This is a genomic window from Micromonospora sp. NPDC049175 (assembly GCF_043197345.1).
GTDB lineage: Bacteria > Actinomycetota > Actinomycetes > Mycobacteriales > Micromonosporaceae > Micromonospora.
Genome location: NZ_JBICSY010000006.1, coordinates 169,446 through 284,070, shown reverse-complemented (window position 1 = coordinate 284,070; position 114,625 = coordinate 169,446). Strand labels below are relative to the sequence as shown.

The 114,625-nt window shown below is 72.7% G+C and carries 105 protein-coding genes and 1 pseudogene (2 of these 106 only partly in view); 51 read left to right on the top strand and 55 right to left on the bottom strand.

What is annotated here, in order from left to right; all coding sequences use genetic code 11:
• On the bottom strand, positions 1-642 hold the 5' portion of the coding sequence (locus ACGFH8_RS24590; protein WP_393371091.1) for a hypothetical protein. The gene continues 261 nt to the left of window position 1, outside the view; only the first 642 of its 903 coding nucleotides appear in the window; it begins with the start codon at positions 640-642; its stop codon lies off the left edge, out of view.
• On the bottom strand, positions 639-1,040 hold the full coding sequence (locus ACGFH8_RS24585; RefSeq protein WP_393371088.1) for a hypothetical protein: 402 nt from the start codon (positions 1,038-1,040) through the stop codon (positions 639-641). The genes ACGFH8_RS24590 and ACGFH8_RS24585 overlap by 4 nt, the downstream gene beginning before the upstream one ends.
• A 73-nt stretch (positions 1,041-1,113) precedes the next feature.
• On the opposite strand from ACGFH8_RS24585, the gene ACGFH8_RS24580 reads away from it, so the two are divergent.
• The gene (locus ACGFH8_RS24580) at positions 1,114-3,912 is read left to right on the top strand and encodes a CHAT domain-containing protein (protein ID WP_393371085.1); all 2,799 of its coding nucleotides are present in this window, start codon (positions 1,114-1,116) and stop codon (positions 3,910-3,912) included.
• A 33-nt stretch (positions 3,913-3,945) separates the two neighbouring features.
• Here the strand turns inward: ACGFH8_RS24580 and ACGFH8_RS24575 are convergent, their stop codons facing one another.
• Complete coding sequence (locus ACGFH8_RS24575; RefSeq protein WP_393371083.1) at positions 3,946-5,055, bottom strand: tetratricopeptide repeat protein; 1,110 nt, start codon at positions 5,053-5,055, stop codon at positions 3,946-3,948.
• A 124-nt stretch (positions 5,056-5,179) separates the two neighbouring features.
• Here ACGFH8_RS24575 and ACGFH8_RS24570 point away from each other — a divergent pair, with 124 nt between their 5' ends.
• A complete protein-coding gene (locus tag ACGFH8_RS24570; protein WP_393371080.1) occupies positions 5,180-5,992 on the top strand; it encodes a hypothetical protein in 813 nt (270 codons plus the stop codon).
• A gap of 24 nt (positions 5,993-6,016) precedes the next feature.
• On the opposite strand, the gene ACGFH8_RS24565 is transcribed toward ACGFH8_RS24570, so the two are convergent.
• The gene (locus ACGFH8_RS24565) at positions 6,017-7,021 is read right to left on the bottom strand and encodes a hypothetical protein (protein ID WP_393371077.1); all 1,005 of its coding nucleotides are present in this window, start codon (positions 7,019-7,021) and stop codon (positions 6,017-6,019) included.
• Positions 7,022-7,256: 235 nt separating this feature from the next.
• Between ACGFH8_RS24565 and ACGFH8_RS24560 the strand changes: the two genes are divergently transcribed.
• Positions 7,257-8,093: an RNA methyltransferase gene (locus ACGFH8_RS24560; RefSeq protein ID WP_393371770.1), complete on the top strand. Its 837-nt coding sequence runs from the start codon at positions 7,257-7,259 to the stop codon at positions 8,091-8,093.
• Here the strand turns inward: ACGFH8_RS24560 and ACGFH8_RS24555 are convergent.
• Both ACGFH8_RS24555 and ACGFH8_RS24550 read right to left on the bottom strand, forming a co-directional pair.
• The gene (locus ACGFH8_RS24555; protein ID WP_393371074.1) at positions 8,083-8,619 is read right to left on the bottom strand and encodes an RBBP9/YdeN family alpha/beta hydrolase; all 537 of its coding nucleotides are present in this window, start codon (positions 8,617-8,619) and stop codon (positions 8,083-8,085) included. The two genes, ACGFH8_RS24560 and ACGFH8_RS24555, sit on opposite strands and share 11 nt — an antisense overlap.
• 48 nt (positions 8,620-8,667) lie before the next feature.
• The gene (locus tag ACGFH8_RS24550) at positions 8,668-10,224 is read right to left on the bottom strand and encodes an NAD(P)/FAD-dependent oxidoreductase (protein WP_393371767.1); all 1,557 of its coding nucleotides are present in this window, start codon (positions 10,222-10,224) and stop codon (positions 8,668-8,670) included.
• A gap of 195 nt (positions 10,225-10,419) precedes the next feature.
• Here ACGFH8_RS24550 and ACGFH8_RS24545 point away from each other — a divergent pair, with 195 nt between their 5' ends.
• From ACGFH8_RS24545 to ACGFH8_RS24530, 4 genes are all read left to right on the top strand, one after another.
• Complete coding sequence (locus tag ACGFH8_RS24545; protein WP_393371071.1) at positions 10,420-11,637, top strand: hypothetical protein; 1,218 nt, start codon at positions 10,420-10,422, stop codon at positions 11,635-11,637.
• A 33-nt stretch (positions 11,638-11,670) separates the two neighbouring features.
• Entirely contained in the window at positions 11,671-12,111 is a 441-nt protein-coding gene (locus tag ACGFH8_RS24540; RefSeq protein ID WP_393371068.1) for a hypothetical protein, read from the top strand.
• A gap of 82 nt (positions 12,112-12,193) precedes the next feature.
• Positions 12,194-12,766, top strand: coding sequence for a GNAT family N-acetyltransferase (locus ACGFH8_RS24535; protein ID WP_393371065.1), 573 nt, complete (start codon positions 12,194-12,196; stop codon positions 12,764-12,766).
• 41 nt (positions 12,767-12,807) lie between these two features.
• Positions 12,808-13,221, top strand: a complete 414-nt coding sequence (locus ACGFH8_RS24530) for a type II toxin-antitoxin system Phd/YefM family antitoxin (protein ID WP_393371062.1) — start codon at positions 12,808-12,810, stop codon at positions 13,219-13,221.
• Between the two features lie 39 nt (positions 13,222-13,260).
• On the opposite strand, the gene ACGFH8_RS24525 is transcribed toward ACGFH8_RS24530, so the two are convergent.
• The 5 genes from ACGFH8_RS24525 to ACGFH8_RS24505 form a co-directional block, all read right to left on the bottom strand.
• Positions 13,261-14,328: an ABC transporter ATP-binding protein gene (locus ACGFH8_RS24525; RefSeq protein WP_393371060.1), complete on the bottom strand. Its 1,068-nt coding sequence runs from the start codon at positions 14,326-14,328 to the stop codon at positions 13,261-13,263.
• Positions 14,325-15,140 carry an ABC transporter permease gene (locus tag ACGFH8_RS24520; protein WP_393371057.1) on the bottom strand — a complete coding sequence of 272 codons (816 nt, stop codon included), beginning with the start codon at positions 15,138-15,140 and terminating at the stop codon, positions 14,325-14,327. The genes ACGFH8_RS24525 and ACGFH8_RS24520 overlap by 4 nt, the downstream gene beginning before the upstream one ends.
• Positions 15,137-15,910: a molybdate ABC transporter substrate-binding protein gene (gene modA, locus ACGFH8_RS24515; RefSeq protein ID WP_393371055.1), complete on the bottom strand. Its 774-nt coding sequence runs from the start codon at positions 15,908-15,910 to the stop codon at positions 15,137-15,139. The genes ACGFH8_RS24520 and modA overlap by 4 nt, the downstream gene beginning before the upstream one ends.
• Entirely contained in the window at positions 15,907-16,329 is a 423-nt protein-coding gene (locus ACGFH8_RS24510; protein ID WP_393371053.1) for a molybdopterin-binding protein, read from the bottom strand. Before ACGFH8_RS24510 ends, modA begins: the two co-directional genes overlap by 4 nt.
• Positions 16,330-16,456: 127 nt before the next feature.
• Complete coding sequence (locus ACGFH8_RS24505) at positions 16,457-16,903, bottom strand: winged helix-turn-helix transcriptional regulator (protein WP_393371051.1); 447 nt, start codon at positions 16,901-16,903, stop codon at positions 16,457-16,459.
• A gap of 139 nt (positions 16,904-17,042) precedes the next feature.
• On the opposite strand from ACGFH8_RS24505, the gene ACGFH8_RS24500 reads away from it, so the two are divergent.
• Positions 17,043-17,909, top strand: coding sequence for an aldo/keto reductase family oxidoreductase (locus ACGFH8_RS24500; RefSeq protein WP_393371049.1), 867 nt, complete (start codon positions 17,043-17,045; stop codon positions 17,907-17,909).
• 424 nt (positions 17,910-18,333) lie between these two features.
• Here ACGFH8_RS24500 and smpB read toward each other — a convergent pair whose 3' ends face one another.
• Together smpB and ACGFH8_RS24490 are read right to left on the bottom strand one after the other, a co-directional pair.
• Positions 18,334-18,825: an SsrA-binding protein SmpB gene (gene smpB / locus ACGFH8_RS24495; RefSeq protein ID WP_393371047.1), complete on the bottom strand. Its 492-nt coding sequence runs from the start codon at positions 18,823-18,825 to the stop codon at positions 18,334-18,336.
• Between the two features lie 25 nt (positions 18,826-18,850).
• Entirely contained in the window at positions 18,851-21,106 is a 2,256-nt protein-coding gene (locus ACGFH8_RS24490; protein WP_393371044.1) for a hypothetical protein, read from the bottom strand.
• 151 nt (positions 21,107-21,257) lie between these two features.
• On the opposite strand from ACGFH8_RS24490, the gene ACGFH8_RS24485 reads away from it, so the two are divergent.
• Both ACGFH8_RS24485 and ACGFH8_RS24480 read left to right on the top strand, forming a co-directional pair.
• On the top strand, positions 21,258-22,916 hold the full coding sequence (locus tag ACGFH8_RS24485; protein ID WP_393371042.1) for an FAD-dependent oxidoreductase: 1,659 nt from the start codon (positions 21,258-21,260) through the stop codon (positions 22,914-22,916).
• A 114-nt stretch (positions 22,917-23,030) separates the two neighbouring features.
• Positions 23,031-24,485: an ATP-binding protein gene (locus tag ACGFH8_RS24480; RefSeq protein ID WP_393371039.1), complete on the top strand. Its 1,455-nt coding sequence runs from the start codon at positions 23,031-23,033 to the stop codon at positions 24,483-24,485.
• Between the two features lie 136 nt (positions 24,486-24,621).
• Here ACGFH8_RS24480 and ACGFH8_RS24475 read toward each other — a convergent pair whose 3' ends face one another.
• From ACGFH8_RS24475 to ACGFH8_RS24450, 6 genes are all read right to left on the bottom strand, one after another.
• On the bottom strand, positions 24,622-25,125 hold the full coding sequence (locus ACGFH8_RS24475; RefSeq protein WP_393371036.1) for an NUDIX domain-containing protein: 504 nt from the start codon (positions 25,123-25,125) through the stop codon (positions 24,622-24,624).
• Between the two features lie 99 nt (positions 25,126-25,224).
• The gene (locus ACGFH8_RS24470; protein WP_393371034.1) at positions 25,225-25,866 is read right to left on the bottom strand and encodes an SRPBCC family protein; all 642 of its coding nucleotides are present in this window, start codon (positions 25,864-25,866) and stop codon (positions 25,225-25,227) included.
• Positions 25,866-26,231 carry an ArsR/SmtB family transcription factor gene (locus ACGFH8_RS24465; protein WP_393371031.1) on the bottom strand — a complete coding sequence of 122 codons (366 nt, stop codon included), beginning with the start codon at positions 26,229-26,231 and terminating at the stop codon, positions 25,866-25,868. Before ACGFH8_RS24465 ends, ACGFH8_RS24470 begins: the two co-directional genes overlap by 1 nt.
• Positions 26,232-26,259: 28 nt before the next feature.
• Positions 26,260-28,350 carry a xanthine dehydrogenase family protein molybdopterin-binding subunit gene (locus tag ACGFH8_RS24460; protein ID WP_393371028.1) on the bottom strand — a complete coding sequence of 697 codons (2,091 nt, stop codon included), beginning with the start codon at positions 28,348-28,350 and terminating at the stop codon, positions 26,260-26,262.
• Positions 28,347-29,330 carry an FAD binding domain-containing protein gene (locus ACGFH8_RS24455; RefSeq protein WP_393371025.1) on the bottom strand — a complete coding sequence of 328 codons (984 nt, stop codon included), beginning with the start codon at positions 29,328-29,330 and terminating at the stop codon, positions 28,347-28,349. The genes ACGFH8_RS24460 and ACGFH8_RS24455 overlap by 4 nt, the downstream gene beginning before the upstream one ends.
• Entirely contained in the window at positions 29,327-29,824 is a 498-nt protein-coding gene (locus ACGFH8_RS24450; RefSeq protein WP_393371764.1) for a 2Fe-2S iron-sulfur cluster-binding protein, read from the bottom strand. The genes ACGFH8_RS24455 and ACGFH8_RS24450 overlap by 4 nt, the downstream gene beginning before the upstream one ends.
• 111 nt (positions 29,825-29,935) lie before the next feature.
• Here ACGFH8_RS24450 and ACGFH8_RS24445 point away from each other — a divergent pair, with 111 nt between their 5' ends.
• Positions 29,936-30,514, top strand: coding sequence for an NTP transferase domain-containing protein (locus ACGFH8_RS24445; RefSeq protein WP_393371022.1), 579 nt, complete (start codon positions 29,936-29,938; stop codon positions 30,512-30,514).
• Between the two features lie 56 nt (positions 30,515-30,570).
• Here ACGFH8_RS24445 and ACGFH8_RS24440 read toward each other — a convergent pair whose 3' ends face one another.
• From ACGFH8_RS24440 to ACGFH8_RS24425, 4 genes are all read right to left on the bottom strand, one after another.
• Complete coding sequence (locus tag ACGFH8_RS24440) at positions 30,571-31,947, bottom strand: GH1 family beta-glucosidase (RefSeq protein ID WP_393371019.1); 1,377 nt, start codon at positions 31,945-31,947, stop codon at positions 30,571-30,573.
• A gap of 29 nt (positions 31,948-31,976) precedes the next feature.
• The gene (locus ACGFH8_RS24435) at positions 31,977-32,816 is read right to left on the bottom strand and encodes a carbohydrate ABC transporter permease (RefSeq protein WP_393371017.1); all 840 of its coding nucleotides are present in this window, start codon (positions 32,814-32,816) and stop codon (positions 31,977-31,979) included.
• Positions 32,809-33,801, bottom strand: coding sequence for a carbohydrate ABC transporter permease (locus ACGFH8_RS24430; protein WP_393371015.1), 993 nt, complete (start codon positions 33,799-33,801; stop codon positions 32,809-32,811). Before ACGFH8_RS24430 ends, ACGFH8_RS24435 begins: the two co-directional genes overlap by 8 nt.
• A gap of 70 nt (positions 33,802-33,871) precedes the next feature.
• On the bottom strand, positions 33,872-35,170 hold the full coding sequence (locus tag ACGFH8_RS24425) for an ABC transporter substrate-binding protein (protein ID WP_393371013.1): 1,299 nt from the start codon (positions 35,168-35,170) through the stop codon (positions 33,872-33,874).
• Between the two features lie 238 nt (positions 35,171-35,408).
• Here ACGFH8_RS24425 and ACGFH8_RS24420 point away from each other — a divergent pair, with 238 nt between their 5' ends.
• Positions 35,409-36,608, top strand: a complete 1,200-nt coding sequence (locus ACGFH8_RS24420; RefSeq protein WP_393371011.1) for an ROK family protein — start codon at positions 35,409-35,411, stop codon at positions 36,606-36,608.
• Between the two features lie 256 nt (positions 36,609-36,864).
• Positions 36,865-39,093, top strand: coding sequence for a discoidin domain-containing protein (locus tag ACGFH8_RS24415; protein ID WP_393371009.1), 2,229 nt, complete (start codon positions 36,865-36,867; stop codon positions 39,091-39,093).
• Positions 39,094-39,202: 109 nt separating this feature from the next.
• Here ACGFH8_RS24415 and ACGFH8_RS24410 read toward each other — a convergent pair whose 3' ends face one another.
• A complete protein-coding gene (locus ACGFH8_RS24410; RefSeq protein ID WP_393371007.1) occupies positions 39,203-40,525 on the bottom strand; it encodes a flavin monoamine oxidase family protein in 1,323 nt (440 codons plus the stop codon).
• Positions 40,526-40,800: 275 nt separating this feature from the next.
• Here ACGFH8_RS24410 and ACGFH8_RS24405 point away from each other — a divergent pair, with 275 nt between their 5' ends.
• The 3 genes from ACGFH8_RS24405 (at position 40,801) to ACGFH8_RS24395 (ending at position 43,568) form a co-directional block, all read left to right on the top strand.
• Entirely contained in the window at positions 40,801-41,157 is a 357-nt protein-coding gene (locus tag ACGFH8_RS24405; protein ID WP_393371005.1) for a YciI family protein, read from the top strand.
• Positions 41,158-41,159: 2 nt separating this feature from the next.
• On the top strand, positions 41,160-42,368 hold the full coding sequence (locus ACGFH8_RS24400) for an RNA polymerase sigma factor (protein ID WP_393371003.1): 1,209 nt from the start codon (positions 41,160-41,162) through the stop codon (positions 42,366-42,368).
• 66 nt (positions 42,369-42,434) lie between these two features.
• Entirely contained in the window at positions 42,435-43,568 is a 1,134-nt protein-coding gene (locus ACGFH8_RS24395; RefSeq protein ID WP_393371001.1) for a glutamate--cysteine ligase, read from the top strand.
• Positions 43,569-43,578: 10 nt separating this feature from the next.
• Here the strand turns inward: ACGFH8_RS24395 and ACGFH8_RS24390 are convergent, their stop codons facing one another.
• Positions 43,579-45,363 (bottom strand): N-acetylglutaminylglutamine amidotransferase, encoded by a 1,785-nt coding sequence (locus ACGFH8_RS24390; protein ID WP_393370998.1) that lies wholly within the window; start codon positions 45,361-45,363, stop codon positions 43,579-43,581.
• Between the two features lie 161 nt (positions 45,364-45,524).
• Positions 45,525-45,956: a MarR family winged helix-turn-helix transcriptional regulator gene (locus tag ACGFH8_RS24385; protein ID WP_393370996.1), complete on the bottom strand. Its 432-nt coding sequence runs from the start codon at positions 45,954-45,956 to the stop codon at positions 45,525-45,527.
• 79 nt (positions 45,957-46,035) lie between these two features.
• Between ACGFH8_RS24385 and ACGFH8_RS24380 the strand changes: the two genes are divergently transcribed.
• The 6 genes from ACGFH8_RS24380 (at position 46,036) to ACGFH8_RS24355 (ending at position 52,069) form a co-directional block, all read left to right on the top strand.
• Positions 46,036-47,829, top strand: coding sequence for an ABC transporter ATP-binding protein (locus ACGFH8_RS24380; protein WP_393370993.1), 1,794 nt, complete (start codon positions 46,036-46,038; stop codon positions 47,827-47,829).
• A gap of 69 nt (positions 47,830-47,898) precedes the next feature.
• Positions 47,899-48,540 carry a TMEM175 family protein gene (locus ACGFH8_RS24375; RefSeq protein ID WP_393370990.1) on the top strand — a complete coding sequence of 214 codons (642 nt, stop codon included), beginning with the start codon at positions 47,899-47,901 and terminating at the stop codon, positions 48,538-48,540.
• Between the two features lie 247 nt (positions 48,541-48,787).
• On the top strand, positions 48,788-49,690 hold the full coding sequence (locus ACGFH8_RS24370; protein ID WP_393370988.1) for an endonuclease domain-containing protein: 903 nt from the start codon (positions 48,788-48,790) through the stop codon (positions 49,688-49,690).
• A 114-nt stretch (positions 49,691-49,804) separates the two neighbouring features.
• Complete coding sequence (locus ACGFH8_RS24365; RefSeq protein WP_393370985.1) at positions 49,805-50,374, top strand: carboxymuconolactone decarboxylase family protein; 570 nt, start codon at positions 49,805-49,807, stop codon at positions 50,372-50,374.
• Between the two features lie 101 nt (positions 50,375-50,475).
• The gene (locus tag ACGFH8_RS24360) at positions 50,476-50,805 is read left to right on the top strand and encodes a hypothetical protein (RefSeq protein ID WP_393370982.1); all 330 of its coding nucleotides are present in this window, start codon (positions 50,476-50,478) and stop codon (positions 50,803-50,805) included.
• A 313-nt stretch (positions 50,806-51,118) separates the two neighbouring features.
• Positions 51,119-52,069, top strand: a complete 951-nt coding sequence (locus tag ACGFH8_RS24355; RefSeq protein WP_393370980.1) for a DUF559 domain-containing protein — start codon at positions 51,119-51,121, stop codon at positions 52,067-52,069.
• 122 nt (positions 52,070-52,191) lie between these two features.
• Here ACGFH8_RS24355 and ACGFH8_RS24350 read toward each other — a convergent pair whose 3' ends face one another.
• Complete coding sequence (locus ACGFH8_RS24350; RefSeq protein WP_393370977.1) at positions 52,192-53,010, bottom strand: hypothetical protein; 819 nt, start codon at positions 53,008-53,010, stop codon at positions 52,192-52,194.
• A gap of 254 nt (positions 53,011-53,264) precedes the next feature.
• On the opposite strand from ACGFH8_RS24350, the gene ACGFH8_RS24345 reads away from it, so the two are divergent.
• From ACGFH8_RS24345 to ACGFH8_RS24265, 17 genes are all read left to right on the top strand, one after another.
• Complete coding sequence (locus ACGFH8_RS24345; protein ID WP_393370975.1) at positions 53,265-53,705, top strand: ribonuclease domain-containing protein; 441 nt, start codon at positions 53,265-53,267, stop codon at positions 53,703-53,705.
• Positions 53,706-53,721: 16 nt separating this feature from the next.
• Complete coding sequence (locus ACGFH8_RS24340; RefSeq protein WP_393371762.1) at positions 53,722-54,087, top strand: barstar family protein; 366 nt, start codon at positions 53,722-53,724, stop codon at positions 54,085-54,087.
• 210 nt (positions 54,088-54,297) lie between these two features.
• Positions 54,298-55,239 carry a hypothetical protein gene (locus tag ACGFH8_RS24335; RefSeq protein WP_393370972.1) on the top strand — a complete coding sequence of 314 codons (942 nt, stop codon included), beginning with the start codon at positions 54,298-54,300 and terminating at the stop codon, positions 55,237-55,239.
• Between the two features lie 141 nt (positions 55,240-55,380).
• The gene (locus ACGFH8_RS24330; protein ID WP_393370970.1) at positions 55,381-56,550 is read left to right on the top strand and encodes a hypothetical protein; all 1,170 of its coding nucleotides are present in this window, start codon (positions 55,381-55,383) and stop codon (positions 56,548-56,550) included.
• A 17-nt stretch (positions 56,551-56,567) separates the two neighbouring features.
• Positions 56,568-56,996, top strand: a complete 429-nt coding sequence (locus tag ACGFH8_RS24325) for a hypothetical protein (RefSeq protein WP_387196822.1) — start codon at positions 56,568-56,570, stop codon at positions 56,994-56,996.
• A 44-nt stretch (positions 56,997-57,040) separates the two neighbouring features.
• Positions 57,041-57,295 carry a hypothetical protein gene (locus ACGFH8_RS24320; RefSeq protein WP_393370967.1) on the top strand — a complete coding sequence of 85 codons (255 nt, stop codon included), beginning with the start codon at positions 57,041-57,043 and terminating at the stop codon, positions 57,293-57,295.
• Between the two features lie 2 nt (positions 57,296-57,297).
• Positions 57,298-60,546 carry a hypothetical protein gene (locus ACGFH8_RS24315; RefSeq protein WP_393370966.1) on the top strand — a complete coding sequence of 1,083 codons (3,249 nt, stop codon included), beginning with the start codon at positions 57,298-57,300 and terminating at the stop codon, positions 60,544-60,546.
• Positions 60,543-62,021, top strand: a complete 1,479-nt coding sequence (locus tag ACGFH8_RS24310; RefSeq protein WP_393370964.1) for a hypothetical protein — start codon at positions 60,543-60,545, stop codon at positions 62,019-62,021. The genes ACGFH8_RS24315 and ACGFH8_RS24310 overlap by 4 nt, the downstream gene beginning before the upstream one ends.
• A 2-nt stretch (positions 62,022-62,023) precedes the next feature.
• Positions 62,024-62,521 (top strand): hypothetical protein, encoded by a 498-nt coding sequence (locus ACGFH8_RS24305; protein WP_357063288.1) that lies wholly within the window; start codon positions 62,024-62,026, stop codon positions 62,519-62,521.
• Complete coding sequence (locus tag ACGFH8_RS24300) at positions 62,521-63,168, top strand: hypothetical protein (RefSeq protein ID WP_393370962.1); 648 nt, start codon at positions 62,521-62,523, stop codon at positions 63,166-63,168. The genes ACGFH8_RS24305 and ACGFH8_RS24300 overlap by 1 nt, the downstream gene beginning before the upstream one ends.
• Positions 63,165-65,192: a hypothetical protein gene (locus ACGFH8_RS24295; RefSeq protein ID WP_393370960.1), complete on the top strand. Its 2,028-nt coding sequence runs from the start codon at positions 63,165-63,167 to the stop codon at positions 65,190-65,192. Before ACGFH8_RS24300 ends, ACGFH8_RS24295 begins: the two co-directional genes overlap by 4 nt.
• A 10-nt stretch (positions 65,193-65,202) precedes the next feature.
• Positions 65,203-65,526, top strand: a complete 324-nt coding sequence (locus ACGFH8_RS24290) for a hypothetical protein (RefSeq protein ID WP_393370958.1) — start codon at positions 65,203-65,205, stop codon at positions 65,524-65,526.
• Position 65,527: 1 nt separating this feature from the next.
• Entirely contained in the window at positions 65,528-66,031 is a 504-nt protein-coding gene (locus ACGFH8_RS24285) for a hypothetical protein (protein ID WP_393370956.1), read from the top strand.
• The gene (locus ACGFH8_RS24280) at positions 66,024-67,460 is read left to right on the top strand and encodes a baseplate J/gp47 family protein (RefSeq protein ID WP_393370953.1); all 1,437 of its coding nucleotides are present in this window, start codon (positions 66,024-66,026) and stop codon (positions 67,458-67,460) included. The genes ACGFH8_RS24285 and ACGFH8_RS24280 overlap by 8 nt, the downstream gene beginning before the upstream one ends.
• Positions 67,461-67,471: 11 nt before the next feature.
• The gene (locus ACGFH8_RS24275; protein WP_393370950.1) at positions 67,472-69,817 is read left to right on the top strand and encodes a hypothetical protein; all 2,346 of its coding nucleotides are present in this window, start codon (positions 67,472-67,474) and stop codon (positions 69,815-69,817) included.
• A gap of 13 nt (positions 69,818-69,830) precedes the next feature.
• Complete coding sequence (locus ACGFH8_RS24270) at positions 69,831-70,958, top strand: hypothetical protein (protein ID WP_393370947.1); 1,128 nt, start codon at positions 69,831-69,833, stop codon at positions 70,956-70,958.
• Between the two features lie 136 nt (positions 70,959-71,094).
• A complete protein-coding gene (locus ACGFH8_RS24265) occupies positions 71,095-71,865 on the top strand; it encodes a BTAD domain-containing putative transcriptional regulator (RefSeq protein WP_393370944.1) in 771 nt (256 codons plus the stop codon).
• Between the two features lie 569 nt (positions 71,866-72,434).
• On the opposite strand, the gene ACGFH8_RS24260 is transcribed toward ACGFH8_RS24265, so the two are convergent.
• The 7 genes from ACGFH8_RS24260 to ACGFH8_RS24230 all read right to left on the bottom strand — a co-directional run bounded on the left by ACGFH8_RS24260 (position 72,435) and on the right by ACGFH8_RS24230 (position 81,654).
• The gene (locus ACGFH8_RS24260; RefSeq protein ID WP_393370943.1) at positions 72,435-73,925 is read right to left on the bottom strand and encodes an FAD-binding oxidoreductase; all 1,491 of its coding nucleotides are present in this window, start codon (positions 73,923-73,925) and stop codon (positions 72,435-72,437) included.
• 149 nt (positions 73,926-74,074) lie between these two features.
• A complete protein-coding gene (locus ACGFH8_RS24255) occupies positions 74,075-74,803 on the bottom strand; it encodes an HD domain-containing protein (protein WP_393370941.1) in 729 nt (242 codons plus the stop codon).
• A 78-nt stretch (positions 74,804-74,881) separates the two neighbouring features.
• Entirely contained in the window at positions 74,882-76,096 is a 1,215-nt protein-coding gene (locus ACGFH8_RS24250) for a Gfo/Idh/MocA family protein (RefSeq protein WP_393370939.1), read from the bottom strand.
• A complete protein-coding gene (locus ACGFH8_RS24245) occupies positions 76,086-77,576 on the bottom strand; it encodes a mannitol dehydrogenase family protein (protein ID WP_393370936.1) in 1,491 nt (496 codons plus the stop codon). Before ACGFH8_RS24245 ends, ACGFH8_RS24250 begins: the two co-directional genes overlap by 11 nt.
• The gene (locus tag ACGFH8_RS24240; RefSeq protein WP_393370933.1) at positions 77,567-78,871 is read right to left on the bottom strand and encodes an enolase C-terminal domain-like protein; all 1,305 of its coding nucleotides are present in this window, start codon (positions 78,869-78,871) and stop codon (positions 77,567-77,569) included. Before ACGFH8_RS24240 ends, ACGFH8_RS24245 begins: the two co-directional genes overlap by 10 nt.
• Positions 78,868-80,301, bottom strand: a complete 1,434-nt coding sequence (gene uxaC / locus ACGFH8_RS24235) for a glucuronate isomerase (RefSeq protein ID WP_393370930.1) — start codon at positions 80,299-80,301, stop codon at positions 78,868-78,870. Before uxaC ends, ACGFH8_RS24240 begins: the two co-directional genes overlap by 4 nt.
• A 24-nt stretch (positions 80,302-80,325) precedes the next feature.
• Positions 80,326-81,654, bottom strand: a complete 1,329-nt coding sequence (locus ACGFH8_RS24230) for a Gfo/Idh/MocA family oxidoreductase (RefSeq protein WP_393370929.1) — start codon at positions 81,652-81,654, stop codon at positions 80,326-80,328.
• A gap of 240 nt (positions 81,655-81,894) precedes the next feature.
• On the opposite strand from ACGFH8_RS24230, the gene ACGFH8_RS24225 reads away from it, so the two are divergent.
• The 7 genes from ACGFH8_RS24225 to ACGFH8_RS24195 all read left to right on the top strand — a co-directional run bounded on the left by ACGFH8_RS24225 (position 81,895) and on the right by ACGFH8_RS24195 (position 88,348).
• Positions 81,895-83,073, top strand: coding sequence for a LacI family DNA-binding transcriptional regulator (locus ACGFH8_RS24225; RefSeq protein ID WP_393370927.1), 1,179 nt, complete (start codon positions 81,895-81,897; stop codon positions 83,071-83,073).
• The gene (locus ACGFH8_RS24220; RefSeq protein WP_393370924.1) at positions 83,045-84,394 is read left to right on the top strand and encodes an ABC transporter substrate-binding protein; all 1,350 of its coding nucleotides are present in this window, start codon (positions 83,045-83,047) and stop codon (positions 84,392-84,394) included. Before ACGFH8_RS24225 ends, ACGFH8_RS24220 begins: the two co-directional genes overlap by 29 nt.
• 79 nt (positions 84,395-84,473) lie before the next feature.
• Complete coding sequence (locus ACGFH8_RS24215) at positions 84,474-85,451, top strand: carbohydrate ABC transporter permease (RefSeq protein WP_393370922.1); 978 nt, start codon at positions 84,474-84,476, stop codon at positions 85,449-85,451.
• 8 nt (positions 85,452-85,459) lie between these two features.
• Positions 85,460-86,350 carry a carbohydrate ABC transporter permease gene (locus ACGFH8_RS24210; protein ID WP_393371759.1) on the top strand — a complete coding sequence of 297 codons (891 nt, stop codon included), beginning with the start codon at positions 85,460-85,462 and terminating at the stop codon, positions 86,348-86,350.
• A complete protein-coding gene (locus tag ACGFH8_RS24205) occupies positions 86,334-86,966 on the top strand; it encodes a hypothetical protein (RefSeq protein ID WP_393370919.1) in 633 nt (210 codons plus the stop codon). The genes ACGFH8_RS24210 and ACGFH8_RS24205 overlap by 17 nt, the downstream gene beginning before the upstream one ends.
• Positions 86,963-87,853 (top strand): PmoA family protein, encoded by an 891-nt coding sequence (locus tag ACGFH8_RS24200; protein ID WP_393370916.1) that lies wholly within the window; start codon positions 86,963-86,965, stop codon positions 87,851-87,853. The genes ACGFH8_RS24205 and ACGFH8_RS24200 overlap by 4 nt, the downstream gene beginning before the upstream one ends.
• A gap of 120 nt (positions 87,854-87,973) precedes the next feature.
• A complete protein-coding gene (locus tag ACGFH8_RS24195; protein WP_393370913.1) occupies positions 87,974-88,348 on the top strand; it encodes a cupin domain-containing protein in 375 nt (124 codons plus the stop codon).
• Positions 88,349-88,448: 100 nt separating this feature from the next.
• Here the strand turns inward: ACGFH8_RS24195 and ACGFH8_RS24190 are convergent, their stop codons facing one another.
• The 16 genes from ACGFH8_RS24190 to ACGFH8_RS24115 all read right to left on the bottom strand — a co-directional run bounded on the left by ACGFH8_RS24190 (position 88,449) and on the right by ACGFH8_RS24115 (position 103,150).
• Positions 88,449-89,225 (bottom strand): hypothetical protein, encoded by a 777-nt coding sequence (locus ACGFH8_RS24190; protein ID WP_393370910.1) that lies wholly within the window; start codon positions 89,223-89,225, stop codon positions 88,449-88,451.
• Positions 89,226-89,296: 71 nt separating this feature from the next.
• A complete protein-coding gene (locus tag ACGFH8_RS24185) occupies positions 89,297-89,758 on the bottom strand; it encodes a hypothetical protein (RefSeq protein ID WP_393370907.1) in 462 nt (153 codons plus the stop codon).
• Positions 89,755-90,684 carry a hypothetical protein gene (locus tag ACGFH8_RS24180; RefSeq protein WP_393370905.1) on the bottom strand — a complete coding sequence of 310 codons (930 nt, stop codon included), beginning with the start codon at positions 90,682-90,684 and terminating at the stop codon, positions 89,755-89,757. Before ACGFH8_RS24180 ends, ACGFH8_RS24185 begins: the two co-directional genes overlap by 4 nt.
• On the bottom strand, positions 90,681-91,196 hold the full coding sequence (locus ACGFH8_RS24175; protein WP_393370902.1) for a phage tail protein: 516 nt from the start codon (positions 91,194-91,196) through the stop codon (positions 90,681-90,683). The genes ACGFH8_RS24180 and ACGFH8_RS24175 overlap by 4 nt, the downstream gene beginning before the upstream one ends.
• On the bottom strand, positions 91,177-93,870 hold the full coding sequence (locus tag ACGFH8_RS24170; RefSeq protein ID WP_393370899.1) for a putative baseplate assembly protein: 2,694 nt from the start codon (positions 93,868-93,870) through the stop codon (positions 91,177-91,179). The genes ACGFH8_RS24175 and ACGFH8_RS24170 overlap by 20 nt, the downstream gene beginning before the upstream one ends.
• Complete coding sequence (locus ACGFH8_RS24165; protein ID WP_393370896.1) at positions 93,867-94,301, bottom strand: GPW/gp25 family protein; 435 nt, start codon at positions 94,299-94,301, stop codon at positions 93,867-93,869. Before ACGFH8_RS24165 ends, ACGFH8_RS24170 begins: the two co-directional genes overlap by 4 nt.
• Positions 94,298-94,636 (bottom strand): hypothetical protein, encoded by a 339-nt coding sequence (locus tag ACGFH8_RS24160; RefSeq protein WP_393370894.1) that lies wholly within the window; start codon positions 94,634-94,636, stop codon positions 94,298-94,300. Before ACGFH8_RS24160 ends, ACGFH8_RS24165 begins: the two co-directional genes overlap by 4 nt.
• Positions 94,636-96,228, bottom strand: coding sequence for a contractile injection system protein, VgrG/Pvc8 family (locus tag ACGFH8_RS24155; RefSeq protein ID WP_393370891.1), 1,593 nt, complete (start codon positions 96,226-96,228; stop codon positions 94,636-94,638). The genes ACGFH8_RS24160 and ACGFH8_RS24155 overlap by 1 nt, the downstream gene beginning before the upstream one ends.
• Positions 96,225-97,097: a hypothetical protein gene (locus ACGFH8_RS24150; protein WP_393370889.1), complete on the bottom strand. Its 873-nt coding sequence runs from the start codon at positions 97,095-97,097 to the stop codon at positions 96,225-96,227. The genes ACGFH8_RS24155 and ACGFH8_RS24150 overlap by 4 nt, the downstream gene beginning before the upstream one ends.
• The gene (locus ACGFH8_RS24145) at positions 97,097-97,387 is read right to left on the bottom strand and encodes a hypothetical protein (RefSeq protein WP_393370886.1); all 291 of its coding nucleotides are present in this window, start codon (positions 97,385-97,387) and stop codon (positions 97,097-97,099) included. Before ACGFH8_RS24145 ends, ACGFH8_RS24150 begins: the two co-directional genes overlap by 1 nt.
• Positions 97,388-98,789: 1,402 nt before the next feature.
• Positions 98,790-99,272: a phage tail protein gene (locus tag ACGFH8_RS24140; RefSeq protein WP_355028749.1), complete on the bottom strand. Its 483-nt coding sequence runs from the start codon at positions 99,270-99,272 to the stop codon at positions 98,790-98,792.
• Between the two features lies 1 nt (position 99,273).
• Positions 99,274-100,533, bottom strand: a complete 1,260-nt coding sequence (locus tag ACGFH8_RS24135; protein ID WP_393370883.1) for a phage tail sheath family protein — start codon at positions 100,531-100,533, stop codon at positions 99,274-99,276.
• A gap of 23 nt (positions 100,534-100,556) precedes the next feature.
• Entirely contained in the window at positions 100,557-101,255 is a 699-nt protein-coding gene (locus ACGFH8_RS24130; RefSeq protein WP_393370881.1) for a carboxypeptidase-like regulatory domain-containing protein, read from the bottom strand.
• Positions 101,252-101,860 (bottom strand): glycine zipper family protein, encoded by a 609-nt coding sequence (locus tag ACGFH8_RS24125; protein ID WP_393370878.1) that lies wholly within the window; start codon positions 101,858-101,860, stop codon positions 101,252-101,254. Before ACGFH8_RS24125 ends, ACGFH8_RS24130 begins: the two co-directional genes overlap by 4 nt.
• A 13-nt stretch (positions 101,861-101,873) precedes the next feature.
• A complete protein-coding gene (locus tag ACGFH8_RS24120) occupies positions 101,874-102,209 on the bottom strand; it encodes a hypothetical protein (protein ID WP_110568237.1) in 336 nt (111 codons plus the stop codon).
• 146 nt (positions 102,210-102,355) lie between these two features.
• Entirely contained in the window at positions 102,356-103,150 is a 795-nt protein-coding gene (locus ACGFH8_RS24115; RefSeq protein WP_393370875.1) for an LppM family (lipo)protein, read from the bottom strand.
• A 240-nt stretch (positions 103,151-103,390) separates the two neighbouring features.
• On the opposite strand from ACGFH8_RS24115, the gene ACGFH8_RS24110 reads away from it, so the two are divergent.
• The 3 genes from ACGFH8_RS24110 to ACGFH8_RS24100 all read left to right on the top strand — a co-directional run bounded on the left by ACGFH8_RS24110 (position 103,391) and on the right by ACGFH8_RS24100 (position 106,192).
• The gene (locus ACGFH8_RS24110; RefSeq protein WP_393370872.1) at positions 103,391-104,371 is read left to right on the top strand and encodes an adenosine deaminase family protein; all 981 of its coding nucleotides are present in this window, start codon (positions 103,391-103,393) and stop codon (positions 104,369-104,371) included.
• Positions 104,372-104,380: 9 nt separating this feature from the next.
• Entirely contained in the window at positions 104,381-104,848 is a 468-nt protein-coding gene (locus tag ACGFH8_RS24105) for an NUDIX domain-containing protein (protein WP_393370869.1), read from the top strand.
• Positions 104,849-105,067: 219 nt separating this feature from the next.
• A complete protein-coding gene (locus ACGFH8_RS24100; protein ID WP_393370867.1) occupies positions 105,068-106,192 on the top strand; it encodes an aromatic acid exporter family protein in 1,125 nt (374 codons plus the stop codon).
• A gap of 84 nt (positions 106,193-106,276) precedes the next feature.
• On the opposite strand, the pseudogene ACGFH8_RS24095 reads toward ACGFH8_RS24100, so the two are convergent.
• Positions 106,277-106,540: pseudogene (locus ACGFH8_RS24095) on the bottom strand (alpha/beta hydrolase); the annotation flags it as partial.
• 465 nt (positions 106,541-107,005) lie between these two features.
• A complete protein-coding gene (locus ACGFH8_RS24090) occupies positions 107,006-107,998 on the bottom strand; it encodes a LacI family DNA-binding transcriptional regulator (protein WP_393370864.1) in 993 nt (330 codons plus the stop codon).
• 161 nt (positions 107,999-108,159) lie between these two features.
• Between ACGFH8_RS24090 and ACGFH8_RS24085 the strand changes: the two genes are divergently transcribed.
• On the top strand, positions 108,160-109,422 hold the full coding sequence (locus tag ACGFH8_RS24085) for an MFS transporter (RefSeq protein ID WP_393370861.1): 1,263 nt from the start codon (positions 108,160-108,162) through the stop codon (positions 109,420-109,422).
• 73 nt (positions 109,423-109,495) lie between these two features.
• The gene (locus ACGFH8_RS24080) at positions 109,496-110,392 is read left to right on the top strand and encodes an aldo/keto reductase (protein WP_393370858.1); all 897 of its coding nucleotides are present in this window, start codon (positions 109,496-109,498) and stop codon (positions 110,390-110,392) included.
• A 19-nt stretch (positions 110,393-110,411) separates the two neighbouring features.
• Here the strand turns inward: ACGFH8_RS24080 and ileS are convergent, their stop codons facing one another.
• From ileS to ACGFH8_RS24065, 3 genes are all read right to left on the bottom strand, one after another.
• Positions 110,412-113,558, bottom strand: a complete 3,147-nt coding sequence (gene ileS / locus ACGFH8_RS24075; protein WP_393370855.1) for an isoleucine--tRNA ligase — start codon at positions 113,556-113,558, stop codon at positions 110,412-110,414.
• 288 nt (positions 113,559-113,846) lie between these two features.
• On the bottom strand, positions 113,847-114,512 hold the full coding sequence (locus tag ACGFH8_RS24070; RefSeq protein ID WP_393370853.1) for a hypothetical protein: 666 nt from the start codon (positions 114,510-114,512) through the stop codon (positions 113,847-113,849).
• 20 nt (positions 114,513-114,532) lie between these two features.
• Positions 114,533-114,625, bottom strand: the final stretch of a protein-coding gene (locus ACGFH8_RS24065; RefSeq protein ID WP_393370850.1) for a metallophosphoesterase. It continues 720 nt past the right edge of the window; only the last 93 of its 813 coding nucleotides appear in the window; the start codon falls outside the window, past its right edge — the gene reads right to left on this strand; the stop codon is at positions 114,533-114,535.

Sequence of the window (114,625 nt, the reverse complement as noted above, 5' to 3'; positions counted from 1 at the left end):
GGCGGTGAAGTCGGCCTGCGCGAGGGCGAGCGGATTCCGGCTCTCCTCGGGCAGCAGCAACCACAGTCGGGGCCAGGCCGCGGCCAGGTCCAGGCCGTAGCAGTCCCGCACCCGTACCGCCGTGGCGAGCATGCGGTCACCGATCCAGGTCGGCCGGTCCGGCTCGGTCACCGCGATCCGGTCACAGGCGCGGGCGAGCGCCTGGGTGTCCGGCAGCGGTCCGGTGGCACCGTCGCGAGACCGCAACCGGCGTGCCTTGTCCCGCAGCGCGTTCTCGTAGCGGTCCACGGCGGCGTGCCACCGGCGTCGCCGTCGACGGGTCACGGCCTCGCCGGCCCGGCCCCAGCCCTGCGTCCAGAGGGCCACGACCAGGCGTTCCAGGCTCTGGGCGACAGTCGCGGCGACGACGCTGGCCAGCACGACACCGAGGACGATCAGCAGCGCCGAGCCGGTGCTCCGGGCCGGTGACCCGAGGGCGAGCCGGTCCACCTCCTGCCGCAGCAGCCCCAGGTCCCACCAGTGGGCGTGGCCGAGCCGCACCGCCGCGGCGCACACCGCCACGAACACCACACCGGGCAGCGCCAGACTGGCGAGCCACCGCTCGGCCAGCTTCCCGCCGAGCGAGGCGATGACCGCGTTCACCGGTCCATCCGAAACGCCGGAAGCGGGCAGTCCCACACGGCGCAGCGGGGCGGCGGGTCGGCGTCCGGCCGGGGGATCTCCACCCGGTCGCACAGGTCACCGGGGCACACCTGGACGACTTCGGGGCGGCGGCCGTGGATGCCGGCCAGGGGCAGGTACCGCTCTCCCCGGACCGTCGTGTCACCACCGACCAACCCGCCGCGACGCATCAACTCGGTCACCTCGGCCAACACCGCGTCCCTGCCCTCGTCGGACAGTGACAGGTCCCGCAGCCGTGCCAGGGCCTGGGCCGGTGCCGGCCCGAGCAGGTCGCCCACCTGCGCGATGTCGGCGCAGATCCGGGCCAGCCGGGCCGCCCGGTCGTCGTCGAGTCGCCTGTCCGGCGCCGATTGACTCATCAGCTGATTATCTCCTGTCGATGTCGGCGCGCGGCTGGCAGGCTGGGGAGCAACCGCGACGGGAGGTGCGCCGGTGGGTAACTACGCGAGGGACGTCGTCGACCACTGGCGTCGTGCCGCGGCCAGGCAGCCGCACGGCGACCGGCGGTGGACCCAGGCCCAGGTGGAGCTGGGGGCCGCGCTGCTCGACAGGTACGCCCAGGACCACGCGCGGGAGGACCTGATCGAGGCCACCGTGGTGCTGGAGGCCGCGATCCGCACGATGGCCGACTCCTTTCTGGCCGAGGAGTTGGGGACCGCGCACGGTGTCCGCGCGTTGGCCACGTACACCGATGTGCTGCTTGCCAGAGCCCAGGTCGAGAGTGATCCGCAACTGCTGGACATCGCCGAGCAATATCTGCAGTTCGCCGAGGACTCCTCCGCCGACCTCGGCAACAGCGCGGTGCTGATGCTCAAGACCTGTCAGGTCTATCGAGCCCGGCACACCTTCGACGGCTCGGTCGACACGCTCTACCGGGTGACGTTCCAGGCCAAGATGGCCGAGCGGTGGATCAGCGAGGAGCATCGGCCCACGCTGCGGGGCATCCACGCCGAGGCGCTGCTGCGCGCCTACCAGCTCACCGGGGTGGAAGACTACGTCGACGAGGCGTTGGAGCTGGTGTCCTCGGTGGACACGACCGGGCCCAACCAGGACCAGATCGTCATGCTGCGAGCCCGGTGCCTGCTGGCCAGGGCCGCCGGGACCACCCACACCGCCGATGCCGAACGGGCCGTCGCGTTGCTGCGGGCACACACCCCGCAGAGCAACGCCCCGCGTTTCCTGGCCGGGCAGACGTTGCTCACCCTGGTCGACCGCACCGGCCGCGTCGAGTTGCTCGGCCAGGCGTGGGAGGAGTTCCTGGCCGCGCTGAACACCGTTTCCGAGCGGCATCCGGACCACCGGGCGGCGCTCGCCAGCCTCTCCGGCGTCGGCATGAAGACGCACCAGCTGACCGGCGACATCTCCCCGCTGGAGACGGCGATCGGCCTGCTGCGCCGGGCGCTCGCGCTCTCCGTACGAGGCGAGGCCAACCACGCGTCGTACCTGGACCAGTTGGGCTACAGCCTCCGGTTGCTCTACGACGCCACCGGCGAGCCCGCCTACCTGGAGGAGGCGCTCGTCCTGCTGCGCAGAGCGCTGGACGCCCTGCCCGCGCGCGATCCGCAGCGCGTCGAAACCGGGCTGTCCATCGCCCAGGCGTTGCGGGCGACCTACCTGCGTACCGGTGAGACGGCCCTGCTCACCGAGGCCGCCGAGCGGGCCCGCGTCGCCGGCCGCATCGACTCCGGCGCCGTACCGGTGCGGATCCAGGCCTTCGACAAGGCGGCCTACACGCTTACCGCGCTGGGCCGGTGGGAGGAGGCGACGGAGGCCTTCGACGAGGCCATCACGCTGCTGCCACGGCTGGCCTCCCGGGGACGTACCCGACACGACCAGTACGCCGACCTCGGCTCGACGGCCGGGTTGGCGGCGACGGCCGCCTCCTGCGCGATCGGCGCCGGGCAGCCCGAGCGCGCCCTGGAACTGCTGGAGCGTGGCCGGGGTCTGCTGCTGCACCAGCGGTTGACCGCCGACGGCGAGTGGGCGGCGCTCCAACGCGCCGACGGGCGCCTGGCCGCCGACTTCCAGCGGATGCGCCGGGACTTCGAAGCGCCCGTCCCCGAAGCGTCCCGACCCACCACCTTCGGGCGGGACCGGGAAACCGAGTGGAACGTGCTGCTGGCAACGATCCGGGAGCTGCCCGGCCTGGGCGACTTCCTGCGCCCGCCCAGCGCCGGGCAGGTGCTCGACCAGGTCGACGGGACCGTGATCGTGCCGATCGCGAGCGAGTTGCGCTGCGACGCGCTCATCCTGCGGCAGCACCGCGTGACGGTGCTGCCACTGCCGGACCTGTCGCTGACCGACGCCATGACGCAGCTGCGGCTGCTGCAGGAGGCCACCACCACGGCGTACGACCCGGCGGCGGACGCGCGGAGCCGGCTGCGTGCCCAGTCGGTGCTCACCGGCGTACTGCAATGGTTGTGGTCTGCCCTCGTCGGGCCGGTGCTGGCCCGGATCGACGCGACCGGGGCGCCCGGCGAGCTGCCGCGCGTCTGGTGGTGCCCGGTCGGCCCGCTGGCGTTCTTTCCCCTGCACGCCGCCCAGGACGGCGCCGGCCGGTCCGCCCTCGACCGGGTGGTCTCCTCCTACACCCCGACCGTGACCGCGCTCGCCCGCAAGCGCACCGGGTCCCGCACGTCCCGGCCCGACGCCCGGTCCTGCGTCGTGGCGATGCGCGCCACCCCCGGCGGCCCGGGAGCGCTGCCCAGCGCCGAACACGAGGCCGCGTCGGCGGCGCGGGCGCTGCCCGGAGCGTGGCTCGGGCTGGACGCGAGGGCCACCCGGGAACAGGTCCTGGAGCGGTTGGCCGACTCGGCCTACGCGCACTTCGCGTGCCACGCGGTGGCCGATCCGCACGACCCGGCGCAGGGCCGGCTGCTCGTGCACGACCACCAGGACAGCCCGCTCACCGTGGCCGACGTGTCCCGGCTCGACCTGGACGCGGAGTTCGCCTTCCTGTCGGCCTGTGCGACCGCCCAGGCCCCGCCGACCCTTGTCGATGAGGCGCTGCACATCACCGGCGCCTTCCAGCTCGCCGGGTTCCGGCACGTCATCGGCACCCTGTGGGAGGTCGACGACGCGGTCTCCCTCGCCCTGACCACCGCCTTCTACGAGCACGCCGACGCGACCGGGGCGGCGGCGTACGCGCTGCACGCGGCCGTGCGGGGGCTGCGGGACCGCTACCCGCTGGCGCCGACGCTGTGGGCGGCGCACATCCACACCGGCGGCTGACCGCCGCCGCCCGCCGGCCGACGCCGGTCGGTGTCAGCGGGTGACCCGGACCAGCGCCCGGGCCCTCTCCGTGTCGGGGTGGCCCGGGCCGTGCACGCGTTCGCACCCGGCGAGCGCGGCCCGCGCCTCCGGGCCGGCCCGCCGGTCACCGGCCTCCACCAGCAGTTGGGCGAAGAGCGTCCGCATCTCCAGGGTCGCGGGATGGTCGACGCCTCGGCCCCGTTCACTGTCCGGCAGCGTGTCGGCCAGCAACCCGATCGCCTCGGCCCGCCGGTCCACTCCGGCCAGCGCTCTGGCCAGGGAGTGCCGGGCGTGCAGACGTACACCGTCGGTGTTGCTCAGGGCTCGCCCGGCGTCGTCCGCCAGCGACCGGGCCGCGTCGACCGCCTCGGCCGCCCGGCCGTTGTCGAGCAGGACGACGAGCAGGTTGCTGCGGGCCTGGAGCGTCACCGGGTTGGTGGGGCCCACCGTCCGGCTCAGCCGCGTGACCACGTCCCGCAGGGCCCGCTCGGCCTGCTGGCTGCGGCCCTGCAGGTGCTGGAGCCCGGCCAGCTTCATCTGGCAGGTCAGGGTGTCCGCGTCGTCGCGGCCCAGCGTCCGGGCCATGCCGTCGGCGACCTGCCGCAGCAGCGGCTCGGCCTCGTCCATCCGACGCAGCTCGATCAGCAACCAGCCCAGGTTGTTGCCGCTGCGCAACGTCTCGGCGTCGGAGTCGCCCAGCACCCGACGCCGCGCCTGGTAGACGTCCCGTTGCACCCGTTCCGCCTCGGCGTGGGCGCCGCGCTGCCAGAGCGCGAAGGCCAGGCTGTGCTTGCTGCGCAGGGTGTCCGGATGCTCCGGCCCCAGCGCGGAGCTGCGCAACCCGACGATCTCCTGATAGACGGCCACGGCTTCGTCGATGTCGTGGCCGCGCACCAACTCCTGCGCGTAACGGGACCCCGCCTCCAACGTCCGCGCGTCGGTCGCGCCGTACTGCTCGTGGTAGGCGTGGTACTGCAGCCCGAAGGCCACCGCACCACCGACCGTCTTGGTGGTCGAGCGGCCGCCCTGGGTGACGGTGATCTCGACGACCGGCCCGGATGAGGTCGACTCGCGCGGTGGCTCGTCGTCGCCCTTACGGTTGCGGTTGAACCATCTGCCCACCGCCCGCACCTCCCGCAGTGTCGACAACCACACGATCCGTCATCGACTGCAGACTACGTGTCGACGTCAACCGATATCGGCGGCGGCGAGGGAGTATCGACGCTTGCACGTCGGGAGGTCGAGAGTGCACGTCAGCCTGGTGACCAGCGCCGGTAGGGCCGACCGGCGCAACGAGGACTTCGTCGGTGCGGTGCCCGGTGCTGTCGTCCTGCTGGACGGCGCTGGCATCCCGGGAGCGGAGTCGCTGTGCCGCCACGGGGTCGCCTGGTACACCCACCGTCTCGGCGGTGCGCTGCTCGGCCACCTGTCGGCCGACGACGGCCGGGACCTCGCGGCCGTCCTCGCCACCGCCATCGACGAGATCGCCGCCGCGCACCGCGACACCTGCGACATCGCGGACCCCAGCAGCCCGCAGGCGACAGTCGCGCTGGCCCGCGCCCACCGGGGCCGCCTGGACTATCTGCTGCTCGCGGACTCCTTCCTCGTCCTCGACCAAGCCCACGGTGGCCCGCAGGTGATCACCGACGAGCGCGAGGTGACCGCCCGGCGCGACTGCTCCGCGCCGCTTGCCGGTGTCGCCCGGGGCACACCCGAGTACGACCGTGTTCGCGCCTCCTGCGCCCGGGTGCTGCGTGCCCGGCGGAACCGGCCGGGCGGTTACTGGATCGCAAAGGACGACCCGCGCGCCGCGTGGGAGGCGGTGACCGGCAGCCGGTCCCTCGCCGACCTGAACGGCGTCGCGCTGCTCAGCAACGGTGCCAGTCGCATCGTCAGTCCGTACGGTCTGACCGACTGGCCCGGCGTGCGGGACGTGCTCGCCACCCACGGCCCGTCCGAGGTCGTCCGCCGCGTCCGGCAGGCCGAGGCCGGCGGCGGCCCCGACGCGCAGTCCCCGGACGACGCCACGGTGGCGTACTGCACGCACCTGTCGCGCTGACGGTCAGCCGCGCAGCGGACCCGTCTACCCGTGGGGCGCGGGTGCGTTCAGCGGGCACTCGGGTTTGGTCTGGCTGACGTACGAACTGGTGGCCACCAACAGGCCCAGGCCCCACAGGGTGTAGGCCGGCAGCACGACGGCCAGGAACCATCCCGCGCCGTCCACGTTGTTGCCGGTGGCCCAGGCGGTCATGCCGCCGATGCCGAAGTAGGTGGTGAGGCCGGCACCGAGGAAGAAGCCGGGGCCGGCCACCAGCCAGCGGGGGACCTGTCGGCCGGCGAGCGGCAGCACCCATCCGGGCCAGATCCGCCCCCAGTGGTGCACCAACGCCAGCGGCAGCAGTGTGCCCGCGAGGAGCAGCAGGACGATGAAAGTGATCATGAAGGCCCAGGGGATCTCCGGCGCCTTGCTCGACACGAAGCCGTGCACCATCTCGGCGACGAAGCGTGCCAGGCAGGCGGCGACCGTCAGGTATCCGGCGAAGAACGCCCACGACGGCGCGGGAGCGTCCCTTCCCTCGGGCCGGCGACCGTGGACGCGACCGCAGCTCCGGCAGCCGCCGCGTGCCCGCCGCTGCTCCCCGACGGCGATGGCGATGGTCACGGCACCGCCGAGGGCGCCACTGCCCCGTGCCAGCAGGGTCACCCAGTCCATCGCGTCCAGATCCATCCCGAACAGGCCGCCGAGGATCATCAGGAGGCTCAGCGGGAACATGAACGAGTACAGGACCAGGGCCACGCCGGACACCCCGCCGAGGGCGGCCAGCGCCCATCGGACCCGGCTGCTCCGGTCGCGTTCGGCGCCCGACGCGACCAGCAGGATCGCCGCCGCCGACAGCACCGCGGGCACCACCGGAAGCCACCCTCCGGGAAAGAACGACTCACCCGGCTCGGCGAACCGTGGCGCGCCCCGGACGGCCCACCAGGCGTGCACGACCGCGTACGCCGTGACCCACGCCGCGGTGGCCGCAGGCACCCACCTCCGCCCGTCGGCGGTCGTGCGCAGGTGTCGTTCTGTCCGGCGGATCATGGACCGATCATCGCTGGCGCCGGCCGGCCGCTCCTCACCGCCGAAGGGGAACGCCCTGCCTCCGTCGGGGGAGCCGGGCAGGACGGGAACTGGGCAGGACCGGCGCCGGGCCGGCTCGTCGCGGAGCGCGCGCCGGGTGCGGTGCCCACCCACGTAAGCTCGGGGGGTTTTGGCGCGTCGTGGCTGGCCGCACGGCGTGCCGAACAGCGAACGGACAGACGCGATGGAGGCGGGGTTGGTGGCGGTCCTACGGGTGACGACTCGCAATGCACGGTTCCAACAGTGGGAGGCGCTGCTGGGCAATCGCACCAAGCGCCAACGCAGCGGCGAGTTCCTCGTTCAGGGCGTCCGACCCATCACGCTGGCGATCCAACTGGGGTGGCAGGTCCGCCAGCTTCTGTACAACGCGGACGCCCACCTGTCGACCTGGGCGCGGGAGACCCTCGACGCGGCCGGCGCGACCAGGGTCGCCGTCGCCGGCGAGTTGATGGTCGAGCTGGGCGGCAAGGTGGAGGGCGCACCGGAACTGCTCGCCGTGGTGGCGTTGCCCGACGACGACCTCGGTCGGATTCCGACGGGCCCCGGCCTGCTCCCGGTCGTCTTCGACCGGCCGACCAGCCCCGGCAACATCGGGACGCTGATCCGGTCGGCGGACGCCTTCGGCGCGAGCGGCGTCGTCATCACCGGCCATGCCGCCGACGTCTACGACCCCAAAGCGGTACGCGCCAGTACGGGTTCGCTGTTCTCCGTGCCCGTCGTGCGCGTGCCCGGACACCGGCCGGTCCTCGACTGGGTCGCGGCCATCCGCGCCGACGGCGTCGAGGTGCAGGTGGTGGGCACCGACGAGAGCGGGGCGGCCGAGGCGACCGAGTACGACTTCACCCGGCCGACCCTGCTGGTGGTCGGAAACGAGACGTCCGGGCTCAGCTCGGCGTGGCGCGATGCCTGCGACCACCTGATCCGGATCCCCATGGTGGGCATGGCCAGCTCCCTGAACGCCGCCACCGCCGGATCCGTCGTCCTGTACGAGGCGGCACGCCAACGGGCCGGCGGGGGGCGCGTCAGGCGATGAGTCGGTCGAGCAGGCCGAACTGCTCGTAGGGCTGGTCGTAGTCGCCGAAGTGCCCGTCGTCGCGCACGATCTGGGTGCCGCCGAGCCGCTCGAACATGGCACGTCCCTGGCTGTCGTCGCAGCCGTACGGATCCTTGCGCGAGTTGATGAAGGAGATGTCGTGCACGTGCGACCGGATCGCGGCCCAGTCGTAGCTCTGCTGCAGGACCGGCTCCTCGCTGGTGTTGGGTGGGGTGGAGTAGCCGGCGACCAGGATCGCCTGGGCAACTGTCACCTCGACGTGTTCGAGGAGCGCCAGGAGGAACGCCGCGCCGCCGGAATGGCCCACCAGGACCGTGTTCTCGTCGAAGCGGTGCGCGTCCAGCACCTTGGGCAGGAACGTGGCGATCGGCTCGACGTTGAGGTCGGGGAGGTGCGGCACCTCGACGGTGTAGCCCCGGGCCTCCAACCGCCCGGCCAGCCAGCGATACCAACAGACGTCCGGGTTGCCGCCGGTCCCGTGAAAGATGATCGCTCTGCGCCCCACTGTGCCCCCTCGGATCGAGGGTCTGATCACACCACGCCCCGGTGACAGTCAGCCCAGCGGCACCTGTTCGGCCCGGTCGCCGTCGCCCCCGGAGTGGACTCCGACGGGAGCGGCGATCGGGGCGGCGACGATCCGGCTGGGCAGCACCGGCGCGTCCCGGCCCGTGCCGCGCCGGTCACCGCCGGCAGACTGCTCGTGGTAGTCCTGCTCGACGTTCACCGTCCAGACGTCATGCGTACTGCCGGTGGCGATGTTCTCGACCGTGAGCATCGCGGTCAGCATCGAGTGGTCCTGGTTGTTGTAGCGGTGCATGCCGTTGCGGCCCACCGGGTGCACGTTCGGCACCGCCTCGGCCAGCCACGCCCGGATCACGTCCACGTTGTGCTGGTAGCGCTCGTCGTACACCGGGTAGGCCTTCGGCATCCGCACGACGTGGCCGGCCTCCACGACACCGGGCCGCGCCAACCCCAGCCGCTCCAGCTCCGCCGTGGCCAGGGCCACGAGGTCGGCATCCGGGGTACGCCACATCTCGTCGTCCTCGAAGACGAAGTACTCCAGGCCCAGGCAGGTGCGGCCGTCCTTGACGAGGTACGGCGACCAGGAGCCGAAGTTCTGGATCCGGCCCACCCGTACCCCCGGATCGTGCACGTAGATCCAGTTGTCCGGGAACGAGAACTCCGCGGGCACCACGAGCGCCACCGTCAGGAAGTCGCGGTAGCGCAGGTCGGCGGCGCAGGCCAGCACCTCCGGTGGCGCCGCCGGACGCAGGACGGACACCAGCTCCGAGATCGGCATCGACGAGATCACGTGGTCAGCCGGTTCGGTACGCTGCCCGCCCGCCCCGTTGACAGTCACGCTTATCGCCCGCCGTCGCGTCGGGTCGCGGTGCACCGCGGTGACCCAGGCGCCCGTCGACACCTGCCCGCCCCGGTGGCACACCTGCTCGGCGCAGCGCTCCCACATCATCCCCGGCCCGTACTTCGGGTACTGGAACTGCTCGATCAGGCTTGTCACGTCCGTGCGGTACCGCCTGGGCAGCAGCGCGTTGCGGATCGCCGTGGCCAGAGACAGGTTCTTGATCCGCTGCGCGGCCCAGTCCGCCTGCAGCCGGTCCGCGGGCATCCCCCAGACCTTCTCGGTGTACGTCTTGAAGAAGATCGAATACAGCCGCCAGCCGAAGCGGGCCGACACCCAGCCCTCGAAGTGCGTCTGGTCCCGGGGCGGCCGCAACCGGGCGTGGGCGTACGAGCCGAGGCAGCGGGCCGCCTCCGACAGCCCCAGGTTGCGCAGCGCGTTGACGGGGCTGAGCGGGTAGTTGAACAGCGCTCCCCGGTAGAAGATCCGGCTCATCCGGGGCCGCGTCAGGAAGTCCTCGTCCGGCAGGATCTCGTGCCAGAACGCCTCCACGCGAGGCACCTTCGTGAAGAACCGGTGCCCGCCGATGTCGAACCGCCACCCGTCGCGCTCCACGGTCCGGCTGATCCCGCCGACCACCTCGTCGGCCTCGAAGACCCGGACGGTCCGGCCGTGCCGGAGCAGTTCGTACGCCGCCGTGAGCCCCGCGGGCCCCGCGCCGATGACCACCGTGCCGTGCTGCTCGCCCATGCTGCCGCACTCCCTGCTCTGCGCCATCGTCCTGCTCTTCGCCATCGTCGGGGGCGCCGGTTCTACCCGAACCGCGCCGAATGTCACTCCCGGTCAACGATCGATTCCGCTCCGGAGTGGCGTCTGGCGGCGTACAACGGGTTGGACCACACTCCTGTGCGGCGGGTGGGCCGACGAACCGGGGGGCGGGGGCGGATGCACCGGTGGCGAAGCGGCGCGGCGGCGCTTGCCGTGCGACTGGACGCGGCCGGCCGCGCCGGAGCGCGCGTGGCCCGTCGGGTGCCGGCGCCCTGGGCGTACGTCATCGGCCTGTTCCTCGGCGCGAAGCTGCTGCTGACCCTGCTCGGGCTGCTGGTCCTGCACGCCTGGGACGGGGTGCCCGGGGCGCCACCGCCCGACGAGGCGCTGATGTGGGCGCAGCAGCGTGAGATCTCCGGCCACCGGTGGATCTCCTTCTGGTTCGCCTGGGACGGGCTGCTCTATCTGCGGCTGAGCGAGCTGCCCCTGACCGGGCCGTGGCGGGACTTCGGCTTCCCGCTGCTCTACCCGTTCCTGGCCCGGCCGGTCGGCGCGCTGCTCGGCGGGGACAACGCGCTGGCCCTGCTCGTGATCAGCAACGTCGCGTTCCTGCTCGCGCTCTGGTACGGCTACCGGCTGGCCGAGGTGCTGCTCGGCGACGCGCCCGCGGCCCGCCGCTTCACCAGGTACCTCGTGCTGCTGCCCACCGCGTTCCTGTTCCAGGCCGCGTTGACCGAGTCGCTCTTCGTCTGTCTCGCGTTGGCCGCGTTCTACCACGCCGAGCGACGCCAGTGGCTGCTCGTCGGTGTGCTCGGCTACTTCCTGGCGCTGAGCCGCTCCGTTGGCCTGCTCGTCGCGCTGCCGCTGGCCCTGGTCCTGCTGCGCCAGCACGACTGGCGGCTCGGCCCCCGCGCCCTGCTCGGCTACCTGCGGATCGGCTGGCCATTGCTGCTGCTGCCCGCCGGCTGGTTCACCTTCATGGCGTTCTGCCGGTGGCGGGGCGGGGACTGGTTCGCCTACCAGCACGCCCAGCAGGTCGGGTGGGGCATCGAGGTGCAGAACCCGGTGCCGGTGCTGTTCGCCGGGGAGCCCCGCGACGCCGGCCGGGTCCTCTTCGCCGTGGCCGTGCTGGCCGTGCTGGTCGCCGGGTTCCGTCGCCGGGAGCTGGCCTACCTGGTGTACGGCGTACTCATGGTGGTGGTGCCGCTGTCGATGGGCCCGGCGGTGTACCGGAGCCTGCTGCGGTATCTGCTGGCCGCGTTCCCGGTGGCCCTCGTGCTGGCCCGGTGGGCGCGCCACGCCGGCGTCGACGTGTGGTTGACCGCGATGCTCGCCGTCGTGCAGGGCACGCTGTTCGTGCTCTGGCTCACCTACTGGACCCACATGATCATCTGATTGGGCCGGCCGCCGACGGGGCAGAAGGAGGCGGTGACCGAGCCGCGGGTGCGCCTCGACGACCTCGGGGCCTGGCTGATCAAGGGCAACGCCGACCTGGTCGACCTGACCGCCCGGTTCGCCCGGGATCCCCGGGTGACCAGCTGGTGTGTGCGCCCCGGCTACCGGGCGCGGATGATGAGCGCCGGACAGGCGATCGTCTTCTGGGCCAGCGGCAGTCGCGGTCGACTGCCGTACGGGTTGTGGGGGATCGGTCGGGTCACCGGGCCGGCCGAGCCGGGGTCGCCGGGGCAGCCCTGGTCGGTGCCACTGGACCTGCCCATTCTCGCCGAACCGGACCGGGTGCCCCGGCAACGACTACGCGCCGACGATCGGCTCGCCGCCCTGGAGGTGTTCCGCCAACCACAGGCCGCCAATCCGTCGTACCTGACCGTGGCGCAGTTCGCGGCACTGCGTACCCACCTGCCGACCTGAGCGCGGCCGGCGACCGTGCCCGGCGCGGGCGCACGCGCCAGGCCTGTGCGAGGCTGTTTCCCCGCACCCGACTGGAGGCCCGGTGTTCGCCCTGCCACTGACCGAGGAGGTCGAGCTGCGTCCGCTGAACCCGTGGCGGGCCGAGGAGTTCCTCGCCCACCTGGATCGGGCGCGGGAGCACATCCAGCCCTGGGTGTCGCCGTCGTTCGTCGCCACCGACCTGCCGTCGGCCCGCGCGGTGTTGCAGCGGTACGCCGACCGGTGGGCCAGCGACACCGGCGGCATCTGGGGGCTGTGGTGGCGCGGCACGCTCGTCGGCGGCGTCATGTTCGTGTCGTTCGACGTGACCCGGGGCGTCTGCGAGGCGGGTTGCTGGGTGGAGCCGTCCGCGCAGGGCAGGGGATTCGTCGCCCCGGCGATCCGCCGGATCGTCGACTGGGCCGTCCGCGAGCGCGGCATCCACCGGGTCGAGTGGCGTAACACCGCCGACAACACCCGCAGCAGGGCCCTCGCCCGACGGCTCGGCCTGCGCCTCGACGGAACCCTCCGCCAGGTCAGCCCGGGTCCGCACGGCCGCATCGACCTGGAGGTCTGGTCGGTCCTGGCCGACGAGTGGCTGGCCGGACCGGGGACGACGCCGACCACCGTCCACTGACGACAGCGTGTTTTGTCGTACCCCGGCGGCACCATGCATTCATGGCCGTCCCCGCGCTCACCCCCCACCCCGACCCGCCGCGTTCCGTGCCGCTGCGTGAGGCGCGCACCCGGTTCAGTCAGCTTGTCGCGCTCGCCGAGCTGACCGACACGGTCACCGTCGTCACCCGCGACGGCGATCCCCGCCCGGTCGCCGCGATCGTCCCCGCCGCGGCCGCCCGCAGCGGCGCCCAGGCCCGCGCCGACGCCGACCGGCTCTCCACCGTCACCGCCGGCTGGGCCCGCCGCCTCGACGAGCAACACCGGCGCAGCACCCAGCGGCACGCCGCCGAGCTGGCCGCGATCCGCGCCGCGCTGGCCGAGGCGTGGGCCGAGCTGGACCGCCGGGTCGTCCCGGGCAGCGACCCCACGGTGGCCCGGCTGCGCGCGGCGCACAACGACCTGCTCGCCGGCTGACCGCCTGCGCGCAGCCGGTGCCGACCGGGTTGCCAGCGGTCAGCCGGTGGCCGGGTAGGCGTGCGTCTCGGCCGCCTTGACCGCCACCCAGACCCGCTGACCGGGGACCAGTCGCAGTTGGGCGGCGGCGGCCGGCGTGACGTCGGCAACCACCCCGATCGGCCCGTCCACCTGCACCCGGAGGTTGTCGCCGTGCCGCTGGACGCCGGCCACCGTCCCCGCCCAGGTGTTGCGCGGGCTGCCCTCCGGTCGGGCCGGGTGCAGGGCCACCGCCGCCGGACGGAACGCCACGAAGGCCTCGCCGTCCAACCGGTCGGCGACGGTGAGGGTCAGCTCCGGCGCGACGCGTACCCCATGCCCTTCGGCCCTGCCCCGATAGAGGTTGAGCCCGACCAGCCGGGCGACGTAGTCGGTGCGCGGGCGGGCGGTGACGCTCGGCCCGTCGCCCTCCTGCACCACCCGGCCACCCTCGACGATGACAAGCCGGTCGGCGAGCGCGAGGGCGTCCAGCGGGTCGTGGGTGACCAGGACCGTCGCGCCCGGGTGCGCGGACAGGTGGCGGTGCAGCTCCGCGCGGGTGTCCAGTCGGGTGCGGGCGTCCAGCGCGGCGAGCGGCTCGTCCAGCAGCAGCAGCGACGGCGCGACGGCCAGCGCGCGAGCCAACGCCACCCGCTGCGCCTGACCACCGGAGAGCTGCCGGGGGCGGCGGTGCGCCTGGGCGTCCAGCCCCACCCGGTCGAGCCACTCCCGGGCCGTGGCACGGGCCGTCTTCCGGTCCACGCCGTGCCGGCGCGGCCCGAAGGCCACGTTGTCCAGGGCGTCGAGGTGCGGAAAGAGCAGGTAGTCCTGGAAGACCACACCTACCGGCCGACGCTCGGTGGGCACCCACCCGCGCGTCGCCGGGCGGTCCAGGTCGACGTCGTCGAGCGTCACGTGGCCGGCGGTGAGCGGGTGCAGCCCGGCCAGCGCGCGCAGCGCGGTGGTCTTGCCGGCGCCGTTCGGCCCGAGCAGCGCGACCACCTCGCCGGGCGCCACCCGCAGCGGCACGTCGAGCCGGAAGGCGCCCCGGTCGACGACGAGCCGGGCGTCCAGCAGCGCATCGCTCACGCGCTTGTCATCCAGCGGTCCCGCAACGCCACCAGAATGCCCACCGACACGACGAGCAGCACGAGGCTGAGCACGATCGCGGACTCCAGGTCGGTCTCCAGGGCCAGGTAGACGGCGAGCGGCATGGTCTGTGTCCGACCGGGATAGTTGCCGGCGAAGGTGATGGTGGCACCGAACTCGCCCAACGCCCGCGCCCAGCAGAGCACCGCCCCGGCGGCCAGCCCGGGCGCCACAAGCGGCACCGTGACGTGGGTGAAGGTGGTCCACCGGCCGGCGCCCAGCGTGGCGGCGGCCTCCTCGTAGCGATGGTCCGCGGCGCGCAGCGCCCCCTCCACGGCGATGACCAGGAACGGCATGGCCACGAACGACTCGGCCAACACGACACCCGCGGTGGTGAACGGCAGGGTGACGCCGAACGTGGCGTCCAACCAGCCGCCGAGCAGCCCACGTCGGCCGAAGACCAGCAACAGCGCCACCCCGCCGACCACCGGCGGCAGCACCAGCGGCACGGTGACCAGCGCGCGCACCAGTCGGCGGCCGGGAAACTCGACCCGGGCCAGCACCCAGGCGAGCGGCACCCCGAGCAGCAGGCAGAGCACGGTGGCCAGGGTCGCGGTCTGCACCGACAGCCGCAGCGCGGTCAGCGCGCCCGGCTCGGTGAGCCGCTGCGGCAGCGTGGTCCACGGCGCCCGGATCACCAGCCCGGCCAACGGCAGGACGAGGAAGAGTAGGCCCAACCCGGCGGGGATCAACAGCGCCGCCGGCACCCGCCCCCGCCGTCGGGGCGCGGCGTGCTCGAGGACCCGGCTCATGGGGCCTGGAAACCGGCCTCGGCGAGGACCGCCTGCGCCGGCGCCGAGCGGACGTACGCGACGAAGGCCCGTGCTCCGGCTGGATTCGGCGCGTCCTTCAGCGCGACGATCGGGTAGTCGTTGACCGCCCGCGCCGACTCGGGAAACTCCACAGCGGTCACGTCGCCGCTCGCCGCTCGCACATCGGTGCGGTAGACCAGGGCCGCGTCGACCTCACCGAGCTTCACCTTGGCGAGCGCGCTCTTGACGTCCTGCTCCAGGGTGACAGGCGTCAGCGCGACGCCGGCCGCGTCCAGGGCGGTGCGGGCCGCCGCGCCGCACGGCACCTGAGTGGCGCAGAGCGCCACCTTCACGCCGGACCGGCTCAGGTCGGCCAGGCCGGTCACGCCTGCCGGGTTACCCCGGGGCACCGCGACGACCAACTGGTTGCGGGCGAAGACGGTCGGTGTGCCGTCGGCGTTGCCCGCCTCGGTGACAGTGGCCATGTTCGCCGGGGCGGCGGAGGCGAACACGTCCGCCGGCGCACCCTGGTTGATCTGGTTGGCCAGGGTCGAGCTGCCCGCGACGTTGAGGGTCACGGTGCTGCCGGGGTTGGCGGCCTCGAAGTCCTTGCCGATCCGGCGGAACGACTCGGTGAGCGAGGCGGCCGCGAACACCGTCACCGCGCCGGTGCCCCGGCCGTCCGAGGCCCGGTCGTCGCCCGCGCCGCAGCCGGCGACCGTCAGCGCCAGGACCACGGCCATCGCCATACGCGTCGCGCGCGCGCTCATCCGCCCGACCTTCCCCGGCTCGGGGCGGGCGCGGCCCGCTCCACCACCACCGTGGTCGACTTGATCACCGCGACGGCCACCGACCCGACCCGCAGATCGAGCTCGTCGACCGCCTCCCGGCTCATCAGCGACACGACGCGGAACGGGCCGGCCTGGATGTCGACCTGGGCCATCACCGTGTCCTTGCGGACGTCCACGACGATGCCGCGCAGCCGGTTGCGGGCCGAGGAGAACTCCGCGCCCGCGTCCGGGTCGGCGGCCTGGGCGCGGGCGAAGGCGGCCAGGTCGACCCCGTCGATCACCCGCTGGCCGTGCTCGTCGCGCCCGGCCGTCAGCCGCCCGGCATCGACCCAGCGGCGAATCGTGTCGCTGCTGACACCGAGCAGGTCGGCCGCCGCACCGATCCGGAACATCGTCACCGGCTCACCTTAGCTGCCGCATCTGCGGGCATGGAAGGCCGGATCGGGCCGTGTCTGCGTACTCCCGTGGGGTTCTCTGGCGGTATTTGCGCCACCCGGCCGAGCGTGGTGCCGACGGGGGGAGGCCTCAGGCGACGTGGTTGTCGTACGTCGCGCGGTTGGCGAGCACGTCGTCCATGTGCGTTTCGGCCCAGCCCTTCAAGCCGCGAATCACCTCGTGCAGCGAGACGCCGAGGTCGGTCAGCTCGTAGGTGACGGTGACGGGCACGGTCGGCACCACGGTGCGGGTGATCAGGCCGTCGCGTTCCAGGGAGCGCAGCGTCTGGGTCAGCATCTTCTGACTGACCCCGGCCAGGAGGCGCGACAACTGCGAGTACCGCATCGGCCGGGGCTCGCCGGCGCAGTCGGCGCCGAACTGGTGCGAGCCGTCGCTGCGCAGCGCGGCCAGCACCAGTGTGACCCACTTGTCCGCGATGCGGTCGAGCAGTTTGCGGCTCGGACACTGCGCCAGGAAGGCGTCGTACTCCACCTTGGCCTGCGCCCTCTTCCCCGCCGCCGCCGCCGTCGTCGTCATCGAACCGCTCCTCCCGCCGCTGGGGGCGTTACGCACCTTCAGGTGCCTACTTCCCATAGTGAAGTTACACCCCGATAGTGGAGCGGGTAGGCGGTGCACGGGCACGGCTCGGTACGACACGAAAGTCAGAGGTAAGAACATGGCCTCCACCTCCCTTCCCGGCGGCACCTGGACACTGGGAGACCTGACGGTCACCCGGTTCGGTTACGGCGCCATGCAGCTGGCCGGCCCCTGGGTCATGGGACCGCCGGCCGACCACGACGGCGCACTCGCCGTCCTCCGCGCGGCCGTCGAGCGTGGCATCACCCACATCGACACCTCCGCGGCCTACGGGCCGCATCTCACCAACCAGCTGATCCGGGAGGCGCTGCACCCGTACGCCGCCTCGCTGCACATCGCCACAAAGGTCGGCGCGAACCGCGACCAGCAGGGCGGCTGGCCCCCGGCCCGCGACCCGGAAAGCCTGCGGCGGTCCGTGCACGAGAATCTCGAGACCCTCGATCTCGACGTGCTCGACCTTGTCAACCTCCGGCTCGGCGATGCCGCGGGTCCGCAGCCCGGTCCGGTCGCCGAGGCGTTCGAGACACTCGTCGACCTTCAGCACGAAGGCCTCATCCGGCACCTCGGAGTGAGCAACGCGACGCCGGAACAGGTCGCCGAGGCGCAGGCCATCGCGCCGATCGTGTGCGTGCAGAACATGTACAACCTCGCGCACCGCCAGGACGACGAGCTGGTCGACGCGCTTGCCGAGCAGGGCATCGCCTACGTGCCGTTCTTTCCTCTCGGCGGCTTCAGCCCCCTGCAGTCCTCGGTGCTCGCCACCGTGGCCGCCCGGTTGGAGGCGGCACCGATGTCGGTCGCCCTGGCCTGGCTGCTGCGGCGTTCGCCGAACATCCTGCTGATCCCGGGGACCTCGTCGACGACACACCTGCGCGAGAACATCGCGGGCGCCGCCCTGCCCCTCTCCGACGACGACCTCGCCGAACTGGACAAGATCGGCGGCTAGGGAGAAAGGGTGTCGGGGCAAGATCGTGCGCGAATCAGGAAGTAGTGGCATCGGTGCGGTGGTGAGGCCACTACTTCCCGGATCGAGCGTGACCGTGCGGCTGGCGGGCCGAACCCGTGCTGCCGGCCGGTCCAGCGTGGTGCTCGTCGTCAAGATCCGCGCAACATCGGTGATGGTGCTGTCTCCGGCGCGTCGGAGGCAGCACCATCGGGGATGTTGTGGCGCTGCGTGCGTGCGGGGTGCGGGGGTGCGCCTACGTGCGGGTCGGCGGCAGGGCCCCCAGGGGGAAGGCGGGCCGCAGGGGCCCGCCTTCCCCGAGCCCACCCTCAGCAGTTGCGCAGCTCCGGTGACTGGTTGAGCAGTTGGCCGCGTGTCGACACGAAGCGGCGGCAGCGCTCCCCGTCGACGGGCGAACGAAGGCAGGTCAGGGCCTGCGGGGGTGCCCCTTGAGGTGCCGGCCCAGTTCGCGGGCGATCTCCCGGTTGGCGTCCCGCTCGGCCATCGTCTGCCGCTTGTCGTAGGAACGCTTGCCCTTGGCCAGCGCCAACTCGACCTTGGCGTAGCCGTTCTCGAAGTACATCGACAGCGGGACCAGGGTCACCCCGCCCTCGCGGACCTTGTCCAGGATCCGGTCGATCTCGGCCCGGTGCAGCAGCAGCTTGCGGTTGCGGCGCGGGGCGTGGTTGGTCCACGTGCCGTAGGCGTACTCGGCGATGTGCAGCCCGTACAGCACGATCTCACCGTCGCGTTCGTGGGCGAACGCGTCCACCAGCGAGGCCCGCCCCTCGCGCAGCGACTTCACCTCGGTGCCGACCAGCACGATGCCCGCCTCGTACGTGCGCAGCACGGTGTACTCGTGCCGAGCCTTCTTGTTCGAGGCGATCAACCGGCGTTCGGGCTGCTTGGACGGGCTCACCCCGCGACGATATCCGGCCGCTGCCTCAGCCGGGCCGGCCGGCTCCGCCGGTCGCCCGCCGCTCCGGGCTCAGCCGCCCGGTCAGTTCCCGCACCGCGTCGGCGAACTCGTCCTGCGACTCACACGGCCAGTGCCCGAGGATCGGTGGGGGGACGCTGTCGCTGGGCGCCGGCACCACATCATGCGGATCGACCAACCGGCGGTCCACCGTCGCCGCCGGCCCGGTCAGCGTCTCGGGCTCCCCGGGCCGCCGGGAGGAGAAGATCCAACCGCCGATCGGGTCGGTGTCGCGCCACAGGTTGATCCAGCGCCAGCCGACCCGCTCGCCGATCTCCCGCAGCGCGGGCTCGTCGGCGTAGGCCGGGAACAGCCGCGCGTACAACCGGCCCAGTGGCGATCCGTAGGTCAGCAGGGCGACCCGCTCGGTGATCCGGGTGGGTAGTTGCAGCACCGTGGCGGCGAGCAGCACCGAGCCGTGACTGTGCCCGGCCAGCAGCACGCCCTGTCCCTGTTCCACCAGGTAGGTGATCCGCTTGGCCAACTCCGGCACGGCCCGCTCGGCGTAGCAGGGCGGCGCGAACGGGTGTGCCGCCCGGGGCCAGAACGTGCCCAGGTCCCACAGCACGCCCACGTAGCGACGGAACTGTGCCGTCCGGTACGCGAAGATGCCGCCCACCACCAGGCCGAGCAGGATCACGGCGATCGCGTAGCTGCCCGACCCGATCAGGAAGTTGACCATGCTGTCCGGCACTCCGACGTAGCGCTGCGCCAGTTCGCCCGGCAGGAGTTGGAGCAGGCCGAGCACGCTTGTGGAGAGGCCGAGCGCCGCCAGCCCGGCGTACACCACGGACAGCGGTTCCAGCCGCTCGGTGAACCGGGCGCGGGCGATCGCCTGCTCGACGCGGCGCAGCCGGTCCGCCGCCGCCGGTGGCGCGTGCGGGAAGTCGGCGGCCACGATCGCCCGGGCGGCCCGCCGCCGCCCGCGCCGGGTCAGCCTGGTGACCACGGCGGCCACCAGCAGGGCGGTCACCACCGCCAGGAAAAACCCGAAGATCGCCCACTTGTACGCCAGCGGAGGGCTGGTCTCCAGGCCGTCCGCGGTCGTCCCCTGGCGATCGAGCAGGTCCGCCACCCGGTAGACCAACTCGGCGGAGAACGCCACGGCGAGGCCGGCCGCGATCGTGACGAAGACCGGCGCCCCCAACGCCCGCAGCGGCCCCCCGCGCTGCCGGCCGCCCCGCCGCCAGAGCACCAGCGCGGCGAGGGCGGTCACCAGCATCATCTGGCTGACGAACAGCCAGGCCACGATCGCTCCGTAGCCCGGCAACGCCCCGCCCCGGGGCCACGGGGCCGGGCTGATGACGACGTGCACGATCACCAGGATCGTCACGCCGCAGGCGATCGTGCGCAGCCCTCGGAAGAGGGCGTCCACCCGGGGCGCCGGGTCGGTCCGGTCGATGCTCGGCACCACGGTGAGCAGGACCAGGCAGGCCAGCAGCAGCACCCCGGTGGCCGCCAGCAGGATCACCATCACCCACGAGCGGTGTTGGCTGGCCCGGGCGGCCAGCAGGCTGCCGTCGAGGGTGGCGAATCCCGCCGCGACGTGGACCGAGCGCAGCCGACCAACGAGTGGCTCGCCGTCCCACTGGCCGACCGCGCTCAACTGGTGCTTCGAGGTCGGGGTCGACGGAGTCCGGAACGCGTCGAACGAGTGGCCCGGGCGGGCGCCCAGCCACCAGACCAGCCCGATGGCGGCGACCGGCACCAACGCCAGCACGCCCAGGCGCAGCCCGGGCGGGCGTCCGCCGAGCCAGGACAGCCAGCTCCGCCCGGCCAGGCAGGACGGGGTGTCCATGCAGCGCCAGGCGACCAGGTCCAACGCCACGCCGACGATGGAGAGCACGTAGAGCATGGTGAGGGTGAGGGCGAGCACCCGGCACAGCGCCATGAAGCCCAGCTTCGAAGCGGTGTTCGACGGGCGCATCCAGAGCGCCACGTTGCAGAGCATGAACGGCAACAGGAACACCAACGACAGCGTCCGGACCGCCGTGCCGGACGGCAGGTCACTCCACCGGTACGCCTCCAGCGTCACCCCGTCTGTCCCGGTCGAGTCCGGGTAGCCGGGGCGCGGTCGGTAGAACCCGCCGCTGCGGTCCCCGGCGACCTGCTGCACGTGCGGCCGGTCCAGCACCTGGTCCGCTCCCGCGCCGGAGACACCGTGCACCCGCAGTTCCACGATCCCGCCCGACGTGGTCGGTCCGGTCGGCGACACGTCCGCCATGGGCCCCCCGAGGTGTGCGCGGCAGCCGGGCGCGTCGTCGACGTACGACCACCCACGCGGCTCCCCGGCTTACCCATCCCGAACCCGGTCAACCATGCCGGCCACCCGGGCCATGGTGCGGCCGACCGCCAACAGGTGGTTTCATGGCGCCATGGCGAACCCGGTGATCCTGACCGTCGACGACGACCCCGTGGTGTCCCGTGCGGTGGCCCGGGACATCCGCCGCCGCTACGGCGACCGCTACCGGGTGCTGCGGGCCTCCTCCGGACCGGAGGCGCTGGACGCCCTGCGGGAGGTCAAACTGCGCGGCGAACAGGTGGCGCTGCTGCTGGCCGACCACCGGATGCCGGAGATGACGGGCGTGGAGTTCCTGGAATCGGCGATGGACATCTTCCCGGCCGCCCGCCGGGTGCTGCTCACCGCGTACGCCGACACCGACGCCGCGATCGAGGCGATAAACGTCGTCGACCTGGACCACTACCTGCTCAAGCCCTGGCATCCGCCGGAGGAGAAGCTGTACCCGGTGGTCGACGGGCTGCTGGAGGCGTGGTCGGTCACCCCGGACGCGGCGAGCGCGGAGATCCGCGTCGTCGGGCACCGCTGGTCGGCGCCGTCGTTCAAGGTCCGTGACTTCCTGGCGCGCAACCTGGTGCCGTACCGGTGGATGCTCTCCGACGACCCGGAGGGCGCCCGCCTGCTCGACGCGGCCGGGGCCACCGAGGCGGACGTACCGCTTGTGGTGACGGCCGACGGCAAGGCGCTGGTCGCCCCGAGCGAAGCCGAGTTGGCCGCGCTCGCCGGGCTGACGGTCGTGCCGGCGTGTGACTTCTACGACCTGGTGGTGATCGGCGGCGGCCCGGCCGGCCTCGGCTCGGCGGTGTACGGCGCGTCGGAGGGGCTGCGTACCGTGCTCGTGGAGCGGCGGGCGACCGGCGGGCAGGCCGGGCAGAGCAGCCGGATCGAGAACTACCTGGGCTTCCCCGACGGCGTCTCCGGCGCGCAGTTGACCGATCGGGCCCGCCGGCAGGCGGTCAAGTTCGGCGCCGAGCTGCTCAGCGCCCGGGAGGTGGTCGGTCTCAGTGAGGCCGGCGGCGCCCGGCTGTTGCGCTTCGGCGACGGTTCCGAGATCGCCGCGCACACGGTGGTGCTGGCCACCGGAGTGTCGTACCGGGTGCTCGACGCCCCCGGGCTGGCCGACTTCACCGGTCGGGGGGTGTTCTACGGCGCCGCCGCCACCGAGGCGCCGAGCTGCGTCGAGCAGGACGTCTACATCGTCGGCGGGGCCAACTCCGCCGGCCAGGCGGCGGTGCACTTCTCCCGGTACGCGTCGAGGGTGCACCTGCTGATCCGGGGCGCGGACCTGACCGCCTCGATGTCGCGTTACCTGATCGACCAGTTGGAGCGGATCGACCGGATCACCGTGCACCCGCATACGGCGGTGGTCGGCGGGGCGGGCGACGACCACCTGCAACGGCTCACCCTCTGCGACACCCGCACCGGGGAGGCCCGCTCGGTCGACACGTCCTGGTTGTTCATCTTCATCGGCGCGGAGCCCCGCACCGACTGGCTGGACGGTGTGCTGGTCCGGGACGGGCGCGGCTTCATCGTCACCGGCCCGGACCTGCTGGCCGGTGGGCGTCGGCCGGCGGGCTGGTCGCTGTCCCGCGACCCGTACCACCTGGAGACGAGCGTGCCGGGGGTGTTCGCGGCCGGTGACGTGCGGGCCGAGTCGGTCAAACGGGTCGCCTCGGCCGTCGGCGAGGGCGCGATGGCCGTCTCGCTCGTGCACCGCTACCTGGAGGCCCAGTGAGTGCGAGGAGTGAGCCGGGTTTGCTCGCCCCGCAGTCGCGAACGAAGGAGACCCAGTGAGTGCGGGGAGTGAGCCGGGTTTGCGAGCCCCGCAGTCGCGAACGAAGGAGACCCAGTGACCACCGAGTCCGATCGACTGACACCTGCGGAGTTGCGCACCCTGTTCCTGTTCGAGTCCCTCGACGAGGGGCAACTCGAGTGGCTGGCCGAACGCGGCCGGGTCGAGCAGCGTGCCGGGGGCACCCTCGTGTACGCCGAGGGGGAGCCCGGGACCTGCTTCTTCGTGCTGGTGCGCGGCGCGGTGGCGCTGAGCCGCCAGGTGCGCGGCGACGACATCGAGGTCAGCCGCACCGACCAGCGCGGCGTGTACGGCGGGGCGGTCCAGGCTTACCTGGGTGACCAGGTCGACCAGATCTACCGCAACAGCATGCGGGCGGTGGTCGACTCGGACTTCTTCGTGCTGCCGGCGGAGGACTTCGCGTACGCCCTGCGGTCCTGGTTCCCGATGCCCATGCACCTGTTGGAGGGGCTGTTCCTCGGTCTGCGGAACAGTCAGGTCATCGTCGGCGAACGGGAGCGGTTGTTGGCGCTCGGTTCGCTGTCGGCCGGGCTGACCCACGAGCTGAACAATCCGGCCGCGGCGGCGGTGCGCGCGACCTCGGTGCTGCGGGACCGGGTCGCCGGGATGCGGCACAAGCTCGCGATGGTCGCCGACGGCCGGCTCGACGGCAGGGCGCTGCACGGCCTCGTCTCGTTGCAGGAGGACGCCGTCGCCCGGGTCGCCACCGCGCCGAAGCTGACCCCGATGGCCACCGCCGACGCCGAGGACACCCTCACCGACTGGCTGGAGGAGCACGGGGTCGGCGGCGCCTGGGACCTGGCGCCGATCCTGGTGGGTGGCGGTCTCGACGCGGCCTGGTTGGCGCAGGTGAAGACCGCGGTCGGTGCGGCGGACCTGGAGGCGGCGGTGCGCTGGCTCACCTACACGGTGGACACCGAGCTGCTGATGCGCGAGATCGGCGACGCGGTCACCCGGATCTCCGGTCTGGTGGATGCCGCCAAGCAGTACTCGCAGCTGGACCGCGCGCCGCACCGGGTGGTGGACGTGCACGACCTGCTCGACGCCACGCTCGTGATGTTCAAGGGCAAGATCCCCGCCGAGGTGAAGCTGGTTCGCGAGTACGACCGCGGCATCCCGCCCGTCCCAGCGTACGCGGCCGAGCTGAACCAGGTGTGGACCAACCTGATCGACAACGCGTTGGGCGCGATGGGGGAGAAGGGGGTGCTGACCATCCACACCGGACGGATCGGTGACCTGCTGGCGGTGGAGGTCACCGACACCGGCCCGGGTATCCCGCCCGAGGTGCGACCGCGCATCTTCGAGCCGTTCTTCACCACCAAGCCGGTCGGCGCGGGCACCGGTCTGGGGCTGGACATCTCGTACCGGATCGTGGTGCACAAGCACCACGGCGACATCCGGGTGGAGACCGAACCCGGACGGACCACGTTCCGGGTGCTGCTGCCGATCACCGAGGGCGCACCGGAGGTGCCCGTCAACGAGATTCAGTGAACGCGCGTCCGCCGCGCCGATCTTGCACTTTCGGTTGTCGATATGCGCCGTATGCACCTTTTATCGGGACAGAAAGTGCAAGATCGCGGGGCGGGGCGGGGCGGGGCGGGGCGGGTTCAGGGCGGGTCAGGTCAGGTCAGAGGGTGAGGAAGTCGGCCAGGACTTGGGTGTGGGTGGAGAACGCCAGCTCGACCGGGTCGGTGAGCACCAACCACTCGGTCGCCTCCTCCGTCGGCGCGGACGGTGGCAGGTCCTCGGCGGCGCGCTCGGGCAGCACCCCGAAGACCATCATCGTGCCGCCCGCCGGTGCGCCGTGCACCGCGAACAGGCGGACGTCCTCGGCGGCCGCGACCAGGCCGGTCTCCTCCCGCAGCTCACGAACGAGCGCTTCGGACCACTCCTCGCCGTACTCGACGAAGCCGCCGGGCAGCGCGAGCAGCCCGCGGGCGGGCTCGATGTCCCGGCGGACCACCACGACGCCCAGGCCGTCGGCCGTGCGGACCGGCAGCACCGCGACCGCCACCGGCAGCGGATTGCGCCAGACGGTCTCACCGCAGGCCGCGCAGACCCGCGGCCACCCGGCGCCCGCCGGGTAAACGGCGCCGCAGAAAGAGCAGTGCGAGTACGGCGTACCTGTCATGCCGCAGCACGTTACCCCGTCGATCTAGGGAGAATCGTCGTGATCTTAGATCAACTAGCGGCGATACTCCCCAGATCGACGAGGGCGAGGGCGAGGGGGTCAGGCTTCGGGGGCGCCGGTGTAGAAGGCGGTGGTACGCGCGGCGGCGGCGTTCGCCTCGTCGGGGTCGGTGCCGGCGGCGATGCTCGCCGCACCCCACAGGTGGCTGCTCAGCTCCATGGCCCGTCGGCCCTCGGGTGAGGCGGTCCACTCGGCGCTCTGCTCCGGGGTGACCCCGCTGCCGTCGCCGGCCAGGTGGGTGGCGAGACCGAGCAGCCCGAGGTCCCAGCCGACGCCGACGGCGCCCGGCCCGAACTGGGCCCACCGGTCCTGGTCGACGTGCGCGATGTGGTCCAGGTCGAGGCGGGCACGCTCGTCGTCGACCGGGGTGATCCGCACCTCGATCCAGCTCACCTCGCCGCCCATCTCCCAGGTGGCGGTGAAGCGGTGCGGCGGCTCGCAGCTCTCGACGACGCCGTGGGCGTTGCCCTGGAGCTCGTACTTGCCGTGCAGCCGCAGGTCGCCGGAGATCGGCAGGAACCAGCGGGGGATGCGCTCGGCGTTGGTGCAGGCGTCCCAGAGATCCTCGGCCGTCGCCTGGTAGGTCTGGCTGATCGTGGTCACCCGGGCCTCGCCGGCCTCCAGGGTGCGGCTGCCGACCGTGCGCCGTACGGCGTTGATCTGCTCGGTGGCGTCGAACATCAGGTGGTCCTCTCGTCGGGTGGGTCGGCCGGCTCGCGCAGCCGACGGTCGCGTCGGCCCCGGGCCAGCTCGGTGGCGAGTGCCGCCAGGGGTGGGGTCCAGAACCGGCGGAAGTGCTCCAGCCAGCCGTCGACCTCACGCAGTGGCCGGGGGTCGACCGCGTACAGCCGCCGGGCGCCCTCCGGCCGTACGGTGGCGAAACCGTTGTCCCGTAACACCTTGAGGTGCTGGGACACGGCGGGCTGGGAGATGCCGAACTCGTCGCGGATCACCGCGCTGACCGCGCCGGCGGTCTGCTCGCCGGTGGCGAGCAGCTCCAGGATGCGGCGCCGGACCGGATCGCCCAGCACGTCGAAGGCGTGCACGGCCACAGTTATATCAGCAGTGGCTTATTTAAGCCAAGCGTGATGAACCGATCAGCTTGTCCAGCCGGATCGGCAGGTCCCGGACCCGTACGCCGGTGGCGTGGCGCACCGCGTTGGCGACCGCCGCCGCCGCGCCGACGATGCCGATCTCGCCCATGCCCTTGACCCCGGCCGGGTTCAGCTCGTCGTCCCGCTCGTCCAGCCAGTACGCCTCGATGGACTCCACGTCCGCGCAGCAGGTGATGTGGTAGGTGGCCAGGTCGTGGTTGACCCAGTCGCCGTACCGCTCGTCGAGCAGGCCCTCCTCGTGCAGGGCCATCGACAGTCCCATCGTCATGCCGCCGATGAGCTGGCTGCGGGCCGTCGTCGGGTTCACCACCCGTCCGGCCGCGAACACCCCGAGCATCCGGTTCAGCCGTACCTCGCCGGTGTCCGCGTCCACCCGCACCTCGACGAACTGCGCCCCGTACGCGTACCGGGGCAGGGCGGGCTGCCCGCCCACCTCGTCGGCGGTGTCGGCCTCGGCGGTCACGTCGGCGTCCGGCGGTACGCCCTCGCGGAGCTTCTCGCGCAGCGCCTGCGCGGCCCGGATCACCGCCCAGCTCCAACTGGCGGTGCCCATCGAGCCCCCGGCCAGCGGCGCGCTCGGCAGGGCGGTGTCACCGATGTGGATCTCCACCCGCTCCGGCGACACCCCGAGGGCGTCGGCGGCCACCTGCCAGATCGCCGTGCGGGCGCCGGTGCCGATGTCGGTGGCGTTGATCCGGACCACGAAGGTCCCGTCCGGTCGGGCGGTGGCCGTGGCCGACGACGGCCTGGCCCGAGCCGGGTAGCTCGACCCGGCCATCCCCGTGCCGATCAGCCAGCGCCCGTCGCGCCGGGCGCGGGGCGTCGGGTCCCGGTCGGTCCAGCCGAACCGCTGCGCGCCCTCGCGCAGGCAGGCCACCAGGTTGCGGCTGGTGAACGGCCGCCCCTGGTCCGGGTCGACCGCCGTGTCGTTGCGGATGCGCAGCTCCACCGGATCGACGCCGGCGGCGACGGCCAGCTCGTCCATCGCCGACTCCAGGGCGTACGCGCCGGGGCACTCGCCGGGGGCGCGCATCCAGAACGGCGTGGGCACGTCGAGGCGGACCAGCCGGTGCGTGGTGCGGCGGTGGGGCGCGGCGTACATGCTGCGGGTGTAGACGGCGGTCTGCTCGGCGAACTCCCGGATGGTCGAGGTCTGGCTGATCGCGTCGTGGCAGATCGCGGTGAGCCGCCCGTCGGCGTCGGCGGCGAGGCGGACCCGCTGGATGGTGGGCGTGCGGTAACCGACCGGCCCGAAGATCTGCTGACGGGTCAGCGCCAGCTTCACCGGTCGGTCCACGTGCCGGGCCGCGAGGGCGGCCAGCACCACCGACGCCTTGGCGTACCCCTTGCTGCCGAAGCCGCCGCCGACGTGCTCGGCGACCACCCGGATCGACTCCGGGGGCAGCCCGAACAGCTCGGCGAGGGTGGCCCGCACCGGTGACGCGCCCTGGGTGGAGTCGTGCACCAGCAGTTGGCCGTCGCGCCACTGTGCCGTCGTGGCGTGTGGCTCCATCGGGCTGTTGTGGTACGCCGGGGTGCGGTACGTGGCGTCCACCCGCACCGGCGCCGCCGCGTACCCGGCGTCGAAGTCGCCCTCGGCGGTGTCGGTCGGATAGCTGGGGTTGACGTGGTCCGGCCGGTACAGGCCGGGGTGGTCGTCGGTGAGCACGGTGCTGTGCGGGCCGGCGTCGTAGTCGATGCGGACCAGCCGGGCGCCCTCCCGGGCCGCCTCCAGGCTGGTGGCCACCACCACGGCGACGTACTGCCCCCGGTAGTGCACCGCCGGCTCCTGCAACAGCCACAGCTCCGGCTCGGGGCCGGGCGCGAGGCGCGGCGCGTTGCCGTGGTGCAGGACGGCCAGCACGCCGGGCGACGCGAGCGCCTCGGTGGTGTCGACCCGGGTGATCCGGCCGCGCACCACGGCCGACGGCACCGCCCAGCCGTAGGTGACTCCGTCCACCTGGTACTCCACCGCGTACCGGGCCGTGCCGGTGACCTTCGCGCGGCCCTCCAACCGGGGGTACGCGCGGCCGACCGCGCCGGTGGTCACGACGACGCCAGCTCGCTGAGCGCCCGCACGGTGATGGCCCGGGTCAGCGGCACCTTGAATCCGTTGTGCCGCAACGGGCGGGCCTCGGCCAGCTCCGCGTCGGCGGCCCGCGCGGCCAGCTCCGGGCTGAACGGGCGACCGCGCAGCTCCTCCTCGGCCCGGTACGCCCGCCACGGCCGGTGCGCCACCGCCCCGTACGCCAGCCGCACGTCACGGACCACGTCGCCGTCGAGGTCCAGCACCGCGGCCACCGAGCCGGCGGCGAAGGCGAACGACGCCCGGTCGCGCACCTTGAGGTACGTCGAGCGGCGCGCGGCCGGCAGCGGTGGCAACCGGACGGCGGTGATCAGCGCGCCCCGGGCCAGTGTGGTCTCCCGTTCCGGGTGCGTGCCGGGGGAGCGGTACAGGGCGGCGATCGGGATGTCGCGCGGGCCGTCGCTCTCGTGCACCTGCACCACCGTGTCGAGTGCGGTGAGCGCCACGGCCAGGTCGGACGGGTGGGTGGCCACGCACTGCTCGGACCAGTCCAGCACCGCCAGGTCGCGGTTCTGGCCGTGCAGCGCGGCGCAACCGCTGCCCGGCTCCCGCTTGTTGCACGCCTTGCCGGTGTCCTGGAAGTAGACGCAGCGGGTGCGCTGCAACAGGTTGCCGCCGGTAGTGGCCATGTTGCGCAGCTGTCCGGAGGCGGCGGCGAGCAGGGCGCGGGCCAGCACCGGGTAGTCCCGGCGGACCACCGGGTGGGCCGCGAGGTCGCTGTTGCGGACGGTCGCGCCGATCCGCAGCCCACCGTCGGGCAGCTCCTCGACGGTGTCCAACGGGAGCCCGGTCACGTCCACCAGCACGTCGGGGCGCTGCACCCCGAGTTTCATCAGGTCCACCAGGTTGGTGCCGCCGCCCAGGTACGCGGCGTGCGGTTCGGCGTCGAGCACGGCGACCGCGTCGGCCACGTCGGCCGGCCGGTGGTAGCGGAACGCCCTCATCGCGTCGCGGCCGCCTCGCGCACGGCAGCCACGATGTGCGGGTACGCGGCGCAGCGGCACAGGTTGCCGGCCATCCGTTCGCGGATCTCCGCGTCGGTCAGCTCGGCCGGGGCGTCCAGGTCGTCGGTGACCGCGCTGGGCCAGCCCCGGGCGACCTCGTCGAGCATGCCGCGGGCGGAGCAGAGGTGCCCCGGCGTGCAGTAGCCGCACTGGAACGCGTCGTGCGCGACGAACGCGGCCTGCAACGGGGACAGCTCGTCCGCCCCGGCCAGCCCCTCGACCGTCACCACCGACCGCCCGTCGAGCGTGACGGCGAGCACCAGACAGCTCTTCACCCGGCGACCGTCCAGCAGCACCGTGCAGGAGCCGCACTGGCCGTGGTCGCACCCCTTCTTCGCCCCGGTCAGGCCGAGGTGCTCACGCAGCGCGTCCAGCAGCGTGGTGCGGTTGTCGAGCGTGACCGCGTGGGCCGAGCCGTTGACCTCGACCGTCACCCGGGACGAGTGTCGCTCGTCGGTCGTCGTCGCGTTCCCTGCTCGGTCCGGCACCGGCCCAGACTAGCTTTACCGGTACGAACAGGGGCGAATAACGCGGGAGGTGGCCGGGTGGGAGACCTGCCGGTGACCGCCGGGCTGCTGCTGGCCGCCGGGGCCGGGCGGCGATACGGCCGCCCCAAGGCGCTCGTCGAGTTGGAGGGCGAGCCGCTGGTGCGGCGCGGAGTCCGGCTGCTCGACGCTGGCGGCTGCGCGCCCGTGCACGTGGTGCTCGGCGCGGGCGCCGACGAGGTGCCCGACCTGCCCGGCGCGGTGCCGGTCCGGCACGACAGGTGGTCCGAGGGGCTGGGGTCGTCACTGCGCCGGGGCCTGGCCTCGCTGCCGGCCGACGTGTCGGCCGCCGTCGTGGTCCTCGTCGACCAGCCGCTGCTCAGCCCGGTCGCGGTCCACCGGGTGCGGGCGGCGTACGCCGGCGGCGCGCTGGTCGCGGTCGCCACCTACGCCGGCCGGCCGGGGCACCCGGTCCTGCTGGGTCGGGACACCTGGCCGTTGCTGGACGGCTACGCCGTCGGCGACCGGGGTGCCCGCGACCTGCTGCGCGAGCGGCCGGACCTGGTGGTCGAGGTGCCCTGCGACGACGTCGGCTCCCCGGTCGACGTGGACACCCCGGCCGACCTGCCCGGCCGCTGAGCGGCGCCGAACGGCCGCCCGGGGTGTCGACACCCCGGGCGGCCGTACCCCCGTTCTCAGGCCACCGGCGTCGCGGTGCCGGTGGCGCGGGCGAGACGCTGGTGGGCGCGGATCAGCTCGGCGTAGCGCAGGCCGCTCGCCTTCACCGTCCGGGCTTGCGTGGCGTAGTCGACGTGCACCAGCCCGAAACGCTTGTCGTAGCCGTACGCCCACTCGAAGTTGTCGAGCAGCGACCAGACGAAGTAGCCGTCCAGCGGCACCCCCCGGGCCACCGCCGACGCGCACGCCGCCAGGTGCTGCTCCAGGTGGTCGGTGCGCTCCTTGTCCTCCACGGTGCCGTCCGGGGTGACCTCGTCCGGCCAGGCCGAGCCGCTCTCGGTGACGATGATCCGGCCCGGCCGGTACTCCTCGTGCACGTCGACGAGCAGCCGCTCCAGGCCCGCCGGGTACATCTCCCAACCCATCGCGGTCTCCACCGAGCCGGGCACCGGCACCTGCCGGGCGTACGGCGCCGCGCCGGTCGGGTCGTCGACCACCAGTTGACGGAAGTAGTAGTTGACCCCGAGGAAGTCGGTGGGCGTGGCGATCACCGTCAGGTCGTCGCCACGTACCGGCGGCTCGACACCGTAGGTGGCGATCATGTCGGCGGGGTAGCCGCGCCCGTGGATCGGGTCCAGCCACCACCTGTTGACGTGCCCGTCCGCCCGGCGGGCCGCCGCCACGTCCTCGGGTCGGTCGGTGGCCGCCTCGATCGGGCTGAGGTTGACCACCAGACCCACCGAGGCCGGGCGGGCCGCGTTGGCGCGGATCGCCTGGGTGGCCAGCCCGTGCCCGAGCAGCACGTGGTGCGAGGCGTGCACCGCGCGGGTGAGGTCCCGCTCGCCGGGGGCCATGTTGCCGTCCAGGTGCCCGATCCAGCACACGCACAGCGGCTCGTTGACGGTGCACCAGTCGGCGACCCGGTCACCGAGGCGGGCGGCCACCACCGCCGCGTAGTCGGCGAACGCCTCGGCGGTGGCGCGCTCCGGCCAACCGCCGGCGTCCTGCAACGCCTGCGGCAGATCCCAGTGGTAGAGCGTGACGAACGGCCGGATCCCGTCGGCGAGCAACGTGTCGACGAGCCGGTCGTAGAAGTCCAACCCGGCGGGATTGACCCGACCGACGCCGTCGGGCATCACCCGGGGCCAGGCCACCGAGAAACGGTACGCGTCCACGCCGAGCCGGCGCAGCAGCGCCAGGTCCTCCGGCCACCTGTGGTAGTGGTCGCAGGCCACCGCGCCGGTGTCGCCGTTGTCGACGTTGCCGGGGATCGCCGAGAAGGTGTCCCAGATGGACGGCGTCCGGCCGTCGACGTCGACGGCCCCCTCGATCTGGTACGCCGCCGTGGCGACACCCCAGAGGAAGTCGGGTGGCAGCTTGGACAGGTCGGGCACGGGACGGGTCTCCTCTGGGATTGACGTACTCACTTGACCGCGCCGGCGGTGAGGCCGGCGACGAAGTACCGCTGCAGGGCCAGGAACCCGACGACGACCGGGACGCTCACCACGAGTGAGGCGGCCATGATCTGGTTCCAGTAGACGTTGAACTGGGTGGAGTAGCCCTGGAGGCCGACGGCCAGGGTGCGGCTGCCCTCGTCGGTCATCACCGACGCGAAGAGCACCTCGCCCCAGGCGGTCATGAACGCGTACACGGTGACCGCGACGACGCCGGGCACGGCGGCCGGCAGGATCACCTGGAACAGGGTGCGCAGGGGCCCGGCCCCGTCGACCTGCGCCGCCTCGTCCAGCCCTCGCGGGATCGAGTCGAAGTAGCCGACGAGCATCCAGATCGAGAACGGCAGCGAGAAGGTCAGGTACGTGATCACCAGGCCGGTGCGGCTGGCGTACAACTCGATGCCCGTGGCGTTGCCCAGGTTCACGTAGATGAGGAACAGCGGCAGCAGGAACAGGATGCCGGGGAACATCTGGGTGGACAGCACCGTCACCGAGAAGAGGCCCCGGCCACGGAACCGGTACCGGCTGACCGCGAACGCCGCGAAGATGGCCACCGCGACCGAGCAGATCGCCGCGATGCTCGACACCACCAGGCTGTTCACCAGGTACCGGGCCAGGGGCACGGTGCTCCACATGTCCACGAACGGTTGCAGCGTGGGTCGGCTGGGCCACCAGGTGAAGCCGTTCTGCACGTCCTGCAACGGCTTCGCCGCGGAGGTCACCATCACGTAGAGCGGAATGACGACGAAGAGGGTGAGCAGGGTCAGCACGATGCGCCGGCCCCAGCGCTCACCGGCGGTCTCACGCATGGTCGTCCCTCCGACGGTTGGTGATCAGCAGGTACGCGGCCGAGACGATCATCAGGAACAGCAGCAGCGCCACCGACATCGCCGAGCCGGAGCCGAAGTCCCAGGTCTTGAAGGAACTGCGGTAGATGTGGATGGAGATGAGGTCGGCCTGCTCGGGGGCGGAGCCGCCGAAGAGCACGAACGGGGTGTTGAAGTCGTTGAACGTCCAGAGGAACAGCACCAGCAGCAGCACCAGGTTCACCGGCCGCAACATCGGCAGGGTGACCGAGCGCAGCCGACGCCAGAACCCGGCGCCGTCGATCGCGGCGGCCTCGTACAGCTCGCCGGGCACGTTCTGCAGGCCGGCCATCAGGCAGAGGAACGCGAACGGCCAGTTGCGCCACACCGACACCACGAGCAGCGACCAGAAGCTGTTGTCATCGATCAGCCAGAACGGCCGCTCGTTCAGCAGCCCGAGCTGGTCGACCAGGACGTGGTTGACCAGGCCGGTGTCGCGTTGCAGCAGGAAGCTCCAGGTGATCACCGCGGCGTAGACCGGCAGGGCGTACGGGGTGAGGAAGAGCGCGCGCAGGATCGCCCGTCCGCGGAACGGCTTCTGCAACACGACAGCCGCCGCGATGCCGAGCAGCCAGGCGAACCCGACCGAGAGCAGGCTGTAGGCCAGGGTGATCCAGAACGAGTGCAGCAGTTCCTTGCCGGCCGCGCTGTTCAGGTTGAGCGTCGCCCGGTAGTTCTCGAACCCGATGAAGGGCGCGGTGGACCAGTCGCGGATGTGGAACTGGGTCAGCTCCAGCAGGCTCATCCAGACCCCGACCACCATCGGGATGACGTGGATGGCGAGTTCCAGCACGATGGCCGGGGCGAGCAGCAGATACGGCAGGAGGGAGCGGCGGGGGCCGCGGGGCCGGCGGGCCGGCTTCCGGGCCGGTGACCCGGCCCGGGGTTCGCGCCGGTCGGCGTCCGGCGCGGTGGTGCTGGTTGCCATCGGGGTCCTCTCGGAGGCGGTGGCCGTGGCCAGGCTCAGCGCCTGACCACGGCCACCGGTGACGCCTGGGTCAGCGCATCTTCTGCTGCGCGTCGGTCAGCTTCGCCTTCACCGAGGCCTCGGTGACCGGCTTGCCGCTTGCCGCGTCCGCGAACAGTTCCTTCATCGCGGTGCCGACCAGGGTCTCGAAGGTGCTCTCCTCGGGCACCTGCGGCAGCGGGGCCGCGGTGGTGACCAGGGTCTCCTGGATGGTCTTCTGCTCGGTGGCGCTGAACGCCGGGTCGGAGCCCGCGGTCTTGACCGCCGGCAGCGAGCCGTACGTCTTGTTGAGCAGCGTCTGCTCCTCGTCGCTGGTCATGAACTTCACGAAGTTCAGCGCGCCGTCCTTGTTCTTCGTGTGCTTGAAGACCGCCATGTTGATGCCGGCGACCATGCTGTTGACCTTCTTGCCGCCGGCCGGCGGGCTGGCCAGGAACGGCACCGGGGCCACACCGTAGGCGTCGGCGGGCATGTTCTGCGTCTTCAGGTTCGAGCCGGCGGACTGCCACAGCAGCATGGCGGCCTTGCCGTTGGCGAAGTCGGAGACCGACTGGTTTTGCGCGTACTCCGCGTTGCTCGGGTTGGTGATCTTGTCGGCGGCCATGAAGTCGATGTACCGCTTGATCGCCGAGACGTTCTGCGGGGTGTCGAAGGTCGGCTTGCCGGCCGAGTCGAACCACTCACCGCCGTACTGCTGGCTGAAGGTGAACGCGTGGTGGGCGTTCTCCGACGGGTTGGCGCCCTCGATGGCCAAGCCCCACTTGCCGCCGGTGCTCAGCTTCTTGCCGTACTCGGCGAGCTGTTCCCAGGTGGTCGGCGGTGCGGTGAGGCCGGCGTCGGCGAACGACTTCTTGTTGTAGTACAGGCTGTACGCCATGCTGTAGAGCGGCACGGCGGCCGGCGGCTTGCCGGGGGCGCCGGCGGCGGCGAGCGCGGCGGGCACGATCCGGTCCTTGCCGCCGACGGCCTGCAGGGTGGCGTCGTCGAACTCGACGAGCGCGCCGGTGGCCTGCAACGACGCCGACCAGGTGTTGCCGATGTTCACCACGTCCGGGCCCTTGCCCGAGGCGGCGGCGGCGAGCAGCCGGTTGAGCAGGTCCGACCACGGGACCACCTCGACGGTGACCTTGATCCCGGTCTGCTTCTCGAACTTGTCCAGCTCGGGCTGGAGGGTCGTCTTGTCGGCCTCCAGGCTGGCGCCCTGGTTGCTGGCCCAGTAGGTGAGCGTCTTGGGCGATGCGGCGGAGTCGTCGCCGGAGCCGCCGCAGGCGGTCAGCGAGGCGGCGGCCAGTACGGCGGCGGTGAATATCCCGAGGTGTCGTCTCGACACGGGTCAGCCCTTCCGGAGCGTGGTGGGGGTCCGCCGACCTCCGTCGCCGATAGGGGTCGAGACGACGGGCGGCCGGCTGCGGGACAGGGTTCGGGGGTGCGCCGTCGGAGTCCGTCGGCGTTTCCCGGGAGTTACATCACGGCTTAAATTATGTCGTCATTAAAGTGGCTGGCCGGTGGGTCGTCAAGCACGGTGCGGTTACAGTCGCCTCGAACGGCCAACCAGAACGGGGTGTCGAGTGGAGCTGGCGCGTGCCACCAACCGCAGCGTGCGGCTGCGCAACCGGTCCGCGCTGCTGACCAAGCTCTTCCTCGACGGCCCGCTCACCCGCCAGGACCTGGTGCGCAGCACCGGGCTGAGTCAACCGGCGGTCAGCAACGTGGTGGCCGACCTGATCGACGAGGGGCTGGTCGCCGAGGCCGGGGCCGCCGAGTCCGACGGCGGCCGGCCCAGCATGCTGCTGCGGATCGCGCCCCGCTTCGCCTTCGTGGTCGGCGTGGACGTCGGCGAGACCCGCGTCCGGGTGGAGCTGTTCGACTTCGCGATGACCCTGCTGGCCAGCGTCGAGTACCCGCTCGACCCGGCCCGGACCGAGCCCGACCTGGTGGCCGGGCACGTGCTGGCCGGCATCGACGCGGTGACCGGGCAGGCCCAGGTGGCCCCCGGCGACGTGCTCGGCGTCGGCATCGGCGTGTCGGGAGTGGTGGAGCAGGGCGTCGAGGCCGTCGTGCACGCCCAGGCCCTCGGTTGGGACCGGGTGCCGCTGGAGAGGCTGATCAGCGCGGGCACCGACCTGCCCCTGCACATCGACAACGGCGCGAAGACCCTCGGCCAGGCCGAGATGTGGTTCGGCGCCGGCCGGGGCGCCCGGCACGCCGTCTTCGCGCTTGTCGGCTCCGGTGTGGGCGCGTCCGTGGTGACCGGCGGCGCCACCTACCGGGGCGCGTCCAGCAGCGCGGGGGAGTGGGGGCACACCACCCTGGTGTACGGCGGCCGGGCCTGCCGGTGCGGCGCGCGCGGCTGCCTGGAGGCGTACGTGGGCGCGGAGGCGATCATCGAGCGCTACCGGGAGGCGCGCCGTGGTCGACCGGTGCCCGGCGAGGACGAGGAGTCCCAGCTCGCCGCCCTCGTCGCCGCCGCCGACACCTCGGTGACCGCCCGGCGGGTGCTGGACGAGACCGCCGGCTACCTCGGCGCGGGCGTGGCCAACCTGATCAACCTGTTCAACCCGGAGCGGGTGGTGCTCGGCGGCTGGGCGGCGATGGCGCTCGGCGACCTGCTGCCGGCCGTCCGCGAGGCCGCCGGCCGGCAGGCGCTGCGCCAGCCGTTCGAGCAGGCGTCGATCGAGCTGTGCCGCCTCGGCGTGGACGCGGTGGCGTTGGGCGCCGCCACGCTCCCGATCGCGCGCTTCCTCACCGAGGGCGGCGTCCGCCGCTGAGCCGGGACGACGGCAGCGGGGCACGGCGAATTACACAAAAAGAATCCTCGGGATAAATAACGAAGTTATAGATCGATGTCTTGACGCCGCCGCAATCTCGCCGCAACACTCCTACGAGAGCGCTCTCCGGCCCGCGGTGCCGTACCGGCGGCACCCAGAACTGTGGTGTCGCATCGGCGGCACCACCCACGGCACCACGGGGCGAGCCCGATCCCACCCTCGCGCAACCCGTAGCCCCCTATCGACAGGCGATGTCATGACATCTCGTGCAACATCCGTACGCCCGCGTCCCCCACGGGCCGTTCGGCACCTGCTCGTCGGACTCACCGTGGCCCTGGTCGCGGCGCTCACGCCGACCGGTGCCACCACCCCCGCGCAGGCCGCCCCCTCCCTGCTGTCCCAGGGCCGCACGGCGACCGCCTCGTCCACCGAGAACGGCGGAACGCCCGCCGCCGCCGCTGTCGACGGCAACACCGGCACCCGCTGGTCCAGCGCGTTCAGCGACCCGCAGTGGTTGCAGGTCGACCTGGGTGCCCGCGCCACCATCACCCAGGTCAACCTGCTGTGGGAGGCCGCCCACGGCCGGGCCTTCCAGCTCCAGACCTCCGACAACGGATCCACCTGGACCACGATCTACTCGACCACCACCGGCACCGGCGGCACCCAGAACCTCACCGTCTCCGGCGCCGGCCGCTACGTCCGCATGTACGGCACCGCCCGGGGCACCGGCTACGGCTACTCGCTCTGGGAGTTCCAGGTCTACGGCGAGACCGGCGGCGGCACCAACGAACCCCCGGTGACGCCCACCGACCCGTACAACCCCAACCTCGGTCCGAACACGTTCGTCTTCGGCCCGAGCACCCCGACGTCGACGATCCAGAGTCGACTGAACACCCTCTTCACCCAGCAGGAGACCAACCAGTTCGGCCCGCAGCGCTACGCGGTGCTGTTCAAGCCCGGCACCTACAGCGCCGACGTCAACCTCGGCTTCTTCACCCAGGTCGCCGGCCTCGGGATGAGCCCGGACGACGTCAACCTCAACGGTCACGTCCGCACCGAGGCGTTCTGGATGGGCGGCAACGCCACCCAGAACTTCTGGCGGGCCGCCGAGAACCTGTCGGTCACCCTGCCCGCCGGGCAGACCGTGGAACGGTGGGCGGTGTCCCAGGCCGCGCCGTACCGCCGGATGCACCTGCGCGGCGGGCAGAACCAGATCCAACTCTGGAACGGCGGCGACGGCTGGTCCAGCGGCGGCCTGCTGGCCGACACCCGCATCGACGGGCTTGTCGTCTCCGGCTCGCAGCAGCAGTGGTACTCCCGCAACAGCGAGTTCGGCAACGGCTGGACCGGCTCGGTGTGGAACATGGTCTTCCAGGGCGTCACCGGCGCACCGGCGCCGAGCTTCCCCAACCCGTCGCACACAGTCATCGCGCAGACCCCACAGGTCCGCGAGAAGCCGTTCCTCTACGTCGACGGCACCGGCGAGTACCGGGTGTTCGTGCCGGCGCTGCGCACCAACTCGACGGGCACCAGTTGGTACAACAAGACCCCGGCCGGCTCGTCGATCTCGCTGTCGCAGTTCTTCGTCGTGCAGACCGGCACCAGCGCCGCCACCATCAACGCGGCTCTCGCCCAGGGCAAGCACCTGCTCTTCACCCCGGGCGTGCACCACGTCACCGAGCCGATCCAGGTCAACCGGGCCGACACGGTCGTCCTCGGCCTCGGCCTGGCCACCATCCAGGCCGACAACGGCAGCGTTGGGATGCGGGTGGCCGATGTGGACGGCGTCAAGGTCGCCGGCCTGATGTTCGAGGCCGGCACGACCAACTCACCGGTGCTGATGGAGGTCGGGCCGTCCGGGTCGTCGGCGAGCCACGCCAGCAACCCGACCTCCCTGCACGACGTGTTCTTCCGCATCGGCGGGCCACACGTCGGCAAGGCCACCAACACGTTGACAGTCAACAGCGACAACGTGATCGGTGACCACATGTGGCTGTGGCGGGCCGACCACGCCGCCAGCGGCGTACCGACCGGGTGGACGTTGAACACCGCCGACACCGGGCTCACGGTCAACGGCGACAACGTCACCATGTACGGCCTCTTCGTCGAGCACTACCAGAAGTACCAGACCGTCTGGAACGGCAACGGCGGCCGGACGTACTTCTACCAGAACGAGCTGCCGTACGACGTGCCGAACCAGGCGGCCTGGATGAACGGGTCGACCCGTGGCTACGCCGCCTACAAGGTCGCCGACTCGGTGACCAGCCACCAGGCGTTCGGGCTGGGCAGCTACAGCTACTTCAACGTCAACCCCGCGGTGGTGGAGGAGCGGTCCTTCGAGGTGCCCACCAACTCGAACGTGCGGTTCACCAACATGGTCACCGTCTCGCTCGGTGGCGTCGGCACCATCAACCGGGTGATCAACAACGCCGGTGGCACCGCGAACGCGGCCAACCAGACGGTGTACCTGACCACCTACCCCTGACCGGGGCGTCCGCGCCGGCCCGGTCCTTGCAGACCGGGTCGGCCGGGTAGCACCCAGGGCCGTCGCCGGCCCGGTCCCGCCGAGACCGGGCCGGCCCGGTCGTGTCCGCTCAACCCGCCAGCACCTCGGCCGCCGCCCGCTCACCAGCCCGCACCGCGCCCTCCAGGTAGCCGGTCCAGCGGGTCGCCGTCTCGGTGCCCGCCCAGTGCACCCGCCCCACCGGCGCCCGCAGGCGCGGGCCGTACGTCTGCCAGGTGCCCGGGGTGAGCGCGCCGCAGAAGCAGCCCCGGGTCCACTCGTCGGCCGACCAGTCGTACTCGACGAGGTCCACCGGGTTTCCGGCTGCCGGCCCGACAACTGTGGCGAACGCGTCCAGCAGGCATCGTCGACGCCGCTCGGGCGACATCTCCCGCAGCGCGGCGGCATCCGCGGCGTAGCTGAACCCGGTCAGCACCCCGAGCGGCGAGGTCGGGGTGGAGTTGTCGACCGTCTCGGTGAGCGGACCGGCGCTGCTGGTGGACACGCCGGACAGCCCGTCGGCACGCCAGAACGGCTCCCGGTAGACGGCGTGCACCTTCAACGCCGAACCCATCGGCATCCGCTGGGTGAGCCCGTCGCGCAGCGCGGGCAGCGGCGGGTCGTACCGGATCCGGCCGGCCAGTGCCGGGGCCAGCGCGACCACCACGGCGTCGCCGGCGACGCGCCCGGTGTCGGTACACGCCGTCACACCGTCGACGGTCTGCTCGATCGCCCGCACCGGCGTGGCAAGCGTCAGCGTTCCCGGGGGCAGGGCGGCGGCCATCCGTTCGGCGAGTGCCGGCGGCCCGCCCACGATCCGGTCCTGCTGCGCGCCGCCGGCCATCCCCAACAACGGACCGGTCCCACCGGCGCTGCGCAGGTAGAACAGCAGGTGCAACAGGGACAGCTCGTCCGCGCCGGTGGCCAGCAGCCCGCCGGCGAGCAGCCGCCCCAGGTAGTCGGCGATGTCGTCGTCCCCGGCCGTCGCGCGCAGCCATTCGCCGAGGATCGTCCGGTCCCACCGTGCGGCCTCCGGCGTCTCCCAGGGCGCGGCCGGGTCCAGGCGAGCGGCGTACTCGTCGAGCAGGCCGAGCACCCGACCGACCTGCGCCGGCGGCGCGGCCCGGCGCTGGCCGGCCCAGAGCAGGGTGGGCGCGCCGTCCGCAGCCGACGCGAAGGTGGCCAGCCCGTGCTCGGCGACCAGCGCGTACATCCGGTCCTGGGTCGGGCCGATCCACTGCGCGCCCAGGTCGAGTTGCGTGACCTCGGGCAGCCACCGGGTCAGCGCTCGCCCGCCCACCCGGTCGCGGGCCTCCAACACCCGCACCCGGGCGCCGGCGCGGCTCAGCGCCAGCGCGGCGGCGAGCCCGGAGAAGCCGGCGCCGACCACGACCACCCGGATGCCAACGGTCACGCCGGGACGCTTACCCACAACCGGCGCAGCCATGACTACCGGCTCCGGTCGCGGCACCGGCGGACCGTCCCCCTGTCCTTCATCCTTTGCTCTGCACCCGCCGACGCGCCACCCGTGCCTGCGCACCCGTCGCATCCGCGGGTGCAGAGCAAAGGACGCCAGCACCGGGCCGGACCGGACGCCGAGAATTTTCCGGCGGCCTGTCGATCCGGGCGGCGGCCGATCGTGTGGAGGATGAGAGGTCGGCGACGGGCCGGCCCTCGCGAGGAGGAACCATGACGCTGTACCTGCTCAGCCTTCACCAGCCGCAGGGTGAGCTGCCGCCGGACCCGGAGTTCCTGGCCGGGGTGATGCGCCAGCTCGGTGAGTTTCGTGAGGAGTTGGCCTCCACCGGGTCGTGGGTCTTCGGGCAGGGCCTGCACGGCCCGGAGACCGCCACCGTGCTGCGCGCCCGCGACGGCGACGTCCTGGTCACCGACGGCCCGTTCGTGGAGGGCAAGGAGCATCTGGGCGGCATCACGATCATCGACGTGCCGGACCTGGACGCCGCCCTGCACTGGGGTCGCCGCTACGCGCTGGCCACCACCCTGCCGATCGAGGTGCGCCCCTTCCAGGGCGGGGCCGGCGACTGATCGTGCCCGACGTGGAGGCGGTGTTCCGCGCGGAGTACGGCCGCGCGGTCGCCGTCCTGGTGCGCCTCCTCGGCGACATCGAACTCGCCGAGGAGGCGGTCCAGGAGGCGTTCGCCGTCGCGGTGGCGCGCTGGCCGACGACCGGCCCGCCGCCCAGTCCGGCCGGCTGGATCATCACCACCGCCCGGAACCGGGCGATCGACCGGCTGCGCCGCGACGCGTCCCGGGTCGACAGGCACTCCCAGGCGGCCCTGTTGTTCGCCGCCGACCGACCCGTCGAGGAGGGACCGGTGCACGACGACCGGCTACGGCTGATCTTCACCTGCTGCCATCCGGCGCTCGCCCCGAGCACCCGGGTCGCCCTCACCCTGCGGCTGCTCGGTGGCCTGAGCACCGCCGAGATCGCCCGGGCCTTCCTGGTGCCGGAGCCGACCATGGCGCAGCGGCTGGTCCGGGCCAAGTCGAAGATCCGCAACGCGCGGATCCCGTACCGCGTGCCGCGCGACGCCGACCTGCCCGACCGGCTGCACGCGGTGCTCGCGGTGCTCTACCTGATCTTCAACGAGGGGTACACGGCCAGCGCCGGACGACATCTGGTCCGCGCCGAGCTGTGCGTCGAGGCGATCCGGCTGACCCGGCTGCTGGTCGAGCTGATGCCGGACGAGCCGGAGGCGCTCGGTCTGCTCGCGTTGCTGCTGCTCACCGAGTCGCGCCGCGACGCGCGGACCACCGCCGAGGGTGAGCTGGTGGCGTTGCCGAGCCAGGACCGGGCCCGGTGGGACGCCCGGCTGATCGCCGAGGGCCAGGCGCTGGTGCGCCGCTGCCTGCGCCGCGACCGGCCCGGCCCGTACCAGATCCAGGCCGCGATCGCCGCCGTGCACAGCGCCGCGCGGCGCGCCGCCGACACCGACTGGGCGCAGATCCTTGCGCTGTACGACCAGCTGACGGTGGTCGCCCCCAGCCCGGTGGTGGCGCTGAACCGGGCCGTCGCGCTCGCCGAGCTGTCCGGACCGGCGGTCGCGCTGACCGAGGTGGACCGCCTCGACCTGGTTGGCTACCACGTCTACCACGTGGTCCGCGCCGATCTGCTGGCCCGGCTCGGCCGGGGCGGGGAGGCCGTCGAGGCGTACCGGATGGCTGTCGCCCGGACTGACAACGCGGCCGAGCGGGCCTTTCTCACCGCACGCGCGGCGGCCCTGGCAATGCCCTGAGGGCGTGTTTGTCACCGGGGTAGCCCGGGAAACCGAGGCGCCGGCCGCAGCAGTGGGGGAGGCGCCATGGCGTACCGTTCGGCGACCGCCGGCATCGTGCCCGACCTGTCCACCCTCACCCTCGGCGTCGAGGAGGAGTTCCTGCTGCTCGACCCGGCCAGCGGGCGCAACCTGCCGGTGGCCGACCAGGTGCTGGCCGCGCTGCGCGGTCCCGCCCGGGACCAGAGCCGCCAGGAGTTCCGGCACAGCATGGTGGAGATGGTCACCCCGGTCTGCGCCGACCTCGGCGAGCTGCGCGCGCACCTGGTGGCGCTGCGTCGCTGGGCCGCCGAGGCCGCCACGGCGGCCGGGGCCCGGCTCGTGGCGATCGGCGCCACCCCGGTGGCCGAGCCGCACCGGACGGTCCCCGACGAGCCGCGCTACCACGCGATGTCGCGCCGGTACGGCCCGGTGGCGCACGACCCGGCGGTGTGCGGCTGCCACATCCACGTCGGGCTCTCCGACCGGGAACTGGCCGTGCAGGTCTGCAACCACCTACGGGTCTGGCTGCCGGTGGTGCAGGCGATCACCACCAACTCGCCGCTACAGGACGGGCGCGACACCGGTCACGCCAGCTGGCGGTCGATGCAGCTGGAACGGTGGCCCAGCATCGGCCCGACGCCGTACTTCGACTCCGCGACCGACTACGACCGGACCGTGGACGAGCTGATCGCCGCCGGCGTCATGCTGGACGCGGCGATGGTCTACTGGTACGCCCGACCGTCGTCGGCCTACCCGACCGTGGAGATCCGGGTGGGCGACGTCTGCCCGGACGTGGACGACGCGGTGCTTGTCGCCGCGCTGGTCCGGTCGCTCGTCGCCACCCTCGCCGACGACGTCCGCGCCGGGGTGACCGCGCCGCCCGTCCGCGACTGTCTGGTGGCCGCCGCGCACTGGCGGGCCGCCCACGACGGTCTCGACGGCGAGCTGATCGACCTTCGTGCCGGGGGCACCCGGCCGGCCTGGGCGCTCGTCGACGAGCTGATGGCGGTGATCGCTCCGGCCCTGCTGCGCCACGGCGACCTGGGGTACGTGTTGGCACAACTGGCCCGGGTACGCCGCGACGGCACCGGGGCCACCCGGCAGCGCCGGGTGCTGGAGCGTACCGGTGACGTTCGCGCCGTCCTCGACGACCTGGCCGCCCGCACGACGGCCGGGTGACCGGCGGCGCTCAGCGGATGTCGTGGGTCTGTAACCACAGCTCCAGCAGGCCGAGCTGCCACAGCTTGTTGCTGCCGGCCGCCGCCTCGGCCCGGTCCGGGTCGGCGAGCAGGCGTGCCACGTACTCCGGGCGGAACAGCCCTCGCTCGCGCGCTGCCGGCGCCTGCAACGCCTCGGCGACCATCTCGCGCACCGGGCCGTCCACCCTGCGCAGCGCGGGCACCGGGAAGTAGCCCTTGGGACGGTCGATCACCTCGGCGGGCAGTACCTCCCGGGCGACCTCCTTGAGCACGCCCTTGCCGCCCTGGGCGACCTTGTGCCGCGGGGGACAGTGCGCCGCCAGGGTGACCAGGTCCTGGTCGAGGAACGGCGTCCGCACCTCCAGGCCCCACGCCATGCTCATGCTGTCCACCCGCTTGACCGGGTCGTCCGGCAGCATCAGGTGGGTGTCCAGGCGCAGCACCGCGTCCAGCGCGGTCTGTGCCCCGGGCGCGGCGAGGTGCGCGGTGAGCAGGTCCCGGCTGGCGTCGTGCTCCAGCGCGTACGCCGGGCCGACGATGGCGCGCAACTCGTCGTGGTCGCGGTCGAAGAACGCGGCGGCGAACGTCTCGGCGGCGCTGTGCCGGGACGCCTCGGTGAGCGGCTGGTGATAGCCGTAGCCGGCGAACACCTCGTCCGCGCCCTGCCCGGACTGTGCCACCTTGACATGCCGCGCCACCTGCTCGGAAAGGAGATGGAACGCGACCACGTCGTGGCTGCCCATCGGCTCGGTCATCGCCAGCACGGCACGCCGGACCGCGGGCACCAGGTCGTCGTCGGCCAGCCGGATCCGGTGGTGGTCGGTGTCGTACGCGCGGGCCACCAGGTCGGAGTAGTGGAACTCGTCGCCGGACTCGCCGTCGCGGCTGTCGAAGCCGATGCTGAACGTACGCAGGTGCTGTTGACCGGCCTCGGCGAGCAGCGCCACGATGAGGCTGGAGTCCAGTCCACCGGAGAGCAGCACCCCGACCGGCACGTCGGCGACCAGCCGTCGGCGTACCGCCGTGCGCAGCGCGTCCCCGACGGCGGCCCGCCAGTCGGCGGCGTCCATTCCCGCGTCGGCGGGCTTCCGCACGTAGTCGGGCCGCCAGTACACCTCCTCACGGCTGCGCCCGTCCGCCTCGATCACCCGCAGGGTGGCCGGCGGCAGCTTGCGCACCCCGCGCAGCACGGTCCGCGGCGCGGGAACGATGGAGTGCCAGGACAGGTAGTGGTGCAGCGCCACCGGGTCGATGCCGGTGTCGACGTCGCCGGCCCGCAACAGCGCGGGCAGGGTGGAGGCGAACCGCAGCCGCCCGGGGGTCTCGGCGAGGTAGAGCGGTTTGATGCCGAGCCGGTCGCGGGCCAGGACCAGCCGCCGCCGCGCCCGGTCGACAAGCCCGATCGCGAACATGCCGACCAGGTGGTCGACGAAGCGTTCACCCCAGTGCGCGTACGCGACCAGGACCACCTCGGTGTCGCTCGTGGAGTGGAATCCGTAGCCGGCGTTCTGCAACTCCTCGCGCAGCTCCGGGTAGTTGTAGACGCAGCCGTTGAAGACCAGGGCCAGGCCCAGGTCGTCGCGGACCATCGGTTGCCCGCCCGCATCGGACAGGTCGATGATTGTCAGTCGGCGGTGCCCGAGGGTCACCCAGCCCTCGGCGCACAGGCCCTCGTCGTCCGGGCCGCGCGAGCGCATCGCCTCGGTCATCCGGGTCACCGCCGCCGCGTCGGGCGACCGACCGTCGAAGCGCGCCTCCCCGCTGATCCCGCACATCAGCCGGGGCGGTTGTTCGGGTGTGGCACCAGCGGCACGAGCGTCCTCCTGTCACCTCGCCCCGGCCGGTGACGGCCGGTCCCTCCGGCGGGGGCCGCTGGCTACCCGTGCGCGAGGTGGGCAAACCCGCTGCGTGTGCGGGGCGGGCGGACCGCCGTCGGTCAGGCGCGCAGGGTCCGCAGGATGCGGGCCAACTCGGCGCGGTCGGTGTCGTTGAGGTGGCCGAAGAAGCGGTCCGCCTCGGCCCGCCGGGCGGTCCGGATGGCGGCGCCGAGGCGCTTGCCCTCCTCGGTGAGCGCGACAAGTGTCGCCCGCCGGTCGGCCGGGTCCGGTCGGCGTTCGACGAGCCCACGGGTCTGCAGGTCGTCGACGACCTCGGTGGCCGAGCGGGCCGCGATGCGCAGGTGCTCGGCGAGCGTGCCGGGACGTACCTCACCGTGGCGGCCCAGGACACCGAGGGCCCGGGACTGGCTGGGCGTGATGTCCCAGGGGGTCAGCGACTCCTTGGTCTGTCGGCGCAAACGGGACGCCACGGCCCAGAACGTCTCGGCCAGGCTGTCGTCGTCGCCGGTCCCGGTGGTGTCCTCGGTCACCGGAATACCGTAACAGCAAATGCGGTTGCTCCCTCATGTTGAGGTAACCTCAGCATATTCGACGGAAAGGCAGTCCCCCTTGGAACCCACCCCGAAGGGCCGCGACCGCGGCCACCGCACCCTCAGCGCCGAAGAGAAGGCGCAGGCCCGCCAGGTGTCACTGCGCCGCATCGGCCGCCTGTTCACCCCCCACCGGCCCGCGCTGGCCGTGGTCACCGCGATCATCGTGCTCTCCTCGATCATCGCGATGGCGACTCCCTTCCTCCTGCGTACCGTGATCGACCGCGCCCTGCCGCAGGGCGACGTGACCCTGCTGGTCTGGCTGGTCCTCGGCATGGTCGCCGTCGCGGCCGTGACCTCCGCCCTCGGCGTTGTGCAGACCTGGATCTCCACCCAGGTCGGGCAGCGGGTCATGCACCGGCTGCGCACCGACGTCTTCAGCCACCTCCAGCGCCAGTCGCTGGGCTTCTTCACCCGCACCCGCACCGGCGAGGTGCAGTCCCGGATCACCAACGACATCGGCGGCATGCAGTCGGTGGTCACCTCGACCGCCACCGCCGTCGCCGCCAACCTCACCACTGTCGTCGCCACCGCCGTGGCCATGGTCGCGCTCTCCTGGCAGCTCTCCCTCGTCTCGCTCGTGGTGCTGCCGCCGGCGATCTGGCTGACCCGCCGGGTCGCCCGGATGCGCCGGGAGATCACCGCCCAGCGGCAACGCGAACTCGCCGACCTCAACGTCACCGTCGAGGAAGGCCTGTCGATCAGCGGCGTGCAACTCGCCAAGACCCTCGGCACCGGCCCCGCGCTGATCGACAGGTTCACCGCCTCCTCGGAACGACTCGTCGACCTGGAACTGCGCAGCGAACTGGCCGGCCGCTGGCGGATGGCTTCGATGAGCATCATCTTCGCCGCCGTACCCGCGGTCATCTACCTCGCCGCCGGGCTGCCCGGCACCGCCGGCACGCTGAGCATCGGCACCCTCGTCGCGTTCACCGCGCTGCAGGGCGGCCTGTTCCGGCCACTGATGGGCCTGCTCAACGTGGGCGTCTCGCTCACCGCGTCGCTGGCGCTCTTCGCCCGGATCTTCGAGTACCTCGACCTGCCGGTCGACGTGGCCGACCCCGCCGAGCCGGTCCACCTCGACCCCACAGGCGTACGCGGACACCTGCGCCTGGAGGAGGTCACCTTCGGCTACCCGGGCAGCGACACCGCAGCCCTCGCCGGGATCACCCTCGACGTGCCCGCCGGCACCAGCCTCGCCCTGGTCGGCGAGACCGGCTCCGGCAAGAGCACCCTGGCCGGCCTGGTCAGCCGCCTGCACGACCCGACCGCCGGCCGGCTCACCGTCGACGGCGTCGACCTGCGCGACCTGCGCCTCGCCGACCTGGCCGCGATCGTCGGCGTGGTCAGCCAGGAGACGTACCTCCTGCACACCACCGTCCGGGAGAACCTGCGCTACGCCCGGCCGGAGGCCACCGACACCGAGATCGAGGACGCCGCCCGCGCCGCCCAGATCCACGACCTGATCACCGGGCTGCCCGACGGGTACGACACCATGGTCGGCTCCCGCGGCCACCGGTTCTCCGGTGGCGAGAAGCAACGCCTCGCCATCGCCCGTACGCTGCTGCGCGACCCGCGCATCCTGGTCCTCGACGAGGCCACGAGCGCGCTGGACACCGAGACCGAACGGGCCGTGCAGCGGGCGTTCGACGTCCTCGCCGAGGGTCGTACCACGATCACCATCGCCCACCGGCTGTCCACGGTGCGTGACGCCGACCAGATCGCGGTGCTCGACCACGGCCGGATCGTCGAGGCCGGCACCCACGACAGTCTGCTGGACCGCAACGGTCGCTACGCCGCCCTGGCGGCCTGAGCCGAACCGGCTCCGGCTCCGGCTCCGGGGTTGGGGTTGCGCGAAAGCGGCATATAGCATGATTAGGGCGTGAACGCCCAGAGGGGTACGTCGCCACTGACCCGTCAGCCGGGCCGGTTGGTGAGCTTCAGCGATGGAGTCTTCGCCATCGCCGTGACGCTGCTCGTGCTGGAGATCCAACCGCCACCGGACTTCGGGCACCTGCTACGGGGCCTCGGGGCGCTCTGGCCGTCGTACCTGGCCTACACGCTGAGCTTCCTGCTCATCGGGCAGGTGTGGGTCAACCACCACGTCATGTTCGACTACGTCCGACACGTCGACCGGGGAATCCTGTTCCTCAACACTCTGCTCCTGATGGTCATCGCGTTCCTGCCGTTCTCCACGTCGCTCCTCGCCGGCGCGCTCCGCGCGGAGCAGGGACTGCGGACCGCGATCCTCGTCTACGGCAGCACACTGTGGATGGCCGCGGCCCTGTTCAACATCATCTGGTCCTATCTCCGCCGCGCGAAGCTGCTGGCCCCCTCCCTCGGGGCCTTCGGCGTCCGGGCGATCGGCCGCCGATTCGCGCTCGCGCTGCTCTGGATCGGCTCCGGCATCCTGGTCGGCGCGTTCGTGCCGATCGCGGGCGTCGCCATCATCGCCGGCTTCCTCCCCGCCTACTACCTACCCATCCGCGGCGAGTACGGCGAGACCAACCAGGCGGCGCGATGACCCGCCGTGGCAGGGGCCATCCCCCTGATCGTTGGCAGGTGAGCAACTCGACACGCCGGTGTCCGCCCTGCTGAGCTGCCAACGATCGGTGCGGCTAGCAGAAGTCGAACTGGGTGGGGCGTTGTCCACAGACGGTTGCGTTTCCACAGGGCAGCTGCGGGTGTGGTTGCCGAAGGTCGAGGTGGGGCCGCACGGTCGTCGCGTGCAGGTGGCGCTTCAGGTGATGGTTCGGCTCGGCGGAGGGCTCGTGACGCTCAGAGCCCTGCGGCAGGTGGTGCCGCAGTGGACGGTGCGGCAGGCTTGTCGTAGCGGCGAGCTGGTACGCGTACTGCCCGAGGTCTTCGCGGCAGCGGACCTGCTCGACGATCGGCCCGGCGCCCCCGCCCTCAGTCGGCTCGGCCCTGCCCTGAGTCAACGGGCGGCTCTCGCCTGGGCAGACGGCTGCGGCGCGCTCAGTCACCTCAGCGCGCTCGATCTCTGGGGGTTGCGCCCGTCGGCGCCCGGTGAGCCGGTGCACCTCAGCAAACCGGCGAGCGCCAGCCTGCGCACTCGACCCGGACTTGTCGTACATCGACGCCTCGGCCTGAGCATGGGACCACCGCACGTCGTCGTCCGGCGGGACCTGCCGGTTACGCGCATCGAGCAGGCACTCGTCGACTCCTGGCCGATTCTGCCACCTGCCGAGCGGCGGGCGCCGGTGATCCGAGCGGTGAACGACTGGCTGACCACACCCGGACGGCTGACAGCGGCCCTGGACACCGTGCCGAAGCTCGCCGACCGGGCGGTGCTCCGAACGTTGCTGGCCAAGCTCGCCGACGGCTGCCGCAGCCCGCTGGAGATCTGGGGACATGAGCACGTCTTCACCGGCCCCGGCATGCCGGCGTTCCGCCGACAGGTGCCGATGAGCGTCGGGCGAACGATCTACCTCGACATGTTTGCCGAGCGGGAGCGGGTCAACCTCGAACTCGACGGTGCGACCACCCACGGCGACCCGCGTCAGCGGGAGATCGACCTGCGCCGGGACGCGCTGCTCGCGACCATCGGAATCGTGGTGGTCCGGTTCGCCCACCGTCGTCTGGTACACGAGATCGACGAGGTACGCCGGGAAACCCTCGCCATCCTGGCGATCCGCAGGGATGTGAAGCGCTAGCGGGGATCACGGCTGGACGTCCCGCCATGCCAGACGCCGGTACACGACCGATTTCCTGACAGTGCCCGCTGTTCCAACGGCGTACCGTCCGGGTCAAACAAGGGGAGGAGTCGGATGAGTCTTCTGCGGCAGGCAGAGCAGTCGCCGGACACCGAGCGGATGTTCGAGACCGACACGAAGGCGATGGGCTACCTGCCCAACTACACCAGGTTGTTTGCGCACAGCCCGGCGGCGTACCTGGCATGGCAGCAGCTCAACGGTGCGGTGAAGGCCGAGATGGAGCTGCGCCGCTATGAGTTGGTGACCCTCGCCGCAGCCCGGGCCCTGAAATCCTCCTACTGCGGCCTGGCACACGGAAAGGTCCTCCGCGACAGGTTCTTCGACGCGCCGACCGTCGCCGCCATCGCCTCGGATCACGGCAGCGCCGGTCTCTCCGCGCAGGAGGTCGCAGTCGTCAACTTCGCCGGAAAGGTCGCGGCAGATGCGAACTCCGTCACCGAGGCCGACGTCGTGGGTCTGCGCGGTCACGGTCTCGACGACACGGACATCTTCCGCGTGATCCTCGCCGTTGGCGCCAGATGCTTCTTCAGCACTGTCCTGAGCGCTGCCGGGGCTGAGCCCGATCCGCAGTACGAGGACAGCCTGGACGTGGATCTGCGGCAGGCGCTGAGCTTCGGCGGTTGAATGCCCGTGCCGAACAGTGAGCCGCTCGGACTGCAGCGGCAACTGAGTTGAACCATGACGGCGCCGCCCCACCCAACCTCCCGATTCCACCGGTACGCCAGATGACCAATGAGGAGTTGGCGGACCTGGCCGCGAGCGGGGCCGCGTACCGGGGCAAGGCGGTGTTCGAGTTGGTCGACCGAGCACCCTCCGACGACGATGCCGCCAACCGGCTCGATCAGCTGAGTCGGCCGCCGGTTCTGCGCGAAGACCGCGCATTTCACCTGGTGTCCCTCGCCTGGGCGGCGATCATCGGCCTACTGGCCGCGGAGACGGCGCACGCACGGGCGAAGGCGTACGCCGCGTTCGAGGCCCTCGATCAAACCGATCAGACGGAGTTCCTCGCGTACGTACGGGCCGAGCGAATCGAGGAAGCGCATCTCCACATGTGACCGCCGCACTTTCGAGTCGAAGCGGTCAGGTGACGCCGGTGCGGGCGGTGCAGCTCCGCAGCCCGGGTAAAGCACCATTGCCACTCCCGCGAAGCCACTGTCGGGCCCAACCCGCCGACGCTTGCAGCCGAGCAAGGATCTGAATTGCCGGCATATCACTGCGTACACCGCTCCGGTAGACGGTTCGGACGCCGTGCCACCTGTCCTGACGGCTCCGTAGCACAGTCGATGTCGCTTCGGACGGTTGTCCACAGGTGCCTCCGCTGTCCACAGGAGCCCTCACCGGAACAGTGCTCCGAGGCAGGGTGGGCGGGTGGACCCGAGGCTGCATGCTCTGCTCGTACGCCATGACGGCGTGGTCACCCGACGGGACGTGCTGCAAGTGGCGCCGGCCTGGACGATTCAGACTGCTTGGCGTGCGGGTCGGCTAATTCCGGTGCTGCCCGGGACCTACGTTGACGCCGCACTGGTCCGCAACCTGGACGCCGACCTGCCGGTGCTGGCCCGTGTCGAGCCCGAGCTGGCACGCCGGGCGGCTCTGGCATATGGCGGTGGGCGGGCGGCGCTCAGTCGCCTCACCGCCCTCGACGTGTGGGGCCTCCGCCGCCAGCCCCCCGGAGAGTCGGTTCATCTCGACCTGCCCACAGGGTCAGGGTTGCGGAACCGACCACACCTGGCGGTACGCCACCGCGCCAACTTCGCGATCGCGCCGCCGCAGGTGGTGACACGTTCGGGAGCGCCGGTCACCCGGCTGGACCGGACTCTGCTGGACTGTTGGCCGCTGCTCCAACCGGTCGACCGACCTGGTCCGCTCATCCGTGCGGTCAATGACCGGCTGACCACCGCGCAGCGCCTCGTCGCCGCTCTCGGCGAGGTGCCGAGGATCGACGACCGCCTGGCGTTGCGGCGTCTGCTCGACCGGCTTGCCGCTGGTTGCCGCAGCCCGCTGGAGATCTGGGGCCACGACCACGTCTTCACCGGGTCGGGTATGCCGACGTTCAGCCGGCAGGCACGGGTGCTGGTCGGGGCCCGGACCATCTATCTCGACATGTTCGCCGAGGCGGAGCGGGTCGACATCGAGCTGGACGGCTCTACCAGCCATGGCGATCCGGCCGAGCGGGAGATCGACCTTCGCCGTGACGCCCTCCTGGCGACCATCGGGATCCTCGTCGTCCGGTTCACGCATCGACGGCTCATCGCAGATCCGGTCCAGGTACGCCGGGAAACCGTGGCCATCCTCGCCACACGCTCCCGTTTCCCATGATCAGGTGATGAAAAGTAGGTCTCAGGGGCGCTCCAGACCTGTTTCTCATCACCTGATCATGAAATGCGGTGGGGTGGGTGTGGGGTGGGTCTGGGTGGGCAGGGCAGCTGGATGGGCGGGAGTCAGGTGGGGGTGGGGCGTTGGTGGGGTGGGGTTGGCGTTGGGGTCAGCGGGGCGCTCGGAGGGTCCGCGTGGTGGTGGAGGAGGTCGGTGATCCATCGTGCGGCTTCCCGTTGGGTGTCGAGCAGGTGGTCGCGGGCGTCGGCGATGTCCTGGTCCTCGCCGTGGGCGCTCAGGATCGTCGTCCACTGGCGGCTCAGTTCCTCGGCGTAGCGGGCCCTGCGTAGCTGCTCGTCGAACTGGTACTCCAACTTCAGCATCCGGTCGACGTGCGGTTGCAGCGCCGGCATGATCCGCTCGTCGAGGCGGACGGCGGCGTCGGGCCGGCAGGTGATGACGACGTCGCCGCGCTGGTAGGTCCACTCCGGATCGTCGGCGAGCGCCTGCTGCAACGCCACCTCCAGGTCACCGGCCCGGTGCGGCGGCAGGTCCCGGGCGGCGTCGGCGGCGAGGCGGGTCAGGCGCTGCACGGCGGTGGGCTGGAAGTACTGCACGTACCAGCTGAGCACCTCGGAGCGGAGGCTCACCGGCGACGACCAGGCGAACGTGGCGCGGATGTGGAACGAGTACACGTAGCCGCGCGCGGGCACCGTGATCAGTCGGGGCGCGTCGCGTTGTTCGACGAGCGGGCCGGATGGCGACGGGTCGGCCGCGGAGCCGACAGGTGCCTCGTCCTGGAGGGCGGCGACCAGTCGATCCCAGGTCCGCGCCCACCACCGCCACCCACGGACACTCACGTCGCGGGCGACGGTCAGCCCGCGGATGCCCCGGTGTCGCCACTGGTCCGCGGGTCTCGGCCTCCCATCGGGGGCGTCCGGCATGGCACCCCTCCACGGTCACGGATCCGCGTCCCACGCTAACAACCGGTGCCCGAATCGCCTGCCGCCACGCCGACACCAACCGGACCTCATACCGGCACGAAACGGACCGCCGCGCTCCGTGCGAGGAGAGAGTTCACCGGGCATTGTGGAGCCGTTGGGGTGGCGAGGGGTGTCGCCGTCGGCCGGCAGCGGTGAGACTGGGTCCGATCCGACAGTTACGTCGATCGATGAAATTGACGATCTGGAGGCAGCCTGTGTCCACCCCCGTGTCCCCGCTCGGCGCGATTCGCCGGCGTACCACCACCCTCGCCCTGCTCCTCGCCATTGTCGCGGCCGCGCTTGTCGGCCCGTCCGTGGTCTCCCCCCGGTTGACCGACTCTGCCTCGGCGGCGGTCTACAGCTCCTGCACCATGAGTCGCTGCGCGGACGCCCGCACCGCCCGCTCGGGCTGGTCGGCCAAGGGGTTCCCGACCAGTCGCGGCTGGTACTCCTGGAGCGGTGGGAAGTCCAATTTCGCCGGCGGGCAGTTCTACAACTACGAGGGTCAACTGCCCACCAACGCCACCTACCACGAGTACGACGTCTACCCGCGTACCCAGGGTGCCGCGCGGGACGCGTACCGGATCGTGGTGAACCGCAGCACCGGGGTCACCTGGTTCTCACCCAACCACTACACCGACTTCTACCGGCTCTGACCAACCTGGGGACGTGATGGTCGACGAGGGCGCGGACCGCATGCCCGACTGGCTGGTCATCCGCCGCGACGGTGCCCCCGACGTGCCCGGCGCGGTGGTACTGCCCGGGGCGGCGAGTCGGACCAGGGCCGGCCTGGTCGTCGCGCTCGCCGCCGCGCTGGCCCTGCCGGCGTACCTGGGGAACACCTGGGATGCCCTCTCCGACGTGCTCCGGGACCGGCTCGACACCGGTCCGCTCACCGTGCTCGTCACCGACGCCGGGCAGTTGCTCGTCGACGAGCCGACCGATCAGTACGCTCTGCTGCTCACCGTGCTCGGCAACCTCGCCGCCAGCGCTCCGAATCCCTTCCGCCTCGTCCTGCACGACGCCGCGCCGGCCTGATCGGTGCTCGGGCCGTCCTCGACGCACGCTGCCCGGAATCTCACGGTGGGTGACGGCTACCGCTGGCTGTGCGGGTGCTCAGTTTCCGACAGTCCGGGCGGCGGCCGGCCACGGTGACGGTGGTGGTGACGGTCGGGTGACGGGCACCTGGCGATCATCGTGCCGAGCCGGGCATGGTGCACCGGCGCGGGGCAACGGGGAGGCCGTGCGGTGGACTTCGTCGACGGGGTGCTGGTGCGGTTGGCCGATCCGGGCACCCGTGCCGCGCTCTTCGACGACGCGTCGCTGACACATCTGGTCGAGGCCGCGTACGACACCGAGGCGATGCCTGTCGCGCCGCCGTACGCGGCGGTCTTCGACGAGCTGACCCTTGGTTTCGCCGCCGCACCCGTCACCGTGGCCGAGGGGGAGTTGCTGGCCTCCGGTGGCACCGCCCGCAGTGAGCTGCGGGTCCGCCTGCACGGGCTCGGCGGCTCGGCGCTGCGCATCGACGCGTTGTGGCGGGGCAGCCTGGTGGTGCGTACCAGTGCCGCCCGGGACCGGGTCGAGGACCTCGACGTGGCGGTGCCCGCCTTCGACGTCGACCCGCAGATCATCACCGACCTGGGTGCGTTGCCGGTCGACCCGGCGCAGCTGGAGACCGAACGCCGGAGCCGGCTGGTGGCCCGACTGCGCGCCGGGCTGCACCAACCGGCCGCGTTCACCGATGCGCACCTGGACCGGCTGCTCGAGGGCGTCGGCGCCGCGAACGCCGGTGACCTCGTGACGCGGATGCGCGGGCAGGCGGCCGGAGCCACCGTGCGGTTGCGCTACGCCGCGCCGCCGGTCGCGCCGCCCACCCCGCGTCCGCTGCCGTTCGCCGCCGCCGTGCTGATCCGTGACCAGGGCTTCTCCCTGGCCGACCTGCTCGTCGAGACCCGCCTCGTGCGGGCCCGCGCCGAGGAGCTGGGGCTCGACGTGCCGGCACCGGACGACGTGCGGCGACGACACCGGGTGGTCGCCGTGTGGGTGGTCCCCGTCGAGACCTTCGACGACGACGGGTGGCCCGGCGGCGACACCGGCACCGAGGCGCAGAAGCGGGCGGCCCGCTTCGCGCGGGCCGGCCAGTGGCTCGCCCGCAGTGGCATCGGACTGGCCGCCGTGACGACCTGAGACGGCCGGGTGCCGCCCAACGACCGCAGCGGCGGGAGCCGCCCAACGACCGCAGCGGCGGGAGCCGCGTAACGACAGCAACGTCCGCAGCGGCGGGAGCCGCCCAACGACCAGCAGCAGCAACTTCGTCCGGGAGGACCCGTGGCACCGACAGCAGCATTCCCGTTCATCGAGGTCCGGATCGTGCCGCCACCGGCGCCGCTGGCCCAGCGCTCACCGGGCGTCATCGCCGTGGTGGGCAAGGCGCCGTCCACGGCCGACGGCGGTTCGGCGCCGGCGAACACGCCGGTGCGGATCGAGACCCTGGACGACGCGGTCACCAACTTCGCCCGCCGGCAGGCCGGCAACGTGGTCCGCAACGCCCTCTACAACTCCCTGGAGCTGGCGTTCCTGCAGGATCCGCGTCCGGCCAAGGTGTACGGGGTGAAGGTGGCCGGCGACGACTACGCGGCCGCGCTCGGTGGTCTGGAGGCCGCCGACGACGTGACGATGGTGTCGCTGGCCAACGAGTCGAGTGTCGGCAACCCGGCCGGTGCGGGCGCGCCCACCGGGCTGCACGCGCTCAAGGCGCACGTGGAGACGATGTCGGCGGCCGGCCAGCGGCGGATCGGCTTCGCGATGGTCAACCCGGCCACCGAGAAGGGCCCCACCTACGTCGCGGACATCACCACCGCCGCGAACCCGCTCAAGAGCAGCACCAGCCGGATGGCGATGATCGCCGCCAGAGGAGCGGACGGCGACGCCGCGACGGCCGCGATGGCCGCCGTGGCCGGGCTGCCGGTGCACCACAGCATCGTGCTCAAGAAGATCCGCGGCGTGGCCATCCCGGTGGCCAAGCAGTACAGCCCGGCGGAGATCAAGGGTCTCTCCGAGGCCAACCTCACGCCGATCATCGACCCGACGCTGATCACCGGGGAAAGTCTGCACTTCGCCGACGGGCGGCTCTTCACCTCCGACGCGAGCCTGCTGCACGTCGACCTGGTGCGCACCCTCGACCAGATCGAGTTCATGCTGCGCGCCGGCCTGATCGGTCTGGTCGGCGACGCCCGGATCACCAAGCCGGGGATGACGCTGCTGAAGACCCAGGTGGACGGCATCCTCGGCCCCCTCAAGCGGCAGACGGTGATCGACGACTACCGCGTCGAGATTCCGGTGCTGGACATCCTCACCATCCCCGAGGTCGCACGGACCGCCACCGACACCTCGATCGTCACCGCCGCCCGGGCCGACCGCACCGTCGACCTGGTCGTCACCGTCACGTACGGCCCTGCCGTGAGCCGCCTGCTGGTCACGCTCGTGGCCAAGTTCTGACCCGGAGGAACCAGACCATGGAGTGGAAGACCCGCCTCGCGGTGCAGTACACAAAGGGCACCGAGACGGTGCTGATCAGCCCCATCGACTCGTTCAGCCCGTCCTTCTCGCTGAACGTCGAGGCGTTGCACTCGTGCGAGGTGACCCACCTGGGTGTCATCCACGCGCCGGTGTCGATGAACTTCACGATGACCGTCAAGGCGATCGGGGACGTCGCCGGCCGGCTCACCAAGCTGGCCCTCGACGGCGAACTGTTCGACATCGCCCTGCTGGAGCACACCGGGGACGACTGGGCGTTCTCGTCCTTCGTCCTGCGGGACTGCATGATCACCAGCGCCACGCCGACCACCGCCACCATCTCCGGCGCTCCCGCCGCGACCTTCAGTGGCTTCAGCCTGGCCGCCTCGGTCGACCCGAAGACCGGCGACCCCTCCGTACTGCCCTGACCGGGCCGGACGACAACCCGCAAACGATCAACCGGAGGTAGGAGATGGCGACCGGTGCTGGCCGCGCCGCCCGGGTCACCCGTACCGGGCTGGCCCTGGTGCACGCGGGTGAGCTGGTGCTGCCGGCGGCCGGCAGCGAGGCGGAGGCCGCGCAGGTGGCCGAGGACGACCGGGCGGTCATCGCGTACCACTTTCCGGTGGAGATCGAGGTGGTCGCGGCCGGCGGCGCGGTCGACGCCGACGCGCTCGCCGACCTCGCGCTGGCCCGCCTCGCCGAGCACCTGGACGGGCGGGTCTGACGGTGGCCATCTCGGTGCACGTGCCGGTGCGGGTCCGGCTGGACGCCCGGTCGGTGACCGAACGTCCGGAGGCGGTGACCGAGGCGCTCGCCACGGCCCTGGCCCGCGCTCTGGAACACTCCCGCCGCGAGGTGGTCGCGCCCCGCGGCGGCTACCTGGAGGTACGCCCCGAAGCGCCGACCTTCCGCTGGACCGGCGCGGACGGTGCGCGGGTGTCCCCGGACGACAGGCGAGCCTTCGAGGCCCGGCTGCGCCGACGCATCGACGAGGTGATCGCCTCGGCGCGGCTGGATCCGGGGTTGCCCGCCGGGGTGGCCGTGCCGCTGAGCCGACCGGCGGCCGAGGTGTTCGACGCGTCTCGGATGCGTCACCTGCTGGCCGTCTACCGGGTGCCGTCCTACGACGACGGTGGTGACGCCGCCGAGGTGCCGGTGGACGGCGACGAGCCGCCCCCGGTCACCTACCAGTGGTTGCTGCGGCCGGTCACCTACCTGGTCGGTCACTTCGCGGAGCTGGCCCGCGAGGCGGTACGCCAGCACGGTGGCCTGCCGTCGGGTACTCCGCAGGGGGTCATCGCCCGGGTCATCGACCCCACCGGCCGGCAGGTGTGGCTGGTCATGGTGACCACCACCCCGCTGTCGTACCTGACCTTCGACACGTTCGGCGAGACGGTGTTCCGGGCCACCCCGCAGCCGCACTTCGAGGTGGAGGCGCGGGTGCCCAGCCCGCAGCCCGGCACGGTGCGGCGTCGGCCGGTCGCCGACCGGGCCGGGCTGGTGGCCATGGTGGACGAGGAACTCAGCGCCGACATCCGGCAGCGGCTGCGGACCGCCCAGCCGCGCGGTGAGACCACGACCGCGGACGAGTACCAGGCGCAGATCGAGCGGGCCGTCGACGCCGAGGTGACCCGCCGGGTCGACGGGATCCTGACCTCGGTGGGCGGGGCGATGCCGACCAGCCTGGTGACGATCAGCATCGGCGGGGTCTCCCTGCTGCTGGTGGGCACCGAGGAGACCGACGCCACCCTGCACTGGACGGGCACGGCCAACCTGTTGCCGATCAGCGTCGAGCAGCACCCGACGACCCCACCGGACCCGAACGCCCCACGCGGCGGCAGCATCGGCGACGGGACGGGCAGCGGGTCCGGCGCGGGCAGCGGGTCGGGCGGTGGCACCGGCAGCGGACCGGGCGGCAGCGCGGGCACCCGGCCCGGCACGGGCACCGGGTCCAGCGGCGGCACGGGCACCCGGTCCGGCGGCGGCACGGGCACCGGGTCCGCCGGTGGCGCGGGCGGGGACGGCAGCGGCGACGCCCGGCGGGGTGGGTTCGTCTTCGACCCGAGCAGCCCCAGCGCCCCACCCGGCGTCGAGGGCCGACGGTTCCCGGCCGTCACCGGCGAGCACTCCGAGCTGCGTGCCTGCGCCCCGTTCAACGGTGAACCGGAGTTGGCCGCGCTCGGGCCGGACGGCGACGAGCTGCGCCGGTTGATGGACGACATCGCGTTCCGGTTGCAGATGGGCGAGCCGTGCCGCTACCCGGCGAACTTCTGCCTCCAGGCCGCCGCGATGCTGCGCGGCCGGGCCGCGGCGATCAGCCTGCTGGTCGGCGGGGCCGAGCGGGAGGCGTTCACCAGGCCCGTGCCGCAGGGCTCCGGAGGGCTCGGCCCGCTGGACTTCCGGCCGGTCGCCTCACCCGCAGTGCAGTTCCTGCGCCACCTCGCCGGGGTGGTGCCGCGCCTGGACCACCTGGCCGAACTGGTAATGGACCGCTACCGCAGGCCCGAGCACTTCGCCCGCATCCAGGGCGGCTGGATCGACTCGTCCGCGTCCTGGAACCTGCACTTCCTGCAGGCGTTCAGCCCCGCCGTCAAGAGCGCCGTCGGGCAGTTGTTCATGGTCGGCAACCAGGCCATGCTCGTACAACTGCTGCTCAGTTCGCGGACCGGCATCGACGCGCGGATCGCCACCTTCGACAGGTACGCGCCGATCTTCGAACGGTTGATCGTCTCCCAGCTCACCGACTACGCCGAGTTGCAGGGGCTGCGCGAGCGGCTGCGCCGACACGAGGCGGCCCGGTGGGTGTCCGCGCACACCGACGTCGGCGGCGGCACCCTCGCCACGGTCAGCGTGGCCAACCCGTCCACCGCGTGGTTCGGGGCCGCCCGCGCGATCTCCAGCGCGTTCCTCGCCACCGAGGCCGCGTTGGGCAGCCCCGGCGCGGCCGGCGAGATCGTCGAACGGGACGGCACCACCCGGATCCGCGACGCGCACGCGGTGCTCTGGACCCTCGCCGAGATCGAGCAGGCGCTCGTCATCCAGCGCGGCGAGGCCGAGGGCATCGACCCGCTGGTCAAGCAGATCACCGACGTGCCCGACGTGCTGGCCCGCTTCGCCGGCGACCGGTCGGCGATCCGCGACGAGCTGTGGCGGGTGTTGCAGGACATGCGGCGCAACAACACCGAGATGCTCGGTCGGGCCCGCGCCGACGCCCGGTTCGCGTTCCGGTCCAGTCGGATCAGTGAGCACATCCCGTCGGCGACCATCCCCCGTGGACGCTTCGCCCTGCAGGGCATCCACCTGGTCACCCACCAGCAGATCGGGGAGTTCTTCGGCGGCAACCTCTACTACGCCACGGGCATCGACGAGCTGTTCGGCACCGAGCTGGGCCGGGAGGCGCTCAACGCGTTCGCCACGATGGTCGGGATCATCGCGCTGTCGCTGCTCTGCCCGCCGCTGGGCTTCGTGGTGGGGGTGGCCGTCGCCGCCGTCGACGTGGCACACGCCCGCCAGCGCGAGCGCCTCTACGCCTCGATGCTCGACCCGGAACTGGTGCTCACCCGCACCGAGGTCGAGGTCGAGCTGTTCGCCGCGTACCTCGGGATGGCCCTGTCGCTGATCCCGGAGGCCGGCACCATCGGCGGCGCGGCCGTGCGCGGCGGCCGGGTCGCCCTGCGCTTCGGCGTCCGCGCCGGGCTGCGTGCCGCCCGGGGGTACGTGGTGCGTCGGGTCACCCGGCAGATCATCGAAGCCGCGTCCCGGGACCTGCTCCAGGGGTTCCTCACCGAGATCCTGCTCAACGAGGTGCTGGAACGGGTGGTGCAGAAGCTGATGGAGCCGGTGCTCGCCTACGTGGAGCGCGAGGCGATGCTCAGCGGCGCGGTCGGCGGCCCGGAGGGCGCCCGCTTCATCCTCATGGTGCTGGACTCCCCGCCCGCCGCCGCCGGGCCGCACGTGCCGGTGGTGCGGCCGTGACCGGGCCGCGCCGGTTCCGCGCCGGCCGGTTCCTCGACGCCGCCGCCGTGCACGCCGCCGCCGACGCCAACCCCCGGCTGCGCCAGTTCATGCGGACCGTCGCCGCGCACAGCGAGGCCGGCGAGGTGCGCTCCCGGCGGCTGCTGGAACACCTCATCCGGCGCATCGTCGACGACGTCGGTGACCTGCACCTGGGCAACGCGCTCAACCGGCTGGAACGCATCGCCGTGCTGCGGGACAACATCGCCGCCATCCTCGACCACGTGTTGGAGGGCGGCACCCTGCCCGACGGGGTGCGGGTGGCCACCCTGGGCGAGTACTTCGACCAGCTCAACACGGAGATGCGCGAGCTGAGCCGGCCCCGCGACGGCATCGTCGGGGACGCCCCGCTGCGGCTGGCCGACGACTCCGCGGCGTACGCCGACTCGCTGTTGCGCGAGTTCGACGCCGGCGGCGGCGCGGCCGGCCGGCACACCGAGCCCGCCGCGATCGTCGGGGACGCGTTCCGGGCCATGCCGGCGGACCGGCAGGCCGCGCTGCGCCGCGCCGCCGAGGTGGAACCGGCCGCGCTGTGGCGCGCCGTGGCCGCCGAGAGCGAGGCCGGCAAGCGGGCCGCGGTCGCCGACCTGGAGACCCGTCTCGGCGGCCGGCTCACCCCCGACGAGCTGACCCGGCTGCGCGCCGCCGTCGACGACCTCGGCCGGGCCCGCTCGCGCGGCCTGCAGGTGAGCGAGGCCCGGCTCACCGAGGCGCTGGCCCGCATCGGCGACCCGGAGCTGCGGGCGGTGGTGGCCGGCGGCGACGTCTGGCTCACCCAGCAGCTCGCCCTGCACAACCCGGAGGCCCTGGCGACCCTGTGGCGGCGCTTCCGGGACCGGGGCGGCCGTGCCGACGACGGCCCCGGCTTCCGCGCCTACCTGCGCCACGACATGGTCACCTACGGCCGGGGCGTGCTCGGCGAGTACAGCGCGGCGTTCTCGCTGAGCAGCATCGAGCTGTTCCTCAAGGGGCCGGACGCCAACGTCAAGGTCGCCGGCACCGACCTGGTCGGCATCGGCCACGACGGCTGGGTGTGGCTGATCGACGACAAGTCGCACCGCGCGCCGAGCGTCGGCGGGGTCAGCGCGCTCACCGACAACCTCGTCACCAACCTGCGCCGCGACGCCGCCGACTTCCGCGCGGCCATCGCCCGGCTGGGCCGCGACGATCCCGGGTTCGCCGCCGACCCGCGGATCCTCGACGCGATCTCCCGGATGGAGGACGCCGCCGCCGAGATCGACCGGATCAACAGGCGCGGGTCGGCGTCCACCCGGCCGGCGCGGATCAGCGCGGCGCTTCAGGAACGCCGGTTGCGGCTGCGGGTCACCAGCGCCGCCGGTGAGGTCCGCGAGATCACCCAGGCGTTGCGCGACCTGGGCCTGGCCGTCGAACCCACCGGTCCGCCGGTGCCGCTGCCACCCACCGGAGGGCGCTGAGCATGGCCACCACCAGTTTCCTGCGGTACGGCACGGTGCCGTCCGCGATCATCAGCGACGGGATCCTGCCCATTCCGATCTGGGCCGTCACCGCCATCTCACTGGCCCAGACCTACCACCTGCCGCCGATCGGCTCCACCGCGCACAAGGCCATCGTGGCCACCCACGACGACACCATCACCCTGACCGGGGTGCTGGTCGGCCCGGAGCGCTACGCCTGGAAGTTCGCCCTGGAGACGATGGCCGAGGCCAGCAAACGCGGCACCGCACTCGCCGCGTACTCCGGGGGGAAGTTCGGCGGGCTGATCCTGGTCACCTCGATGACCATCCGCACCGACATGCAGGTGCAGTCGCTGACGTTCAACGCCTCCGCCGCCCGCCGCGACGTCCTGGACACCACGATCACCCTCGTCCACGTGCCCCGTCCCAGCCTGCTCGGCAAGCTGCTCGACGTGGCCAGCATCGGAGTCGGCGCGCTCGCCGACGGGTTGGGCAACTGATGCCACAGTTTCCGATCGACCGCTACCTGCTGCCGGAGACACCCGTCGAGGTGCCCGACGGGTTCACCGAGGTACGGCAGAGCCTCACCGCCGGCCTGCCGCACCGCGTCGAGCTGGGCGCCGGTGTGCACGCGGTGCTGATCCTGCCCACCGGGCTGGCCCGGCAGTGGCTGCACACCGACCCCCTCGCCGTGGTCAGCACCTCCGCCGACGACCTGGCCCCCCGACCCGCGCCCCCGGCCGTGCCCCCGCCCCCGGCGCTCGTCGGCCGGGTGCCGCTGCGCCTGGTGGTCCGTCAGGGCACCCGCATCCTCGGCTCGGTGCCGCTCGCCGCCGGGCTGCGCCGGGTCTGCCCCGACGCCGGCCCGGCGGTCGCCACCGGAGCCGCCCCGATCGCCGTCGAGGTGGTGGTGCTCGGCTGGCTGCTGCACGCCGGGACGGTACGCGGCTCCGGCGACTACGGCTCGTCCATCGCTCTGGCCTGGCGGCGCGCCGACCGCGCGACGGACCAGTTCGGGCCGCCGCCGATAAACGAGTTCGTCTGGCGTCGCCGCTCACCCGCACAGCGCGTCGAGTCCGAGCTGGGCCCCGGCCGGCTGCGCTACCGCTACCTGCTCGACAAGAAGCTGCGGAGGGTGCTCCGATGACGCTCACGCCGTTCCAGACCGGTCAGGTCCGCCAGGGCGCGGTCGGCAACGACGCCGGTTGGACCCTGACGTTCCACCGGGAGACCCCGACCGGGCTGAGCCCCGACGTGGTCCTCAGCCTGTCCAGCGCCGACTACTACGCGGCCATCGACGCCGCGCTGCCCGACGGGCTGGGCCCCGGGGCGTACACGGTCACCGTGCAGGGGCTGATCGACGAGCACTTCGCCGCGCTGCGCACCGCCGAGGGACAACCGCCGCTGGTGGCGAAACTGCACCTGTACTGGCGGGACGCCAACACCTCCGTCGGCGCGTTCTTCACCAACCTGGTCGGTGTCAACGCCGGCCCGACCCCGGCCGAGCTGACCCAGGCGCTCGTCGCCGTGCTGCGGGTGACGAAGGTACGGCGGCTCACCGGCGACCGGACGTACGACACCGAGCTGACCCTCGTCGAGCAGGCGTACGCCCGGCTCGGTCAGCGGGTCGCCGAACGGTTCGAGGCGGCGACCTTCAGCGCGGCGATCCGGGCCGTCGCCGAGCGGACCAGAGTGGACCTCGCCACCTGGGGCGCGAACCCGGACGGCACGATGACCTCCGGCGCCACCGAGGCGGCCGGCGACGAACGTGTCGCCTTCGGCGCCGGGCTGCTCTACCGCGCCGCGGTGGAACGGATCGGCGGCGCGTTGCAGCAGTCGCTCAACGCGTACGGGCGGGGAATGCTGCTGATCCGCGACGGCACCGTGCACGTCGGCAGGCGGCCGATCCCCTACCCGGAGGGGGAGCCGAAGCCGCTGACCCTCGCCACCGGCCTGCTGGAGTGCACCGAGAACGGCACCCAGGACACCGACCCGTACGCGGCCACCGAGGCAGGCGGCCCCGCCGCGCCGCGCCGTCGGGCGTGGACCCTGACGCTCAAGGGGCGGCCCGACCTGAAGCCCGGTGACCTGGTGTGCTTCGACCCGCCGGCGGTGGACGAGGCCACCACGCTGGGCAGCGTCGGCGCGGCGCTGCTCGGCTCGTTCGCCGCACCGTTCGTCCCGTCGACGGGGGAGTTGGGGGCGGGGGCGAAACTTCTCTACCTCAGCGCCGCGCGGCACACCCTCTCGCGTACCGCCGGGTTCGTCACTGTGGTGCAGGGCGTCGAGGTCACCTCGGGCGCCCAGGCGTGGGACAGCTGGAGCGACGCCTCCGGCGTGGGCACCGCCGAGCCGGCCGGTCCGGCGTCCTCGCCCGGCGTGGCCGCGGCGGAGGCGGTGCGCCGGGCGGCCCGCGCCGCCCGGGGCGAGACGCGCGGCCTGGAGATCGGCGAGGTACGCGCGGCGGCCACGAACGCCAGCGGCGCGGTCGAGCCACCGGCACAGACCGAGACGGTGTGGGAGGGGTTGGCCCGCCCGGACGGCCGACCCAACGCCGCCCGCCGCCTGCCGGTACGCCGGGAGCAGCCCGCGCCGCTGCCCGGGGTGACCTACCTGACCCCGTTCGCCTGGGGTGGTTGCGGCCTGATCCTGCCCCGCTACCCGGGGACGCGGGTGGCGCTCGCCTACCGCAACGGCTCACCCGACGACCCGGTGGAGGTGGGCGCGCTCTGGCCCACCGGGCACGCCCCGGTGTCCCAGCCGGGGGACTGGTGGCTGTCGCTGCCGGTGGGGGTGGCCAGCAACAGTCGCTCGTCGATCGGCGACACGGTGGTGCCCGCCGACCACGACGGCAAGGTGGCGCACGACCTGACCGACGGCGACGGCAACCGGGTCATCGAGCTGGGTGAGCTGACCGTGCGGGTGGGCCGGGCCCAACTCCAGGGGCGGGGCCAGCGCCCGGCGCGCGCCGACGAGGCCGACAGCATCACCATCGAGCACGCCGCCGGCGGGTCGTCGATCGTGCTGAAGCAGGACGGCTCGATCACCATCACCGGCACCCGGATCGACCTGGACGCGGGCAACGGCGCGGTGAACATCAGCGGCGGCACCGTCACCATCGCCGCCGACGACGTCGACGTGCAGGTCGACAACGCGATGAACGTCCACTGAGGAGAACGCTATGGCCTTCGTGCTCACCACGTCGAGCGACGTGCACTGCCCCAGCCAGGGGACTGTCACCCCGGCCGGGCAGAGCAAGCTGACCGTCGACCACGTCGCGGTGACCCGCCCGGACGGGATCAGCGGGAAATCGGTCGCCGGGTGCACCATCACCACGAGCAACTCCACGAAGCAGTGCAGCACGGTGACCGCGGCGACCGGTGCCGCCAGCAAGCTCAAGGTCGGCGGGGCCGGGGTGGCCCTGGACTCGCTCAGCGGCGCCACCGACGGCAGCACTCCCGGCCTGTCCGCGACTGCCGGGCAGAGCAAGCTGAAGGCGGTCTGAGGTGGACCGGACCGAGCGGGAACGCCAGGCCGCCCAGCGTCGCTACCTCGGCTGGGGCCTCGCCTTCGAGCCCACGATGCCCGGCGTGGACCTGGCCCGCGACATCGTCTTCGACGACGGCCCGCACGGCCGGGTGCTGGCCCTCGTCGCCGGCACCGACAACGTGGCCCAGAGCCTCGCGGTGGCGCTGACCACGTTGCGCGGCTCGAACGTCTTCGACGCCACCTTCGGCTTCGACGGGCTCAACGCCCTCGCCGAGCAGATCGAGCCGAACCTGATCCGTGAGCAGGTCCGCATCGGCATCATCACGCTGCTCGACCGCGACCCCCGCGTCCGGAAGATCGTCGACGTCAACCTCGACGACGGCCGGCTCGGCGCGGGCCGTGCCGACGACGCGGCGGCAGCCGCGCTGCGGTCCTCCCGCACCCTCCAGGTGCAGGTCCAGTTCGAAACCATCACCGACGACCGGCTCTCGGTGCATCTCGGGGAGCTGCCCAGTGTCTGATCCCACACTCCCGGCCGAGCTGGCCGACGTCCTGGCCGTCGACGCCGCCGCGCTGCGGGCCACCGGCTCGACCGGCTTCGGCGTCGTCGAGAGCGGCTTCGTGCCGAAGTCCTTCGCCCGACTGCTCGCCGAGAAACTAGCCACCGCCCGGCTGCTCTTCGGCGACGACATCGACCTGACCAGCGGCGCCGTGCTGCGTAAGGTCCTCGAACTGGCCGCGCTGGAGGACGCCCGACTGTGGGCGGCGCTCGGCGCCGTCTACGACAACTCCTACGTGGTGTCGGCCACCGCCGACGCGTTGACCCGCCTCGGCGAGGAACTCGGCATCGGGCGGCCGTACCTGCCGGCGAGGGGCACGGTGAAGCTGAAGCTGAAGGCCGCCCTGCCCACCGGCCGTACCCAGCTCACACTGCCTCGGGGCGCGCGGCTGTCCACACCCGGCGGGCACCACGTGGCCCTGGACGAGACGGTGGTGCTCTCCGCGGCCGTGGGCGAACGGACGCCGGCCGTCGCCGCGTTCTACCCCGGCCCGGCGCACAACCTCGACCCCGCCCAACCCAGCCAGAAGATCGACCGCTGGAACCGGGCCGACACCCTGCTCGCCGACCTGGACGACGCCGAGCAGGCCGCCGGCGCCGAACTGGTGGAGATCACCCACACCATCGCGCTGACCGGTGGTGAGCAGCAGGCGTCCGACGCCCGCTACCGGCAACTGCTGCTGGCCGCGCCCCGCTCCATCTGGACCGCCGAGGCGATCGGCCTGGCCGTGGCGACAGTGCCCGGCGTACGCCAGGTGCAGGTCTTCGACGGCCGGGGCGGGCTGGACCTCAACCAGTCCATCTTCGGCAACTTCAACTTCATCGAGCGGGTCTTCAGCACCGAACGCGACCTGGGCAACCCGTACTACGTCACGGTGCTCGTCGCGCCGACCGCCGCGGCCATCTGGGACGGGCCGGACGGGCTGCACGCCGCCGTCGAGTCGGTCATCGAGGATCTGCGCCCGGTGGGCATCTTCGCCTCGGTGGACCGGGCCGACGAGGTGGGCATCGGCGTCGAGGCCGACCTGGTGATCCGGGGCCTGCCCCTGCCCACCGGTTCGAAGGAGACGGTGAACGCGTCCACCGCCGCCACCGAGCTGCGCGCCCGCCTGCACGCCCGACTGCGCCGCTACGTCGACGAACTGCCCTTCGGTGAGCCGGTCCGCGCCGCCGAGGTGATCTGGACGCTGATGAACGAGCCGGGCGTCGCCGACGTACGCGGGCTGCGGCTCGTGCGCTTCCCGGCCGACTCGGCGGTGGTGGTGACCGGCAGCGCGCCCACCGGCGACGGGGTGCAGCGCCTGCCGGTCGGCGACAACGCGGTGCTCGCCGCGAACCAGGTGCCCGTCTACGTCGACCGGGACGACCCCCGGCCGTTCCGGATCGTCTGAGCGGGGGACCGATGACCGACATCCGGGTGCCGGTGGACGGCGCCGACCCGTCCGTCGAACGCAACCTCGTCGACCAACTGGAGGGCCCGTACCCGGGCACCGTCCGGCGGGTGGTGGTGCCCCTGGCCGGCACCGGTACGGCGGTGGTGGACTGGACCAGCCGGCATCCGCTGCTCACCGTCGTGCTGCGCCGGGACCTGGTCGAGGAGACCGTGCGGGTGACCGTCACGGTGGACCCGGGCGGCGCCGACGAGCGGGTGCTGCCGCCGCTGGTCTTCGCGCCCTGGTCGGCCGCCGGCGCGTCGGTGCCCGCGTACGCCCCGGACACCGCCGACGAACCGCTTGTCGCGTCGTTCCCGATCGCCGTGACCGTCGAGCGGGCCGTCGACGGAGGCGCCGCCACGGCGGTCACCGGTGCGGCACTTCCCGGGCTGGTCGAGCTGGCGGTGGTCGAGGGCAACCTGGGCCGGCTGCTCTACCTGGTGTCGTACGAGAAGCACCGGCTGCGGCGCGCGGCCCGGGAGGTGCACGCGTACCGGACCCTGGCGCACGCCCGGCGCGACGCGCTGGACCGGATCGGCGCGGACGTCGGGGTGGCCCGCTTCGTCGACGAGCTGGTGCACGAGCCGGCCAGCGGCGAGGTGTACGCCCGCCGGCTGGCCCCGCCGGCCCGCGAGCCGGACACCGCGTACGCCCACCGGCTCGGGCTCTACCGACGGTTCCTGCTGCCCACCCCGGGTGCGGTGCGCCGGCTGCTCAACGGGCCCGGCGCGGACACCGACCCGAACGCCGGGCTCTTCGCCGACCTGCCCGGCGGCGCACGGTTCACCGTGCGCGAGGAGGACGACAGGTTCGCGGTGGCGATCCGGCTGGTGGCCGCCGGGGATCCGCAGCACCGCACGAACTTCCTCGCCCAACTGCGCCGGGACCGCCTGGTGCTGCCGGCGAACACCCCGCCGAACAACACGGCGCACGCCGGCCGGGCCCTGCCGGGCAGCCGGCTGGCCGAGGTCACCGCGCTGCGGGCCAGCCTGCGCCAGTCGTACGCCTTCGACAGCGCGCACGGCGTCGCGCCGCCGCTGGCCGCCGCCCTGGACCGCGCGGGGCGGGTCTGCCGGGCGCTCGGCTCGACGATCGTGTGGCAGGTGACCCGGGCGCAGGACGACGCGGGTGGCAGCCGCTACGAGCTGGGCCTCGGGGTGGACGTGAGCTGGCCGACCCCCGCGCAGGCCAATGACCTGCGCGACCGGGTGCTGGACACCGGGCGGGCGGTCACCGCCGACCGGACCGCCGAGGCGCTGATCGCCGCCGCCCGCGCACGCGGTGTGCCCACCGTGGCGGCCGACGGCGAGCTGGCGTGGCTGTGGCAGGCCTGCGGGTTGCCCACCGCGCACCGGATCAGCACCACCAGGATGTACCTGTCCCACCTGCCCACCCGGGGGTTGGCGGTGCTCGCGCCGCTGAGCGCCACGGTCGGTGCCGACGCGACGGTCGAGGCGCGGTTCCACGCGCCCGGCGACCCGGGCGGCAACGCGCTGTTGCTGGCCGGGTTGGTCGCCGCCGCGTCCGCGTGGACGGGTGCCGGGGAGCCGGCGTGGACACCGCTTACCGACGCGGCGGCCCGGACCCGGTGGGCGGCGGTGCCGACCCGGCCGGCGGGGCAGCCGGTGGACCAGGTACTGGCCGCGGCCGGCCTGCCGGCGGTGCGGGACCCGGCTTCGGTGGTGGCCGCGCTGAACCAGTTGCCGGACGAGTTGGTGGAGACCATCGAACTGCCGGCGGCGTTGGCCACCGCGCTGATCGCCGGCCAGCCGGCGGCCGGTGACCGGCTGGCCCGGCTGGTCGGGTTGCTGCGCGACCAGCACCTCGCCGCCGCGCTGCCGCTCGTCGAGACGGGCAACCGGGTGCTGCTGGTGTGCAGCGTGATCGGCCTGCCGCAGGCCGGGCTGAACCTGGCCGAGCGCCGGGCCACCGGGTTCCGCTGGTACACGGTGGGGCTCGGCGGCGGCACCGCGGAGATCAAGGCGGTCGGCGCGCGGACCGCGCTGCGGCCCACCCACGCCGGACTGGTCGCCGTGGTGGCGCTCTCCTACGTGCGCACCGGCCGGACCGACCCGTACGAGTTCCGGGTGGAGCTGCCCGACGGGGTGACGGTGACCCTGGAGCAGTACGAGCGGCTGATGAACGCGCTGACGAGGGTCTGCCCGCTCGGCGTGGAGATCAACACGTTCGGTATCCGCCGCGACCACGTCGACCTCGACGCCGACGGCACCGCCGAGCCGCTGCGACCGGCGGTGGCCCGGACCTTCCGCACCTTCCAGCAGCGCCGGCACCGCGGCGTGTACGACCAGCTCTGAGAGGGACACCACAATGGCGAGCGAGATCAATTACGACGGGGTGACAGTCACCGAGCTGTACGAGGCATTCACCCAGCACGGCATTCCGGCCTCGGACGCCAGTGTGCTTGTCTCGTCCTGGATCTACGAGAACGTGGGCACCGCGAAGCGGGTGTTCAGCTACGCCGAGTCGTTTCCCGCCGTGGAGCCGGGCTGCGCGCCGCCACCGTTCGCCCGGACCTTCGCGCACACCGACTGGGTCGACGGCGAGGACGTGGTGCAGGCCGGGCAGACCCCGGGGGAGCAGGGCTTCAACGAGCGGTTCCACCGCATCGAACACGACCTGGACCACCTCGGCACCGACGTGGCCAAGGCGTTCTCCTGCATGGCCGCGATGCGGGTGAGTCTGCGGCGGCTGCTCGACGAGATCCGCGCGGAGCTCAACCGGCTGCACTCGACGGTGCACGAGAACAAGGTCAGCCCCGGCCCGTACCAGCTCGAACAGATCCCCAACTACATCGGCACGCTGGACTTCGGCAGGTACATGGGCACCACGATGTTCATGGACAAGAAGGTCAGCATCTGGCAGACCAAGGCCGGCACCATCGTGCTGCCCGCCGTGGAGACCCTCGGCGTGGACGTGGTCGTCGGCCCGAAGGTCCGGGGGGCCGCCTACCTGGAACGCCACGCCGCCGAGAACGGCGACATCCGGCAGCGCTTCCCGCGCGAGGTGAAGCTGACCGAGTTCATCCGTTTCTTCGGCGAGGACGAGCTGGCCGACGGCCGGACGGTCCGCGACGTGCTCAAGGTGCTGCCGGCGGAGAGCGACTATCCGAGCCTGGACGCGATGTTCGGCGAGGTGAGCGAGCGGGAGGCGGCGATCGTCCGGACCACCGTCGGCGCCCAGTCGGCGGTCGCCGCGGCGCTGGGCATCGAGGCCGAGCTGGAGAACGTCGCCGACGCCGACATCGCCATGCTCGCCGGCGTGCCGACCAAGGCCCGGGCGGCGCTGACCCGCGCCGGGATCAGCACCCTCGGCAAGTTGGCCGACACGAAGCCCGAGCAGGTGCTCGCCATCATGAAGGAGGCCGGGGTCCGCGCCGAGGTCGGCGACGCCGCCGAGTGGGCCGGGTACGCCCGGACGCTGAACAAGCTGCGCTGAACGGTCGGGACCGAGTCCGGCGAACGGTTGATCCCCGCCGCTCGCCGGGTCGGTGTGACGACACAGCGCTGGCGCGCCGACAGTCCACACCCGAGCGTGGAACCCGCCACGGGGATCGGGTGCGAAAGGCGCGGGCATGGTTGTTCACGAGGTGACGTACGACCTGCACTCCGCGGTGTCCGAGGCCGCGGCGGGGCAGCCGTCCCGGTACGCGTTGCGGCTGCTCGGCGGGTTCGGGCTGGAACGCGACGGGCGGGTGGTGGTGGTGCCGCAGGGCGCCCGCCGGCTGCTGGCCTTTCTCGGCGTACGCCAGCGCTGTGCCCGCTCGGAGGCCGCCGGGACGCTCTGGCCCGGCTCCCACGAGGACCGGGCGAGGGCCAACCTGCGCACCATGCTGTGGCGGCTGCACCGGGTGACGCCGGAGCCCCTCGTCGAGGAGGACGACCGGCTGGCCCTGGCCGCCGTGGTGACAAGTGACGTGGCCGCCCTGAGCGCGGCGGCCGCCGTCCTGCTGGCCGACGGTTCGCCGGTGGGCGCCGTGCCGATGCTGGCGACGGGTGAGCTGCTGCCCGGCTGGTACGACGACTGGGTCCTGGCCGAGCGGGAACGGCTGCGCCAGACCCGGCTGTACGCGCTGGAAGCCCTCGCCGAGCGGCTCACCACCCAGGGCCGGTACGGCGAGGCGGTGCAGGTGGCGTTGACCGCCGTGCACCTGGAGCCGCTGCGGGAGAGCGCCACCCGCGCGTTGATCGCGGTGCACCTGGCCGAGCGCAACATCAACGAGGCGGTGCGGCGTTTCGAGCTGTTCCGCGCCGACCTGGGTCGGGAGTTGGGCGTGGCCCCGACGCCCTGGCTGGAGCGCCTGGTGCAGGCCGGCAGGTCCGGGGCCGTAGTCCCGTATCCCTGAGCGGCCGCGCCACTCACCCCGACGTCGCGTCCTGCCCCCGACTGCCCTGCCCCCGCCCGTCCGGCCCGCCTCGCCCCGTCCGCCTCGCCTGGCCAGCTTGCCTCGCCCCGTTTGGCTCGCCCCGTTCGGCCCGCTTCGCCTTGTCCGGCCCGCTTCGCCCCGTCGACTTGCCCCGTGCAGCCGGCCCCACGGGCCAGGCGACCGTCGGCGGCCTCCGCGTCCTTTGCTCTGCACCCGCGGAGGCACCAGCTACAGACCGTTAGCGTCGCCTCCGCGGGTGCAGAGCAAAGGACGCGCCCAAGGTGGGGTGGGGAGGGGCTGCCCAGAAGGTGGGTTGCGGCAAGGCAAGGCAAGGCGGGGATGGGGTGGGGCCGCACGCAAGGTGGGCTGGGATGGGGTGGGGCCGTGCGCAAGTTGGGTTGGGTTGGGGTGGGGTGGGGCCGTGCGCAAGCTGGGGTTGGGGTGGGGTGGGGCCGTGCGCAAGCTGGGTTGGGTTGGGGTGCTGGGTGGGCGAGGTTGGTGGTGGCCGGCGGCGCGGTTCGTGTCACCCGCGCCGCCGGCCGCCCGGGTCAGTGGGTCGCCGGCGGGATGCTCTGCTCGTACTGGAAGACGTTGTGCGGGTCGTACTTCGCCTTGATCTTGCGCAGCCGCGGAAAGTTGCGCCCCCAGTAGGCCTCCTCCCACTCCGCCATGCCGATGTTCGGCACGTTGACGTAGGCGCCGTCCACGTAGGGCCGCAGCGCCAGGCTGAACTCGGCGATCCAGGCCTGGGCGATCGGGGTGACGGCGTCGTCGCTGTCCGGCTCGCCGCGAGTGCCCCAGCCCGCGCCGGGCTCGGAGTAGAAGAGCGAGTCACGGTGCGGGAACGCCGCGCCGCCGAAGGGCTCCTGTCGTTGGGCTCCCCGGCCGAAGGCCTGGGCGAAGAAGTTGCTGTTCGGCGACGGGGCCTTCTCCATGAACCGGCGGACGATGCTGATCGCCTCTGCCGGGAAGGGCTCCCTGGTGAACTGGGAGTAGAACTTCCACTTCCCCGGATCTTCGTCGCTCGGGACCTGGAATCCGGCGTACGTCTCGCCCCAGCCGCCGACCTGCACGACGACCTCGGGGTTGCCGATCGAGAGGAGCGGCTCCAACAGCCTCCTCGCCTCGGCCTCCGAGCCCTCGGCGAGCACCGCGAAGAACAGGATCTTGTCCGGGTGGACCTCGACCTGGGTGCCGAGACGAGGGTCGGCGAACGGTCCGGTGTGCTGCCAGGTGTCGAAGACGTCGTGCAGGTTGTCGAGGCCCGGCCAGGTCGCCTGCAGGTAGGCGACGCTCTCCAGCGGCGCCACCTGGTAGGTCAGGGACGTGACGATCCCGAAGTTGCCGTTTCCGGCGCCGCGCAGCGCCCAGAGCAGGTCCGCGTGGTTCCACGGGTCCACCTGGAGCACCTTGGCGCCGTCGGCCCCCGCCGCGACGACGATCTCCACGCCGATCAGGTTGTCGCAGGCCATGCCGATGTAGCGGGTGAGGAAACCGAGACCGCCCCCGAGGGTCGCACCGGACAGGCCGACGGTCCCCTCGCCGCCGGTCGTCGCCGCGAGGTCGTACTCCCCGAGTGCGGCGACCGCCTCGGACTGGGTGAGCCCCGCGCCGAGCTTCGCCTTGCGGGCGGCGGGGTCGATGTGGACGTCCTTCAGCTCACTGACGTCGATCACGATGCCGTTGTCGACGTTCGACCAGCCTTCCAGGCTGTGCCGGCCGCTGCGTACCCGCAGCGCCACGTCGTGTTGCCGAGCCCAGGTGAGGGCGTTGACGACGTCCTGGGTCTCCTGGGCGAAGACGATCACCAGCGGGTAGCGCACGAACAGTTCGTCCCAGCCGAGGCTCGCCTCCGCGTAGTTCGGGCTCTGGGGGCGGACGATCCGGCCGGTCAACGTGGCGGACGGGAACTTCTCACCATCCAGGGGCGGGCCGTCCGCCGCCAGCGCCGAACCGCCGGCGATCACGCCGGGGAGGGCGACAGCTCCGGCGCCGACGGCCGTCGCCTTGAGCAGGTCGCGGCGAGTGAGGTCGCGCATGGTCGGAGTCCTCTCGATCGGGGTCGCGTCAGAACGTCGATCGAGAGGACTTCTGCCCCTCAACTGACGCAAAACCACCGTAATGCCGCAGGTGGCGGCAAAGATCCGAGAACTTGTCACGGAACCCTGTCGGGTGATGTGGCCGCAGGTCAGTTGGGGTGCGCGGGCTGGTCCAGGATGGCGCTGAATCGCTCCTCGGCGAGGTCGAGCTGGCCGAAGATGTGCCGCTTCACCACCGCCGACAACGGCGTGTCCGGCCGGCTGATCAGGTCGCGGAAGAGCGGCACCAGCGGCCGGTACTTCCGGGCCGACGAGACGACCTTCGGCCCGACCGTGTGGATCACCCCGACGCCGTTGTCGGTGAAGTCCGACACCTTGATCACTCGGGCCCAGGGCTCGCGGTCCAGGCTGACCGCCAGGTGCTCCCGGTACTGCGCGTTGCGGTCCCGCTCGGGGTCGTACACCGGGTTGGTGACGGCGGCGACGAGCGTCGCGACGCGCGTCCCGAACCGCGCGGCGAGCGCGGCCAGCGCGGCCCCGGTCGGGTCGGCGCCCCCGTCGCCGTCGGCCAGCTCGACCGGGTGGTCCTCGACCGCGTCGTGCAGCAGGCCGGCGACGATCACGTCCACGTCGCGCACCTGGTAGTGGTGCATCAACCGGATCGCCACCCGCAGCAGGTGGTTGAGGTACGGCTCGCGGACGCGCCGGTCGTCGCGGTGCAGCTCGGCGGCGAGGTCCAGCGCGGCGGTCAACCGCTCGCGGGCCGCGTCGTCGAACTGCCGGACCTCCAACCGGAATCGCTCCAGCAGGCCCGGTTCGCCGTGGATCTCGGTGATCGCGTGCATCGGCGTGCTGCCCAGGTGCGGCGGGAAGTCCATGCGTCACTTATAGCCGATCTTCCCCACATCGATGAGCCCTTACGTCGCCGACCCGACCGGCGAGCCGGCGTCGGTCGGCTATCCCGCCAGGTCGGCGCGGTACGCGGCGGTCGCCCACGGCACCGCCAGCTCGCTCGGAAGCGCCCCCCGCTCGGCCGCGCGGCGCAACACGTCCACCACGCCCCGCAGGTGGCGCACCCGTTGCCCACCGTCCCCGACGACGCTCACCAGGTCGCCGTCGAGCAGGTGGGGCTCGGGGGCGGCCCGCAACGCGTCCAGCAGGGCGGTGAACGGCGCGGTACGGGCCAGCGGGGCGATCAGCGGCACCCCCGACGGGTCGACCCGGTGCGCGAGCAGGTTCTCCAACAGCCCCCGCCGCCCCGGGACCTGGCGGGTGACCGCGTCCCCGGGCAGCCGCAGCCGGTCCGTCGGATACTCCAGCACCGCCTGTCCCGCCGTGCCGGTCACCGCCACCTCGCCCGCCACGAACTCGTCGGCGGCCAGGGTCACCGCCACCAGCACGGGTGGGCCGGCGCGCAACCGGATCCGCAGAACGGCGGTGTCCTCCACCTCGATCGGCCGGACCCGGTAGCGCTCCACCTCGATCGTCACCGGCCACGGCGTCACCCCGCCCAGCGCCTCGGCGACCGCCAGGCACTGCATCACCGCGTGCGCGAGCGGGTTGACAAGCGCGCCGTCCAGCACCGGCCGGCCGTCCAGGCTCCGGCGACCGGCCCAGGGGGAACGGACGTAGTAGGCGTCCGGCCGTTGCCAGGCGGCGACCGTGGAGATGCCGGTGACCGTGCCCAGTCGGCCCCCGGCCAGCGCGTCGGTAAGCGCGGTGAGCGCCGCCGAGCCGAGCGCCTGGAAGCCGACCTGCGCCACCCGGCCGGCGGCGGCGAGCGCCCGGGTCAGCTCCTCGTGCTCGGCGAGCGACAGCACCGGCGGCTTCTCCAGCAGCAGGTCCGCGCCGCTGGCCACGGCGTCCCGCGCGATCGCCAGGTGGGTGTGCGGCGGGGTGCAGATCACCACCACCTCCGGCCGGGTGGCGGCGAGCATCGCCCGGTGCTCGGTGAACACCTCGACCCCGGGCGGCACCGGCGCGGCCGGATCGTCCTGCACCGGCCGGACGTCGACGAGGGCGACAAGCCGCAACCGGCCGGTGGCGTGCAGGCCGGCGATCACCCGCCGGTGCGAGCGGCCGTGCCCGTTCGCCCCGACCACCGCCACCCGCGGCGGCCACGTCGTCGCCCGACCGCTCACCGCGTACCCACCGGCCAACTCACCGGGCACCGGCCAGGGTGGCCTCGACGCCGTGTCGTCCCAGCGCGGTCAGCCAGGCGATCACGTCGGCGCGGACCTCGTCGTCGCCGGCCACCTCCGCCGGGAAGATCTCGCGGAGCGCGAAGACGGCGTCCACCGCGCCGGCCGGGGTCTGCGCGCCGGCGTCCAGGGCGGCCCGGATCGGCCCGGCGAGGGGGTCCTGCAACGGCAACGCCCGGCCGTCGTCGGCGTACCCCAGCGCGAAGCGCAACCAGGACGCCACGACCAGCGCGCCCCAACGCGCGGACCGGCCGCTCGCGCGCAGGTCGACGATCGTGTGCAGGACGCGTTGCGGCAGCTTCTGCGAGCCGTCCAGAGCGACCTGGAGGGTGCGGTGGTGGATCGCCGGGTTGCCGAACCGGGCGAGGACCTGCTCGCCGTAGTCGACCACCCGGACCCCGTCCGGCGGGGTGAAGCTGGCCGCGACATCCTCGGCGATCAGCCGGCGCAGCACGTCGGTCAGGTGCGGGATCTCCAGCGCGTCGGCGATCGTCTCCCGCCCGGCCAGCGCGCCCAGGTACGCCACGGCCGAGTGCACGCCGTTGAGGGCGCGCAGCTTCAACCGCTCCCACGGGCCCGCGTCACCGGTCAGCACCGCGCCGGCGTGCTCCCAGCCCGGCCGGCCCCCGGGGAAGTCGTCCTCGATCACCCACTGCGCGTACGGCTCGGCGGCGACCGCGGCCAGGTCGGTCACGCCGAGCGCCCGACGGGCCGCCTCGATCGTCGCCGGGGTGCTGGCCGGCACGATCCGGTCCACCATGGTCCCCGGGCAGGTGACGTTGCCGGCCACCCACTCGACCAGCCCGGCGGGCACCCCGTCGGCGCGGCCGACCGTCTGGTCGAGCATGCCGCGCAGCCGTCGGCCGTTGGCCGGCAGGTTGTCGCAGCTGACCAGGGCCACCGGTCCGGCGTCCGCGGCGGCCCGCGCGGCCAGCCCGCGCAGCAGCAACCCCGGCACGGTGGTCGGCGGCCGGCCGCCGGCCAGGTCGGCGGCGAGCGCCGCGTCCGGGGACAGTTTGCCGGTCACCGGGTCGAGCTGGTAGGCCTTCTCGGTGACGGTGAGCGTCACCACCCGCACCGCCGGGTCGGCGAGCAGCGCCACCACGGCGTCCGGGTCGTGGGGAGCGTGCCGTACGCCGCTGAGCGCGCCCACCACCCGGGTGCCGCTGCTGGCCGCGGAGAGGGTGCTGACACTGAACAGGTTGTCCTGGGCGGCGAGCGCCTCGACCACCGCGGCGCTGCGCGGCGCGACGGCCACGATGCCCCAGTCGCCACCGGCCGCGCCGACCGCCGCCTCGGTGTAGACGGCCTGGTGCGCCCGGTGGAACGCGCCCAGCCCCAGATGGACGATGCCGGCCGGCACGGTGCCCGGCCGGACCAGGGGGCGGGCCTCGACGGGCAACCGGCGCAGCACGCCCAGGCCGAGTCGGGCGCCGACGGTCACCGCCATGCCGGACCGTCCGGGAAGCGGAACTCGGCGATCGACGCCGGCTTCATGGTGGCGCTGTAACCGGGCCGCTCGGGCAGCAGATAGCGGCCACCCCGGGTGCGGACCGGGTCGACGAAGTGCTCGTGCAGGTGGTCGACGTACTCGATCATCCGCCCGTCCAGGCCGGTGCCCACCCGCAGGTAGTCGAAGATCGCCAGGTGTTGGACGTACTCGCAGAGGCCGACGCCACCGGCGTGCGGACAGACCGGCACCCCGAACTTCGCCGCCAGCAGCAGCTCGGCGAGGACCTCGTTGACGCCGCCGACCCGACAGGCGTCGATCTGCATCACGCCGATCGCCTCGGCCTGCAACAACTGCTTGAAAACCACCCGGTTGGCGGCCACCTCACCGGTGGCGACCCGGCACCGCCCACCGGTCAGCTCGTCGACCGCCCGGGCGATCCGGGCGTGGCCGAGGATGTCGTCGGCGTGGGTCGGCTCCTCGATCCAGTACGGGTCCACCTCGGCCAGCGTCGCCATCGCGGTGATCGCCTCGTCCACGTCCCAGACCTGGTTGGCGTCCATCATCAGCAGCGCGTCCGGGCCGATCTCCTCCCGGATGATCCCGGCCCGACGCCTGTCGTCGGCGAGCGGGCCGCCGACCTTCATCTTCATCGCCCGCCAACCGTCGGCGTACGCCTGCCGGGTCAGCGCCCGCACCTTGTCGTCGGGGTAGCCGAGCCAGCCGACCGAGGTGGTGTACGACGGGAAGCCGTCCCGTTCCAGGGTGGCCAACCGGTCGGCCAGGCCATCGCGCCCCTTGTCCAGGATGGCCGCCGCCTCGTCCGGGGTGAGCGCGTCGGTGATGTGCCGGAAGTCGACGCTGGCCACGAGGTCGTCGGTGGGCAACTCGGCGAGGAACCGCCACATCGGCTTGCCGGCCAGGGTGGCCCGCAGGTCCCAGACCGCGTTGACCAGCGCGCCGGTCGCCATGTGGATGACGCCCTTCTCGGGGCCCAGCCACCGCAGTTGCACGTCGGCGCTGAGCGATCGCCAGAACGCGACCGGCTCGGCGACGATCTCCTCGATCGTGCGTCCGCTGACGTGGTGGGCGAGCGCCCGGACCGCCGCGCAGGTGATCTCGTTGCCCCGGCCGTTGGTGAAGGTGAACCCCGCGCCGGTCGGGCCGGCGTCGGTGCCCAACTCCACGTACGTCGCCGAGTAGTCGCCGCGGTTGACCGCGTCGGAGCCGTCGCCCCGGGCGGCGGTCGGGAACCGCACGTCGTGCACCTCGACGGAGGTGATGGTGACGGTCACCGGTCCACCCTTCCGAAGTTGAAGGCCCGCTTGGGCAGGCGGTACGCCAGGTCGACGATGGTCTCGGCGGCCTCGTCCATCGGCAGCCGGTGCTCGGCGACCAGCCGGGCCAGGAAGCCGGCGTCCACCCGGCGGGCCACGTCGTGGCGTACCGGGATGGAGCAGAACGCCCGGGTGTCGTCGACGAAACCTGTGGTGTTGTAGAAACCGGCGGTCTCGGTGACCGTCTCCCGGAACCGGCGCAGCACCTCGGGGGAGTCCAGGAACCACCAGGGCGCGCCGAGCAGCACCGCGGCGTACCCGCCCGCGAGGGGCGCCAGCTCGCGGGTGAAGGTGTCCTCGTCGAGGGTGTAGAGCACCAGCCGCAGCCGGGTGTCGTTGCCGTAGCGCTCCAGCAGTGGGGCGAGGGCGTGCACGTACTCGGTGGCCTGCGGGATGTCGCCGCCGACGTCGCGGCCGTGCCGGGCGTGCAGCCACCGGTTGTGGTTGCGGACCGCGCCGGGGTGCAACTGCATGACCAGGCCGTCGTCGAGCGACATCCGGGCGAACTCCACGAGCATGTGCGCCCGGAACGCCTCCGCGTCGGCGGCGTCGGCCGCGCCGCGCCGCCCCCGGTCGTAGAGCCGCTCGGCCTCGGCCGGCGTCAGGTCCAGGGTGCGCGCGGTGGGGTGGCCGTGGTCGGTGGAGGTCGCGCCGGCGGCGACGAACGCGGCCCGCCGGGCCCGCAGCGCGGCCAGGTAGCCGGCGTACGTGCCGGTGTCCTCGCCGGCCCGCTCGCCGAGCCGGTCCACGTTCGTCGACCAGCCGTCGAACTCCATGTCCACCACGTCGTCCGGGCGGAACGTGGTGACCACCCGGCCGCCCGGCCCGCCCCAGCCGTCGGCGGCGAGCTTGGCGTGCTGGCCCAGGTCGTCGAGTGGCGACTCGGTGGTGGCGAGCACCTCGATGCCGAACCGTTCGAACAGGGCCCGGGGCCGGAAGTCCGGCTCGGCGAGCCGGGCCGCGATCTCGTCGTAGAGGGCGTCGGCGGTGCTCGGGCCGAGCGCTGTGTGCACGCCGAACACGGTGCGGAAGGTCTGCTCCAGCCAGAGCCGCGACGGGGTGCCCCGGAACAGGTGCCAGTGCGCGGCGAAGCGTCGCCAGATCACCCGGCCGTCGGTCTCCACCGGGCTGCCGTCGCGGGTGGGCACCCCCAGGTCCGCCGGGGGTACGCCCTGGCTGAGCAGCATCCGGGTCAGGTAGTGGTCGGGCACGATGAGCAGCCGCGCCGGGTCTGGGAAGGGCTGGTCCTCGGCGAGCAGGGCCGGGTCGACGTGCCCGTGCGGCGAGATGATCGGTTGCTCCGCCGCGAGGGCATACAGCTCCCGGGCCAGCGCGCGCTGGCCCGGTTCGGGCGGCAGGAGCAGGTCGGTGTGGTCGAACGTCGGCACGGAGATGGGCTCCTCGTCTCCTGGTCAGCGGGGGGTGAGCAGGTCGGCGACCCGGACCGGTCGACAGGTCTCGAAGGACCGGTTGGCGGCCAGGCCGGTGAGCAGGGCCGACGCGCCGTCGTCGGCGGTCGCGGCACGGCCCATCGGGTCGGGTTGACCACCGAGGAGCACAGCGGTCATCCGGGCGTCCGCGCCACCGTGGCCGTGCCGGGTGCGACAGTCGACGGGGATCTGCCGGGGCGGGGCCCAGAACGGGCGCAGGGTGAGTGTCGCACCGCCGCCCTCGGCCGGCGCGTCGGTGCCGTGCAGGGCGGCGCCCTTGACCGCGCCGGCGGTGCCCCGGTCGACGAAGTCGTTCTCGGTGACCTCCAGCTCCAGCCGGCCCCGGCTGCCGTTGACCATCACCCGGTAACCCTCCCAGGGCGCGTAGGCGGTGAGGTGGTACGTCATCGTGGCGCCGGTGGAGTAGCGGGCGAGCACCGCCATGTCGTCCTCGATGGTGACGCCGGGGGCGAAGACGTTGCGGTCCCGCTGGTAGCCGTCCTCGGCCTCGGCGTCGAGGTACAGCTCGCGTAGCCGGGGGTGGGCGTCCAAGCGCAGCGCGAACGGGTCGTCGGCGGCGGCGGGGGAGCCGTGGGCCCGGTCGTAGTCGCGGGCGTAGCCGTGGCGCCGGCCGGCGTCGCCGTAGAAGAAGAGGCGGCCGGCCGCGTACACCTCCACCGGGGTGGCTGCCAACCACCAGTTGACCAGGTCGAAGTGGTGGCTGGCCTTGTGCACCATCAGCCCGCCGGAGGTGGCCTTGTCGCGGTGCCAGCGGCGGAAGTAGTCCGCGCCGTGGCGGACGTCGAGCAGCCACTCGAAGTGCACCGAGCCGATCTCGCCGATCGCGCCGTCGGCGAGCAGCCGGCGGACCTGCTCGTGCAGGGGGTTGTAGCGGTAGTTGAACGCGACCGTCACCCGACCGCCGGTCTCCGCGACCGCGTCCAGGATGCGCCGGCAGCGCGGCGCGTCCACAGTCATCGGCTTCTCCGTGATCACCTCGCGGCCGGCGTGCAGCGCGGCCACCACGTACTCGTCGTGGGTGACGTCCACACTGGTGACCAGCACGACGTCCACGTGCTCGGCGTCCATCATCGTCGCGAAGTCACCGGCCGGGTAGGTCGGCACCCGACGGTGGCCCAGCTCGACCAGCCACCTGTTGTGCGTGTCCATCCGGGCCTGGTTGACGTCGGCGAAGGCGACCAGCTCGGCGGTGTCGGCGTGGTCGAGCACCAGGGCGCGGACGAACATCTCCGCGCGTGCGCCGGTGCCCACCACGGCGTACCGGACCCGGCCGCCGGTTCTCGGTGACATGGGGTCGCCTCCCGATGATCCTGCAAAGGTTTGCAGTGAAGTAACCACGATCAATGTAACTGCGTCAATGACGGAGACGCGAACGGCGGTGATTTTCCATCTTTTATGCGGCCCTGGGTCACCGCGAGGAGTGTGCCCGCAACAAAGACGCAACCATTGACCGTTGACACTGGCACAACCGTTTGCATTAATGGGCCACACCCCGCGTGACCGCCGCCACACGCAGACGAAGGGCCAGCCGTGCCAGTCACCATCCGGGACGTCGCCCGAGCCTCCGGTGTGCACATCTCCACCGTGTCCCGCACCTTCTCCGCCCCGCACCTGGTCAACCCGGACACCCGGGTCCGGGTGCTGGCCTGCGCGGAGGACCTGGGCTATCGGCCGAACCGGGCCGCCCGGGCCCTGATCACCGGCCGTACGCACAACATCGGCCTGATCATCGCGGACATCGCGAACCCGTTCTTCCCGCCGCTGATCAAGGCGGCGGAGAGTCAGGCCCGACACCGCGACTACCACGTCTTCGTGGCCGACACCAACGAGGACCCCGCCGCCGAGGAGGAGCTGGTCCACGCCCTGGCCAAGCAGGTGGACGGCGTGCTGCTGTGCAGCCCGCGGATGAGCAACAGCCTGATCGAGCAGCTCAGCCGCGAGGTCGCGCTGGTGGTGGTGAACCGCCAGGTGACCGGCCTGCCCTGCGTGTTGATGGACGTCGGGCGGGGCGCCCGGTCGGCGATCGAGCACCTGGTCGGCCTGGGCCACCGCCACATCGCGCTGCTCGGCGGCCCGCGCAGCTCGTGGACCAACCGGGAGATGCGCCGCGCCGCCGGCACGGCCGCCCGCGCCGGTGGCGCGGAGCTGACCGTGCTCGGCCCGAACGCGCCCACCGAGACCGGCGGCGCCGCCGTCGCCGAGCAGGTACGACGCAGCGGTGTGTCGGCCGTGCTCGCCTACAACGACCTGATGGCGATCGGCCTCATCGAAGGGTTGGACGCCCTCGGGGTCCGGGTGCCGGGTGAGGTGAGCGTCGTCGGCGTCGACGACATCACCCTGAGCCGGCTCACCAGGCCAAAACTGACGACGGTGGCCACACCCGCCGGGGCCGCCGGCCGGACGGCCGTCGACATGCTGCTGCAACAGGACATCGAGTCACCGCGCGGCGCGCGGGGACCCGGTGCCGGCACGGCGCTCGGCGTCCGTCGTACCACCGCACAGGTAATGCTGCAGACCGACCTGGTCATCCGCGACTCGACCGGTCCGGGCCCGCACGCCCGACCGGTGCGTCCCCCGGCCGCGCCGAAGGGCCCGGACCCGCATTGCCCTGCGGGCCCGGGCGCCCCGACCACGGCCAGCGGTGACGCCGTCGCCTCCTCATGCCAAGGAGTGAGCGCACATGCACCCCGCAACGCCCCCCACCACTGACGCGCCCGTCGGGCGCGATGACCGTACCCCGCTGCCCCGCCGGCGCCTGCTGCGCGGCCTGCTCGCCCTGACGGTGGCCGCGCCGCTGATGCTCGGTGCCGCCGCCTGCGGCGACGACGGCGGCGGCTCCGCCGACCCGAACGCCCCGGTCAAGCTCTCCGTCTTCTGGTGGGGCGGCGACGCCCGGGCCAAGCTGACCGAGGACGCGCTGGCCCTCTACACCACGAAGCACCCGAACGTGACGTTCGAGACGACCTGGCAGGCCAACCAGGGCTACTTCGACAAGCTGGCCACGCTCACGGCCGGCGGCAACCCGCCGGACCTGTTCCAGATCGACGACAACTACCTGGCCGAGTACGCGGCCCGCAACACCACGCTCGACCTGACCTCCTACCAGAAGTCCGGGAAGCTGGACACCTCGAAGTTCCCGGAGAGCCTCTGGCAGTACGGCGTGGTCGACGGCAAGCTGGCCGGCCTGGCCGCCGGGGAGAACACCCAGGGCCTGGTCTACAACAAGACGCTGCTGACCAAGCACAACCTGCCCGAGCCCACCACCGGGATGTCGTGGGAGCAGCACATCGCGTGGGCCGAGCAGGTCACGGCCACGACGAAGGTGCCCGGCACGCAGGACCCGAGCGCCGACTACAAGGCGTTCTGGGTCTGGCTGCGCCAGCAGGGCAAGGACCTCTACCAGGGCAAGGAGTTGGGCTTCACCGCCGAGGACGTGACGAAGTGGTTCGACCTGTGGAAGGGCGCCCGCGACCGCAGGGCCACCCCGACCGCCGACGTCATCCACGAGGGCAACTCCAGCGACGTCACCAAGCAGTTGGTGGTCACCGGCAAGTCGGCGACCTCCTGGGTGTGGGCCAACCAGATGCCCGACCTGAAGAAGAACACGAAGGACGAGCTGGGCGTGATCGCCTATCCCGGTGACCCCAGCGCGCAGTGGGCCCGGGCCTCGATGTACTGGTCGGTCTTCAAGGGCAGCAAGAACAGGGACGTCGCGGTCGACGTGATCAACTTCTTGTACAACGACAAGGAGGCGGTCACGCTGCTCGGCACCGACCGGGGCCTGCCGTCCAACCTGGACCTGCGCCGGGTGGTCAGCGACGACGTCACCGACCCGGCCATGAAGCAGTCGATCGCCGTCGAGGCCGAGCTGACCCAGAAGTTCGGCCCGTCGCCACAGGTGCCGATCAAGGGACACAGCAAGGTCAAGTCCGAGCTGATCAAGGCTGCCGAGAACGCCCAGTACGGCCGGGCCACCACCGTCGAGGCCGCCACCCAGTTCGTGGAGGCCTGCAAATCCGCCATCGCCTGACGCCGTCCCGGTCGGTGTCGACGTCCTCGGCTCGACCGGGGACGTCGACACGGACCTCCTGCGAGGAGAGGAGCCGTTCGTGGCGTTGACCACGGCGCCCGACCCGACCCGACGCGGCCCCGTCCGGACCCGCGCCGGGGGGCGTGGGCCCGGACGCGTGCGGCACAGCGAAGGTCTGGCGGGGTACGTCTTCCTGTCGCCGTGGCTCGTCGGCCTGATGGTCGTCACGGCGATCCCCATGCTGCTGTCGCTCTACCTGAGCTTCACCAACTACGACATCCTCACCCCGTTCTCCGAGGTGGAGTGGGTGGGGTTGGCCAACTACGAGCGGATGTTCACCGCCGACCCGTCGTACTGGCACGCGGTGCGGGTCACCCTGACCTTCGCGCTGGTCGCCGTACCGCTGAAGCTGGCCGCGGCGCTCGGCGTGGCGCTGCTGCTCAACCGGGCCTGGCGCGGCGTCGGGTTGTTCCGTGGGCTGTTCTACCTGCCGTCGCTGCTCGGCGGCAGCGTCGCGCTGGCCATCGTCTGGGTCAACATGTTCAACCGCGACGGGGCGTTCAACTCGCTGCTGAGCCTCGTCGGCATGACGGGCAAGCCGTGGGTCAACGACCCGGACTGGGCCCTGGAGACCCTGATGGTGCTGGCCATCTGGCAGTTCGGCGCGCCGATGGTGATCTTCCTGGCCGGGCTCAAGCAGGTGCCCACCGAGCTGTACGAGGCCGCCGCGGTCGACGGCGCCGGCCGGTTCCGCCAGTTCCGCAACGTCACCCTGCCGATGCTCTCCCCGGTGATCTTCTTCAACCTGGTGCTGGAGACCATCAACGGCTTCCAGGGCTTCACCGCCGCGTTCGTGCTCAGCAACGGCACCGGCGGCCCGGTCGACTCCACCCTGATGTACACGCTGAACCTCTACATCACCGGGTTCACCGAACTCCAGATGGGCTACGCCTCGGCGATGGCCTGGGTGTTCCTGCTCGCCATCGGGGTCATCACCGCGATCTTCTTCAGCACCGGACGGTTCTGGGTGCACTACTCCGACGGGGAGGACCGGTGACGGTGACCATGACCCCGACGGCCGACGTGCCGACCGGACCGGCGCCCGCCGCGCGCCGACGCACCGGCGGTCGATCGGTGCTGCGACTGCTCATCCTGGTGGCGATCGTCGTCGTGGTGCTCTACCCGCTGATCTGGATGGTCGGCACCTCGGTGAAGTCCCCGGAGGAGATCGTCAACAACGTCGGCCTGCTGCCGGAACGCTTCTCCCCGGGCAACTACACCGCCGGGTGGTCCAACTTCGACGTCAGCTTCGGCCGGTTCTTCCTCAACAGCGCGATGGTCAGCCTGCTCACCGTCGTCGGCAACGGGCTCTCCTGCCTGCTGGCCGCGTACGCCTTCGCCCGGCTGCGCTTCCGACTGCGCGGGGTGTGGTTCGCCGTCATGATCGGGACGCTGCTGCTGCCCCAGCACGTGCTGATCGTGCCGCAGTACATCCTGTTCCGGACGCTCGGGCTGGTCGGCGGCGAATGGCCGTACCTGCCGCTGCTCGTCCCGCAGTTCCTGGCCACCGAGGCGTTCTTCGTCTTCCTGATGGTGCAGTTCATGCGGGGCATCCCGCGCGAGCTGGACGAGGCGGCCCGGATCGACGGCGCCGGCCCGTACGGCATCTTCCGGCACATCATCCTGCCGCTGAGCCGCCCCGCGCTCGTCACCACGGCGATCTTCTCGTTCATCTGGACCTGGAACGACTTCTTCCGCCAGCTCGTCTTCCTGTCCCAACTGGAGGACTACACGGTGCCGGTCGCGCTGACCCTGTTCATCGACTCGACCAGCCAGAGCGCGGTCGGGCCGATGTTCGCCATGTCGGTGCTGTCGCTGCTGCCGGTCTTCCTGTTCTTCGTCGCGTTCCAGCGGATGCTCGTCGAGGGGATCAACACAAGTGGCATCAAGGGCTGAACCGGCGACCGAGGCCGCTGGCCGGCGGGACTGGCGTGACGTCGCCCGCGACGCCGCCGACCTGGCGCTGCTGGGCATCCTGCTGACCCTCGCCGCGGCGCCCCTGCTCACCGCGGCGGCGGCGTCCGGCGCCGCCAGCGCGGCGGTGCACGACTGGACGCGTACCGGCACTTGGCCGTCGGCGCGGGCCACCGTGCGCCGGTTCGGCCGCCTGGTCCTGCCGGGCGTGCCGGTCAGCCTGCTCACGCTCGCCGTGGCCGGGCTGCTCGCCGTCGACCTGGCGGCACTGGCCACCGGCCGGGTGCCGGGCGGGGCTCCGGCGCTGCTGGTGACCGCGCTTGTCGCGGCCGGCCTGGCCGGGTACGCCGGGCTGGTCGTCGTCGAGGTGGGCGGCAACGGGGGTGGGCGGTGGCGGGCCGCGGCCCGGTCCGCCGCCCGCGCCTGCCTCGACGCGCCCGCCCGCTGGGCCGCCCTCGCCGGGGTGACCGCGCTGGCCGCGCTGCTCGCCGTGCTTGTCACCCCGGTCGCGGTGCCGATCCTCGCCGGGTACACGGTGGCCGCCCTGCACGCCGTCGCGGGTCGGTGGCCGGCTCCCACCGGCGTGGAGCTGCCGTGAGCACCGGGCGGGAGCCGGCGCGGCTGTGGGTGGGGGACACGGAGGTGGCCCGGTACGTGGTCGACCCGGCCCTGGACGCGCGGCACGGGCCGCGACCGTACCTGCATCCGGTCCGCACCCTGGGCGGCACGGTGGTCACCGACGCGCTGCCCGCCGACCACGTGTGGCACCTCGGCGCCTCCCTCGCCGTGCAGGACGTCAACGGCAGCAACCTCTGGGGCGGGCGCACCTACGTCCGCGACGTCGGCTACACCTGGCGCGAGGACCACGGGCGGATCGCGCACACCCGTTGGTCGCGGCGCTCCGCCGACCGGTTGGCCCACCGACTGGAGTGGCGCGACCCGCGCGGGGCGGTGCTGCTCACCGAAGACCGCCGGCTCAGCGCCGTCCCGTTGACCGGCGCGGGACCGGCCGAGGAGCTGTCGGCCTGGCGGCTGGACGTGGACTACACGCTTCGGGCCCCGGACGGGCAGGACGTGCGGCTGGGCAGCCCGGCCACCAACGGCCGCCCCGACGGCGCCGGCTACGGCGGGTTCTTCTGGCGGGCGGTCTCGACCGGACCCGCGTCGGTGTTCGACGCCTCGGCGACCGGGGAGGAGGCGGTGAACGGTTCCGCCGAGCCGTGGGTCGCCCTGGTCGGGACCGGGCCGGACGGGCGGGCGTACACACTGGTCTTCGGTGGTCTCGGCGACGGTGACAGGTGGTTCACGCGGACCGCGATGTATCCGGGCGTCGGGGTGGCGTTCGCGTTCGAGCGGCCGGTCACCATCGCGGCCGGCACGACGCGGCGGGGCCGGCACGCGGTGGTCGTCGCCGACGGTGCCCTGGACCGCGCCGCCGCTGCCCTGGCCGCGACGACGCCACCGGGCGGGCGTCCCGCGACGTGACCGGGCCGCGCGGGTCTTGCTTTCTCGGCATCCTCGCCCCGACGGCTCCGCGGCCACCTATTCTCGGGAATTGCCAACCGGGGCGGGTGCCGCCCGCACGACGGCGTGCAGGAGGCCGAGATGAGTGGGAAAGATCGACCCGAGGGGATCAGCCCGACAGCGGTGGAGGGAGCGCCGGGGCTGTGGCGCGTCGATCTCCAGAAACACGATCTCAGCATTCCCGGACGCGAGGTCATCCAGAGCCGGGTGGAGTTCACCCCCGACTCGCCGCCGTTCAAGCACTTCCATCCCGGTGAAGAGATCATCTGCGTTCTTCAGGGCACCCTGGAATACACGCTCGAGGGCCAGCCACCGATCGTGTGCAATGTCGGCGACGCGCTGACCGTCCCCTACGGCGTCCACCACCAGGCCCGCAACGTAGGCGACGGCATAGCGGTAGAGCTGGCCACCTACGTAGTAGAAAAAGGCAAACCCCTCCTAACCAAGGTGGACTAACCCCCCCACCCCCCACCCCCCCACCCCCCCACCCCGACGCGTGCGTCGATCATGAGGTTATAGCTGCGACACGCCGGGCCAGAGGACGATAACCTCATGATCACCGGGGTGGGGGCGTTCCGGACCGGGCCGGCAGGGCGGCCGTCACCCGGACGGCCTTCACGATCGCCGGGATCGACCCGATCAGCAGCACCAGCCCCCAGATGATCGCGATCACCGCGAAGACGAGTGCCGCCACGTCGTCGACGATGCTCACCAGGATCACCGGCACCAGGTTGTGCAGGAACTCCAGGACGACCGTGCACAGCAGGGTGGTGAGGATCAGCAGGACGAGACCCTTGTTCTGCAGGAAGCGTGGCTGGGCCAGCACCAGCAGCCCGGCCCACACCAGTTTGAGCAGCAGCACCAGCCCCAGCAGCAGCGCCGCCTCGCCGACCGGGAAGAACCCCCACAGCGCCAGGTACGCGATCGTGCCGAACGGGACCGCCAGGAACAGCGACACCATGATGGTCAGCTCCACGAACGCGACGAGGAGCGCGACCAGCCCGACGATGATCAGGATGATCGAGAAGATCAGGCTGGCGACGCCCTGCACCCGGCCCTGGACCCGTTCGGGCAGCAGCATGCCCAGGCAGAACAGCCCGGTGCTCCAGACCGCCACCGCGTCGATCAACGCCAGGTACCCGGTGCCCCGGCCGGACGGCTCGCTGACCCCGGACACGTTGTCGAGGTCGACCTCCAGCGCGCCGGCGCTGTCCGTGAGTGCCGCCCCGGCGTCGGCGCCGCCCAGCAGCAGCCCGGCGCCCAACTCCACGCCGATCGCCAGGACGATGGCGAGCATCGCCAGCAACAGGAACGGTTTACGCAGGTCACCCACGGCGACACCTTCCTCTCAGCTCAGGACGTGGTCGCGACGGTCCGGTCCGGACGGGACGGCGACGATCATGGTCAGGACGTGGCCACGAGGACTGTGCAGCTCCCGAGGCCGGGGCAGGTCAGGCCCACCTCGGTGGCCTGGTCGACGGCGACCTTCGCCACCGCGCCGGTGCCGTCGGACGCCGGCTCGACCTCGTCGCGGATGGCGAGGTCGGCGTCGCCGGGCGCCGGCGCGACGACGGTGAACCGTGCCGCGCTGCGCAGCACGAGGGTGCGCAGCCCGCCCGGGTCGGCGACGCGCACCACGCACCTGCCGGAGAACGTCAACCGGCCGGCATCGTCGGCGCAGTCGGCGTCGACGGTCGCCGGATCCACCGCCGCACGCTCGCCGCCCAGCGCGGCCAACCCGTCGACGAACCCGTGCCGGGCGCCCGGATCACCCCGGTCGCCGCCGCCCACGCCGACCGCGACCACGAACAGCGCCACCAGCAGCCCGGCCAGCAGCCCCAGCAGCGCCTTCTGCCGGCCACTCATCGCGCGGCGACAGGTGACACGACCTCGCTGAACCGGATCGTGTCCACCCCGGCGAAATAGGATTTCGTACCCTGTGTCTTGCCCACCACCAGCAGCGTGACCTGGTGCGGCCCCTTGGCCAGCCGGATCGTCGCGACGTCCAGGAACTCCGTCGTCTGCACCTTCGCGCTGAAGCCGAGGAACGTGCCGCCGACCTGGTTGCCGTCGATGGTGAAGACGGTGTTCGCGTAATCGGGGGCCATGGTCCGTACCGTGGCGAACCGCCAGGTGCCGTCGGCCGGGATCTGCACCGTCACCGTCACCTGGTCACCGATGGCCAGCCCCGTGAAGAACAGTTGCTTGTCGTCGGACCAGGTCACCGCGCAGCAGTTGGGCTGCGCGCCCACGGCGGCCTTGCTCTTCTGCGGCGACGTGACCACCGCGGTGTCCACCAGGCTCTCCGCCTCGATGGTGACCACCCTCGGCGTGCCCGGGGCCGGCTCGCCGTCGCGGGTCAGCAGGACCACCCCCACGGCCACCACCACCAGCACCAACGCCGCCGCGGCGGCGATCCACAACCACGGGGTACGCCGAGGCGGCGCGACCGCCCGCACCTCGTACGTGACCCGACCGCTGGACCGGGAACTCTCCTCGGGCGCGGTGTTCGCCGAGTACGCGAACCCGGTCATGTCGTAGCGCCGAGGCGGGGTGCCGGCGGGCACGGCGAGCGTGACCAGGAACGACACCGAGCCCTGCCCGGCTACCACCCGTTGCGGTTCGGCGACGGTGAACCACGCCCGCTGGGAGCCGTCGCCGGGCGCCACGTCGAACACCACCGTGTCCGGTGCGGCGCCCGGGTTGGAGACGGTGAAGGTCAGCTCGCCGCTGTTGCGCGGGTCGAGGGTGAACTGCTCGGCGGCGGCGACGACCGCCCATTCGGTGGTCATGACGACTCCTCTTCCAGGACGATCTCGACGGTGGTCGAGGCGGGTTTCTCCGCCTCGACGATGCGGGTGATCACGGCGAGTTGGCCGGCGGCGGTGGCGGGGACCCGCACCACGACGTGGAAGGGCCGTTCGGCCGGCTCGTCGATGGCGAAGCCCGGCATCCCGGTGGCCAGCTCCAGGGCCCGCCGCATGCCGTACGGGGTGCCGCGCCACCGGGCCAGCAGGGCGGCGTTGGCGACCAGGTCGCGCAGCCGTCCCACCGGCAGCGGCAGGGGGGCGTCCGGCCGGGGTGAGGCCACCACGTGGTCCATCGCCACCCAGCGGGTCAACCGCACGACCAGCCCGTCCGGGGCCCGGTACGGGTCCAACAGGGCGTCCACCTCGGCGAGGATCGCCTCGTCCGGGGCGTGCAGCCCCTCCATCACGTCCAGCAGCGCCCAGAGCACGCTGCCGGGTACGCAGGCCCGCTGGTAGGCGGCGGGCAGCAGCCGTTCAATCGCCGAACGTCGCATCCTGGCGCACCACCTCGATGTCGTGCTCGCCGGAGCAGAGCAGCCAGGTATCCGGGACGGTCACCACGTCGGCGGTGGCCTGGTTGGCGCTGGGCGTCCAGTCGACGGCGTCGGCGCTGCGGTGCACGCCGCGTTCGCCGCCGGCCAGGATCAGCCGTTCCGCCGGGCCGGCCGGTACGCCGCCTGCGGGGCCGCCGCTCGCTGGGCCGCCGCCCGTTCCGGCGCCGCCGGCTGGGCTGCCGCCGGCCGGGCCGCCCACGGCGATGGCGTCCACCGGGACGAACCGGGTCCGGTCGCGCAGCGGCAACCCGCAGTTGACCGACACCGTCTGCCACTGCGGCTGGGCGGCGAGGGTGTCCAGCCGCAGCACCCCGCCGCTCTGCGTCGCCGCCACCGCGAGCTGCCCGGCGAACGCCAGGTCGCGGCACGTGCCGCCGACCCAGCCGAGTTGCACCGGCTGCCACTTCACGTCGGACTCGAACAACCGGGTGCGGTGGCAACCCTGCCCCGGCTTCTTCGGGTCCGGCTCGCCGGCGCCGCTCCACAGCAGCGTCGCCGGGCCGTCGTACTGCACGGCGAGCACCCGGTTGTCCACGTTCGCCAGGCCCACGTGCACGAAGCTGCCCGGTCGGCCGGCGGCGGTGGACAGGTACACCCCGAAGCCGGCCTGCGCGGCCACCGCCACCCCCGGCGCGCCCCGCTCCGAGACGAACGCGCGCACCGCGTAGAACCCCCGGTCGGCGTCGGACGGGTCGACAAGGATCTGCAACGGCACCGCCCCGGGCAGCAACGACACCTCGTACAGGCCGGTGTCGGTGGCCACCAGCAGCGCGCCCGCGCCGTCGCGGTCCAGCCAGGCCACGTCGGAGATCCGCGCGTCCAGGTCGGTCAGCAGCGACCAGGTCTCACCCAGGTCGGTGCTCAGGTGCACCCGGGAGCCACCGGAGGACCGCAGCGTCACCACGGCCACCGAGCCGGGGCGCGCGACGATTCCCGGCCGCACCGGCGCGGGCGCGGGCGCGATGCGCAGCACCGTCTCGTCGTCGAACCGGCCGGCCGGCTCCCACCCCGCGCCGCCGTTGCTGGAGCGGAACAGCACCGGGCCGCGCCCGGCGTACCAGGTGCGCGGCTGGTACTTGTCGACGGCGAGGGCGCGTACCTCCGCGTCGGGGGCCTCGTCGACCACGAACCGGACCGACTCGACGTAGCGCACACCCGGCTCGGCGTGCTCCAACAGCCGGTACACGTTCGACGCCCGCAGTGGTTCGCCGAACGGCCAACCGGTCGGGTTGAGCGCGGTCGGCAGCGGACTCAACGTCTGGTGCAGCCGGTCGTGGATCCGGCGGCGTACCGCGTCCACGTCCTCCTCCCGGCGGACCACCACCCGGGCCCGGACCGACACCGCCTTGAACCGGGCCCAGGTGGCCCGGGACCGGATGCCGACCATCCGGCGTTCCTCCAGGTCGGCCTCCACCCGGCGGCGCGCCTCGGGCACCTCGTGCTCGCGCAACACCGCCACCGGCAGGCGGCCACCGGGGCGGGCCGTCGGCGGCACGTACGGCACCAGCACCACCTCGACCTCACCGGGCCGGGCGAAGCTGTACACCGCCGCGCGGGTGAACGCCCGCGCCCGTGCCACCGCCCCGGAACTGGTGGCGAGGACCTCGAAGTCGCGGGCGGTGACCGCCCGTTGCTGGGCGAAGAACTCGTACGGGCCGCGCAGCAGCACCGATTCCAACGCCTCCACCTCCCGGCCGCCGGCCGCCGGGGCGGGGTTGTCCACGCGTACCCCGGGTAGCGGGTCGCGCAGGCTGGTGAGCGTGCCCGCCGCGACGTTGCCGGTGGGCCCGCCACCGGCGCGGTACCAGAGCCGGACCTGCCGCCCGGCCGGCGGCACCGCCGCCACGGTCACCGGAGCCGGGCCGGCTGGCGCGGGATCGCCGGGCCGGGTCGGCGGTCGCAGGTCCAGGGCCGGGGCGAAGGTGACGGTGCCCGAGCAGCGGTCCACCAGGTACGCCTTGGCCTGCGAGCCGAGCCCGGCGAAGCTGTCCACCGGCCGCCAGATCTCGTACGTGCGGCCGTCGTGCTCCCGGGCCGCCGCGCCCAGCTCCACGGTGCCGGCCGGCACCTCCACGCCGAGCAGCAGGTCCAGCGCCTCGGCGGTGTGCGCCAGCGGGGCGTGGGCGGCCCGCAGCACCTGCCCCGGCTGGCCGGTGCCCACGCCGAGCAGCTCGGCCTCGACGAGTTCGCAGTGGTGCATCCGTACCGTCACCGACGTCTCGCCGGCGGCCAGCAGCGTCGGCTCGGTGGTCACGAAGACAACCGGCCGGGGATCCGCGCCGCGCGCCGCCGCGACGCGCAGCCCGGCCGGGATCCGGATCGCGGCCCGGTCGCCGCCGCTGCGGGTGAACCGGACGTCCGCCCAGGCCGCGGTGGGCGCGTGCCGGGTGACCCCGAGCAGGTTCAGAAACGAGACGTACGCCTTCTCCGGCAACTGGTTCAGGCGGTAGATCATCACCTCGGTCAGGTGCGCGAACGCCTCCACGAGCGCCATCCCGGGGTCGTGCGCCGACAGGTCGGTCCACGCCGGGCAGGACTGCCGGATCCGTTCCCGGGCCTCGGTGACGAGGTCGAGGAACCCGCGATCGTCCAGGTGCGGCACGGGCAGCGTCATGACTGTCCTCCCTGCGCGGGCTCGTCGGCGGGGAGCAGGTCCACGGAGAAGACAAGTTGCCCGGGTGTCAGGCTGGCGCGCACCCGGTAGTCCAACCGGATCACCAACCGCCACGCGTCGTCCAGATCCGGACCGGCGTCCACGTCGATCACCTCGACCCGTGGCTCCCACCGGGCGATGGCCTGCCGGACGTAGTGGATGGCCAGGCCCGCCGTGGTGTCGTCGTTGGGCGCGAAGACGAGCCGGTGCAGCCGGGAGCCGTACCCGGGTCGCATCAGCCGCTCGCCCGGCGTCGTCGACAGGAGCAGGAACAGCGCCTGCCGTACGCTCTCGTCGCCCTCGGTCATCGCCAGGCCGCCGGCCGCGGTCAGTGCCGGCCCGCCGCCGCGCCCGGCGTCGAAGCCGGCCCCGACGAAACGGAAGGCCCTCACCGGTCCGCCCCCAGCAACGGCTGGCGGGGGTCGCGCACCGTGTGGTGGACCAGCCCCGGCGGCGTGCCGTCGGTGAACCCCTCCAGGTGCGACAGCACCACCCGCTGCCCGTCGACCCGCAGCCAGTCGCTGTAGCCGACCCGGACGTTCAGGGTCTTGCCGCACGGCTTGATGGTCGGGCCGTAGTTCGGGCAGGCCTTGATGTCGCGTCCCTCCGGGTCGTCGTCGACGAGCACGGGTACGCCGGTGACGGTCACCCACCGCTGTGAGGGTCGGTTCTCGACCCGGCCGTCGTGATCGCAGGTGATCACGGAGTCACTGTGGATCCAGCGCATCAGCCGCCTCCTTCGTGGTGGGCGCGGGCCAGCGAACCCGCCTGCCGCGCCGCGGTGGTCGGGTCCTCGGTCGACTCGGCGTGCAGGAAGTCCACGCTGCGGGCGCGGACCACGATGGCCCGGCCCGGTGCGGAGATCACCAGGTCGGACGCCGCGTGCAGGGTGGCCAGATCCGGGGTCAGTTCCAGGAAGCTGCCACCCTCGGTGGCCAGCCGCAGGCTGCGCCGCACGTCGTCAACGACTATCGACTGCCCACCAGCGGTGCGCATCGTCCAGCGCCGCGCCCGGCCGTCGTCGATGCCCGCGTCGTACGGCTCGACGGCGCCGAACAGCGAACCGAGCACGACGCCCGAGGCCGGCTCGCCGGCGGGCAGCACCACGAGCACGCTGTCGTCCGGATCGGGCAGCGCCACCAGACCCTTGCCCCGCCCCGCGCCGGGGCAGAGCACCGCCAGCCAGCCGGCGTCCAGGTCCCCGTAGGCCGGCAGGGTCAGCCGGACCCGGCCCAGCCCGTCGGGGTCGGCGACGTCGGTGACGGTGCCGAGGGTGACCACCGCACCGCCAATCGGGGTCGGTGGAGCGACCGGCGGGACCGTGGAGAAGCGCGTCAGGTGCCCGTTGCCGTCCACGGTGTGCACCACCTCGGTCAGCACGTACGCCCCGGCGACCGGCTCGGGCACACCGCTCAGGGCGACCCGCCGGCCCGGCCGCAGCGCCGGATCGCCCTCGGCCACCCCCTCGGCGGTGACGAGCGCCGCCGCCCGGGTGTCCAGCCGCGCCTGGGCCAGCGCCGCCAACTCGTCGTCGCTGCGGCCCGGCTGGTCGACGGCGGTGCGGACCCCGTCGGCGCCCACGTCGGCCGGGTCCGGTCGGTCGAACGCCGGTCGGCCACACCGCGCCTCGTCGGCCTGCTGGCTGATCACCTCGGCCCGCTGCGGGTGCCAACCCAACGCGGCGCTGGCACCGCTGGCCTGGTCGGCGTTCGTGGACAGGCGCAGGCTGTGCACGCCCGCGCCGAGGGTCAGCGCGACCGGCTCCCCGTAGCCGGCGAGGGTGACCAGCCGGACCGTACCGTCGTCGGCGGCCAGGTGCAGCCCGGCCCGGCCGGCCACCTCGCACAGCAGCTCCAGATCACTGTGCCGGTGCTGCGACAGCCGGTCCAGCCGCGGCCCGTCGACCTCCGCGCTCACCTCCAGCCCCACCGCACCGCACAACTCCCGGGCCAAATCCACGGCGGTCACCGACGTGAACACCCGCAACCCCTGACGCTTGCGCAGCCGGTGCAGTGGGTCGTACGCCCGCAGCCGCAGCACCGCCGCCCCGTCGCCGGCGTACTCGACCTCCACGGCGGTGACCTCCCCGTTGAACAGGGCGTCGGCGTGGTCGGCGAGCCGGACGTCGAGCGTCGTGCCGGGGCGTACCGCCGGGTCGAACGCGCCGACGCCGACGGAGGTGGCGAGCACGAGCTCCGCCTGGGTGGGCTGGTCCAGCCGTGCCGCCACCCGCAGCGACCGGATCCGCTGACGAACCGCACCGGTCAGCTCGACGCCGTCGAGCACGACGATCAGGGCCCGGGGCGCGACGCTTGTCACGGCGTACCCCCGGGGGTGGGGTTGGTGCCGGTCGGGCCCCAGGCGGCGGGCGCGGTGGCGATCGAGGCTCCGACGAACGACGCGCCGGCACCCACCCCGCCGGCCAACGCCCGCGCGACTCCGGTCACCGCGCCCACCACTGATCCGCTGCCTGGCGCACCGGGTGGTGGCACGGCCAGGGTGGTGCCGGCCGGCACCGCGAGGGGGTCGGTGATCCGGTTGTGTTCGGCGAGCAGACGCCAGCGCAGCGGCGAGCCGAGCGCGTCGTTGGCCAGCAGGTCGAACCGCACACCGGAACGGCCCGGCTCCGCCGCGCCGTCGCCCGCGGCGATCACCGCGCTGCCCGGGGCGGCCGTCGGGGTGCTCGCCGCGGCCAACTCCTCGGCGAACCCCGCCTCGGCCTGGTCGGCCGTCTCCGCGGCGCGGACCAACTTCAGCCGCAACCAGGAACGCCGGGGCGAGCCGGTGCCGGTGAACGCGTCGAACCGCTCCGCCACCGCGATGATCACCCCGGGTACGTTCCAGGTCTTTCCCCACACCAAGCGGACCAGCGGCGGACGCAGCCAGCCATGCTCGGCGGCCGAGTTCTCCGCGAGCATCCACAGCGGACGGGTGAGCACCCGCACATCGGCCGGACGGACCTGCGCCTGGACGAACTCGACGTCGAAGAGCAGGTCGAGCACCAGCTCGGTCCGGCCGCCACCGGTGAAGACAAGCGGGTCGTCGGCCAGCCCGGACCCGGTGAGCTGCCCGTCGCCGGCACCCCGATGGCGTACGCCAGCGAGCCGGGTCACCTGCACAGTCTCCGGGTTGAGCAGGCAGTCCACCCGAACGCCTGTGGAGTCGATGAGGAAGGCGACGCGTTCCATCAGCCACCCGCCTGTTCCCGGTCCAGCCGGGTCAGGTGGGCGGTGTCCAGCGCCGCACCGGCGACCGATGACAGCGCGCTGTCATCGGGCAGCGCCGGCCACCTGTCGAACGCCGTCGCGTCGGGCTGGTCCGGGCCTCGCCCGCCGCCCGGATCGTGGTAGGCCGAACCGATCCAGCCGACACCTGCGGCCCCAGCGGCCGGACCGTCCCGCGGTCCGGTGTGCGGTCCGACCGACTCGCCACCCTGCTGCCCCGACCGTGCCCGCTCGCCCGGCAGAGCCGGCCACAACCCGCCCCCAGCCGCCGCCCCGCCGCCCCCCGCCGCCCCGCCCCCGCCGCCCCCGCCCGCCCCGACGCCCCCTACCGTCCGGCCGCCACCCGCGATCCCGTCACCCGCGATCCCGCCCCCAGCGGATCGCCCGCCCCGAGCTGCCGCTCGACCCGACCTCAACCCGCCGACGTCGGCGGAGTCAGTTCTAGATCTTGGAAAGGAAGTGCCCCTGGAGGGGCCGAAATCTTCCAAGATCTCGGCGGGAGGGGTGTGGAGGGGAGATCTGGCCGGGGCGGTTGGCGCTCGGCGGCCTCCTGGACCGCGTCTGGCTTCGGTGTACCGCTCTTCCGTGTCGATGGCCGGCGTGTCGTCCCGCGCCGGGCCTGTCGCCGCGCCACGTCGGGATGCGCGCAGACGCCAGCCGCCCAGCAGCCGGCCCCGTGAACGTCGGCCCGCATCCGGTGCGAGGGGCACCTCGCCGGTCACCGCGCCGTGGGCGGCGCGGCTGCCGCCCGGTGGGCTGGCACCGCCCACCCCTGGACCGCCGGACCGGTCGGCTGCCCTCGACGCGTGCTGCGACCGTCCGATTGCGCCCGTCGAACGCGACCCGTCCGGCCCTCCGACCCCGCGCGTCGCCACCAGCCCGTCGACGCCGTACGCCCCGTCCACCGTCCCGTCGTGACCGACCGTGCCGTTGTCATCGACCGTGCCGTTGTCATCGACCGTGCGGTTGTCACCGACTCTGCCGTCGTGACCGACCGTGCCGTGGTGACCGTCCGTACCGTCGTCACCCACCGTGCCGGGTGTGGCGGACGCCGGGCGGCCATGCCCGTAGGAGTGCGCGTCCGCGTCCGGGCCGCTCCTGCTGGTTGCGCCGCCGGGCCCACCACCCGTGCCGGGGCCACGAGGACCCACCGTGCCGGGGGCACGAGGACCCACCGTGCCGGGGGCACGACGGCCCACCGAGTCGGCAGGAAGCCCGACACCCTCCCCGGCGGGCCGAGCTGGCCCGGTCACCGCAGCCCACCGATCCGGTCCGTCCTGATCGATCCGATCACCGGAGCCGGAGCCAGGTCCAAGGCCCGAGCCGGGGCCAAGGTCGGAGCCGGAGCCAAGACCGGAGCCGGAGCCGGAGCCCGAGCCCGAGCCGCTGGCACGGTCATCGCGCCCCTGCGGCGGTGCCGCAGCGGGCCGGTCGAGGTCCAGGTCGTGCAGCAGACCTGGTGCGTGGGCGGTGACCAGGTCCAGCCAGTGCTGCGGGGGTTCCCCGAAGCGGCGCGGTGTCGCCCCGGGCGTCTCCGGCGGCGGCGGCCCATGGTGTGCGGCGGGCGCACGGGGTGTGCGGTGTTCGCCTGACTCGACCCGCCCGGCGAGGCGCTGCACCGCCCCGGCCGCCGAGCGCAGTCGGCCGGCCAGCCAGCTACGCGGGTGTCGGCGCGGTGGCACCGCCGGTCTCCAACTCCAGACCCTCGTAGCGCAGGGTCAACGCGGCGATGGCGATCTCGTGGCTGAGTGTGTTGAGGTGCGCGCCACGCCACCGGGTGGGCCAGGCGTCGATCAGGTTCCAGCGCAGCACCTCGGCGGTCCCGACCGAGTCGAGCAGCACCACGGAGACGTTGCGGCGGTTGAGGGTGCCCTGCGCGGTGGCGTTCACCCAGTCCCACAGCTCGCGGGAGGCGGTGAGGCCGAAGTGCAGCGTCACCGGCTCGTACTCGGCCTGGCCGGGCACCATCCGCATCCGGCCCAGGCCGTGCTCCCGGTACGGCTGCCCGGGGATGTTCACCTCCAGCCCGGTCATCTCGGTGAAGTGGCCGTTGGTGACGCCGTTGATGAGCAGCCGGAAGTTGTACGCCCGGTACGGGTCGACCGGGGCGCCGGGCTGCGGGGTGGCTGTGGTGGGCATGTCAGCCTCCGATCGTCTCGGTCTCGGTGCCGCCGGCCCACTGGCTCAGCTTGAACACCACGAATTCGGCGGGCTTGACGACGGCGATGCCGATGTGGGCGATCACCATGCCCGCGTCGCGGACGTCCGCCGGGTTGGTCTCCTCGTCGCACTTGACGAAGAACGCCTCCTCGGGGCTGCGCCCGAGCAGCGCCCCGTCGCGCCACACCCGGGTGAGGAACGCCCCGATGTCGCGCCGGATCGAGCGCCAGAGGGTGAAGTCGTTGGGCTCGAACACCATCCACCGGGTGCCGTTGGCGATGGCCTGTTCGATGGCGATGCTGAGTCGCCGGACGTTGAGGTAGCGCCACTCGCTGGCCTCGGCGGCGAGCGTACGGGCGCCCCAGACCCGGATGCCCTCACCGGCGAAGTAGCGGATCACGTTGACGCCCTTGGGGTTGAGCACGTCGTGTTCCGGCCGGGTGACCAGGTAGCCCAGGTCCACGGCCCCACGGACGGGTTCGTTGGCCGGCGCCTTGTGCACGCCGCGCAGGGCGTCGGTACGCGCCCAGATGCCGGCCAGGTGCCCGCTCGGCGGGGTCAGTTCCAACTCGCCGCTGATCGGGTCGCGGACCCGTAGCCACGGGTAGTAGAAGGCGCCGAACTCGGACTGCCGGGGCCGGTACGCCGCCCCCTCGTGCCCACCCGAGCCGCCAGGACCGGCCGAGCCGCCGCCGGTACCAGCCGAGCCGCCGGCCGTACCCTCGGCGGGCTTGGGGGGTTTGCCGGAGGACGGGGTGGCGACCCGGGTCAGCGCGGCGATGTCGTCGATGTCCGGCGCCGGGTCGCAGATCGCGACCATGGTGCGGGTCCGCTCGGCCATGCTGAGCAGCGCCTCGTGCGACACCACGTCGTGGAAGCCGGGTGCGGCGATGATGGAGATCTCGTCGATGGCCTCCAGCAGTTGCAGGCCACCGCGCCGCTGCCCGGTGCCGATGATCGCGCCGCCCTCGCCGACGTTCACCACCCAGCAGCGGGCGCCCCCGTTGTCCAGGAAGCCGAAGACCGCTCGGGCCAGCGGGGTGCTCTCCATCCGTTCTCCGTCGGCGAAGAGCCGCAGGAACTCCGTCCAGTTGTTGACCGGCACCGCCCGGCCCAGTTGGGCGTCGCGGTTCGGGGCGATTCCGACGAAGGCGGCGATGCTGGTGCTCGCCGGGCCGATCGGTCGGGCGCCGCTGGGGACCTCCTCGACATAGATGCCGGGGGAGAAGTAGCTGGGCATCGGTCCTCCTGTGCGGGTGGGCGTCAGTGGGTCGGTGGCGCGCAGACGATGACGAGGTCGGGTTCGCCGGGGTCGACGTCGGCGGTGAGGACGAGCCCACGCCCGGTCAGTCGCAGCCGGGCCGGGAACGGGTGCTCGGGGTCATGCGGGACGCCGACGAGCCGAAAACGACCGTCGGAGTCGGTGCGGGTGGCGGATCCGGTGGCCGACAGCTCGACCCGCATCGCGGTGAGCGGCTGGTCCTCGGGGCCGACCACCCGGCCGGTGAGCGTGCGTACCTCCAGTTGCCGCAGCCGCAGCGGTCGCAGCACCGGCGGTGCGGCCGGGGTCGGGTGGTCGACCTGCGCGGGTACGTCGATCAGCAGCGCCGGACGCGGCGCGACGCCGAACGCCGCCCACAATGGCGGGTCACCCGCCTCCAGGACGACCGCGTAGCTGCCCTCGCTGGTGGCGGTGGTGAGCACCCGGTCCAGCCGGGGCAACCCGGCCGGCCCGGTCACGCAGAGCAGGTAGCGGACCGTGAACCGGTACGGTTCGCGGACCGCGCCGCTGGAGCGGGTCTGCCGGGCCGGGCGCAGCTCCAGCGGCCAGAGGGTGAGGCCGGCGGCGTCGCCGCCGGTGCGGGGCGGGCCGATCGGGACGGGTTCCCCCGCCGCGCTGGTCAGCCAGGCGGCCAACTCGGCGGTGGTCGTCTCGATCGGTCCGCGCCCGTGGTCGGTCATCGCGGCGGCGTCCCCTGGATCCGGTACGCGATGGCCTCGTTCCAGACGTGCGGGTAGACGCCGATCTCGAAGTACCTGGTGAACCGGTTGATCGGGGCGTTCGCGTGGTCGTGGTAGAGCAGCCACACCGGGGCGATGGTGAACAGCACGTAGTTCGCCAGCACCAGCGGGATGTAGAGCGGGCCGAGCAGGCGGCCCTGGAAGATGTGCACGTCCTCGTGCCGTTGGATGCCCGAGCTGGAGCCGGCGCAGACGGTGCCGATGGTGGTGGCGTAGCGGGGCGAGACCCCCTGCACCACGCTGACCCGGCCGCTGCCCGACGACGTGGGCCGGTCCAGTGAGTGCCCGAAGACCAGGTGCACGGTCAGGTAGATGGCGCCGACGACCGTGTTGAGCAGACTCCAGGTGTGGTCGACGACGAAGAGGAAGATGCCGCGGGCGTCCGCCGCGTACACCCCGGCGGAGGCCACCGCCCAGCCGAAGACCGCGCCGACGAGCAGGCCCACGACGGCGCCGACCAGAAGCCCGATCGGGCCGCCGGCGAGGAAGCCGAACAGGGCGCCGAGGATGACCTGGATCGCCGCGCTGAGAACTCCGAAGACCATGACGTCATCCCCCTCAGACCCAGGAGCGGAAGATTTTGGGCTCGCGACCGCTCGCGAGTTGGGTCGGCGTCGCCTGCCGGTTGCCGGGCGGGAACTGGCTGACGCCGAGCGCGGCGGAGAAGATGACAAGCGCGTTGAAGAACGCGATGATCCACTTCTCGCCACCGACCTCGTCCGCGAACGCCGCGGTGAGGTAGGACAGCAGGAGCGCGATGACGATGGCGATCCACTTGCGGAGCTTGTCGCCGCTGGGGCCGATCAGCCCCCCGATGACGTTTGTGGCCAGCAGGGTGGCGGCGCTCGCGCCGGCGATGGTCCCCAGGGCTGCCCAGGTGAAGAGATCGTTCATGACGATCCCCCTTTTCTGCGATGGTGCGACCGGGATGTGGTGGTGGTGAGGTCCGGTGCTGCCGGGTGGCAGCGCCGGGGCCGGTCGCCGTCGTCTCGGGGGCGGCCGGGGCCGGGCGTGGCCGGCTCAGCCGGCCACCGGGTGGATCAACCGGGCCCCGGGGCGCCGGCGGGCGGGCCCGGCGGTGTCGGTCCGGGCGAGGTCGGACCGGGGGCGGCCGGCGCCGTGGGCCGCCGGCGTCGCAGCAGGAGTACGCCGACCGCGGCGAGCAGCAGCAGCAGGAGGAGCGCGCCGCCGACGATAAGCGGCCATCCGATGCCGCCGTCGTCAGCACCGGCGGCGGCCGGCGAGGTGGACGGTCGGGGTGGCGCCTCGGCGACGGCGCGTAGCTCGCTCGGCTTGTCCTGGTTGGAGTCGACCTTCCAGCTGACCGACCGGCCGTTGACGGTGCCGTTGCTGTCGATCACCCGGCCGGGAAATGTCACCGAGATCTCGAACGACATCAGCTTGAGGAACGCCTGCTGTTGCTGCGGATTCTGCTGCGCCACCTTTCCGCCGTATTTCGACGGATCGAGGGGCAACGTGAAACGGTACAAGTCGCCGTTCCGGACCAGTTTTACGCTCTCCGTGTCGAAACCCGCCAGCGGCGCTTTGCGATAACTGATCTGGGCGCCGAAGAGTTTGTCGTCCTCGTACCGGGTCTCTTCCCCCGCCGGCAGGGCGGGAATGTTTTGCCGCAGCTCCGCGAAGGCCGCTGGGATGTTCTTGTTTCGTGAGGTCAGCAGGGACTTCTCGGCGGTCAGCAGCAACTGCCCGTCGACGGTGTCGTCGGCGTTGACGGTGAGCCCCATGTTGAGTTGCATGCAGCCGCCCAACACGGCGACCAGAAGGAGACACACCGCGACGCGGAGTGCCTTACCGCGGTTGACTCTCCTGTTCATGGGATCAGTGTGTGTGATCCATTTCACCATCGGCAGTCAGCGATCAGTCACAAGGCAGTCGCCGATTGTACCGACGCACTGTCATATGTGACCGAGGCGGATCGGGGCGCCTATTGACTACTCTGGAGCTTTGGGGTCGAGAACAGTTTTCCGGTGGTGATCCCCCGCGTGGGGGAGGTCGGCCCGGACCGGGGTGCGGCAGGCTGGACCCACCCGTTCGACCATCCCCCGAGGACAGCGATGACGCCGGCTCAGCGCCACACCCCGAAGATCGAACTACACGTCCACCTGGAGGGAACGGTCCGCCCGGCGCTGCTCGCCGAGCTGGCCCGCGGCCATCGCCTCCCGGTGCCGGCCGAGACGTCCGGAAGGTTCGACGACCTGTACGACTTCATCGCCACCTGGAACGCGATGACGACAGTGCTGCGGACGCCGCAGGACTACCGGCGGGCACTGCTGGCCTACGCCGCGGAGGCCGCCCGCGACGGCGCGGTCCACCTGGAGCCGATCGTGGACGCCGAGGAGCGGCTCGGGTTGGACGGCTGGGCGAACCTGCTCGCCGCGCTTGTCGACGCGGCGACCGAGGCCCGCGAGTCGTACGGGGTGTCGATCGGGTTGACCCCGCAGGTCTGCCGGGGGCACGACGTCGACTTCACCGAGAGCGCGGCCCGCGTCGCCACCCGGTTCGCCGGGCAGGGGGTGGTCGGCTTCGGGTTGTCCGGCGCCGAGGGGCGGCACCCGACCACGCCGTACCGCCGGATGGTGGAGCTGGCCCGCGACGGCGGTCTGCCGTTCGTGCCGCACGCGGGCGAGGCGGCCGGGCCGGAGGCGGTCCGCGAGGTGCTGGCGATGGGCGCGGTCCGGGTCCGGCACGGGGTGCGGGCCGTGGAGGACCCGGAGCTGGTCGCCGAGCTGGCCGCGCGGGGCGTCGTGTTGGACGTGACGCCCACCTCCAACCTGCGCCTCGGCGTGGCCCGCGCGGACCTCCCCCATCCGCTGACAGTGCTGACCGACGCCGGGGTCACCTGCTCGGTGTCCACCGACGACCCGGCCATCTTCGACATCACCCTGGCCGACGAGTACGCGTTCGCCGCCCACCTCGGGGTGACCCCCGCGACCGCCTACGCCGCCGGCCTGCGCGGCATGCTCGGGGACGCCGCCGACCACGCGCGGCTGGTGGCGGTGGGGGAGCAGGCGTACGGGGGCGGCACACCCGCCTAAGCTGAGCCGGTGATCGTCGTCGCGTGTGTGCTGCTGGTGGATCCCGACGGGCGGCTGCTGCTGCAACTGCGGGACACCGAAGCGATGTACCACCCGGACGTGTGGGGGCTGCCCGGCGGCCACGCGGAGGCGGGGGAGACGCCGGAGCAGACCGCCGAGCGGGAGCTGTGGGAGGAGACCGGCCTGCGTGCCGACGGGCCGCTGCGCCTGATCGCCGTGCAGCCGCGTCCCGAGCTGGATCGGGAGATGCACTACTTCCTGGGCCGCACCCGGGCCCGACAGGAGGACGTGGTGCTCGGTGAGGGCGCGGCGATGGTCTTCGTGCCCGGCGACGAGGTGCTCAACGGTCGTCCCTGGACGCCGGGCACCGTCGAGGTGCTGACCCGGTTCCTCGCCGCACCCGACGACACCGCCGCGTTCACCGGCCCGACGCCCGCCGAGTCTGCTCAGTCGGCCGGAGGTCGCCAGTCGGCGTAGCGGGCCATGCTGCGCAGGGCGGCCCGGGGCGGGGTGAGGCGCAACACGGCGTTGCGCAGCGCGAAGGCGACCGGGCTGTGCACCTGTCACCGGAAAGTAGTGAGCCGTCCCGGTCCGCGACCGCACCCGGGAGCAGCCCGGTGAGCAGGGCCGGCACGGAGTGGGAGACGATCGCCTCGGGCTGCCGTGGGCTGACGGCGGGTTGAGCAGAGGGTGGCGATGGTGCGGTTCAGTGGCCTGCGGACGGCCGGCGGGCGGCTGCGGCACGGCTGGCGGCCGGTGCTGGAGGCGACCGTCGCGGCGACCGTGGCGTGGCTGCTGGCCACCCGGTTGCTCGGGCACCCGCAGCCCTTCTTCGCGCCGGCCGCGGCGCTCATCGTGCTCGGTCAGACCCGCGGTCAACGTATCCGCCGGGCCGTCGAGGTCGTGCTCGGGGTCGCCGCCGGGGTGCTCGTCGCGGACCTGGTGGTGCAGGCACTCGGCCCCGGCAGCACCTGGACCGTCGGCACCGTCATCCTGCTCACCGTCCTCCTCGCGGTGGCCTTCGGCGCCACCGGCGTGACGCTCGTGCAGGCCGCGGTCTCCGCGCTCTACCTGGTGGTGGTCGCACCGCCGGACGGGTCGTTGGTGCCGAACCGGTTCGTCGACGCCCTCGTCGGCGGCGCGGTCGCGCTCGCGGCCAGCCTGCTCGTCGACGCCCGGCACCCCCTCGCGCCGCTGGTCGCCGAGGTGCGGCGGACCTTCGACGAGCTGGCCGGGCTGCTGGGCGGGATCGCCGACGCGCTGGACCGCGGCGACGAGACCGCCGCGTTCGCGGCGCTGACGCAGGCCCGGGGGATGGACGCCCGGGTGGACGGGCTGCGGGACGGGGTGTTGGCCGCCGGTGAGGCGCTGCGGCTCAACGTCCGGCGACGCCGGCACATCGGTCGGCTGCGGTCGGTGGACGAGTCGATCCGGCAGATCGACTACGCGGTCCGCAACGTCCGGGTGCTGGCCCGCGCCGGCGTGACGCTGAGCCGGCTGCACACCCCGGTGCCACCGGAGCTGGGCGCCGCCCTGCGATCGCTTGCCGAGGCCGTCCGCCAGGCCGGTGCCGCGCTCGCCGCCGACCTCGACGGCCAGGACGAGACCGCCGAACGGCACGGCAGCCGGGCCGACGAGTCCGCGTTGGCCGCCGTGCGCACCGCCGGGCAGCTCTTCGGCGCCACGCCTACCCTCCCCCTAGCCATGATCATCGGTCAGGTCCGGGCCACGGCCATCGACCTGTTGCGCGGTGTCAACCCGGAGGGCGACGCCGCCGTCCTCGCCCGCGTCGACGAAGCCCTCGGCCTGCCCGCCGTCTGACGTCTGCACGGGAGCGCGCGGGGCGCCGGATGCGCTGGTGAGCCACCTGGTGGCGGAGTCGCGGATCGGGGCGGGGATCTCGTGGCCGCCGGGAAACTCCTCGTAGGTGACGTCGTAGCCGAGCCCGCGCAGGTGGGGAACGAGGCGGCGGCTGCACACGTCGATGGGCAGCACCCGGTCGTCGACACCGTGCGAGACGAAGATCCGTGGCCGGCCGTGGGTGGTCGGTGGCGCGGCGAAACCGGGGGAGAAGGCCAGCACCGCGTCGACCAGCTCGCCGTTGGCCAGGCCCAGCGAGAGCGCGTACGAGGCGCCGTCGGAGAAACCGCCGAACGTCACGTCCCGCACCGGGTAGCCGTCGAAGACGGTCCGCAACAGCCCGTCGACACGCCTGACGTCCGCCCCGAACCCGCCGGCGATCAGGTCCCAACTGGCCGCCGACGACTCCGGGGCGACAAGCAGCAGGTGCCGCGCGTCCGCCACCGGCGACAGCAGGTCCAGCCCCTGTCGCGCGGAGCCACCCGCGCCGTGCAGGAGCAGCACCAGCCGGTACGCCGAACCGTCGGTTGCCGGCTCCGGAACGTACGCCAGCGCCCGCCGCTCCCCGTCGGGGCCGGTCAGACGCAGCAGGCCGGTGGGCCCTGGCGCCACCGGCGGGTGCAGGCGCGCGGTCAACCGCCCGTGCCGGTAGTCCGGGGGCGGCTGCGCGGAGTCGGACACGGCCTGCGCTCCTCGCGGTCGACGCAACGTCCGACGCGGTTACCCGGGCGGCCAGGGCTTAACCGTCGGCGTCGGGCAGGAACGCGCGGACGCTCAGGCGCTGGAGCGGGCCACCAGGGTGGACGGGAAGAGAGTCACCCGGGCGGCCGGACGCCCGTCCAGCAGGGCGGTGGCCGCGGCGACGGCGATCCGCCCGACCGGGTGACTCGCCGTGGTCAGCGCCGGGGCGGTCATCCCGGCCAGCGGGATGTCGTCGAAGCCGGCCACCGCGACGTCGCCGGGCACCCGTACACCGGCGTCACGCAACCCCGCGATCACGCCGAGCGCGGTGTCGTCGCTGATCGCGTAGATGGCGTCGACGTCCGCCCAGCGGCGCAGCGCCTCGCCGGCCGCCGACCGGCCGCGCGCCGCCGTGAAGTCCCCGGTGATCTCCCACTCCGGCAGGCCGGCCTGGCGCATCAGTCGGCGGTACGTCTGCACGGGGCGTTGCGCGCAGGGCAGCCAGCGGGGGCCGGTCACCATGGCGATCCGGCGGCGACCCGCGGCGTAGAGGTGGCGCAGCACCGCGTCCGAGCCGGCGGCGTTGTCGACGTCGAACGACGGCACGGTCGCCGAGCCGACTCCGATCGAGACCACCCGGCCGCGCATTGACCCGGGCACCGCCGCCAGCAGATCCTCGGTGGTGTTGACCAGGATCACCCCGCACACGGTGCGGTCCCCGGCGAGCTGGTGCAGGCCGCGGGGGTCGCCGAGCGGCAGCCAGTGCAACGCCACCCCGACACCTGCGGGTGTGCACACCCGGGCGGCCGAGCCGACCACCTGGTGGACGTACGGGTCGTCCAGCACCGCCGGGCTGGCCGCCTGGGCGGCCACGACCAGTCGTACGCCGCCGCCGCCGCGGACCAGCGCCCGGGCGGCCGGGTTCGGCACGTAACCGAGCTGGTCGACGGCCGCCGTGACCTGTTGCCGAGCTGCCGGCGACGCGAACCCCGTGCCGGCGATCACCCGCGACGCCGTGGACCGCGACACCCCGGCTATCCGGGCGACGTCCTCGAGGGTGGCCGCTCGCTGTGCCGCTGTCGTCATCGTCGCCTCCCCGAGCCGGCCCGTCCGGTCGGACAAACGCCTGTTTCACATCATGCCCTGGCCTGTGCGTCGCCGGTAAGGGGCGGTTGCCGGTTGTGGTGGTAGCGCTCTCAGGTGTGCGATCGTGCCAGGAGACCACCCCGAGGAAGAGGACCTGCCCCGTGAGCGCCCCCACCAGTCGACCCGTTGCCCCGGACACCGCACCACCGCCGTCGCGCGCCGTGCTGCTGGCCCGCAACGGCGTCGCTGTCACCTTCACCCTCAACGGGCTGGCCGTCGGTAGCTGGTTCTCCCGGGTTCCGGCGGTCCGCGACGCGTTGGACCTCTCCGCCGGTCGGCTCGGGCTGCTGCTGCTGGCGATGAGTGTCGGCGCGCTGCTCGCCATGCCCACCTCCGGCCTGCTCGCCCAGCGGTTCGGCGCGGCCCGCACCGTCACGATGGCCACCGTGATTGTCGCGATCGGCCTGAGCGTGGCGGGGCTGGGCGCGACGATGACCGGGTCGTTCGCCATCGTGGCCCTGGGGTTGGTCGCCCTCGGCTACGGCTCCGGCGCCTGCGACGTGGCGATGAACGTCGAGGGCGCCTCGGTGGAGCGACGACTGGGTCGAACGATCATGCCCCGCTTCCACGCGGGGTGGAGCCTCGGTTCGGTGGCCGGAGCGGGGCTCGGCGCCGCGGCTGCCCGGTTCGACGTGCCGGTCGGCGCGCACCTCGTCGCGGTCGCGGTGGTCGTGTTGACCGGCACCGCGCTCGCCGCCCGGACGTTCCTGCCCGTCGTCGTCGATCACACCGGCGACCCGGCGAACGCGACCCCGGCGGCCCGCCGTCGGGCGCAGCTCGCCGCCTGGCGGGAGCCGCGCACCCTGCTGATCGGGCTGTTCGTGCTGGTGGCGGCGTTCACCGAGGGTGCCGCCAACGACTGGCTGGCCGTCGCGTTCGTCGACGGTCGGGACCTGAGCGAGGCCGCCGGCGCGGCGGTCTTCGGTGTCTTCGTCGTGGGCATGACCATCGGGCGTACCGCGGGAACTGTCGCCCTGGACCGCTGGGGTCGGGTGCCGGTGCTCAGCGGCACCATCGGGCTCGCCGTGGTCGGCGCGGGCCTGGCCGTGTTGGCGGGCTCCGGGCCGCTGGCCATCGTCGGCGTCGCACTGTGGGGCCTCGGCGCGTCGTTGGGCTTCCCGGTCGGGATGAGCGCGGCCGCCGACGAGGAGGCGCACGCGGCGGTGCGGGTGAGCGTGGTCGCGGTGATCGGCTACACCGCGTTCCTGGGTGGGCCACCGCTGCTGGGGCTGCTCGGCGACGGGGTCGGCACCCTGCGCGCGCTGCTTGTGGTGCCGCTGTTGCTGCTGCCGACCCTGCTGTTGGTGCGGGTGCTGCGCCCGCCGCACCCCGCGGAAACCGCTCCGTCAGCCCACAAAAACTAACCCAGTTCGCCGTCGGGCGGTATCGGGTGCGCGGCCGACTGCGCCGCGTACCCGCCCTGGCTAGGGTCGCCGAATGCCAACTGACGAGATCACCGCCGCCGCGGCGGGCACCTGGACCCTTGGCGACCGCACCGTGCGCCGGATGGGCTTCGGCTCCATGCGGATCACCGCGAACCCCGACCGCGACCGGGCCCTCGCCCTGCTGCGCCGCGCCGTGGAGCTGGGCGTCAACCACATCGACACGGCCGCGTTCTACGTCTCGCCCGGCGGCGTCCTGCGGGTCGGCACCGGGCCGGCCCGCTACGCCACCGAGTTGATCCGCGCGGCGCTCGCCCCGTACCCGGACGATCTGGTGATCGTCACGAAGGTCGGCTTCGGGTACGACCCGGAGGCGGGCTTCACCGAGGCGCTCACCCCGGCGCAGTTGCGCGCGCAGGTCGAGGAGAACCTCCGCCGGCTCGGCCGCGACCAGCTCGACGTGGTGAACCTGCGCCTCGGCCGGGGGCCGGGCGCGGTGCCGCTCGCCGACCGGTTCGGCGCGCTGGCCGAGTTGCGGGCCGCCGGGCTGATCCGACACCTCGGGCTCTCCAACGCCCGGCCCGAGCACCTGGACGAGGTGGCCGCCATCGCGCCGGTGGTCTGCGTGCAGAACAACTACGGGGTGGACGCCTACCGGGAGCAGGACGCGTTCGTGCGGCTCTGCGGGGAGCGGGGCATCGCCTTCGTGCCGTTCTTCGCGCTGGCCGGCACCGGTCGGGAGGCGGGCGCGGGCGCCGCGCAGAGCGAGGCCGTCGAGGCCGTCGCCCGCGCCCACGGCGTCACCCCGCAGCAGGTACGCCTGGCCTGGACGCTGCACCAGGGCCCGCACGTGCTCGCCATCCCCGGCACCGCGAACCCGGACCACCTGGCGCAGAACGTGGCCGCGGCGGCCCTACGCCTGACCCCGCAGGACCTGACCCGGCTGCGGTGATCGTCCACCCCGGCGCCGTTCAGGCCCGCACGACGTGCACCACGATCTCCTGACCGTCGCCCACGGTGCCGGAGAAACCCTCCGACAACGCGTCCAGCACCGTCAGCGTGAGCGCGAGGGTCTCGTGCGCGATGAGCAACTGGTGCGCGGAGATCGCCGCCGCCACCTCGGCGGGCGCGGCGATCGACACGGTGATCCGGTCGGCGACCTCGAAGTCGGCGTCGCGGCGGGCCTGCTGGACGATGCGGACGACGTCGCGTGCGACGCCCTCGGCCGCCAGTTCGGGGGTGATCGCGGTGTCCAGCGCGATCGTCACTCCGCGCTGGGACTCCACGACCCAGCCGGTTTGCGGCACCTCCGTGACCAGGATGTCGTCCGGGCCCACCTCGACCTGGGCGCCGTCGACCGTCAGCGGGAAGGTCCCGTTCGCCCGGACACCGTCGACCAGCTCCCGTGGGGCCACGGCGGCGACGGCCTTCGCGACGTGCTGGGTGCGGTTGCCGAACCGGCGGCCCAGGGTCCGGAAGTTCGCCTTGACCCGCACGTCGATGACCCCGCTCTGGGAGTCGAGCGGCTGGAGGATCTTGACGTTCAACTCGTCGCCGATGTCGTCGAGCAACGCCTGCGGGAGCACCGTGCCGGCCGGTAGTCCCACGAGCGCGCGGCTCAACGGCTGCCGGATCCGCAGGTTGCTCGCCTTACGCGCGGACCGGCCCGCCTCGGCCAACGCCCGCGCCGTGGCCACCTGGGCCGACAACTCGGCGCTGATCAGCGTGGTGTCGGGCGTGGGCCAGGTCGCCAGGTGCACCGACTCCGGGGCCGACCCGGCGCCACGCCTGATCACCTGCTGCCACACCTCCTCGGTGAGGAAGGGAATGAACGGCGCGAGGAGCCGGGTGAGGATGTCGAGGCACTCGTACAGGGTGCTGAGGGCGTCCGGGTCGCCCTCCCAGAAACGCTGCCGCGAGCGCCGCACGTACCAGTTCGACAGGTCGTCGACGAAGTCGGCGAGCAGTCGGCCGGCGCGGGCCGTGTCGTAGTTCTGGAGTCGTTCGTCGACGGCGGCGGCGAGGGCGTGGACCTCACCGACGATCCACCGGTCCAGCACCTGCCGTTCGGCGACCGGCTGCGCCACCTGCGGCGCCCACGTCGAGTTCGCCGCGTAGAGGGAGAAGAACGCCGCGGTGTTCCAGTACGTCATCAACACCTTGCGGACGATCTCGTCGAGGGGACCGGGCCCGATCCGGCGCGGCGACCACGGTGAGCCGGAGCAGGCCATGAACCAGCGCACCGCGTCGGCGCCGTGCGTGTCCATCAACGGGATCGGCAACAGGATGTTGCCCAGGTGTTTGCTCATCTTGCGGCCGTCCTCGGCCAGGATGTGCCCGAGGCAGACGACGTTCTCGTACGGTGACCTGTCGAAGACCAGGGTGCCCACCGCCATCAGCGTGTAGAACCACCCCCGCGTCTGGTCGATCGCCTCGCAGATGTACTGGGCCGGGTAGGTGCGCTCGAAGATCTCCCTGCTGCCCGGCACGTGGGGGTAGCCCAGCGACGCGAACGGCATCGCCCCGGAGTCGTACCAGGCGTCGATCACCTCGGGCACCCGGACGGCGCTGCGACCGCAGTCCGGGCAGGCGAAGGTGACCTCGTCGACGTACGGGCGGTGCGGATCCAACTCGGACAGATCGGCGCCGGCCAGCTCTCCGAGCTCCGCACGGGAGCCGACGGCTGTCACGTGGTTGTCCGGGCAGCGCCACAGCGGCAGCGGGGTGCCCCAGTACCGGGAGCGGGACACCGCCCAGTCGATGTTGTTCTTCAGCCAGTCGCCGTACCGGCCGTGTTTGATGTGCTCGGGGAACCAGTTGGTCTTCTCGTTCTCCCGGGTCAGCTCGTCGCGTACCTCGGTGGTCCGGATGTACCAGGACGGCTGGGCGTAGTACATCAGCGGGGTGTGGCACCGCCAGCAGTGCGGGTACGGGTGCGCGAACGGCTCGTGCCGGAACAACCGGCCGGAGGTCCGGAGGCGGTCGATGAGCAACGCGTCGGCGTCCTTGAAGAACACCCCTCCGACCAGGTCGATGCCCTCGTGGAACCGCCCGTTCGGGGCGACCGGGTTGACCAGCGGCAACCCGTACGCGCGGCAGACGGCGAGGTCGTCCGCGCCGAAGGCCGGCGCCTGGTGCACCAGGCCGGTGCCGTCCTCGGTCGTGACGTAGTCGGCGAGGACCACCCGGTGCGCGTCCGGGATGTCCACCAGGTCGAACGGCCGCTCGTAGCGCACCCCCTCCAGGGTCGACCCCGGTACGGTCGCCAGGATCTCCGCCTCGTCTCCGAGCACCCGCCGGGCCAGCGGTTCGGCGACGACGAACGTGCCCCGCTCGGTGCGGGCGAGGGCGTACGTCACCGTGGGGTGGACGGCGACGGCGGTGTTGGACACCAGGGTCCACGGTGTGGTGGTCCAGATCAGCAGCTCGACACCGCTGTGCCCGGCCACGTCCCCGTGGACCGGGAACCGCACGTACACGGACGGGTCGGTGACGGTCTCGTAGCCCTGCGCCACCTCGTGGTCGGACAGGGTCGTGCCGTCGCGGGTGCAGTACGGCGCGACCCGGAAGTCCTCCACCAGGCGCCCGCCGTCGTGGATCTGCTTCAGTGACCACCAGACGCTGTCCACGTACTCCGGTGACATCGTCTGGTACGGGTGCTCCAGGTCGATCCAGTATCCCATCCGCTGGCTGAGCTGGACGAACTCGTCGACGTGCCGCAGCACCGAGGTACGGCACCTGGCGTTGAACTCGGCGATGCCCATCTTCTCGATGTCGGGCTTGCCGCCCAGCCCCAGCTCCTTCTCCACCGCCAGCTCGACCGGGAGGCCGTGGCAGTCCCATCCGGCGCGGCGGGGCACCGAGAAGCCCCGCATCGTCCGGTACCGGGGGAAGAGGTCCTTGAAGACCCTGGCCTCGATGTGGTGGGTGCCCGGCGTGCCGTTGGCGGTCGGCGGCCCCTCGTAGAACACCCACGGCGGACCGTCGGCGGTCTGTTCCAGACTCCTGTCGAACACGTTGTTGGTCTGCCACCACTCGATGACGGCACGGTCCATCCCACCAAGGTCGATCTTGGTGGGCAGTGGCACGAATGGCGACTTCGACGGACCGTCCGGCACCGACGCTCTCCCTACACTCCACATCCGCTCGCGCGGGCATCAGCTCACTGCCCACGCGGGGACGAAGTGTCTGGCGTCTGGCCAGGACTCCGCGGTACCACCCCGCTTGCGCCCCGACCGTGCGGGCGCCGCTTGATTTCGCGACGTGACGTGCCGCTCCGTCCGGGTCTAGTGAGGCAGCGGGCTGCCCGTTCTTCCGGAGGCTCCCCGGTGATGGCCGGATCGGTGCCGATGCCGTCCAGCATAGCCGTCCGCACGCGCCGCCAAGGGCGGTGCCGGCGCGGAGCCCTAGGCGCGGAGCCAGACGCGCAGCGGACCGGTGGGGGTGAAGCCGGTTTCCAGGGCGGGGGCCAGGTCCGCCGTGGTTTCGTAGCCGACAAGCGCCGCGTCGGGCACGGTGGCGCACACCGCGCGCCAGATGTCGCGGGGGCGCTCGGTGCGGGAGAACAGGTTGGAGACGCCGTACGGGCCGCCGCCGCTGAGCACCGCTCCGCCGGTGACCGCACCCGTGTCGTCGTGGCGGGCGAGCACCCGTACCCGTGGGTCGGCCAGGAGCGCGGGGCGGAACAGCTTCCCACCGCCGTGGGCCGCCGCCCAGGCCGCCAGGTCGTCGGTGGTGACGACCGGGGTGAGGGGTACGGCGTCGGCCGGTGGCGCCGCCGGTTGCCGAAGGATCCACTGCGCGTCGAAGAGCACCCGGAACCCGTATCCGGACAGGTCGAGGTCGGCGAAGCTGTCCTTCACCGACGCGCCGGGCCCCGCGTCGATCCGGTCCAGCAGGGCCACGGCGTCGACGCCCGGCCGCCTGGTGACCGCGTCCGGGTACCACTGTGGCGAGCGGTGGGGGACCGACCAGGCGTCGGCGTCGGTACGGCCGGCCAGCCCGTGGCTGGCGCAGACGATGTCGCACCATTCGGCGTTGTCGCGGGCCGCCGTCCGCGCGTCGTCGAGCACGTCGGGAAGCCTAGCCAGGGTCAGCGGAGTCGGGTGAGCAGGATCCGGCCGCCCTCGTAGACGCCGCCGTCGATGGCGATGACTCTGTCGTCGGCGTACCGCAGCGCGGCCGC

What these genes read in the sequence shown, in the direction of transcription:
- ACGFH8_RS24585 (WP_393371088.1), bottom strand. Translation starts at nt 1,040, where the DNA reads ATGAGTCAATCGGCGCCGGACAGGCGACTCGACGACGACCGGGCGGCC.
- ACGFH8_RS24565 (WP_393371077.1), bottom strand. Translation starts at nt 7,021, where the DNA reads ATGATCCGCCGGACAGAACGACACCTGCGCACGACCGCCGACGGGCGG.
- ACGFH8_RS24550 (WP_393371767.1), bottom strand. Translation starts at nt 10,224, where the DNA reads ATGGGCGAGCAGCACGGCACGGTGGTCATCGGCGCGGGGCCCGCGGGG.
- ACGFH8_RS24545 (WP_393371071.1), top strand. Translation starts at nt 10,420, where the DNA reads ATGCACCGGTGGCGAAGCGGCGCGGCGGCGCTTGCCGTGCGACTGGAC.
- ACGFH8_RS24530 (WP_393371062.1), top strand. Translation starts at nt 12,808, where the DNA reads ATGGCCGTCCCCGCGCTCACCCCCCACCCCGACCCGCCGCGTTCCGTG.
- ACGFH8_RS24520 (WP_393371057.1), bottom strand. Translation starts at nt 15,140, where the DNA reads ATGAGCCGGGTCCTCGAGCACGCCGCGCCCCGACGGCGGGGGCGGGTG.
- modA (WP_393371055.1), bottom strand. Translation starts at nt 15,910, where the DNA reads ATGAGCGCGCGCGCGACGCGTATGGCGATGGCCGTGGTCCTGGCGCTG.
- ACGFH8_RS24505 (WP_393371051.1), bottom strand. Translation starts at nt 16,903, where the DNA reads ATGACGACGACGGCGGCGGCGGCGGGGAAGAGGGCGCAGGCCAAGGTG.
- ACGFH8_RS24500 (WP_393371049.1), top strand. Translation starts at nt 17,043, where the DNA reads ATGGCCTCCACCTCCCTTCCCGGCGGCACCTGGACACTGGGAGACCTG.
- ACGFH8_RS24490 (WP_393371044.1), bottom strand. Translation starts at nt 21,106, where the DNA reads ATGGCGGACGTGTCGCCGACCGGACCGACCACGTCGGGCGGGATCGTG.
- ACGFH8_RS24485 (WP_393371042.1), top strand. Translation starts at nt 21,258, where the DNA reads ATGGCGAACCCGGTGATCCTGACCGTCGACGACGACCCCGTGGTGTCC.
- ACGFH8_RS24475 (WP_393371036.1), bottom strand. Translation starts at nt 25,125, where the DNA reads ATGACAGGTACGCCGTACTCGCACTGCTCTTTCTGCGGCGCCGTTTAC.
- ACGFH8_RS24470 (WP_393371034.1), bottom strand. Translation starts at nt 25,866, where the DNA reads ATGTTCGACGCCACCGAGCAGATCAACGCCGTACGGCGCACGGTCGGC.
- ACGFH8_RS24455 (WP_393371025.1), bottom strand. Translation starts at nt 29,330, where the DNA reads ATGAGGGCGTTCCGCTACCACCGGCCGGCCGACGTGGCCGACGCGGTC.
- ACGFH8_RS24435 (WP_393371017.1), bottom strand. Translation starts at nt 32,816, where the DNA reads ATGCGTGAGACCGCCGGTGAGCGCTGGGGCCGGCGCATCGTGCTGACC.
- ACGFH8_RS24430 (WP_393371015.1), bottom strand. Translation starts at nt 33,801, where the DNA reads ATGGCAACCAGCACCACCGCGCCGGACGCCGACCGGCGCGAACCCCGG.
- ACGFH8_RS24415 (WP_393371009.1), top strand. Translation starts at nt 36,865, where the DNA reads ATGACATCTCGTGCAACATCCGTACGCCCGCGTCCCCCACGGGCCGTT.
- ACGFH8_RS24405 (WP_393371005.1), top strand. Translation starts at nt 40,801, where the DNA reads ATGACGCTGTACCTGCTCAGCCTTCACCAGCCGCAGGGTGAGCTGCCG.
- ACGFH8_RS24395 (WP_393371001.1), top strand. Translation starts at nt 42,435, where the DNA reads ATGGCGTACCGTTCGGCGACCGCCGGCATCGTGCCCGACCTGTCCACC.
- ACGFH8_RS24390 (WP_393370998.1), bottom strand. Translation starts at nt 45,363, where the DNA reads ATGTGCGGGATCAGCGGGGAGGCGCGCTTCGACGGTCGGTCGCCCGAC.
- ACGFH8_RS24365 (WP_393370985.1), top strand. Translation starts at nt 49,805, where the DNA reads ATGAGTCTTCTGCGGCAGGCAGAGCAGTCGCCGGACACCGAGCGGATG.
- ACGFH8_RS24360 (WP_393370982.1), top strand. Translation starts at nt 50,476, where the DNA reads ATGACCAATGAGGAGTTGGCGGACCTGGCCGCGAGCGGGGCCGCGTAC.
- ACGFH8_RS24350 (WP_393370977.1), bottom strand. Translation starts at nt 53,010, where the DNA reads ATGCCGGACGCCCCCGATGGGAGGCCGAGACCCGCGGACCAGTGGCGA.
- ACGFH8_RS24340 (WP_393371762.1), top strand. Translation starts at nt 53,722, where the DNA reads ATGGTCGACGAGGGCGCGGACCGCATGCCCGACTGGCTGGTCATCCGC.
- ACGFH8_RS24325 (WP_387196822.1), top strand. Translation starts at nt 56,568, where the DNA reads ATGGAGTGGAAGACCCGCCTCGCGGTGCAGTACACAAAGGGCACCGAG.
- ACGFH8_RS24320 (WP_393370967.1), top strand. Translation starts at nt 57,041, where the DNA reads ATGGCGACCGGTGCTGGCCGCGCCGCCCGGGTCACCCGTACCGGGCTG.
- ACGFH8_RS24305 (WP_357063288.1), top strand. Translation starts at nt 62,024, where the DNA reads ATGGCCACCACCAGTTTCCTGCGGTACGGCACGGTGCCGTCCGCGATC.
- ACGFH8_RS24300 (WP_393370962.1), top strand. Translation starts at nt 62,521, where the DNA reads ATGCCACAGTTTCCGATCGACCGCTACCTGCTGCCGGAGACACCCGTC.
- ACGFH8_RS24295 (WP_393370960.1), top strand. Translation starts at nt 63,165, where the DNA reads ATGACGCTCACGCCGTTCCAGACCGGTCAGGTCCGCCAGGGCGCGGTC.
- ACGFH8_RS24290 (WP_393370958.1), top strand. Translation starts at nt 65,203, where the DNA reads ATGGCCTTCGTGCTCACCACGTCGAGCGACGTGCACTGCCCCAGCCAG.
- ACGFH8_RS24275 (WP_393370950.1), top strand. Translation starts at nt 67,472, where the DNA reads ATGACCGACATCCGGGTGCCGGTGGACGGCGCCGACCCGTCCGTCGAA.
- ACGFH8_RS24270 (WP_393370947.1), top strand. Translation starts at nt 69,831, where the DNA reads ATGGCGAGCGAGATCAATTACGACGGGGTGACAGTCACCGAGCTGTAC.
- ACGFH8_RS24265 (WP_393370944.1), top strand. Translation starts at nt 71,095, where the DNA reads ATGGTTGTTCACGAGGTGACGTACGACCTGCACTCCGCGGTGTCCGAG.
- ACGFH8_RS24260 (WP_393370943.1), bottom strand. Translation starts at nt 73,925, where the DNA reads ATGCGCGACCTCACTCGCCGCGACCTGCTCAAGGCGACGGCCGTCGGC.
- ACGFH8_RS24255 (WP_393370941.1), bottom strand. Translation starts at nt 74,803, where the DNA reads ATGGACTTCCCGCCGCACCTGGGCAGCACGCCGATGCACGCGATCACC.
- ACGFH8_RS24245 (WP_393370936.1), bottom strand. Translation starts at nt 77,576, where the DNA reads ATGGCGGTGACCGTCGGCGCCCGACTCGGCCTGGGCGTGCTGCGCCGG.
- ACGFH8_RS24230 (WP_393370929.1), bottom strand. Translation starts at nt 81,654, where the DNA reads ATGTCACCGAGAACCGGCGGCCGGGTCCGGTACGCCGTGGTGGGCACC.
- ACGFH8_RS24220 (WP_393370924.1), top strand. Translation starts at nt 83,045, where the DNA reads ATGCACCCCGCAACGCCCCCCACCACTGACGCGCCCGTCGGGCGCGAT.
- ACGFH8_RS24210 (WP_393371759.1), top strand. Translation starts at nt 85,460, where the DNA reads ATGACCCCGACGGCCGACGTGCCGACCGGACCGGCGCCCGCCGCGCGC.
- ACGFH8_RS24195 (WP_393370913.1), top strand. Translation starts at nt 87,974, where the DNA reads ATGAGTGGGAAAGATCGACCCGAGGGGATCAGCCCGACAGCGGTGGAG.
- ACGFH8_RS24185 (WP_393370907.1), bottom strand. Translation starts at nt 89,758, where the DNA reads ATGAGTGGCCGGCAGAAGGCGCTGCTGGGGCTGCTGGCCGGGCTGCTG.
- ACGFH8_RS24180 (WP_393370905.1), bottom strand. Translation starts at nt 90,684, where the DNA reads ATGACCACCGAATGGGCGGTCGTCGCCGCCGCCGAGCAGTTCACCCTC.
- ACGFH8_RS24175 (WP_393370902.1), bottom strand. Translation starts at nt 91,196, where the DNA reads ATGCGACGTTCGGCGATTGAACGGCTGCTGCCCGCCGCCTACCAGCGG.
- ACGFH8_RS24170 (WP_393370899.1), bottom strand. Translation starts at nt 93,870, where the DNA reads ATGACGCTGCCCGTGCCGCACCTGGACGATCGCGGGTTCCTCGACCTC.
- ACGFH8_RS24160 (WP_393370894.1), bottom strand. Translation starts at nt 94,636, where the DNA reads ATGCGCTGGATCCACAGTGACTCCGTGATCACCTGCGATCACGACGGC.
- ACGFH8_RS24150 (WP_393370889.1), bottom strand. Translation starts at nt 97,097, where the DNA reads ATGGAACGCGTCGCCTTCCTCATCGACTCCACAGGCGTTCGGGTGGAC.
- ACGFH8_RS24140 (WP_355028749.1), bottom strand. Translation starts at nt 99,272, where the DNA reads ATGCCCACCACAGCCACCCCGCAGCCCGGCGCCCCGGTCGACCCGTAC.
- ACGFH8_RS24135 (WP_393370883.1), bottom strand. Translation starts at nt 100,533, where the DNA reads ATGCCCAGCTACTTCTCCCCCGGCATCTATGTCGAGGAGGTCCCCAGC.
- ACGFH8_RS24130 (WP_393370881.1), bottom strand. Translation starts at nt 101,255, where the DNA reads ATGACCGACCACGGGCGCGGACCGATCGAGACGACCACCGCCGAGTTG.
- ACGFH8_RS24125 (WP_393370878.1), bottom strand. Translation starts at nt 101,860, where the DNA reads ATGGTCTTCGGAGTTCTCAGCGCGGCGATCCAGGTCATCCTCGGCGCC.
- ACGFH8_RS24120 (WP_110568237.1), bottom strand. Translation starts at nt 102,209, where the DNA reads ATGAACGATCTCTTCACCTGGGCAGCCCTGGGGACCATCGCCGGCGCG.
- ACGFH8_RS24115 (WP_393370875.1), bottom strand. Translation starts at nt 103,150, where the DNA reads ATGAACAGGAGAGTCAACCGCGGTAAGGCACTCCGCGTCGCGGTGTGT.
- ACGFH8_RS24110 (WP_393370872.1), top strand. Translation starts at nt 103,391, where the DNA reads ATGACGCCGGCTCAGCGCCACACCCCGAAGATCGAACTACACGTCCAC.
- ACGFH8_RS24100 (WP_393370867.1), top strand. Translation starts at nt 105,068, where the DNA reads ATGGTGCGGTTCAGTGGCCTGCGGACGGCCGGCGGGCGGCTGCGGCAC.
- ACGFH8_RS24090 (WP_393370864.1), bottom strand. Translation starts at nt 107,998, where the DNA reads ATGACGACAGCGGCACAGCGAGCGGCCACCCTCGAGGACGTCGCCCGG.
- ACGFH8_RS24080 (WP_393370858.1), top strand. Translation starts at nt 109,496, where the DNA reads ATGCCAACTGACGAGATCACCGCCGCCGCGGCGGGCACCTGGACCCTT.